Origin of the sequence: Klebsiella sp. 141161 (genome assembly GCF_050600815.1) — a bacterium.
Classification (GTDB): Bacteria; Pseudomonadota; Gammaproteobacteria; order Enterobacterales; family Enterobacteriaceae; genus Klebsiella; species Klebsiella aerogenes.
Genome location: NZ_JAQIRN010000004.1, coordinates 342294 through 457395 on the forward strand (window position 1 = coordinate 342294; position 115102 = coordinate 457395).

At 56.8% G+C, this 115102-nt stretch carries 108 protein-coding genes and 2 pseudogenes (2 of these 110 only partly in view); 63 read left to right on the top strand and 47 right to left on the bottom strand.

Annotated features, from left to right (window positions below; all coding sequences use genetic code 11):
- From PGR79_RS13445 to PGR79_RS13530, 18 genes are all read right to left on the bottom strand, one after another.
- Positions 1–986, bottom strand: partial view of a beta-ketoacyl-ACP synthase gene (locus PGR79_RS13445; protein WP_113373980.1) — the 5' portion only. Its footprint begins 244 nt before the window's first position; 986 of the gene's 1230 nt are visible here — the first part of the coding sequence; its start codon is at positions 984–986; its stop codon lies beyond the left edge, outside the window.
- Positions 983–1714 carry a 3-ketoacyl-ACP reductase FabG2 gene (locus PGR79_RS13450; protein WP_113373979.1) on the bottom strand — a complete coding sequence of 244 codons (732 nt, stop codon included), beginning with the start codon at positions 1712–1714 and terminating at the stop codon, positions 983–985. Before PGR79_RS13450 ends, PGR79_RS13445 begins: the two co-directional genes overlap by 4 nt.
- A complete protein-coding gene (locus PGR79_RS13455) occupies positions 1711–2187 on the bottom strand; it encodes a 3-hydroxy-fatty acyl-ACP dehydratase (protein WP_113373978.1) in 477 nt (158 codons plus the stop codon). Before PGR79_RS13455 ends, PGR79_RS13450 begins: the two co-directional genes overlap by 4 nt.
- A complete protein-coding gene (locus tag PGR79_RS13460) occupies positions 2184–3353 on the bottom strand; it encodes a beta-ketoacyl-[acyl-carrier-protein] synthase family protein (RefSeq protein ID WP_430921839.1) in 1170 nt (389 codons plus the stop codon). The genes PGR79_RS13455 and PGR79_RS13460 overlap by 4 nt, the downstream gene beginning before the upstream one ends.
- 1 nt (position 3354) lies before the next feature.
- A complete protein-coding gene (locus PGR79_RS13465; protein ID WP_087859025.1) occupies positions 3355–3939 on the bottom strand; it encodes a DUF3261 domain-containing protein in 585 nt (194 codons plus the stop codon).
- A complete protein-coding gene (locus PGR79_RS13470) occupies positions 3936–6254 on the bottom strand; it encodes an MMPL family transporter (RefSeq protein WP_430921841.1) in 2319 nt (772 codons plus the stop codon). The genes PGR79_RS13465 and PGR79_RS13470 overlap by 4 nt, the downstream gene beginning before the upstream one ends.
- Positions 6223–6828, bottom strand: coding sequence for an outer membrane lipoprotein carrier protein LolA (locus PGR79_RS13475; protein ID WP_087859027.1), 606 nt, complete (start codon positions 6826–6828; stop codon positions 6223–6225). The genes PGR79_RS13470 and PGR79_RS13475 overlap by 32 nt, the downstream gene beginning before the upstream one ends.
- Positions 6825–7247, bottom strand: a complete 423-nt coding sequence (locus tag PGR79_RS13480) for an acyl-CoA thioesterase (RefSeq protein WP_113373974.1) — start codon at positions 7245–7247, stop codon at positions 6825–6827. Before PGR79_RS13480 ends, PGR79_RS13475 begins: the two co-directional genes overlap by 4 nt.
- A 3-nt stretch (positions 7248–7250) precedes the next feature.
- A complete protein-coding gene (locus tag PGR79_RS13485; RefSeq protein WP_430921844.1) occupies positions 7251–8942 on the bottom strand; it encodes a glycosyltransferase family 2 protein in 1692 nt (563 codons plus the stop codon).
- Positions 8933–9286, bottom strand: coding sequence for a hydroxymyristoyl-ACP dehydratase (locus tag PGR79_RS13490; RefSeq protein ID WP_430921846.1), 354 nt, complete (start codon positions 9284–9286; stop codon positions 8933–8935). Before PGR79_RS13490 ends, PGR79_RS13485 begins: the two co-directional genes overlap by 10 nt.
- Complete coding sequence (locus PGR79_RS13495) at positions 9273–10622, bottom strand: AMP-binding protein (RefSeq protein WP_430921848.1); 1350 nt, start codon at positions 10620–10622, stop codon at positions 9273–9275. The genes PGR79_RS13490 and PGR79_RS13495 overlap by 14 nt, the downstream gene beginning before the upstream one ends.
- Complete coding sequence (locus PGR79_RS13500; protein ID WP_430921850.1) at positions 10619–11200, bottom strand: hypothetical protein; 582 nt, start codon at positions 11198–11200, stop codon at positions 10619–10621. Before PGR79_RS13500 ends, PGR79_RS13495 begins: the two co-directional genes overlap by 4 nt.
- Positions 11201–11206: 6 nt before the next feature.
- Complete coding sequence (locus tag PGR79_RS13505; protein ID WP_047047899.1) at positions 11207–11458, bottom strand: acyl carrier protein; 252 nt, start codon at positions 11456–11458, stop codon at positions 11207–11209.
- An 11-nt stretch (positions 11459–11469) separates the two neighbouring features.
- Positions 11470–11727 carry a phosphopantetheine-binding protein gene (locus PGR79_RS13510; protein WP_045397051.1) on the bottom strand — a complete coding sequence of 86 codons (258 nt, stop codon included), beginning with the start codon at positions 11725–11727 and terminating at the stop codon, positions 11470–11472.
- The gene (locus PGR79_RS13515) at positions 11708–12523 is read right to left on the bottom strand and encodes a lysophospholipid acyltransferase family protein (RefSeq protein WP_087859033.1); all 816 of its coding nucleotides are present in this window, start codon (positions 12521–12523) and stop codon (positions 11708–11710) included. Before PGR79_RS13515 ends, PGR79_RS13510 begins: the two co-directional genes overlap by 20 nt.
- Positions 12520–13242, bottom strand: a complete 723-nt coding sequence (locus PGR79_RS13520; RefSeq protein ID WP_430921852.1) for a beta-ketoacyl synthase chain length factor — start codon at positions 13240–13242, stop codon at positions 12520–12522. The genes PGR79_RS13515 and PGR79_RS13520 overlap by 4 nt, the downstream gene beginning before the upstream one ends.
- 20 nt (positions 13243–13262) lie before the next feature.
- Complete coding sequence (locus PGR79_RS13525) at positions 13263–14324, bottom strand: methyltransferase (protein WP_123273284.1); 1062 nt, start codon at positions 14322–14324, stop codon at positions 13263–13265.
- Positions 14325–14386: 62 nt separating this feature from the next.
- On the bottom strand, positions 14387–14782 hold the full coding sequence (locus tag PGR79_RS13530; protein WP_113373969.1) for a hypothetical protein: 396 nt from the start codon (positions 14780–14782) through the stop codon (positions 14387–14389).
- 381 nt (positions 14783–15163) lie between these two features.
- Here PGR79_RS13530 and PGR79_RS13535 point away from each other — a divergent pair, with 381 nt between their 5' ends.
- Positions 15164–16384 carry an MFS transporter gene (locus PGR79_RS13535; protein ID WP_087859037.1) on the top strand — a complete coding sequence of 407 codons (1221 nt, stop codon included), beginning with the start codon at positions 15164–15166 and terminating at the stop codon, positions 16382–16384.
- Positions 16385–16386: 2 nt separating this feature from the next.
- Here the strand turns inward: PGR79_RS13535 and PGR79_RS13540 are convergent, their stop codons facing one another.
- On the bottom strand, positions 16387–16944 hold the full coding sequence (locus PGR79_RS13540) for a DcrB family lipoprotein (protein WP_045397026.1): 558 nt from the start codon (positions 16942–16944) through the stop codon (positions 16387–16389).
- Between the two features lie 73 nt (positions 16945–17017).
- Positions 17018–17683, bottom strand: a complete 666-nt coding sequence (locus PGR79_RS13545) for a 7-cyano-7-deazaguanine/7-aminomethyl-7-deazaguanine transporter (RefSeq protein ID WP_213317318.1) — start codon at positions 17681–17683, stop codon at positions 17018–17020.
- 207 nt (positions 17684–17890) lie between these two features.
- On the opposite strand from PGR79_RS13545, the gene tusA reads away from it, so the two are divergent.
- Positions 17891–18136, top strand: a complete 246-nt coding sequence (gene tusA / locus PGR79_RS13550; protein WP_015703711.1) for a sulfurtransferase TusA — start codon at positions 17891–17893, stop codon at positions 18134–18136.
- Positions 18137–18226: 90 nt separating this feature from the next.
- Here tusA and zntA read toward each other — a convergent pair whose 3' ends face one another.
- Together zntA and PGR79_RS13560 are read right to left on the bottom strand one after the other, a co-directional pair.
- On the bottom strand, positions 18227–20434 hold the full coding sequence (zntA, locus tag PGR79_RS13555; RefSeq protein WP_113373967.1) for a Zn(II)/Cd(II)/Pb(II) translocating P-type ATPase ZntA: 2208 nt from the start codon (positions 20432–20434) through the stop codon (positions 18227–18229).
- A 78-nt stretch (positions 20435–20512) separates the two neighbouring features.
- Positions 20513–21139, bottom strand: a complete 627-nt coding sequence (locus PGR79_RS13560; protein ID WP_015369312.1) for a lysoplasmalogenase — start codon at positions 21137–21139, stop codon at positions 20513–20515.
- A 141-nt stretch (positions 21140–21280) separates the two neighbouring features.
- Between PGR79_RS13560 and PGR79_RS13565 the strand changes: the two genes are divergently transcribed.
- Entirely contained in the window at positions 21281–21640 is a 360-nt protein-coding gene (locus PGR79_RS13565) for a DUF2500 domain-containing protein (RefSeq protein ID WP_162750185.1), read from the top strand.
- 15 nt (positions 21641–21655) lie between these two features.
- On the opposite strand, the gene PGR79_RS13570 is transcribed toward PGR79_RS13565, so the two are convergent.
- Both PGR79_RS13570 and rsmD read right to left on the bottom strand, forming a co-directional pair.
- Positions 21656–21934 carry a DUF1145 family protein gene (locus tag PGR79_RS13570; RefSeq protein WP_015369314.1) on the bottom strand — a complete coding sequence of 93 codons (279 nt, stop codon included), beginning with the start codon at positions 21932–21934 and terminating at the stop codon, positions 21656–21658.
- Entirely contained in the window at positions 21924–22520 is a 597-nt protein-coding gene (rsmD, locus tag PGR79_RS13575) for a 16S rRNA (guanine(966)-N(2))-methyltransferase (protein WP_430921855.1), read from the bottom strand. Before rsmD ends, PGR79_RS13570 begins: the two co-directional genes overlap by 11 nt.
- A 193-nt stretch (positions 22521–22713) precedes the next feature.
- Here rsmD and ftsY point away from each other — a divergent pair, with 193 nt between their 5' ends.
- The 5 genes from ftsY to livJ all read left to right on the top strand — a co-directional run bounded on the left by ftsY (position 22714) and on the right by livJ (position 28518).
- Entirely contained in the window at positions 22714–24261 is a 1548-nt protein-coding gene (ftsY, locus tag PGR79_RS13580) for a signal recognition particle-docking protein FtsY (RefSeq protein WP_430921857.1), read from the top strand.
- Positions 24262–24263: 2 nt separating this feature from the next.
- Entirely contained in the window at positions 24264–24932 is a 669-nt protein-coding gene (gene ftsE, locus PGR79_RS13585; protein ID WP_015369317.1) for a cell division ATP-binding protein FtsE, read from the top strand.
- Positions 24925–25980 (top strand): permease-like cell division protein FtsX, encoded by a 1056-nt coding sequence (gene ftsX / locus PGR79_RS13590; RefSeq protein ID WP_015369318.1) that lies wholly within the window; start codon positions 24925–24927, stop codon positions 25978–25980. Before ftsE ends, ftsX begins: the two co-directional genes overlap by 8 nt.
- Positions 25981–26235: 255 nt before the next feature.
- Positions 26236–27090, top strand: coding sequence for an RNA polymerase sigma factor RpoH (gene rpoH, locus PGR79_RS13595; protein ID WP_002920815.1), 855 nt, complete (start codon positions 26236–26238; stop codon positions 27088–27090).
- A 324-nt stretch (positions 27091–27414) separates the two neighbouring features.
- Positions 27415–28518: a branched chain amino acid ABC transporter substrate-binding protein LivJ gene (gene livJ / locus PGR79_RS13600; RefSeq protein WP_015369319.1), complete on the top strand. Its 1104-nt coding sequence runs from the start codon at positions 27415–27417 to the stop codon at positions 28516–28518.
- A 279-nt stretch (positions 28519–28797) separates the two neighbouring features.
- Here the strand turns inward: livJ and panM are convergent, their stop codons facing one another.
- Positions 28798–29181, bottom strand: coding sequence for an aspartate 1-decarboxylase autocleavage activator PanM (panM, locus tag PGR79_RS13605; RefSeq protein WP_113373964.1), 384 nt, complete (start codon positions 29179–29181; stop codon positions 28798–28800).
- Positions 29182–29603: 422 nt separating this feature from the next.
- On the opposite strand from panM, the gene livK reads away from it, so the two are divergent.
- From livK to ugpQ, 12 genes are all read left to right on the top strand, one after another.
- Complete coding sequence (livK, locus tag PGR79_RS13610) at positions 29604–30713, top strand: high-affinity branched-chain amino acid ABC transporter substrate-binding protein LivK (RefSeq protein ID WP_047065884.1); 1110 nt, start codon at positions 29604–29606, stop codon at positions 30711–30713.
- Between the two features lie 53 nt (positions 30714–30766).
- Positions 30767–31693, top strand: a complete 927-nt coding sequence (gene livH, locus PGR79_RS13615) for a high-affinity branched-chain amino acid ABC transporter permease LivH (protein ID WP_015369323.1) — start codon at positions 30767–30769, stop codon at positions 31691–31693.
- Positions 31690–32967 carry a branched chain amino acid ABC transporter permease LivM gene (livM, locus tag PGR79_RS13620; RefSeq protein ID WP_430921860.1) on the top strand — a complete coding sequence of 426 codons (1278 nt, stop codon included), beginning with the start codon at positions 31690–31692 and terminating at the stop codon, positions 32965–32967. The genes livH and livM overlap by 4 nt, the downstream gene beginning before the upstream one ends.
- Positions 32964–33731 (top strand): high-affinity branched-chain amino acid ABC transporter ATP-binding protein LivG, encoded by a 768-nt coding sequence (gene livG, locus PGR79_RS13625; protein ID WP_015369325.1) that lies wholly within the window; start codon positions 32964–32966, stop codon positions 33729–33731. Before livM ends, livG begins: the two co-directional genes overlap by 4 nt.
- Positions 33732–33748: 17 nt before the next feature.
- Positions 33749–34462: a high-affinity branched-chain amino acid ABC transporter ATP-binding protein LivF gene (gene livF / locus PGR79_RS13630; protein ID WP_086538103.1), complete on the top strand. Its 714-nt coding sequence runs from the start codon at positions 33749–33751 to the stop codon at positions 34460–34462.
- A 163-nt stretch (positions 34463–34625) separates the two neighbouring features.
- Positions 34626–34847, top strand: coding sequence for a type II toxin-antitoxin system Phd/YefM family antitoxin (locus tag PGR79_RS13635; protein WP_004174006.1), 222 nt, complete (start codon positions 34626–34628; stop codon positions 34845–34847).
- Positions 34844–35212 (top strand): type II toxin-antitoxin system death-on-curing family toxin, encoded by a 369-nt coding sequence (locus tag PGR79_RS13640; protein ID WP_430921862.1) that lies wholly within the window; start codon positions 34844–34846, stop codon positions 35210–35212. Before PGR79_RS13635 ends, PGR79_RS13640 begins: the two co-directional genes overlap by 4 nt.
- Before the next feature lie 291 nt (positions 35213–35503).
- The gene (gene ugpB / locus PGR79_RS13645; RefSeq protein WP_271032831.1) at positions 35504–36820 is read left to right on the top strand and encodes a sn-glycerol-3-phosphate ABC transporter substrate-binding protein UgpB; all 1317 of its coding nucleotides are present in this window, start codon (positions 35504–35506) and stop codon (positions 36818–36820) included.
- A 106-nt stretch (positions 36821–36926) separates the two neighbouring features.
- The gene (gene ugpA / locus PGR79_RS13650; protein ID WP_015369328.1) at positions 36927–37814 is read left to right on the top strand and encodes a sn-glycerol-3-phosphate ABC transporter permease UgpA; all 888 of its coding nucleotides are present in this window, start codon (positions 36927–36929) and stop codon (positions 37812–37814) included.
- Positions 37811–38656 (top strand): sn-glycerol-3-phosphate ABC transporter permease UgpE, encoded by an 846-nt coding sequence (ugpE, locus tag PGR79_RS13655; protein ID WP_015369329.1) that lies wholly within the window; start codon positions 37811–37813, stop codon positions 38654–38656. The genes ugpA and ugpE overlap by 4 nt, the downstream gene beginning before the upstream one ends.
- 1 nt (position 38657) lies before the next feature.
- Positions 38658–39728: a sn-glycerol-3-phosphate import ATP-binding protein UgpC gene (locus tag PGR79_RS13660; protein ID WP_015703701.1), complete on the top strand. Its 1071-nt coding sequence runs from the start codon at positions 38658–38660 to the stop codon at positions 39726–39728.
- The gene (ugpQ, locus tag PGR79_RS13665) at positions 39725–40465 is read left to right on the top strand and encodes a glycerophosphodiester phosphodiesterase (protein ID WP_271032832.1); all 741 of its coding nucleotides are present in this window, start codon (positions 39725–39727) and stop codon (positions 40463–40465) included. Before PGR79_RS13660 ends, ugpQ begins: the two co-directional genes overlap by 4 nt.
- A gap of 23 nt (positions 40466–40488) precedes the next feature.
- Here the strand turns inward: ugpQ and PGR79_RS13670 are convergent, their stop codons facing one another.
- Positions 40489–40809, bottom strand: a complete 321-nt coding sequence (locus tag PGR79_RS13670) for a DUF2756 family protein (protein WP_271032833.1) — start codon at positions 40807–40809, stop codon at positions 40489–40491.
- Between the two features lie 124 nt (positions 40810–40933).
- Here PGR79_RS13670 and ggt point away from each other — a divergent pair, with 124 nt between their 5' ends.
- Complete coding sequence (gene ggt / locus PGR79_RS13675; protein WP_271032834.1) at positions 40934–42679, top strand: gamma-glutamyltransferase; 1746 nt, start codon at positions 40934–40936, stop codon at positions 42677–42679.
- A gap of 86 nt (positions 42680–42765) precedes the next feature.
- On the opposite strand, the gene yhhY is transcribed toward ggt, so the two are convergent.
- Together yhhY and PGR79_RS13685 are read right to left on the bottom strand one after the other, a co-directional pair.
- The gene (yhhY, locus tag PGR79_RS13680) at positions 42766–43254 is read right to left on the bottom strand and encodes an N-acetyltransferase (protein ID WP_430921865.1); all 489 of its coding nucleotides are present in this window, start codon (positions 43252–43254) and stop codon (positions 42766–42768) included.
- 226 nt (positions 43255–43480) lie between these two features.
- Entirely contained in the window at positions 43481–44128 is a 648-nt protein-coding gene (locus tag PGR79_RS13685; protein WP_430921867.1) for a bactofilin family protein, read from the bottom strand.
- 265 nt (positions 44129–44393) lie between these two features.
- Between PGR79_RS13685 and PGR79_RS13690 the strand changes: the two genes are divergently transcribed.
- The 13 genes and pseudogenes from PGR79_RS13690 (at position 44394) to PGR79_RS13750 (ending at position 61432) form a co-directional block, all read left to right on the top strand.
- Positions 44394–45431: an oxidoreductase gene (locus tag PGR79_RS13690; protein WP_430921869.1), complete on the top strand. Its 1038-nt coding sequence runs from the start codon at positions 44394–44396 to the stop codon at positions 45429–45431.
- A 121-nt stretch (positions 45432–45552) separates the two neighbouring features.
- Positions 45553–46248 (top strand): pirin family protein, encoded by a 696-nt coding sequence (locus PGR79_RS13695; RefSeq protein WP_015369337.1) that lies wholly within the window; start codon positions 45553–45555, stop codon positions 46246–46248.
- Between the two features lie 225 nt (positions 46249–46473).
- The gene (gene gntR, locus PGR79_RS13700; RefSeq protein ID WP_015369338.1) at positions 46474–47469 is read left to right on the top strand and encodes a gluconate operon transcriptional repressor GntR; all 996 of its coding nucleotides are present in this window, start codon (positions 46474–46476) and stop codon (positions 47467–47469) included.
- A gap of 193 nt (positions 47470–47662) precedes the next feature.
- A complete protein-coding gene (gene gntK, locus PGR79_RS13705; protein ID WP_015369339.1) occupies positions 47663–48193 on the top strand; it encodes a gluconokinase in 531 nt (176 codons plus the stop codon).
- Complete coding sequence (gntU, locus tag PGR79_RS13710; protein WP_015369340.1) at positions 48193–49533, top strand: gluconate transporter; 1341 nt, start codon at positions 48193–48195, stop codon at positions 49531–49533. The genes gntK and gntU overlap by 1 nt, the downstream gene beginning before the upstream one ends.
- Before the next feature lie 474 nt (positions 49534–50007).
- Positions 50008–51114: an aspartate-semialdehyde dehydrogenase gene (asd, locus tag PGR79_RS13715; RefSeq protein ID WP_113373957.1), complete on the top strand. Its 1107-nt coding sequence runs from the start codon at positions 50008–50010 to the stop codon at positions 51112–51114.
- A 237-nt stretch (positions 51115–51351) separates the two neighbouring features.
- Positions 51352–53535 carry a 1,4-alpha-glucan branching enzyme gene (gene glgB, locus PGR79_RS13720; protein ID WP_213794140.1) on the top strand — a complete coding sequence of 728 codons (2184 nt, stop codon included), beginning with the start codon at positions 51352–51354 and terminating at the stop codon, positions 53533–53535.
- Complete coding sequence (gene glgX / locus PGR79_RS13725; protein WP_430921871.1) at positions 53535–55511, top strand: glycogen debranching protein GlgX; 1977 nt, start codon at positions 53535–53537, stop codon at positions 55509–55511. Before glgB ends, glgX begins: the two co-directional genes overlap by 1 nt.
- Positions 55512–55579: 68 nt before the next feature.
- Positions 55580–56875: a glucose-1-phosphate adenylyltransferase gene (gene glgC / locus PGR79_RS13730; RefSeq protein ID WP_015703688.1), complete on the top strand. Its 1296-nt coding sequence runs from the start codon at positions 55580–55582 to the stop codon at positions 56873–56875.
- Positions 56875–58308, top strand: a complete 1434-nt coding sequence (glgA, locus tag PGR79_RS13735) for a glycogen synthase GlgA (protein WP_045375801.1) — start codon at positions 56875–56877, stop codon at positions 58306–58308. Before glgC ends, glgA begins: the two co-directional genes overlap by 1 nt.
- Positions 58309–58325: 17 nt before the next feature.
- Positions 58326–60773 carry a glycogen phosphorylase gene (glgP, locus tag PGR79_RS13740; RefSeq protein WP_047047942.1) on the top strand — a complete coding sequence of 816 codons (2448 nt, stop codon included), beginning with the start codon at positions 58326–58328 and terminating at the stop codon, positions 60771–60773.
- 198 nt (positions 60774–60971) lie between these two features.
- A pseudogene (locus PGR79_RS13745) lies at positions 60972–61133 on the top strand (type II toxin-antitoxin system RelE/ParE family toxin); the annotation flags it as partial.
- Complete coding sequence (locus tag PGR79_RS13750) at positions 61133–61432, top strand: helix-turn-helix domain-containing protein (RefSeq protein WP_045394831.1); 300 nt, start codon at positions 61133–61135, stop codon at positions 61430–61432. The pseudogene PGR79_RS13745 and the gene PGR79_RS13750, both read left to right, overlap by 1 nt.
- A gap of 121 nt (positions 61433–61553) precedes the next feature.
- Here PGR79_RS13750 and glpD read toward each other — a convergent pair whose 3' ends face one another.
- A complete protein-coding gene (glpD, locus tag PGR79_RS13755; protein WP_430921913.1) occupies positions 61554–63062 on the bottom strand; it encodes a glycerol-3-phosphate dehydrogenase in 1509 nt (502 codons plus the stop codon).
- A gap of 206 nt (positions 63063–63268) precedes the next feature.
- Here glpD and glpE point away from each other — a divergent pair, with 206 nt between their 5' ends.
- The 3 genes from glpE to PGR79_RS13770 are packed head-to-tail and all read left to right on the top strand — an operon-like array spanning position 63269 to position 65259.
- Positions 63269–63598, top strand: a complete 330-nt coding sequence (gene glpE, locus PGR79_RS13760) for a thiosulfate sulfurtransferase GlpE (protein ID WP_015369349.1) — start codon at positions 63269–63271, stop codon at positions 63596–63598.
- 52 nt (positions 63599–63650) lie between these two features.
- On the top strand, positions 63651–64481 hold the full coding sequence (gene glpG / locus PGR79_RS13765; protein WP_430921873.1) for a rhomboid family intramembrane serine protease GlpG: 831 nt from the start codon (positions 63651–63653) through the stop codon (positions 64479–64481).
- A 19-nt stretch (positions 64482–64500) separates the two neighbouring features.
- Positions 64501–65259, top strand: coding sequence for a DeoR/GlpR family transcriptional regulator (locus PGR79_RS13770; RefSeq protein ID WP_015369351.1), 759 nt, complete (start codon positions 64501–64503; stop codon positions 65257–65259).
- A gap of 6 nt (positions 65260–65265) precedes the next feature.
- Here PGR79_RS13770 and malT read toward each other — a convergent pair whose 3' ends face one another.
- Positions 65266–67971, bottom strand: a complete 2706-nt coding sequence (malT, locus tag PGR79_RS13775; protein ID WP_045394833.1) for an HTH-type transcriptional regulator MalT — start codon at positions 67969–67971, stop codon at positions 65266–65268.
- 621 nt (positions 67972–68592) lie between these two features.
- On the opposite strand from malT, the gene malP reads away from it, so the two are divergent.
- The gene (malP, locus tag PGR79_RS13780) at positions 68593–70983 is read left to right on the top strand and encodes a maltodextrin phosphorylase (RefSeq protein ID WP_430921875.1); all 2391 of its coding nucleotides are present in this window, start codon (positions 68593–68595) and stop codon (positions 70981–70983) included.
- 10 nt (positions 70984–70993) lie between these two features.
- Complete coding sequence (gene malQ / locus PGR79_RS13785) at positions 70994–73069, top strand: 4-alpha-glucanotransferase (RefSeq protein ID WP_430921877.1); 2076 nt, start codon at positions 70994–70996, stop codon at positions 73067–73069.
- A 202-nt stretch (positions 73070–73271) separates the two neighbouring features.
- On the opposite strand, the gene gntT is transcribed toward malQ, so the two are convergent.
- The 3 genes from gntT to gntX form a co-directional block, all read right to left on the bottom strand.
- Positions 73272–74588, bottom strand: coding sequence for a gluconate transporter (gntT, locus tag PGR79_RS13790; RefSeq protein WP_015369355.1), 1317 nt, complete (start codon positions 74586–74588; stop codon positions 73272–73274).
- A gap of 343 nt (positions 74589–74931) precedes the next feature.
- Positions 74932–75507 carry a Fe-S biogenesis protein NfuA gene (gene nfuA, locus PGR79_RS13795; RefSeq protein ID WP_015369356.1) on the bottom strand — a complete coding sequence of 192 codons (576 nt, stop codon included), beginning with the start codon at positions 75505–75507 and terminating at the stop codon, positions 74932–74934.
- Positions 75508–75565: 58 nt separating this feature from the next.
- Positions 75566–76240, bottom strand: a complete 675-nt coding sequence (gene gntX, locus PGR79_RS13800) for a DNA utilization protein GntX (RefSeq protein WP_213794136.1) — start codon at positions 76238–76240, stop codon at positions 75566–75568.
- A 37-nt stretch (positions 76241–76277) separates the two neighbouring features.
- Here gntX and bioH point away from each other — a divergent pair, with 37 nt between their 5' ends.
- Together bioH and PGR79_RS13810 are read left to right on the top strand one after the other, a co-directional pair.
- Entirely contained in the window at positions 76278–77060 is a 783-nt protein-coding gene (gene bioH, locus PGR79_RS13805) for a pimeloyl-ACP methyl ester esterase BioH (RefSeq protein WP_087859058.1), read from the top strand.
- Positions 77061–77172: 112 nt separating this feature from the next.
- Positions 77173–77442, top strand: coding sequence for a YdgH/BhsA/McbA-like domain containing protein (locus PGR79_RS13810; RefSeq protein ID WP_015369359.1), 270 nt, complete (start codon positions 77173–77175; stop codon positions 77440–77442).
- Positions 77443–77541: 99 nt separating this feature from the next.
- Here PGR79_RS13810 and feoC read toward each other — a convergent pair whose 3' ends face one another.
- The 6 genes from feoC to PGR79_RS13840 all read right to left on the bottom strand — a co-directional run bounded on the left by feoC (position 77542) and on the right by PGR79_RS13840 (position 84503).
- Positions 77542–77778: a [Fe-S]-dependent transcriptional repressor FeoC gene (feoC, locus tag PGR79_RS13815; RefSeq protein WP_087859059.1), complete on the bottom strand. Its 237-nt coding sequence runs from the start codon at positions 77776–77778 to the stop codon at positions 77542–77544.
- A gap of 11 nt (positions 77779–77789) precedes the next feature.
- Complete coding sequence (feoB, locus tag PGR79_RS13820; protein WP_087859060.1) at positions 77790–80108, bottom strand: Fe(2+) transporter permease subunit FeoB; 2319 nt, start codon at positions 80106–80108, stop codon at positions 77790–77792.
- A gap of 30 nt (positions 80109–80138) precedes the next feature.
- The gene (feoA, locus tag PGR79_RS13825) at positions 80139–80366 is read right to left on the bottom strand and encodes a ferrous iron transporter A (RefSeq protein WP_087859061.1); all 228 of its coding nucleotides are present in this window, start codon (positions 80364–80366) and stop codon (positions 80139–80141) included.
- Positions 80367–80754: 388 nt separating this feature from the next.
- Positions 80755–83085: a Tex family protein gene (locus tag PGR79_RS13830; protein ID WP_047065870.1), complete on the bottom strand. Its 2331-nt coding sequence runs from the start codon at positions 83083–83085 to the stop codon at positions 80755–80757.
- Between the two features lie 100 nt (positions 83086–83185).
- A complete protein-coding gene (gene greB, locus PGR79_RS13835) occupies positions 83186–83659 on the bottom strand; it encodes a transcription elongation factor GreB (RefSeq protein ID WP_015703675.1) in 474 nt (157 codons plus the stop codon).
- A gap of 85 nt (positions 83660–83744) precedes the next feature.
- On the bottom strand, positions 83745–84503 hold the full coding sequence (locus PGR79_RS13840; RefSeq protein ID WP_015369365.1) for a FadR/GntR family transcriptional regulator: 759 nt from the start codon (positions 84501–84503) through the stop codon (positions 83745–83747).
- Between the two features lie 234 nt (positions 84504–84737).
- Between PGR79_RS13840 and PGR79_RS13845 the strand changes: the two genes are divergently transcribed.
- The 9 genes from PGR79_RS13845 (at position 84738) to envZ (ending at position 93273) form a co-directional block, all read left to right on the top strand.
- On the top strand, positions 84738–85478 hold the full coding sequence (locus PGR79_RS13845) for an SDR family oxidoreductase (protein WP_430921880.1): 741 nt from the start codon (positions 84738–84740) through the stop codon (positions 85476–85478).
- 35 nt (positions 85479–85513) lie between these two features.
- Entirely contained in the window at positions 85514–86365 is an 852-nt protein-coding gene (locus PGR79_RS13850) for a fumarylacetoacetate hydrolase family protein (protein WP_059304499.1), read from the top strand.
- Positions 86362–87657, top strand: a complete 1296-nt coding sequence (locus tag PGR79_RS13855) for an L-fuconate dehydratase (protein WP_407609368.1) — start codon at positions 86362–86364, stop codon at positions 87655–87657. Before PGR79_RS13850 ends, PGR79_RS13855 begins: the two co-directional genes overlap by 4 nt.
- Positions 87644–88495 carry an amidohydrolase family protein gene (locus tag PGR79_RS13860; protein ID WP_430921882.1) on the top strand — a complete coding sequence of 284 codons (852 nt, stop codon included), beginning with the start codon at positions 87644–87646 and terminating at the stop codon, positions 88493–88495. Before PGR79_RS13855 ends, PGR79_RS13860 begins: the two co-directional genes overlap by 14 nt.
- Complete coding sequence (locus PGR79_RS13865; protein WP_087859066.1) at positions 88479–89255, top strand: SDR family oxidoreductase; 777 nt, start codon at positions 88479–88481, stop codon at positions 89253–89255. Before PGR79_RS13860 ends, PGR79_RS13865 begins: the two co-directional genes overlap by 17 nt.
- Positions 89252–89599: an L-rhamnose mutarotase gene (locus PGR79_RS13870; protein ID WP_113373945.1), complete on the top strand. Its 348-nt coding sequence runs from the start codon at positions 89252–89254 to the stop codon at positions 89597–89599. The genes PGR79_RS13865 and PGR79_RS13870 overlap by 4 nt, the downstream gene beginning before the upstream one ends.
- A 31-nt stretch (positions 89600–89630) precedes the next feature.
- Entirely contained in the window at positions 89631–90854 is a 1224-nt protein-coding gene (fucP, locus tag PGR79_RS13875) for an L-fucose:H+ symporter permease (RefSeq protein ID WP_063415087.1), read from the top strand.
- A gap of 341 nt (positions 90855–91195) precedes the next feature.
- The gene (gene ompR, locus PGR79_RS13880) at positions 91196–91915 is read left to right on the top strand and encodes an osmolarity response regulator transcription factor OmpR (protein ID WP_001157751.1); all 720 of its coding nucleotides are present in this window, start codon (positions 91196–91198) and stop codon (positions 91913–91915) included.
- The gene (gene envZ / locus PGR79_RS13885; RefSeq protein ID WP_015369373.1) at positions 91912–93273 is read left to right on the top strand and encodes a two-component system sensor histidine kinase EnvZ; all 1362 of its coding nucleotides are present in this window, start codon (positions 91912–91914) and stop codon (positions 93271–93273) included. The genes ompR and envZ overlap by 4 nt, the downstream gene beginning before the upstream one ends.
- Positions 93274–93494: 221 nt before the next feature.
- On the opposite strand, the gene pckA is transcribed toward envZ, so the two are convergent.
- The 5 genes from pckA to PGR79_RS13910 all read right to left on the bottom strand — a co-directional run bounded on the left by pckA (position 93495) and on the right by PGR79_RS13910 (position 99646).
- Positions 93495–95114 (bottom strand): phosphoenolpyruvate carboxykinase (ATP), encoded by a 1620-nt coding sequence (pckA, locus tag PGR79_RS13890; protein WP_045375850.1) that lies wholly within the window; start codon positions 95112–95114, stop codon positions 93495–93497.
- A 356-nt stretch (positions 95115–95470) separates the two neighbouring features.
- On the bottom strand, positions 95471–96349 hold the full coding sequence (hslO, locus tag PGR79_RS13895; protein WP_015703666.1) for an Hsp33 family molecular chaperone HslO: 879 nt from the start codon (positions 96347–96349) through the stop codon (positions 95471–95473).
- 26 nt (positions 96350–96375) lie between these two features.
- Positions 96376–96777: a ribosome-associated heat shock protein Hsp15 gene (hslR, locus tag PGR79_RS13900; RefSeq protein ID WP_430921884.1), complete on the bottom strand. Its 402-nt coding sequence runs from the start codon at positions 96775–96777 to the stop codon at positions 96376–96378.
- Complete coding sequence (gene yrfG, locus PGR79_RS13905; protein ID WP_015703664.1) at positions 96774–97457, bottom strand: GMP/IMP nucleotidase; 684 nt, start codon at positions 97455–97457, stop codon at positions 96774–96776. The genes hslR and yrfG overlap by 4 nt, the downstream gene beginning before the upstream one ends.
- A 59-nt stretch (positions 97458–97516) precedes the next feature.
- Positions 97517–99646: an intracellular growth attenuator family protein gene (locus PGR79_RS13910; protein WP_430921886.1), complete on the bottom strand. Its 2130-nt coding sequence runs from the start codon at positions 99644–99646 to the stop codon at positions 97517–97519.
- A gap of 285 nt (positions 99647–99931) precedes the next feature.
- Here PGR79_RS13910 and nudE point away from each other — a divergent pair, with 285 nt between their 5' ends.
- Positions 99932–100492 (top strand): ADP compounds hydrolase NudE, encoded by a 561-nt coding sequence (gene nudE, locus PGR79_RS13915; RefSeq protein ID WP_015703662.1) that lies wholly within the window; start codon positions 99932–99934, stop codon positions 100490–100492.
- 514 nt (positions 100493–101006) lie between these two features.
- Here the strand turns inward: nudE and PGR79_RS13920 are convergent.
- A pseudogene (locus PGR79_RS13920) lies at positions 101007–102010 on the bottom strand (hypothetical protein).
- A gap of 237 nt (positions 102011–102247) precedes the next feature.
- The gene (gene mrcA / locus PGR79_RS13925; protein ID WP_213317302.1) at positions 102248–104806 is read right to left on the bottom strand and encodes a peptidoglycan glycosyltransferase/peptidoglycan DD-transpeptidase MrcA; all 2559 of its coding nucleotides are present in this window, start codon (positions 104804–104806) and stop codon (positions 102248–102250) included.
- Positions 104807–105020: 214 nt separating this feature from the next.
- On the opposite strand from mrcA, the gene pilM reads away from it, so the two are divergent.
- The 12 genes from pilM to trpS all read left to right on the top strand — a co-directional run bounded on the left by pilM (position 105021) and on the right by trpS (position 114979).
- Entirely contained in the window at positions 105021–105806 is a 786-nt protein-coding gene (pilM, locus tag PGR79_RS13930) for a pilus assembly protein PilM (RefSeq protein ID WP_430921888.1), read from the top strand.
- A gap of 2 nt (positions 105807–105808) precedes the next feature.
- On the top strand, positions 105809–106348 hold the full coding sequence (locus tag PGR79_RS13935) for a PilN domain-containing protein (protein WP_430921890.1): 540 nt from the start codon (positions 105809–105811) through the stop codon (positions 106346–106348).
- On the top strand, positions 106332–106769 hold the full coding sequence (locus PGR79_RS13940; RefSeq protein ID WP_430921892.1) for a hypothetical protein: 438 nt from the start codon (positions 106332–106334) through the stop codon (positions 106767–106769). Before PGR79_RS13935 ends, PGR79_RS13940 begins: the two co-directional genes overlap by 17 nt.
- The gene (locus tag PGR79_RS13945) at positions 106759–107163 is read left to right on the top strand and encodes a HofP DNA utilization family protein (RefSeq protein WP_430921894.1); all 405 of its coding nucleotides are present in this window, start codon (positions 106759–106761) and stop codon (positions 107161–107163) included. The genes PGR79_RS13940 and PGR79_RS13945 overlap by 11 nt, the downstream gene beginning before the upstream one ends.
- On the top strand, positions 107072–108316 hold the full coding sequence (hofQ, locus tag PGR79_RS13950; protein WP_430921896.1) for a DNA uptake porin HofQ: 1245 nt from the start codon (positions 107072–107074) through the stop codon (positions 108314–108316). The genes PGR79_RS13945 and hofQ overlap by 92 nt, the downstream gene beginning before the upstream one ends.
- Before the next feature lie 269 nt (positions 108317–108585).
- Positions 108586–109107 (top strand): shikimate kinase AroK, encoded by a 522-nt coding sequence (gene aroK, locus PGR79_RS13955; RefSeq protein ID WP_002920267.1) that lies wholly within the window; start codon positions 108586–108588, stop codon positions 109105–109107.
- Between the two features lie 53 nt (positions 109108–109160).
- On the top strand, positions 109161–110255 hold the full coding sequence (aroB, locus tag PGR79_RS13960; RefSeq protein ID WP_015369386.1) for a 3-dehydroquinate synthase: 1095 nt from the start codon (positions 109161–109163) through the stop codon (positions 110253–110255).
- Between the two features lie 84 nt (positions 110256–110339).
- On the top strand, positions 110340–111626 hold the full coding sequence (gene damX / locus PGR79_RS13965) for a cell division protein DamX (RefSeq protein ID WP_045413186.1): 1287 nt from the start codon (positions 110340–110342) through the stop codon (positions 111624–111626).
- Between the two features lie 79 nt (positions 111627–111705).
- Positions 111706–112533: an adenine-specific DNA-methyltransferase gene (gene dam, locus PGR79_RS13970; protein ID WP_015369388.1), complete on the top strand. Its 828-nt coding sequence runs from the start codon at positions 111706–111708 to the stop codon at positions 112531–112533.
- Positions 112534–112550: 17 nt separating this feature from the next.
- Positions 112551–113228 (top strand): ribulose-phosphate 3-epimerase, encoded by a 678-nt coding sequence (gene rpe, locus PGR79_RS13975; protein ID WP_015369389.1) that lies wholly within the window; start codon positions 112551–112553, stop codon positions 113226–113228.
- Complete coding sequence (gph, locus tag PGR79_RS13980) at positions 113221–113982, top strand: phosphoglycolate phosphatase (RefSeq protein ID WP_213794126.1); 762 nt, start codon at positions 113221–113223, stop codon at positions 113980–113982. The genes rpe and gph overlap by 8 nt, the downstream gene beginning before the upstream one ends.
- Entirely contained in the window at positions 113975–114979 is a 1005-nt protein-coding gene (gene trpS, locus PGR79_RS13985) for a tryptophan--tRNA ligase (protein WP_015369391.1), read from the top strand. The genes gph and trpS overlap by 8 nt, the downstream gene beginning before the upstream one ends.
- Before the next feature lie 68 nt (positions 114980–115047).
- On the opposite strand, the gene cysG is transcribed toward trpS, so the two are convergent.
- On the bottom strand, positions 115048–115102 hold the final stretch of the coding sequence (gene cysG, locus PGR79_RS13990) for a siroheme synthase CysG (RefSeq protein ID WP_430921899.1). Its footprint extends 1319 nt past the window's final position; 55 of the gene's 1374 nt are visible here — the last part of the coding sequence; the start codon falls outside the window, past its right edge — the gene reads right to left on this strand; its stop codon occupies positions 115048–115050.

Sequence of the window (115102 nt, forward strand, 5' to 3'; positions counted from 1 at the left end):
GAGGAGATCGGCACATTGTCGCCATAAATCGCCGCCGTCGCCTGGCTTTCGGCGATATCGCCGCGGTCGGTTGCGGTGCCGTGGGCCGAAATGTAGCCAATATTCCGGGCGCTTAAGCCCGCCATTTTTAACGATTGTTCCATGCAGATCTGCATGGTTTCGCGCTGCGGTTGGGTGATATGCGCGGCATCGCAGTTGGTGGCGAAGCCGATGATTTCGCCGTAAATAGTCGCGCCGCGCGCTTTGGCGTGCTCCAGCTCTTCCAGTATGAGAGTACCGGCGCCTTCGCCTATCACCAGCCCATCGCGCTGTTCATCGAACGGGGCGGGGGTGAGGTCGGGCTGTTCATTACGCTGGCTGGTGGCGAACAGGGTGTCGAATACCGCGGCTTCCGACGGGCATAGCTCTTCTGCGCCGCCGGCGACCATCACCGTTTGATAACCGTGGCGAATGGCTTCCCAGGCGTAACCGATCGCCTGGCTACCGGAAGTACAGGCGCTTGACGTCGGAATAACGCGGCCGCGCAGACCGAAAAACAGCCCGGTATTAACCGCGGTAGTATGGGGCATCATCTGCACGTAGGTGGTGCCGGTAATATTGTTGGTGTGCTTTTCCGTCAACATGGTAGCGAACTCGCTCACCGGGCCGGTACTGCCGGTTGACGAGCCGTAAGCGATGCCGGTCTCGCCGTTGCTCAGCACGGCATCGTCGATAAGCCCGGCCTGCTCGAGCGCCAGTTCAGTGGCGCGGGTAGAAAGTAGCGACACGCGGCCCATCGCGCGAATACGCTTACGGGTATAGTGGGCCGGAAGGGTGAAATCATCGATCGGCGCGCCCAGTAGCGTATGCAATCCGTCGTAAATGCGCCACTCCGGCATGGCGCGCACGGCGTTTTTATATCTCTGCAGCCCCGCCGAAACATCCTGCCAGTTGTCGCCAAAGGCGGTGACGCCGCCCATCCCGGTAATGACCACACGACGTGTCATAACATCCCTCCATTGATTGAAATGACCTGCCGGGTAACATATCCCGCTACATCCGACATTAAATAACTAGCAAGCCCCGCGACCTCGTCCGCCTGTCCCATGCGTTTCATCGGGATCATCGACATCGCCTCTTTTAGCGCAGCCTCTTCCATTTCGATCATCCCGGTGTCGATAAGCCCCGGGGCGATGCAGTTCACGGTGATTTTGCGCTTCGCCAGTTCAATGGCCAGCGCTTTGGTGGCGCCGATGATCCCCGCCTTCGCGGCGCTATAGTTGACCTGACCGCGGTTGCCCATGACGCCGGATACGGACGAGAGCGTGATGATACGCCCGCCCTGACGCGCGCTAATCATCGGCATGATGCACGGATGAATAACGTTGTAGAAACTGTCGAGGTTGGTGTGGATCACCGCGTCCCAGTCATCCTCGCCGAGCGCCGGGAAGGCGCCGTCGCGGGCGATGCCGGCGTTGCTGATAATGCCGTACCATGCGCCGTGTTCGGCCATATCCTGCTCAAGCACTTCGCGACACTGCGCGCGGTTGGCGACATCAAAACTCAGTAGACGACCCGAGCCGCCAGCCGAGGTAATCGCCTCCAGCGTTTGCTGTGCGCCCGACGCATCGCGATGATAGTGGATGCCTACGACAAAGCCATCCGCCGCCAGCTGACAGGCGATAGCGCGACCGATGCCTTTACTGGCGCCGGTGACCAAAACTGAACGACTCATTCTGACGCTCCTTGTTGAAATAGGGTGTTAAGTTCTGTTGGCGTCGGCTGGAAGGTATTGACCCGTCCGCTTGCCAGTTCTTCATTGCCTGCCGTAATGGCGCATTCGAAGCTGCCGAAACGTTCGTCCTGCATTAACAGCTTCACGGTAACGGACAGCGCCTTGCCGCCCGGTAGGCATCCTGTCGCGCAGACTAACTCGCGTGCGCCAAGCACCATACCTAGTGCGATGGACGTTTGCCCCCGCTGTTGGCGGTGCCATCCGGACCAGACGCCAACGGTTTGCGCCATGAGTTCCAGGGCGAACCAGCCGGGGAGATTGCCCTCTGCATCGAGAAACGGCGCCAGGACGCCATGGGGAGAGACAGTGACCCCGCAGGTAGCGGTTTCGTCGGTGACATTGATGACCTCTTCCAGCAGCAGCATTGGCGACTCGTGCGGTAAATAAGCGCCGGGCGATAAATAGTGGCTCATTGAATGCTCCCGAGCAGAATGCTGGCGTTATTGCCGCCAAAGGCAAACGAGTTCGACAGGATAATCGGCCGCGACAGCGGCAGGGGGCGTTCGATAATCCCGCACGGCGGAAGGGTGGCGTCGCGCGGCGACTGGCTGAAATCCTGCGCCGGCAGCGGCAGATTGCGTTGCAGGATCAGCATGCCGATGGCGGCTTCGGTGATCCCCGCCGCGCCCAGCGTATGCCCGGTCAGATGTTTGGTGGAGCTGCATGGAACCTGCTCGCCAAATAGCGCGTTGACGACGTGAGACTCTATCCGATCGTTAAGCGGCGTGGCGGTGCCGTGCAGATTGATATAGCCCACCTGTTCAGGGGCGATCCCCGCATCCTCCAGCGCCTGCTGAATGGCGCGGATCGCCCCTTCTCCTTCAGGATGCGGGGCGGAAATATGCCAGGCGTCGCTGGACTCGCCGATACCCAGCAGCGCGACAGGCTGCGGTTCGCGGGTCAGCAGCATCAGCGCCGCCCCTTCACCGATGGTGATGCCGCAGCGATCGCGGCCAAACGGCTGGCACAGGGTCGTGGAGAGCGACTCCAGACTGTGAAAACCGTTGATCGGCATACGGCTGAGGGTATCCGCGCCGCCGACAATCGCCGCATCCGCCAGCCCGGCTTCAATCAGTCGGCGCCCGCTGATAATCGCTCTGGCGCTGGAGGAGCAGGCGGTTGACAGCGTAAATGCCGGGCCATCCAGCGCCAGCCAGTGGCTGAGAAAACGCGATGGGTCTCCCAGCTCCTGCTGCGGATATTGCCAGGCCGCGCTTTCCGCGCCGCTAAGGGTCGAAGTGACGTGCGCGTCGCCCTCATCCAGCCCCGAGGTGCTGGTGCCAAGTACCAAGGCAACGCGCTCCCGCCCGTACTGGGCGATGGCGTCATCCACCTGCGGCTGAATTTGCGCCAGCGCCGCCAGCAGCAACTGATTATTGCGCGAACGATGGGCGCTAAAGGTATCGGGAATGGCGGGTAATTCGCCGTCCACGCCTGCGAAAACCGCCTGCGGATGTCCCTGTAGCCACCCCTCGCGCGGGCGCATGCCTGGCGCGATACCGCGAACCAGATTGGCGGCGATTTCATGATTATCGCGCCCTAACGCGTTAATCATGCCGACGGCAGAAATGTAGATCATCTCAGTCACCCAGGTATTGAATGGTGATGTGGTATTTAAAGACGTGCTGTTCGATGCTTATCGGCACGCGCTTGCCTTTGCGGTTGATATAGGTGATTTCCGTGACCAGCTTCCCGCGCGCGTTACGCAGTTCGCGTTTGTCGCCGCGGTCGGTCAACGTCCACCCTTTTGGCAACTGCGGCAGCCATGCGCTAACCGGCCAGTGGCTGAGCATCACGTCGGCCAGTACCTGGCTGGCTGGCGGCAGTTGCGGAACCACCATCGACTGTTCCGCGCGCAGCCCTCTTTCATCATAGGTCACCAGGAACAGACGGATACCGACGGACGACAGGCCCGCCAGCGTGAGCTTTTTATCATCGGCATTAAGCATGACCAGCAGCGACTGGGTTTGGCCGTTGAAGCTGCCGGTGAGTAACTGCTGCGAGTCTATGGCCGGCGAGATGCCAGGCGGCGGCAACGTGACGCGCGTACCCGGTTCCAGCCACGCCTGCGGACGGCCTTTCGGCTCCGGCTGCGAATGGCTGCAGCCGGCCAGTAATAAGGCGGCGAGTAGCGCGAAGGCGCGCCAGAATGATGGTCTTATCATCGTCTTTTTTTCTCTTTTTTGGTCGGCATCGCCAGCGGCGAAAGCAGGAAGGCGGTGAAAATGCCGCTTACCAGAACAATACCAAAACTACTAATGGCCTGAGTGGCGCTAAAGACCAGCATGCCAAGCGTCAATAAGGTGGTCATCATTGCCAGCGTGACCGCCAGCAGCGATGTCAGCGGCGTGCCGCGCGGGTTGCTGAAAAACAGCGTGTAGTTAATGCCGATGCCCAGTACCAGCACCAGCGCCAGCAAGGAGAACAGGTTAACCGGGTGGCCGCTAAGCGCCAGCGCCGCCAGCCCGCAGCCCAGCGACAATACGGACGGCACCAGGCTTATTAGCCCTTTGCGCCAGCCAAGGCGGATAACGGCGCCACAGGCAATCACCGCCAGCGCAACGCCCAGCAGCCCGGTTAAAATATGGCGGTAGAGCGCGAACAGCTGGTCGAAATCGCTTTTGCGATCGACCCACACAACGCCAGCCTGTTTTGTACTAAGCGTTTTTAGCGCCGCGCTGTCTTTCACGCCGCTCACCGGGACCAGCACGCCGCTTTCGCCATCCGGTAGCGTCAGCCATAGCAGCCGCCAGCCTTCGCTGGCCGGGCTGGCAAGCCAGTCATCGACGGTCACTGGCATAGCGTTGAGATCGGGATTGACCGTCGTCAGCCCGGCGTGATTTAGTGCTTTGCTGACGGTGGGCGCGGCGCGTTGCAGCAGGGTAAGATCCTGCTGCTGGCGGGCGAGTGAATTCAGCGGAATAGCGCGATATCCGCCGAGCAGGCCGTCGGTTTGCGCCTGCGTCAGCGCGGGTATAAATGCTTCCAGGCGCTCCAGCGTTTGCTGGGCGGATTCGCCGTAAACCACAAACCACTTCTGGTCGACGCTTTGTCCGGTGAGCGCAGTAATCGCTTTTTCCTGAGCCAGGATATCCTGCGGCAGCGCCTGGAGCTGCGAAATATCATCATCCACCCGCAGCGTCGCGAGCCCCGCCAGCGACAACAGCGCCAGTGCAACGGGAAGGCCGATGGACAGCTTTTTATTGCGCCGCCAGGCGGCGAGCCAGCGCAACAGCAACACCATCGCCGGCACCGGGCGCACGGGGAGCCCCCGGCATAGCCATGGATGCCAGAAAATTACCGTCAGGCATGAGGCGCTCAGGCCGACCGCCGCGAATAGCGCCATCTGGCGAATCGCTGGAAAGGGAGCCAGCATCATAATCAGATAAGCCGCCACGGTGGTGAGCAGCGCCAGCAGCAGCGAATGACGCACTTTGGCGAGGCTTTGCCACGGGGTTAATTCCGCGCCATGCACCATCCGTTCGGTCAGATAATAGAGCGTATAGTCGGCGGAGATGCCGATGATGCTCATGCTCATCACCAGAGTCATCAGATGCAGTTCGCCAAATAGCAGCAGCGTGACGACGGTGCCCGCCAGCGCGCCGATCGCAATGGAGAGCAGGCACAGTAGCAGCGGGCGCAGGGAGCGGAATACCGCCACAATCAGTAGGATCACGCCAAGCAGGGTGGCTACCCCAAGGGTGGAGATATCCTGTTTGGCCTGCTGGCTGGCGTAATCGCTGTAGAACACGGTGCCGCGTGACAATAGCTGCGCCTGCGGATGCTGCGTTTTCCACTGCTTCTCCAGCTCGCCGAGCGTAGTGACCAGCCGGTGCGTCTGCTGCATATCGAATGAGGAACCCGCCAGTTCGCCATGCAACAGATACCAGAGGTTGCCCTGGGCGTCTTTGGTCACCAGCCAGCCATCCTGCAGCTGCATCCGCTGGCCGCTTTTCGCCATCGCCAGCTGCGAGCCGCGCATCAGCATCAGCGGATCGTTTTGCAGTTCTTTGCCGCTGACGCCGGAAAATGCAGAATAGAGCTGCGAGAGGATCCATTGCGCCTGCGCTTCGCCGCCGTTTTGCAGGCGCGCGCGGGTAGCGGGGTCAATTAAACCGTTACGATGTTGCCAGAAAAACGCGCCCCAGGCCTGCTGGCTCTCAGCATCCATTGGGCCTTTTACCTCGGCCAGCGCTTTCGATGTTTGCAGCAGCCGCAGCCAGTCGCGGGCCACCTGCGGATCGGCCTGTTTACCGGGGCTGACCAGCCACACCAGTTGGCGGTCAAGACGCTGCATAAAACCGTCGTTCAGGCCAGGCGGGATTGCGCCAAGCGTCTGCTTCGGCAGCATAGCCAGTACGCTGCTGTTAAGCCGGGCCTGCGGCAGCAGCGCCAGCAGCGCGCCCGCCAGGATCAGGCAGACGATAGCCCATAACAGCGCAGGGCGTTTACTGGGCGGCAAAGCGTTGGCGTTCGTCATCGGTCAGTTGCGCTGGCGTCAGTTGATGTTGGGAAAGCGTAATATCGGTGCGATCGCCTTGTTTGTCGTTGAGCTGAATATGCTCCAGATAGGTTTTTCCGGCCAAATCGATGCGGGCAAAAATCTTATCCAGCGGCGTAGTGATGGGCGTCAGGCGCAGCGTCCACTGGCCTTCGCCTTTATCGGCAAATTCTACGCGGAAGTTCTCTTCCAGGACTTTACGATCCGCCTGGAACAGCGCGCGTAGCAAATGGTTGAACTGGAACATCTGCGGGTTGTTTTCAGCGGTGATGGTCTGCGGCGGCTGACCGTTAATTGCCTGCACCATCCGTTTATCATCCAGCAACAGTTGCATTGGGAACGGCGAGGTTTGATCCCACAGTAAACCCTTATCGCGGGCGATCAACATCTGTCCCTGGGATCGCAGCGGCTGCGGCAGATCCTTAATCGTGCGAACTTGATCGAAGTGGGCGCGCACCACCGGCTGTTCGGTAAAACGTTGTTGCAGGGTATCAAGCGTCAGGGCGCTGACCAACGGGCTGATAAACAGCCCTAACAGCAGCAGTAATCTCATGGTGTGACCCCCATGCGTTCAAACAGGATATTCGGGCTGACGAAACACATCTCGCGGCTATTTTCGTCCACCGCGACCTGGATGGTGTAGCCGGTGGTGGTACGTTTGCCGCTATCGGCATCAAAAATTTCGTAGCCAATGCGTAGACGGTTCTCAAACTCTTCTATCCGCGCGCGGACGCGAATGCGCTGCTCGAAGGTGATAACGTCGCGGTATTTCACGCGGGTATCGACCACCGGCCACAAATAACCAGAATCTTTCATCTGCCGGTAGCCGTAGTTGAACTGGTTAAGCAGCGCCTCACGGGCAATTTCGAAGTAGCGGAAATAGTTGCCATGCCACACGACACCCATCATATCGATGTCATGAAACGGAATTGTCAGCTCTACTTCAGCAGTAAAACGGGGATCGTTAAGCACCCTTTACTCCTTGTCTTTGGGATCCGGCAGATGCCAGAAATCGAAAAAGTTGAACCAGTCGAGCGGCGACTGCAGCGCGTAGTGTTCCAGCCGTTCGGCGTAGCGGTCGATGATGTGTTGCAATGCCTGCTGGCGTTCGGCGCGCGGCAGCAGCAGCGGATCGGCGAACGGTTCGCAGTAAATGCGTAGTTTGTCCTGTTGGCGTAGGGCGAAAATCAAATTAACCGGGCAGCGCAAAATGGCTGCCAGGATAAACGGCCCTTGTGGAAAGGGGGCGGCTTGCCCCATAAAACGGCTCCAGCAGACGCGCCATTCACCGCCGCGCTGCGGGTTAACCGCAATACGGTCGCCGACAATAGCGATCCATTCGCCGCGATCCAGCTTTTCTTGCAGCAGCATGGCGGTTTCCGGGCCGATATCGGTCACCGGCATTAGGTTCAGCCCGGCCTGAGGCGCCATCTCCGCCATAATTTGTTTAAAACGTTGCGCGTTTTCGCTGAACACCAGGGCGTTGATGGTTTTGCTGCCCTGCAGTTGCGCCAGCGCGCGGCAGGCTTCGACATCGCCGAGATGCGAGGCCAGCAGTAGTTTTCCTCGCGGGTCGCTAATATTTAGCGTCTCCTCGGCGCCTGCGGCAAAGACCACGTCGCGACCAAACTGTAACTCGCCGCGCCAGCTGGCGATTTTATCCAGCATCGCCTCGCCAAAGCGCAGGAAATGCCGGTAGCTGGTCAGAGTTGGCGGTAACGGCATCTGGCGCGCGGAGAGCTGTTCGCGCGCGCGGGTTATCCATTGTTGCGACGCGCGGCGCGCCGTCGCGGCCGTCAGCCAGTACACACCGACTACCGGATAAAGCAGCAACGAGAATGCCTTGCGCCCCAGCAGTCGCCACACCAGCAGCATCAGGCGCATTCCCCATAATCCTTTTACCTCCTGCTGGCGCGCCCAGTGCGGCGAGGCGCGGCGAAACAGCAGGGAGGGGATCCGCGGCAGCATGCCGAGGAACAGACGCGTGTGCATCAGCGAGATGCGGCAGTTATCTTTGAAGGCATCAAAATGCGACAAACCGTCCGGTGGATAGGTCACGCGGGTCGGAATAAAGTAGCTGGTGTTCCCCTGCCAGTAGAGGCGCACCATCACTTCGGTATCGAAATCCATGCGCTGGCCGAGCGTCACGCGCTGCGCCAGCCGCAGCGTTGGCATCACCGGATAGACGCGAAAGCCGCACATGCTATCTTTCAACTGCAGTGATAGCGTTTCAATCCATACCCAGATGTGGGTTATCCAGCGCCCGTACAGGCGCGAACGCGGGATGGAGTCGTCGTAAATCGGCTGCCCGGAAATTAACGCTTCGGGGTGGGCCTGCGCCAGCGCCAACAGTTGCGGAATATCTTCGATGGCGTGCTGACCATCGGCATCGACCTGCACCGCGTGGCTGAACCCAGCTTCCGCAGCGGCCTGTAGTCCATGGATCACCGCAGCGCCTTTGCCTGCGTTCCGAGGTAAGCGGATTAGGGTCAGATTGGCAGTTTCCGCCGCCAGCCGATCCAACTGCTGCCGCGTGCTGGTATCGCTGCCGTCGTCCACCACGATGCAAGGCAGGCCAAAGGGCTGCAGGCGCGCCAGCACTTGCGGCATCATTGCGCCGTGGTTATAGCAGGGAATCAGCACGCAGGGAGAGAAATCTAACGGCATAAGCGAATTTTCCCGCTGCTGGCGGTATGTCGCGCTTCGCCGTCGTGGCGCAGATAGCTAAACGTAAGAGTCTGGCGCGCTTCCTGCCAGTTGAGGGCGAGCGTAACGGTTGTGTCCGGCAATAGCGGCGACTGAAACTTCACGTTCTGAACGCTGTGAAAACGCCAGCCGGGGGCCAGCAGCGTGGTGGCGTAATGCATCGCCCACTCCATCTGCGCGACGCCGGGTAGTAGCGGCTGCACGGCAAAATGGCCGCGAAACCAGAATAGCGCCGGATCGAGATATAGCACGATTTCAACCCGATCGGCTTGCGGCTGACGGCGCTCAATTTCATGGGGCTTCACGAAATAACTCCTGTAATTGCGCGTAGACACGCTTGTTCATGCTGTTAACGGGGAGCTCGTCAATCACCCGCCAGTAACGAGGGATAGCCACAGGCTCCAGCAAGGCGCGCAGCGCTTTCCGCCACTGTAATTCCTGGCTTTTCCCCCAGCGGCGGCGGGTATCGTCGTCCAGCACTAACAACGCGCCAACGCTCTGGCGGCTGCCGCGGGTAATCGGCACGACGGCGGCCTCAAGAATGCCATCCAGCTCCAGTAATCGGTGTTCCACTTCGCTTAGTGAAATGCGCTTCTCTTCAATTTTAACCACCCGGTCGCGACGACCTGCCAGCTGGAATTGACCACTTTCATTGAATTGCAGAATGTCATCGACAACCAGGCCGTTATCGTCGGCGATTAGCGGCGAAAAAAGACGGAATGTGTCGCCATGCGGCTGAAAACGGATGCCGGTGAACGGCTGCCATGGCGTGTCATCCTGCAGGCGCTGACGGCAGGCGATAACCCCGCTTTCCGTGCTGCCGTAGATTTCATCCGGCCAGACAGCAAGCCAGCTGGCGGTTTGCATCGCATCCTGCCAGAGCAGCTTGCCGCCGGCGGACAAAATCATCGTGACCGGTGGTGGGGGCAACTGGCGATCGAGACGTTTGAGGAAAGCCGGACTGCTGATAAACAAATAATGATGATCATGGCTTAATGCCGCCAACTGCTCGGCGTACTCAATCATCGCCGCGTGCAGCGGCAAACCCAGCGCCATTGGCAGGAACAGGCGGAACGTCAGGCCATATAAATGCTGTGGCGCGACCGATGCCACTACTCTGATATCTGCCAGGCGTCCGGCATAGTGCGCAGCTAACAGCGCCGCCTCGCGGTCGAGACTCTTGACGGGCTTACTAATTCGCTTCGGTTCACCGGTAGAACCGGAGGTAAAAAGCTCAATATCGGCGTCATCGTCGATTGCCGGGAATGCGTATTCGTGGGGGGCGGCCGTCATTGCGGAATGCACAACCTGTACCGGCCCGCGCCACGCCAGCGCCTTATCGCTCAATATGCCGTCGAAAAGCGCCCGCTGTTCGTTTAATAGCGACGCTCGGCTATGGCCAGGGAGCACAGGCGTTTTTCCCGCATGCAGCGTGGCCAACAGCGCAACCATAAACAGGTAGCTGTTGTCAAAACAGAGCGCCCAGCGCTCGCCTGGCTGCTGTTGCAAGCAGGAAAGCAAATGAGCGACATCGTAGCGCAGATGCGCCAGCGTCCAGCGGCGCTCTTCCTGCCACGCAATCAGGGTTTGCGGCGGGCGCGGGGCGCTGAGCCACTGGGCCAGCGTGAGGGGCTGCATCATGGTTTATCTCGTTTAATCACCCGCTGACGCACCAGCCACTCGCCGGCCATCAACATCCCTATTAGCAGATAGGAAATCATGCCGTTCCAGGCCGTCCACAGCGACATGTCGCCATGCAGCGCGGTAAATAGCGCAATACCGCCGTTGCCAACGAAAAAGGCGCACCAGATTTGGGTAACCCGGCGGGTGTAACGCAACGCACGTTCAGGAAGAGCCGGTTCCCGCAGCCGCGCCAGGCGCTCGACTATCGGCATGCTTGACCACAACGAGCCGCCAAACACTGCCAGCATCACAGTGTTCACTACCACCGGATAAAACAGCAGCAACTGATGGGTTTTTAGCAGATAGCTGGCAATGCACAGCGTCATGCCGGTTGCCGCTACGACCTGAGTGACCACGTTCAGCGGCCCCGCCTGTCGCCGGGTCTGGCGAAAGCGTAAAAACAGCAGTAGCGTCATTAACGGTAGTAGCCATTGCAGACTGTTATGCGCCAGGCCAAACCAGACTAAAAACGGCCAGGCCAGCAGCAATACCCCTGTCATTAACGGAACGACCGGCAGCGAGCGGATGCCCGACACGGTGAATTACGCTTCTTTCAGTAAGTGTTCTACCGCATCGACGACATCCTGCACGGTGCGTACGGTTTTAAACTCTTCTGGCTTGATTTTCTTACCGATTTTCTTTTGCAGATGGACGATCATGTCGATGGCGTCGATGCTGTCCAGTTCGAGATCTTCGTACAGGCGGGCCTCAGGTTTAATATCCTGCGGATCGATTTCAAATACCTTCACCAGCAGCGAGGAGACTTCTTCGTAAATGGCTTGTTGTTCGGTCATGACGGTTCTCCTCAGGCACGCTGCGCTTGAATAAATGATGCCAGCGTGGCGACGGAGAAGAAGTGCTGGCGCATCTCTTCGCTTTCAGCCGACAGCACCACGCCATACTGATTTTTCACCGCCAGCCCCAGCTCCAGCGCATCGATGGAGTCCAGACCCAGGCCATCGCCAAACAGCGCGGCGTCGGTGTCGATATCATCTGCGGACAACTCGTCCAGGTTCAATGTACTGATTATCAGATTCTTAATTTCAAGATAAAGCGCTTGCATCATTAATTCCTGTTTCAGGTGTAGTGCCTGATTCTAATTTAAGCAAAATATGCCGGTTTAACTGCCGTGCGGCCAGCGCCGGTTCTTGTTTATTTGCCTCGTAAAACTGGTCTATCCGCAGCCGTTCTCCGACTTCGACGGTAAATAACGGCTTCGTTCGCGGCGCGTCGTACCATTTGCTCTGTTTACCCAGCATATGCTCGGTACAACGGATGATGACGACGCGCAAATCGCTGCCGCAGCGCACGGCGATATTGGCCGCGCCGCGCTGCAGCTGCATTTTTTCCCCCGGCACCGTTCGGGTTCCTTCCGGGAAAATCAAAATAGTATCGCCCTGCTGTAAGCGCTGCCGGCTGGCCGGGAGCAGGGCATCGGCCCGATCGTTAATTAAATAATCTGCCGCGCGGATCACGCCGCTGACAAATGGGTTTTTCAGCAACGCGCTTTTCACCAGACAGTCGGTCTCCGGCATCACCGAGGCCAGCATCACGTAGTCGATAAGGCTGGGATGATTAGCGACCACCAGGCAACCGCGCTCCTGATGTAAAATATCGCGTCCTTTGATCTGGTAATCGAGTACGCCGACGCCTTTTACCACGCCGAGAAAACAGCGGAAACTGAGCGAAATACTGCGCCGTGCTATACGGCGGCGTCGGGTCTTATCGCGCACCAGGACCAGCAATAGATTGAACCAGACGACAGAGAGCAGCAGCCCGCCAAGGCCAAACAGCGCGAAACAAACACCGGTCATTGCCGCGCGCCAGAGCCGATTGAGCCGACACAGAAGCGCGTTCATGAACGGCTCCATTGCCACTGCACGCGTTCTCCTGGCAGCGTGAATGCGCGCGCATTTTGCAAATAATACTGTAAAAACAACAGGCTTTGCGGCAGCGCAATCTCTTCGACTGCATCATGGCGTTGTGCTTTACACTGCCATTCGCTTCCCGCTTCAATGACCCACGCCACCGCGTAGGGCCAGGTTGGCATCGTTGGTGGTAGCTGCGAGTGATAAAACTCCGGCAGAAAACCATCGAAATCAACCATCAAGATGCGCTGATAGCCCGCCTGTAGTAGAGCCATCGCTTCATATAAACCCTGCTGGAAAGTATCGCGACCGGCAGAAAGGGATGACGACGCAATGGGTTTTTTCGCCGCAATCGTCAAATTACCGACGGCGGAATTATGTACCGACAAGGCGAAATCGGTAGGCGAGACCGCCTGCTCCATCGCCAGGGCGTGGAGGATCCGATAGTTACGCTCTAGTTCACCGTGACGGCTGGTATAGAGCACAGCATCGATCGCATGGCGGCGCAGCATCGCCAGCCCACACTCCACGGCTAGCCTGCTGCCGGAGCTAAGTCGGCGGGCGGTCATCATCGGTAATTCGCTAAGTTTGGCCGGCGCTGCGGCTGGATCGATGGCGTGCAAATGCTGTGACCACCGTTGCCACTGCTCGGTGCCACTGACTCCAGGCGCGAAGGCCTGCCAATCAACTATGTTAAATGAAAATGTCATCTACACGCGTCCGCGAAAAATCAATTATTTTTCTGACATATCAACAAGGTATGTCCAACGCCCAAATTATCGTGACGTTGTTCTACCCGGAAACCCGCCATTTCCAGATAGCGATAAAACTTCTCTACGCTGTAGAAACGACTGTTGCCGTTGGCCATACAGGTAAAGTAGAGCGAAGACGCATTCAGACTAAATGATGCTGCTTCAAACTTTTGCGCATCCCAGAACAGCTCCAGAATACACAGGCGCGCGCCGGGTTTCATGACCTGCGCGACGTTACTGAGTAGCGTGATAATTTGTTCCGGGGAAAAGCAGTCAAGGAACTGGCTCATCCACCAGATATCCGCCTCTCCTGGTAAGGGGGCGTCACTCAGCATATCCACAGCATGACAGTCAATGCGGTGGGTAAGGCCCGCATTTTCTATATTTTCGCGGGCCAGCGCAATTTGTTGTGGCAAATCTAATAACGTAATCGCGATATTTTCATCATACTGGCAGCAGCGTAGCGCCCACTTACCGGTATTTCCGCCGACATCGTACAGGGTTGCGGGCCGGCTGGCGAATACATGTGGCAGCGCGGCGCTAAAGGCACCGTCGGAATAGTAATGATCGAAAGCAAACCAGCTTTTACGCGCCGCTTGCGGAAGTTGCGATAATGCCGGGTAAATCGTTGGCCACTCACCAAAAACTTTTAAACCAGATGGTTTACCTTCCTGTAACGCATTTTCCAGAAAGAATAATCCCTGATAACAAACGTCCTGAGTAAAATCCATATTTACACGGGTCATCGTATCATGGAGTAAGAAATGTCCCACTTTAGCGAGGTAATAGCGTTCTTCTTTATAGGTAACAATACGCCCGCTTAATCCCATATCCAGCAAAACGCCTACAGCATATTCATTTCCCTCACAATTTTCGCTAATTGCTTCAAGGGTCGCGCCGCGTTTACCTTGCCGATCGAGATAATCCAGGATGCCTGAGTTACGCAGACATAACGCGGTTTGAAAGAGCATAGGAGCGAAAGCGATGCGTTGCGCTTCCGTGATAGCATCCAGTGCGCTAAGAGAGTCCTGTTGGTACACGTTCGGCACAACCTTTTTCAATCAATGAGAGGGGAACGGGCCAATACTGGCCCGTTGAGGAGTTACTTCTGCAACGCCGTATTAGCGGCGAGGGTAACCTGAATATCTTTATCGAGATTGTGCACCCAGCGATTATAGTTTCTATGAATCTTTCCGCCGGAAGCCATTAGATTAAGGCTGCTCACGTAATTAATAGAATAGCTTGTTGCTGAGTAGTTAATTTTAATATCCGCGGAGTGGGCTCGGTTTTGCAAATGCCCTTTGATAACGCCAGGACCTGCATCGGACATAATCCATTCACGTTGAATACCCGCCTGGAGAATAGCATTCTTGACCTGAGCTTCGGTATGACCCGCGCTAACCGTAGTCTGGACCTGTTCAATCGGCGCAGTGCGCGCGCAACCCGCCAGCGCGCCGACAACCGTGGCGGCAACAATCCAATGAATAACCTTTTTCATGAATACTCCCTATCGATATATTTGTTGAGAAAATACTTAGGTCAATGTCAAAAATAATAATATCGTCGTGATGTCGTGTTTTTATTCAGGTTGTTTATTTAATTTGTTTTACTTTAAAAATGTGACAAATAAATATCCTAATGTTATAGGAATGCTGATTTTCGGATAAAGCGACGGCGCAGGTATGCTGCGGGGTGAAGTATAAGTAAATTAACTCCGCTTAATCAATGAATATAATCGGTAAGTTATGTCTTAATTTTACGCATTTTAAATCGCCAATCGCCGTTGATTTATTGCCAGAGTAATATTGCGGCTAAGGGCTGCTTTTCTGTACACGTCGTGGTAATAGTGAAGCGTGTCGTATCAATTTGGTGGAACCTAATGCCTGAACCCGTCGCCGAACCGGCGCTCAGTGGACTGCGCCTCAATCTGCGGATTGTCTCCGTCGTAATTTTTAACTTTGCCAGCTATCTCACTATCGGCCTGCCGTTGGCGGTTCTGCCAGGCTACGTTCACGATGTGATGGGGTTTAGCGCCTTCTGGGCCGGGCTGGTGATTAGTCTGCAGTATTTCGCCACGCTGTTGAGCCGACCGCACGCCGGGCGCTACGCCGATCTGCTTGGACCGAAAAAGATTGTCGTTTTCGGCCTTTGCGGCTGTTTCCTGAGTGGTTTGAGCTATCTGCTGGCGGCCTGGAGTAGCGGCTGGCCGTTGCTGAGTCTGCTGCTGTTATGTTTGGGACGAGCGATCCTCGGCATTGGCCAGAGCTTCGCCGGCACGGGCTCGACGCTATGGGGTGTAGGCGTTGTCGGCTCGCTGCATATCGGGCGGGTGATTTCGTGGAACGGGATTGTGACCTACGGCGCGATGGCGATGGGCGCGCCGCTGGGCGTGCTGTGCTATTCATATATTGGCCTCGGCGGCCTGGCGATGGTCATTATGGCGGTCGCTTTGGTGGCTATCCTCTGCGCGCTACCGCGAACGGCGGTGAAAGCGACGAAAGGTAAAGCGATGTCATTTCGCGCGGTGCTCGGCCGGGTTTGGCCTTACGGCATGGCGCTGGCGTTGGCTTCTGCCGGCTTCGGGGTGATCGCGACCTTTATAACTCTGTTTTATGACGCAAAAGGCTGGGACGGCGCGGCCTTTGCGTTAACGCTGTTCAGCTGCGCGTTTGTCGGCACGCGGCTGCTTTTTCCCAACGGTATTAACCGCCTCGGCGGCCTGAACGTGGCAATGCTCTGTTTTAGCGTGGAGGTTATTGGCCTGCTGCTGGTGGGCTTTGCACTGACGCCGCTGATGGCGAAAGTCGGGACTTTCCTCACCGGCGCGGGGTTCTCGCTGGTTTTCCCTGCGCTCGGCGTAGTCGCAGTAAAAGCAGTACCGCAGCACAATCAGGGCTCGGCGCTGGCGACCTATACCGTATTTATGGATTTGTCGTTGGGAGTGACCGGGCCGTTGGCCGGTCTTTTGATGGCGTGGACCGGGATACCAACGATTTATTTGGCGGCGGCAGGGCTGGTGATGGCGGCGCTACTGCTGGGCTGGCGGTTAAAAAAACGGCCCCCGGTGGTGGAACCGGAGGCCGCTGCATCAGGGCAATAAAATTAGTTAATGACCAGCGTGTTGACGATGCTTTCTGCTTCGGTCTGCGCCTGTTGCTGGTTGTCCGCTGGCAGAGTGACCTGCAGGGTCAGCAGTTTGTCATCGACTTTACCGAGCAGCACGGAGGACCATGCGGTCTGCCCTTTGGCGGAAATAATGCTGTCCAGTTGCTGTAAGGTGTGGCCTTTGATCTCAATTGATTTGTTAGACACGACTTGCAGCTGCGGGTCGCGGCTGCGCTGCTGATCTTCCAGACGTTTGGACAGCACCGCCAGATCTTCATTAGTGCTGTCGCCGACGATCACAATCACCGCTTTCTGGCCGGTGGCGTCGGAATAGACGTGCATATTGTTGGCCTGGGTGCCGAGCTTACCGCTCTGGTCGGCCATACCTGCCGGCAGAGTGAAGCTCAGTTTACCATCCAGCAGGCTAATCGCCTGGCCGCTGGTGTTGCTCTCTGCTGCTGCCCCGACGGTCGGCGCTTTTGAATCGCTGTTATCACAGGCCGCAAGCCCCATAACCAGCAGGCCAATACCGACATATTTAACCAAATTGCGCATTGACATCTTCCTTTCGATAAACGGCCATTAACGGCTCATCCGGTTATCTTATCACAACCGTTAGCGAGTACCTTTAACCTGGCTGCAATGCCGACAAATCAGATTTATCCGCCAGTCTTTTCAACAGCATATTCAACAGCACGCCGTACATCGGCAAGAAGAAGACGATGCTGATAAGTACTTTGAAGCAGTAGTCGACGATGGCGATTTCCCCCCAGTGGGCGGCCATAAACGGATCCGGGCTGCGCCAGAAGGCGATGAAGAAGAAGGCCAGGGTATCGCTGACGTTACCGAACAGGGTCGACGCCGTCGGCGCCAGCCACCAGCGACGATTCTGACGCAGGCGGTTGAAGACGTGGACGTCGAGAATCTGCCCCAGCGCATAGGCCATAAAACTGGCGGCGGCGATACGGGCGACGAACAGATTAAAGGTGCCCAGCGCGGCAAAGCCCTGCCACTCGCCCATATAAAACAGCGCCGAAATGCCATAGGAAATAATCAGCGCCGGGATCATCACCGCGAAGATGATGCGTCGCGCCAGCGGGGCGCCAAAAATGCGCACCGTCAGATCGGTGGCGAGAAAAATAAAGGGAAAACTGAACGCGCCCCAGGTGGTATGGAAACCAAAAATGGAGATCGGCAGCTGGACCAGATAGTTGCTGGAGGTGATCACCAGCAGATGAAATAGCGAAAGCCAGACGAGCGCTTTCTTACGCTGTACGGTAGTAAAGGGATTCATATTGTGACCTTTTTATGCCCGTCATGCTTCATATCAATGAAGGAATCGGGAGCGGAACGTTGGGGTGAGGGAACCCAATTAAAAACGGCTGCATGATACTGCGTTGAGAGCGTAATGCAATGGTTGTTTTTCGCGCAAACGTTAACCTGGCTTGCGTACTGGCGAAGTGGGGGTAAACTAGGGCCGTTTTGTTGAAGTGAGATAAAAATGAGCGAACTTTTCTCCAGTCCTGACCATACGCTGGACGCCCTTGGGCTCCGCTGCCCGGAGCCGGTGATGATGGTGCGTAAAACCGTGCGTACCATGCCGGTGGGCGAGACCCTGCTGATCATTGCCGACGATCCGGCGACGACCCGCGATATCCCCGGTTTTTGCCTCTTTATGGAGCATGAACTGGTGGCGCAGGAAACCGAAGCCCTGCCGTACCGCTATTTAATCCGCAAAAGCCACTGAACCCATCCCGGATAGCGGCGCGTTGCGCCTTATCCGGGCTACCCAACGATCTGGAACCGTGCTGCGCAAGCCGGGAATATCGCTTCAACATTACTTTTTACGCAATAACCGCAGAGCATTAGCCGTTACCAGCACCGTCGCGCCGGTATCCGCCAGCACCGCCAGCCACAACCCGGTCAGGCCGAGAAGGGTCGTGACGAGGAAAATCCCCTTTAACCCTAAAGCGATGGCGATATTCTGGCGAATATTGGCATGGGTGGCGCGCGCGAGCGAAATCATCTGCGCCAGGCCGGTGAGGCGATTATGAGTCAGCGCCGCGTCGGCGGTCTCCAGCGCTACATCGGTGCCGCTGCCCATTGCAATACCGATGGTCGCCGCTTTCATCGCCGGGGCATCGTTGATGCCGTCGCCGACCATTGCCAGCGGCGCGTTGGCGTTAAGCGCCATCACCGCTTGCACTTTGTCTGCCGGCAGCAATCCGGCGCGGAACTCCAGACCCAGTTCATTGGCGATAGCCGCCGCAGCGCGCGGGTTATCCCCGGTGAGAATCACCCCCTGTACGCCCAATTGATGCAGCTCATCCACCGCCTGACGCGCATCGTCGCGCAGGGTATCGCGCAGCGCCAGAATGCCGAGCAGGGTATCATCGCGCAGCACCAGCACCACCGTCTGTCCGGCGCTCTCCAGTTGCTGGATCTGCGCCTCATGTTCAGCAGGTGCAGCCTTACTGGCCGCGCAGATTAAGATGCGGCTGCCGTTGACCTCGGCCTCTATCCCGGAACCGGCCAGCGCCCGCTGGTTGTGCGCAACGGGAATAGTCAGCTTACGCTGCTGCGCTTCGCGTACGATAGCCTGCGCCAGCGGGTGGCTGGAGCCTTGTTCAACCGCTGCCGCCAGCGCCAGCAGGCCGTTTTCATCAACGTCGGCGGCGGCGATAACGCGGGTGACCTGTGGTTGGCCGATGGTCAGAGTACCGGTTTTATCGAACGCCACCTGGCGCACCTGGCCCAATTGTTCCAGCGCCGCACCGCCTTTAATCAGCGCCCCGCGCCGTGCGGCGACCGCCAGACCGGAGGTAATCGCCGCCGGGGTAGAGATGACCAGCGCGCAAGGGCAGCCGATTAACAGCAGCGTTAAGCCTTTATAGATCCACGGCAGCCAGGCGCTGGCGAAGAACAGCGGCGGTACGATGGCAACCAGCAGGGCGACCACCATAATGGCCGGGGTGTAGATCCGGCTGAAGCGATCGATGAAGCGTTCAATCGGCGCCCGGCGCTCCTCGGCTTCCTCAATCAGTTTGAGGATCCGGTCAATGGCGCTATCTCCCGGTTCGGAGATAACGGTCAACTGCACCAGCCGATCGACGCTGGTGGCGCCCGCCGCTACGCGCTCGCCGGCTTTACGTTCCACCGGTACCGATTCGCCGGTCAATGCGCTTTCATCGAAGCTGGCAAACGGCGATAGCAGCTCGCCATCGGCCGGCAGACGCCCGCCGGCGGCGACCTCAATCACATCGCCGGGGCGAAGGTCACGTTGGGCGACGGTCTCACGCTCGCCGTTGCGCAGGCGAACGGCGGTATCAGGTTTGAGCGCCATCAGGGCGCTCACGCCCTGGCGCGCGCGGCTGGCGGCCCAGCCTTCAAGCCGTTCGCCGATCAGAAACAGCAGCAGAACCATTGCCGCTTCGGCGGTGGCACCGATAAACAGCGCGCCGATAGCGGCAACGCTCATCAGCGTTTCAATGGCAAACCAGCTGCCGCTTTTAATCAACCGCAACGCCTGGCGGGCAACCGGCCACAGGCCGACGAGGGTAGTGGCGACAAACGCCAGCTTGCCGAACGGGTGGTTAAACTGTTCGAGCCCCCAGCTGAGCGCCATCATCACTACCAGACTCAATAACGCCAGGTTTTCCTGCAGCCATGAACGTTGCGGTTTCTCTTCCTGCGGCGCGTCAGCATCGCGCAGGGTATAACCCGCGGCGCGTACCGCGTTTTCGACCTGCGAACGGATATCGCTTTCGGCGTTGACCAGCAGCTTCTCGGTGGCGAACAGCACCTGCACCTGGCTGACGCCGTCGATTTGGCGCACGGCGGTTTCCACCTTGCGGGCGCAGGCCGCGCAGTCCATGCCGTCTACCTGCCAGCTATAGCGGGCGCCATTGAGCGGCTGCTCAGCGGCGGCGGTTTCCCCGGCGCAGGCGCGATCGGCACAGCAGCTTTCAGCGGGCTCTGTCGCCGGGGTAAATTTGAATGACGAGAACTGGGGGACTTTTTTGTCCTGAGATTCTGGTGTCGACATGGCACCCTCCGGGTAATGATAATTTTCTCATTACCCGCAGGATACACTCTGGAGTCGACTCCAGAGTCAAGCAGTAAATTACAGATACAGCGCGCGAACGATCAGGAAGTGCCCGGCAAAGTAGAAGGCCGCGGAAATGGCGTTATCGGCGCGGAAACGACGGCGATAGTGGCTAATCAACCAGACGGCGTTACCCAACAGCAGCGAAGCGGCGCCAAGGAAGCCGGAAAGCGCAGTATCGGTCGGCCGCACGAACCACAGTTCACCCGCCAGCCACACCATCACCAGGGTCATACCGATAAAGGTCAGCACCGGCATGCGCATCTCTTCCAGGCGCGTCCAGATAATTGCCAGCAGCAGCGCGCCGAGCACCAACAAGACCAGCGGCAGCGGCCAGAAGAACGATAGCGTCATCTGGCTGGCGAACCAGATCGTATACAGCAGATGAGAGAGGAAGAATGCGCCGACCGCGTACATCACCCGCTGGCGCGGCAGCAGGGTTAAGGCATCGCCGAGCAGCGAAGCGCACAGGCCCGCCAGCACCAGGTAGCTAATGGCGTTGAACATCGGCGCCTGCCAGGCTAACAGCAGCAACAGAAGCAGGGTGACCGGTTTAAAGACCCAGCGCTGCCAGGCCGGCCCACGATAGGACGCATCGACGTATAGCCATGCGGAGAAACAGACAGCAATAAACGACCAAAGCATAGTAAGTCCCTGTATCTGTTATCATTAAATAAGCGATTGCGCTTACGGTACTGGATCTCAGTGTAGTGGTTTGGGCCAGAAGATGACAACGTTATTCAATGCGCGTTATCCTTATTCCTGATAATTCTTATGGGTACGCAAATGAGTAAAGTTCCGCTATTTTTTGTGCTGGTGGTCGCGGTGATTGTGGTGGCGGCCTCGTTTCGCTATGTGCAGCAGCGCCGGGAAAAAATGGATAACGACGCCGCGCCGCTGTTGCAGAAGCGGGTGGTGGTCAGCAATAAGCGGGAAAAGGTGATTAACGATCGCCGTTCGCGCCAGCAGACGGTGACGCCAGCCGGCAGCGAGATGCGTTATGAAGCGAGCTTCCGCCCGGAAAATGGCGGACTGGAAGTGGTGTTCCGCCTTGATGCGCCGCAATATCACGCGCTGAGCGTCGGCGACCGGGGAATGCTGAGCTATAAGGGTTCAAGATTCGTCGACTTTGTTGCCGATAACTGAGCCCTGGATTAACCGTTACTTTTTCTTCAGCGTGGCCTTTAGCTTTTTCTGCCAGGCCACCAGTTCAAATACGCCGAAGATGAAAATACGAATTTGCTCAAAACGGCTCAACGGCGGCGCGTCTTTCGTCTGCGTCGCTTTCAACAGCGTCAGCTGCAGGCCATGCATCAGAATCATAAAAATCAGCGCCACGTTAACGAAGATATTCAGCGGTTTTGGGAAAGGTTGAAACAGATTCAACAGCAAAAACGCCCAAACGCATAGCATCAGCAGGCGGCCTAAATTAATCAGCATGGTTTTCTCCTTGTGCCTCGCGTTGATACAGGCGGTAGGCGACCTGTCCGGCGACTTTTTCGCGATACAGCTGCCAGTTTGCCGGAACCGGCGGTAGTCCGTTTTCTACTTCGCTCTCGACATAAATCAGCGCTTCATCAGCGAGCCAGTGGTTTTTTTCCAGCAGGCTGAGCGTTTCTTCCAGCAGCCCTTTGCGGAAGGGGGGATCGACGAAGACAATATGGTGCGGCGTACCCGGCTGGCTGAGAAACGCCAGCGTGTTGGTGTTGACCACCTTGCCGTTACTGGCTTTCAGCGTCGCGAGATTTTTTTGTAGCTGCTGCGCGACGCCGCGCTCCATTTCCAGTAGCGTGGTGCTGGCGGCATAGCGTGACAACGATTCCAGCCCCAGCGCGCCGCTGCCGGCGAAGCAGTCAAGGCAGTGGGCGTCGACCATCGACGGCGCCAGCCAGTTAAATAGCGTTTCCCGAACCCGGTCGGTGGTTGGGCGCAGACCCGGGCTCTCCGGCACCGGTAATTTACGGCCCCGCCATTGTCCGCCGATAATGCGGATCTGGCCGCTGCCTGCGTGATTTGGTTTCTTCATCTCTTTGCTCAAGTCTCAACTTCCAGCCTGCTATTCTAACGATCGAAGACCATTGACGAAACCTTAATCCGGGGGCGGTGATGCGAGTTAAGTTAAGTGATAGACTATCCAACTAATTTCATCATTTTTTCAGCTTCTGAAGCGGTTGTGTCGAAGCTGCGCCATGAATAAACAGCGAGGAGTGTGGTCGCAAATGGCAAAAGAGAAAAAACGTGGCTTCTTTTCCTGGCTGGGCTTTGGGCAAAAAGAACAGGCTCAGGAAAGCGAAACAGAACAAAAAGTAGAAGAACAACAAGAGGTTGCGGAACAGGTTCCGGCGGCGGAAACGCCTGCGGAAGCCGTACCCGCGACGGAAACGGTAAAAGAAGACCCGGAGGCCTTTGCCGCTGAGGTCGTAGAAGTCACCGAACAGGTTGTTGAAAGCGAACTGTCGCATCCGGTGGCGACCGAAGCCGTTTTGCAAGAAAAAGTGGCTGAATCGCCGGTGGCGGAAGAAATTTCTGCCCCAGAGGCCGCTTTTGAAGAAGCGCCGGTTGTTCCTGCGGTAGAAGAAAAAGTCGCTGAACCGCTGGTTGAAGAGGTGATTGCCGAGCCGGTTATCGCCGAAGCGGTTGCGGAACAGACGCCGGAAGAGGTTATCGTCGCAGAGCCTGAGGTCATCGAAGAAGAGGTCCTCCCGGAAGAGCCCGAAGCCGAACTAAGCGATGAAGAGCTCGAAGCGCAGGCGCTGGCGGCGGAAGGCGTAGAAGAGGCGCCGGAAGAACTGGCGGAAGAAGCGGAAACTCAGGAAGCGGCGCAGCAGGAGCAGGAAAAACCGACCAAAGAAGGTTTCTTCGCTCGCTTAAAACGCAGCCTGGTGAAAACCAAACAGAATTTGGGTTCCGGATTTATCAGCCTGTTCCGCGGTAAAAAAATCGACGACGATCTGTTTGAAGAGCTGGAAGAACAGCTGCTGATTGCCGACGTTGGGGTGGAAACCACGCGTAAGATTATTACCAATCTTACCGAGGGGGCCAGCCGTAAGCAGCTGCGCGATGCCGAGGCGTTATACGGTCTGCTGAAAGAAGAGATGAGCGAGATCCTGACGAAAGTTGAGGAACCGCTGAATGTTGAAGGGAAAACGCCATTTGTTATTCTGATGGTCGGCGTTAACGGCGTGGGTAAAACCACTACGATCGGTAAGCTGGCGCGTCAGTTCGAGCAGCAGGGTAAATCGGTGATGCTGGCGGCGGGGGATACTTTCCGCGCGGCGGCGGTGGAGCAGCTGCAGGTCTGGGGCCAGCGTAACGAGATCCCGGTGATTGCCCAGCACACCGGCGCTGACTCAGCCTCGGTTATTTTTGACGCCATCCAGGCGGCGAAAGCGCGCAATATTGATGTGCTGATTGCCGATACCGCGGGTCGTCTGCAGAATAAATCGCACCTGATGGAAGAACTGAAGAAGATTGTCCGCGTAATGAAGAAACTGGACGTCGACGCGCCGCATGAAGTTATGCTAACCATCGACGCCAGCACCGGGCAGAACGCGATTAGCCAGGCCAAACTGTTCCACGAAGCGGTGGGGCTGACCGGCATTACGTTGACTAAGCTTGACGGAACCGCGAAGGGCGGGGTTATCTTCTCAGTGGCTGACCAGTTCAGTATTCCGATTCGCTATATTGGCGTCGGCGAACGTATTGAAGATCTGCGTCCGTTTAATGCGGGCGACTTTATTGAGGCACTTTTTGCCCGAGAGGATTAAGAATGATTCGCTTTGAACAAGTCAGCAAAGCCTATCTCGGTGGGAGACAAGCGCTGCAGGGGGTGACGTTCCACCTGCAGCAGGGCGAGATGGCGTTCCTGACCGGCCATTCCGGCGCGGGGAAAAGTACCCTGCTGAAGCTTATCTGTGGTATCGAACGGCCGAGCGCCGGGAAAATTCTGTTCAGCGGCCATGATATCAGCCGCCTGAAGAGCCGCGAGGTGCCGTTCCTGCGCCGCCAAATCGGCATGATTTTCCAGGACCACCACCTGCTGATGGATCGCACCGTGTTCGATAATGTGGCGATCCCGCTGATTATCGCCGGCGCCAGCGGCGATGATATTCGCCGCCGCGTATCCGCAGCGTTGGATAAAGTCGGGCTGCTGGACAAAGCGAAAAATTTCCCCATCCAACTCTCCGGCGGTGAGCAACAGCGCGTGGGCATTGCCCGCGCGGTGGTCAACAAGCCGGCGGTGCTGCTGGCGGATGAACCGACCGGTAACCTCGATGAGGCGCTCTCGGAAGGGATTTTACGTCTGTTTGAAGAGTTTAACCGCGTAGGTGTAACGGTACTGATGGCGACGCACGACCTGGGGCTTATTTCCAGCCGTCCGTACCGCGTCCTGACGCTGAGCGACGGTCATATGCATGGAGGCCATCGGGGTGAATAAGCGCGACGCAGTGAACCAGATTCGCCAGTTCGGCAGCAAGTTCGATCGTCTCCGTAACGCCACGGGCGGCGGCAACGGCGGGCGCAATGCGCCAAAACGGCCAAAAGCGGCGCCGAACCCGGCATCGCGGAAGAGTAACGTCTTTAACGAGCAGGTGCGCTACGCCTGGCACGGCGCGTTACAGGATTTAAAAAGCACGCCGCTGGCGACCTTCCTCACCATCATGGTGATCGCTATTTCGCTGACGCTGCCGAGCGTCTGCTATATGGTCTACAAAAACGTCAACAGCGCGGCGTCGCAGTATTATCCGTCGCCGCAGATCACCGTCTATCTGGAAAAAACGCTGGATGACGATGCGGCGGCGCGGGTGGTTGGCCAACTGCAGGCGGAGCAGGGCGTTGAGAAGGTAAATTATCTGTCGCGCGATGAGGCGCTGGGCGAGTTCCGCAACTGGTCCGGGTTTGGCGGCGCGCTGGATATGCTGGAAGAGAACCCGTTGCCGGCGGTAGCGATTGTGGTGCCGAAGCTCGATTTCCAGAATACCGATTCGCTTAACACCCTGCGCGATCGCGTCTCCCGTATTCAGGGTGTCGACGAAGTGCGCATGGACGATAGCTGGTTTGCGCGCCTGGCGTCGCTGACCGGGCTGGTCGGCCGGGTGTCGGCGATGATCGGCGTGCTGATGATCGCGGCGGTATTCCTGGTGATTGGCAACAGCGTACGTCTGAGCATCTTCGCTCGTCGCGACACGATTAACGTCCAGAAGCTGATCGGCGCTACCGATGGTTTCATCCTGCGTCCGTTCCTTTACGGTGGCGCGCTGCTGGGCTTCGCCGGGGCGTTTTTGTCGCTGATCCTGTCGGAGATTCTGGTGATGCGCCTCTCTTCGGCGGTAACCGAAGTGGCGAAAGTGTTTGGTACTAAATTTGAACTCAGCGGCTTAGGCTTCGATGAGTGCCTGCTGATGCTAATCGTCTGCTCGATGATTGGCTGGGTCGCCGCCTGGCTGGCGACGGTGCAACATTTACGTCACTTTACCCCCGACTAAAAATTTTCTGGTATAATCTTTCCCTGCACTGAATATCTCTCTGCAGGGAAAGAGTCCCTGTTCGCCTCTTCCCTAATCTTTCATCTCCATGTCACATTTTGTGCGTAATTTACTCACAACGTTGCATGGAACTTGTGGATAAAATCACTGTCTGATACTACTGTGGGTGATATTCTCGTTGCTCATAAATGCTGGCATGTTTGTTGCCTGATGGGGACAAGATCATGTCAGACACTATAGATTGAGAGGATTTGAATGACCAAAGAAATGCAAACTTTAGCTTTAGCCCCCGTTGGTAACCTGGAATCGTACATCCGGGCAGCCAACACTTGGCCGATGTTATCGGCTGATGAAGAGCGGGAGCTTGCTGAAAAGCTGCATTACCAGGGCGATCTGGAAGCAGCGAAAAAGCTGATTCTGTCTCACCTGCGCTTTGTTGTTCATATTGCTCGTAACTACTCGGGCTATGGCCTGCCGCAGGCGGACCTGATTCAGGAAGGCAACATCGGTCTGATGAAAGCCGTACGTCGTTTCAACCCGGAAGTGGGTGTGCGACTGGTTTCCTTCGCCGTGCACTGGATTAAAGCGGAAATCCACGAATACGTGCTGCGTAACTGGCGTATCGTTAAAGTCGCAACCACCAAAGCGCAGCGTAAGCTGTTCTTCAACCTGCGTAAAACCAAGCAGCGTCTGGGCTGGTTTAACCAGGACGAAGTGGAAATGGTTGCCCGCGAGCTGGGTGTGTCGAGCAAAGACGTGCGTGAGATGGAATCACGTATGGCAGCGCAGGACATGACCTTTGATATGTCGTCCGATGACGAATCCGATAGCCAGCCGATGGCGCCGGTGCTCTATCTGCAGGACAAAACGTCTAACTTTGCCGACGGCATCGAAGACGATAACTGGGAAGAGCAGGCTGCTAATAAACTGACTGACGCGATGCAAGGCCTGGACGAGCGTAGCCAGGACATCATCCGCGCTCGCTGGCTGGACGAGGACAACAAGTCCACGCTGCAGGAGCTGGCGGATCGTTATGGCGTCTCGGCTGAACGTGTTCGTCAGCTGGAAAAGAACGCGATGAAAAAACTACGCGCCGCTATCGAAGCCTAATCTTCGTCTTTTAACGCCGTAGTAAATTGAGCCTCTGCTGTTTCAGCGGGGGCTTTTTGTTTTATATCCCCGTCACACCCGTTTTCTCTCCCGGCGCGAATTGCCGCGACGTTTAGCTTCAGTCACATAACTTTTACATCTCCTGCAAATTGTTGTTTCAAATTCTAAAAAATGGGGTATGTTTTGGCATAGTGTGCTGCAAAAGCGCAGGCGGCAGACCCAAATACAGTCATACTATTCTTGGTATGGACTAAAAATCAGAATAATGCGCTAACAAACAACATCACAACAAATGCAAAAACCATAATAATGGGGAGCCTCAGGATGAATATGAAGGGTAAAGCGTTACTGGCAGGATGTATTGCTTTAATTATGAGCGGTTCCGCGCTGGCGGAAGACATTAAAATTGCCGTCGTGGGAGCGATGTCCGGCCCGGTTGCCCAGTATGGCGACCAGGAATTTACCGGCGCGGAGCAGGCGGTAGCCGATATCAACGCTAAGGGCGGCATCAAAGGCAATAAATTGCAGATCGTAAAATATGACGATGCCTGCGACCCGAAACAAGCGGTGGCGGTCGCGAACAAAGTGGTGAATGACGGCATTAAATACGTTATCGGTCACCTGTGTTCATCATCCACCCAGCCGGCATCTGACATCTATGAAGACGAAGGCATCCTGATGATTACCCCTGCGGCAACCGCACCGGAGCTGACGGCGCGCGGCTATAAGCTGATTCTGCGCACCACCGGTCTCGACTCCGATCAGGGCCCGACGGCGGCGAAATATATTCTCGGCACGGTGAAGCCGCAGCGCATCGCTGTTGTTCATGACAAACAGCAATATGGCGAAGGGCTGGCGCGCTCAGTCCAGGAAAACCTGAAGAAAGGCGGCGCCAACGTGGTGTTCTTTGACGGTATCACCGCCGGTGAGAAAGATTTCTCTACCCTGGTGGCGCGTCTGAAGAAAGAAAATATCGACTTCGTCTACTACGGCGGTTATCACCCGGAAATGGGACAGATCCTGCGCCAGGCGCGCGCAGCCGGCCTGAAAACCCAGTTTATGGGCCCGGAAGGCGTGGCTAACGTTTCCCTGTCAAACATCGCCGGCGAGTCGGCAGAAGGCCTGCTGGTCACCAAACCGAAGAACTACGATCAGGTTCCGGCGAACAAACCGATTGTGGATGCCATCAAAGCGAAGAAGCAGGATCCGAGCGGCGCCTTCGTGTGGACCACCTATGCGGCGCTGCAGTCGCTGCAGGCGGGGTTAAATCAGTCTGAAGATCCGGCGGAAATCGCGAAATACCTGAAAGGGGCGAAGGTGGATACCGTCATGGGGCCGCTGTCGTGGGATGAGAAAGGCGACCTGAAAGGATTCGAGTTCGGCGTGTTTACCTGGCATGCTAACGGTACGGCAACCGACGCCAAATAATTTAACCTGCGCCTTTCACGCCGCAGATGCGTTGTCTGCGGCCCTCAACCCCGGTCACTTACTGATGTAAGCTCCCGGGGATTTCGGGTCTTGACGCCTTGCTGCAACGCGAAATGCTGGGTTAAATGTGGGGGAGCCTTTCACGCCGCAGATGCGTTGTCTGCGGCCCTCAACCCCGGTTGCGCTGCGCTTACCGGGGCTACAATTTCCAGGTAGCCCGGCTAAGCGAAGCGCCGCCGGGTTCTTCCCTGGTCACGCTGCGTTTATTGGGGCTACGGCTTAATGCTTCTCCCAACCATTCTGCTGGGCGCTGAAACCGAGCGCCTGCATAAATGCCGCCATTACGCCGCGGTCTTCCACCCCGCTATCGGCAACGCGCCAGCTATTGATATTCGGGTTATCGCTTAACGCCTCTTCCACTAAATATTGCCCAACGCCGCGGCGGCGGGTGACTTCACGCACGCACAGCTCGCTGAGCTCGCCTTCGACGCCGCGCAGGGTAACGCGTACGGCGCCGAGCAGACGTTCGTTAAAGCGGGCGACGTAAATACGATGGTTATCGTCCAGCATCAGCGCCGCAGGATCCTGCGACGGCCAGATTTTGCCTAAATCAATGCGATCCTGATCGCTGAAGTGCTGTAAACGGATAATAGTGAGCTTCATACGCGGCAGTTCCAGTCAAAACAGATGCGACAGTGTACTCAAATTTCTTGTTTGGCGGGGCGCTGTTTTGCACTCATTCATCAGGGGATTCGTTTTCCTGGTTGCACGGGGGTAGCGCAATACATCATGGATCGAAAAATAAGCAGAATTTTAACCTGATATGTAGCGTTTTATTCCGCCTTATATGCCGTTATTTTATGCTGTGAACTGGACTTTTTTTTGTTTATCTTCGCCTAAAACCAGAATATTATCTTTTCTTAATCACCTGAAAAATAGAGATTTTAATCATAATTCAGGTAAAAAACCGCGCTAAACCATTAAACTTCATGGTAAAAATGGCGTTGTTTAATAAAAGCACAGAATGCTTTTTAACCATAAAAATACAAAACATTTACATCACATCATGAACGGGGTTCTGAAGCATGAAAAGGAACGCGAAAACGATCGTCGCGGGAGTCGTTGCATTAGCGATTTCCCACGCGGCGATGGCAAAGGATATTAAAGTCGCCGTCGTCGGCGCGATGTCTGGCCCGGTTGCCCAGTGGGGCGATATGGAATTCAACGGCGCGCGCCAGGCGATTAAAGACATTAACGCCAGCGGCGGCATTAAAGGCGACAAACTGGTTGGCGTTGAGTATGACGACGCCTGCGACCCGAAACAGGCGGTCGCGGTCGCTAACAAAATCGTCAATGACGGCATTCAGTACGTTATTGGCCACCTCTGTTCCTCCTCCACCCAGCCGGCTTCGGATATCTATGAAGATGAAGGCATCCTGATGATCTCCCCTGGGGCGACCAATCCGGAACTGACCCAGCGTGGCTACCAGTACATCATGCGTACCGCAGGTCTTGACTCTTCCCAGGGGCCGACCGCCGCGAAATATATCCTCGAACACGTGAAGCCGCAGCGTATTGCGATTATTCATGACAAGCAGCAGTACGGCGAAGGGCTGGCGCGTTCCGTGCAGGACAACCTGAAGAAAGCTGGCGCCAATATCGTCTTCTTTGATGGCATCACCGCCGGCGAGAAAGACTTCTCCGCACTGCTGGCGCGCCTGAAGAAAGAGAATATCGACTTTGTCTACTACGGCGGCTACTACCCGGAAATGGGGCAGATGCTGCGCCAGGCGCGCTCCGTCGGCCTGAAAACGCAGTTTATGGGGCCGGAAGGCGTCGGTAACGCCTCGCTGTCCAACATCGCCGGCGCGGCGGCGGAAGGTATGCTGGTGACGATGCCAAAACGTTATGACCAGGATCCGGCCAACAGCGCTATTGTTGATGCGCTGAAAGCGGATAAAAAAGATCCGAGCGGCCCGTACGTCTGGATCACCTATGCCGCCGTTCAGTCGCTGGCGCAAGCGATGGACAGAACCGGTAGCCAGCAGCCGCTGGATTTAATTAAAGATTTGAAAGCTCACGGCGCGAAGACCGTGATTGGGCCGCTGAATTGGGATGAAAAAGGCGATCTGAAGGGATTTGAATTTGGTGTCTTCCAGTGGCACGCGGATGGTTCATCCACCGTCGCTAAGTAAGACGCGTTATCCCACCGCCCGCACCGCGCGGGCGGCATGAAAAAGGTTACCTTATGTCCGAGCAGTTTCTCTATTTTCTGCAGCAGATGTTTAACGGCGTCACGCTGGGCAGTACCTATGCGCTGATCGCCATCGGCTATACGATGGTTTACGGCATTATCGGCATGATTAACTTCGCCCACGGCGAGGTCTACATGATCGGCAGCTACGTCTCGTTCATGATTATCGCCGCCCTAATGATGCTGGGGATCGATACCGGCTGGCTGCTGGTCGCCGCAGGCTTTATCGGCGCTATCATTATTGCCAGCGCCTACGGTTGGAGTATCGAGCGTGTAGCCTATCGGCCTGTACGCAGCTCCAAGCGCCTGATTGCGCTTATTTCCGCCATCGGGATGTCGATATTCCTGCAGAATTTCGTCAGCTTGACCGAAGGCTCGCGCGATGTCGCGCTGCCGAGTCTCTTTAACGGCCAGTGGATTGTCGGCCACAGCGATAATTTCTCCGCCACTATCACCACCATGCAGCTGGTCATCTGGGTCGTTACCTTTATCGCCATGTTGGCGCTGACGTTGTTTATTCGCTATTCGCGAATGGGCCGCGCCTGTCGCGCCTGTGCGGAAGATCTGAAAATGGCGAGCCTACTGGGCATCAATACCGACCGCGTTATTGCGCTGACCTTCGTCATTGGCGCGGCGATGGCGGCGGTCGCAGGCGTTCTGCTGGGGCAGTTCTACGGCGTTATTAACCCCTACATCGGCTTTATGGCCGGGATGAAGGCCTTTACCGCGGCTGTGCTCGGCGGTATCGGCAGTATCCCTGGCGCGATGATCGGCGGCCTGATTCTGGGTATCGCCGAGGCGCTCTCTTCTGCCTATCTCAGCACCGAATATAAGGACGTCGTCTCCTTCGCGCTGCTGATTCTGGTGCTGTTAGTGATGCCGACCGGCATTCTGGGCCGCCCGGAGGTAGAAAAAGTATGAAACCGATACAAATTGCGATGGCGCTGCTTTCCGCCGCGATGTTCTTTGTTCTGGCGGGCGTCTTTATGGGCGTGCAGCTGGAGCTGAATGGCACCAAACTGGTGGTCGATACCGCCGCCGATATTCGTTGGCAGTGGATCTTCATCGGCACCGCGGTGGTCTTTTTCTTCCAGCTGCTGCGCCCGCTGTTCCAGAAAGCGGTTAAGAACGTCTCCGGGCCGAAATTTATTATGCCGGCGATTGACGGGTCGACGGTCAAGCAGAAGCTGTTCCTGATAGCCCTGCTGGTCATTGCCGTGGCCTGGCCGTTTATGGTGTCGCGCGGCACGGTGGATATCGCCACCCTGACGATGATTTATATCATCCTTGGTCTCGGACTGAACGTGGTGGTTGGGCTTTCCGGTCTGCTGGTATTGGGCTACGGCGGGTTTTACGCCATCGGCGCCTATACCTTTGCGCTGCTTAACCACTATTACGGTCTCGGCTTCTGGACCTGCCTGCCGCTGGCCGGCCTGGTCTCCGCGGCGGCTGGCTTCCTGCTTGGCTTCCCGGTGCTGCGTCTGCGCGGCGACTACCTGGCGATTGTGACCTTAGGCTTTGGCGAGATCGTGCGCATTCTGCTGCTCAACAATACCGAGATCACCGGCGGGCCGAACGGTATCAGCCAGATCCCGAAACCGACCTTCTTTGGTCTTGAATTTAGCCGTACCGCCCGCGAAGGCGGCTGGGATACCTTCAGCAACTTCTTCGGCCTGAAGTACGATCCCAGCGATCGGGTGATTTTCCTCTATCTGGTGGCGTTGCTGCTGGTGGTGCTCAGCCTGTTCGTTATTAACCGTCTGCTGCGGATGCCGCTCGGGCGGGCGTGGGAAGCGCTGCGTGAAGATGAAATCGCCTGCCGTTCGCTGGGCCTGAGCCCGACGCGCATCAAGCTGACCGCCTTTACTATCAGCGCCGCGTTTGCCGGCTTCGCCGGCACGCTGTTCGCCGCGCGCCAGGGCTTCGTGAGCCCCGAATCCTTTACCTTCGCCGAGTCGGCCTTTGTGCTGGCGATCGTCGTGCTGGGTGGGATGGGCTCACAGTTTGCAGTGATCCTGGCGGCTATTCTGCTGGTGGTATCGCGCGAGCTGATGCGTGATTTCAACGAATACAGCATGTTAATGCTCGGTGGGTTGATGGTGCTGATGATGATCTGGCGTCCGCAGGGGCTGCTGCCGATGACGCGCCCGCAGCTGAAGCTGAAAAACGGTCAGGCGAAAGGAGAGCAGGCATGAGTCAGCCAATATTATCCGTGAACGGCCTGATGATGCGTTTTGGCGGCCTGCTGGCGGTCAATAACGTCTCCCTTGAGCTACGTCCGCAGGAAATCGTTTCCTTAATCGGCCCGAACGGCGCGGGTAAGACCACCGTTTTTAACTGCCTGACCGGTTTCTATAAGCCTACCGGCGGCACTATTATGCTGCGCGACCAGCATCTGGAAGGGCTGCCGGGGCAGCAGATTGCGCGGATGGGGGTGGTGCGAACCTTCCAGCACGTGCGTCTGTTCCGCGAAATGACGGTGATTGAAAATCTGCTGGTGGCGCAGCATCAACAGCTGAAAACCGGCGTCTTTTCCGGCCTGCTGAAAACGCCGGCCTTCCGTCGCGCGCAGAGCGAAGCGCTGGATCGGGCCGCCACCTGGCTTGAGCGTATCGGCCTGCTGGAGCACGCTAACCGTCAGGCCAGCAATCTGGCTTACGGCGACCAGCGCCGGCTGGAGATTGCCCGCTGTATGGTGACGCAGCCGGAGATCCTGATGCTCGACGAACCGGCGGCGGGGCTTAACCCGAAAGAGACCAAAGAGCTGGATGAGCTTATCGCCGAGTTGCGTAGCCATCACAACACCACCATCCTGCTTATCGAACATGATATGAAGCTGGTGATGGGCATTTCCGATCGCATCTACGTCGTGAACCAGGGGACGCCGCTGGCCAACGGGACGCCGGAAGAGATTCGTAATAACCCGGACGTGATCCGCGCCTATTTAGGTGAAGCATAATGGTGGTGACGCATAAGATGGAAAAAGCGATGTTAACTTTTGACAATGTTAGCGCCCACTACGGCAAGATCCAGGCGCTGCACAACGTCAGCCTGCATATCAAACAGGGTGAGATCGTCACGCTTATCGGCGCCAACGGCGCGGGGAAAACTACCCTGCTCGGTACGCTGTGCGGCGATCCGCGGGCTTCCAGCGGGCGCATTGTCTTTGACGGTAAGGATATTACCGACTGGCAGACGGCGAAAATCATGCGTGAAGCGGTGGCGATCGTGCCGGAAGGGCGGCGCGTCTTTTCACGCATGACGGTGGAAGAGAACCTGGCGATGGGCGGTTTTTTTGCCGACCGCGACCAGTTTCATACCCGCATCAAATGGGTGTATGAGCTGTTCCCGCGTCTGCATGAACGCCGTATTCAGCGCGCCGGCACCATGTCCGGCGGCGAGCAGCAGATGCTGGCGATAGGTCGCGCTCTGATGAGCCAGCCGCGCCTGCTGCTGCTTGATGAGCCCTCATTAGGGCTGGCGCCGATTATCATTCAGCAGATTTTCGACACCATCGAGCAGCTGCGTGAGCAGGGGATGACTATCTTCCTGGTGGAGCAAAACGCCAACCAGGCGCTGAAGCTCGCCGATCGCGGCTACGTACTGGAAAACGGTCACGTGGTGCTGGAGGATACCGGCGACGCGCTGTTGGCCAACGAGGCGGTGCGCAGCGCCTATCTCGGCGGTTAATACATTGTAACCCGGCGTCGTTCACTTCGCCGGTTTGTAGCCCGGGCGAGGCGCTTGCGCCGACCCCGGGAGCAGATCGCACAAATACATTTAAAAGAGCCCGTTGGCTCTTTTTTTGTACATATATGTTGTACAATAAAAGAGTACAGCTTTGGAGGTTTTTATGAGAACGGTTAACTATAGCGAAGCCCGGCAAAATCTGGCCGATGTGCTGGAAAGCGCAGTGACAGGTGTACCTGTGACCATTACCCGTCGTGGGCATAAATCAGCAGTCATCATTAGCGCAGAAGAGTTTGAACGCTACCAGGCGGCCAGAATGGATGATGAGTTCGCGGCTATCATGGCGGTTCATGGTGATGAGATCAGGGAGCTTGCGGATAAATGACGCTGCAGATTATCTCAGCGGAAGAGATAATACAGTTTCACGACAGGCTACTCCGCGTCACGCCTGGCGTTGCCGGTATGCCCGATCCGGGGCGTGCCGAAGCGATAATGTATAGGGTGCTAAATAAAATTGAATATGAAGGTGTGACAGACGAGTGGCGACTTGCTGCGATGCATCTGCTGGCGATTTCTCGCGGTCATATATTTAATGATGGTAATAAGCGTACGGCACTGTTTATCACCCTGCTTTTTTTAAAGCGAAATGGAATTATATTGTCGGCGAATCCGGACTTCGTCGGCATGACCGTCGAGGCGGCAGCAGGGCAACTTACCCTGGAACAGATTGTCGCGCGCTTGCGCGGATGACAGTTAACTCGTTGCAACCCGGCGGCGCTTCGCTTGGCCGGGCTACCCAAGCCGTTGTAGCCCGGGCGAGGCGCTTGCGCCGACCCCGGGAGCCGATCGTACAAATATTATCCGTGTCTCAGCTCCCACTTTACTTCCCCCATCCTTTCATCGGCTTGTCATCTCTCTGACCCGTTACTATCTTTTTTTTGTAATAAAAAAGTTATTTTTCTGTAATTCGAACATGTCATGTTACCCCGCGAACATAAAACGCGTGAAATCGCGCATCCGGAACAACAAGAGAGATAACCGATGATATCGTTACGACATACAGCTTTAGGACTGGCGCTTAGCCTGGCAGTTGCCGGTCAGGCACTGGCAGTAACCACCATCCCTTTCTGGCACTCGATGGAAGGGGAGTTGGGTAAAGAAGTTGATTCTCTGGCGCAACGTTTCAACGCGGCCAATCCTGATTACAAAATTGTTCCGGTGTATAAAGGCAACTACGAGCAAAGCCTGAGCGCCGGTATCGCCGCCTTCCGTACCGGCAACGCGCCGGCGATTCTGCAGGTGTATGAAGTCGGCACCGCTACCATGATGGCGTCAAAAGCCATTAAGCCGGTGTACCAGGTCTTTAGCGATGCGGGTATTAAGTTCGATGAATCGCAGTTCGTGCCGACGGTGTCCGGTTATTACACCGACTCAAAAACCGGCCATCTGCTCTCCCAGCCGTTTAACAGTTCCACACCGGTGCTGTACTACAACAAAGACGCCTTCAAGAAAGCGGGCTTAGACCCTGAGCAGCCGCCGAAAACCTGGCAGGATCTGGCGGCCTATACCGCGAAGCTGAAAGCGGCCGGAATGAAGTGCGGCTACGCCAGCGGTTGGCAGGGCTGGATCCAGATTGAAAACTTCAGCGTCTGGCACGGCCTGCCGGTCGCCACGAAAAATAACGGTTTTGACGGCACCGACGCGGTGCTGGAGTTCAACAAGCCGGAGCAGGTGAAACATATCGCCCTGCTCGAAGAGATGAACAAGAAGGGCGATTTCAGCTATTTCGGGCGTAAGGATGAATCCACCGAGAAGTTCTATAACGGCGACTGCGCGATCACTACCGCCTCATCCGGCTCGCTGGCGGATATTCGTCAGTATGCGAAATTCAACTATGGCGTCGGCATGATGCCTTACGACGCCGATGTGAAAGGCGCGCCGCAGAACGCCATTATCGGCGGGGCCAGCCTGTGGGTGATGCAGGGCAAGGACAAAGAGACCTACACCGGCGTGGCGAAGTTCCTCGACTTCCTCACCAAACCGGAAAACGCCGCCGAGTGGCACCAGAAAACCGGCTACCTGCCGATTACCACCGCGGCCTACGATCTGACGCGCCAGCAGGGCTTCTATGATAAGAATCCAGGTGCTGATATCGCCACCCGCCAGATGCTGAACAAGCCGCCGTTGCCGTTCACCAAAGGCCTGCGACTGGGCAACATGCCGCAAATTCGCACCATCGTTGATGAAGAGCTGGAGAGCGTGTGGACCGGCAAGAAAACCCCGCAACAGGCGCTGGATTCCGCCGTTCAGCGCGGGAATCAACTGCTGCGCCGTTTCGAGCAAGCAACCAAATCGTAATCTGTAACTTGCCCGGTGGCGCTGTGCTTACCGGGCCTACGATGTGCCCTATGTAGGCCGGGTAAGGCGTAGCCGCCACCCGGCATTGTTCAGGAACCAAATCTCAATGTCATCATCCCGTCCGGTATTCCGCTCGCGCTGGCTGCCCTATGTGCTGGTCGCGCCGCAGCTGATTATCACGCTGATTTTCTTTATCTGGCCCGCGGGCGAAGCGCTGTGGTACTCGCTGCAGAGCGTCGATCCGTTTGGCCTTTCCAGCCAGTTTGTCGGCCTGGATAACTTCGTCACGCTATTCCACGACCCGTACTATCTGGACTCGTTCTGGACCACCATAAAATTCAGCACCCTGGTAACCGTCAGCGGCCTGCTTATTTCGCTGTTTTTTGCCGCGCTGGTCGACTATGTGGTGCGCGGCAGCCGCTTTTATCAAACGCTGATGCTGTTGCCGTATGCCGTGGCTCCCGCCGTCGCGGCGGTGCTGTGGATCTTCCTCTTCAATCCCGGACGCGGGCTGATCACTCATTTCCTTGGCGAATTGGGTTACGACTGGAACCACGCGCAGAACAGCGGCCAGGCGATGTTTCTGGTGGTCTTCGCCTCGGTCTGGAAGCAGATAAGCTACAACTTCCTGTTCTTCTTCGCCGCGCTGCAGTCGATCCCGCGTTCGCTGGTTGAGGCCGCCGCCATCGACGGCGCCGGGCCGATTCGTCGCTTCTTCAAGCTGGCGCTGCCGCTGATTGCGCCGGTGAGTTTCTTCCTGTTGGTGGTCAACCTGGTTTACGCCTTCTTCGACACCTTCCCGGTAATTGATGCCGCCACCGCCGGCGGCCCGGTGCAGGCGACCACCACCCTAATCTACAAAATTTATCGCGAAGGTTTCGCCGGGCTCGATCTTTCCGCTTCCGCCGCGCAGTCGGTGGTGCTGATGTTCCTCGTCATTATCCTGACGGTGGTGCAGTTCCGTTACGTTGAAAGTAAGGTGCGTTACCAATGATTGAGAACCGTCGCGGGCTGACGATTTTCAGCCACACCATGCTGATTCTGGGCATTGCCGTCATTTTATTCCCGCTGTACGTCGCCTTCGTGGCGGCGACGCTGGATAACAAATCGGTGTTCGAAACGCCGATGACGCTGATTCCCGGAGGGCATCTGCTGGAGAACATGAAGACCATCTGGGTGAACGGGGTCGGCGTCAACAGCGCGCCGTTCTGGCTGATGATGCTCAACAGCTTCATCATGGCGTTCGCCATTACGGTCGGCAAAATCGTGGTGTCGATGCTTTCGGCGTTCGCCATCGTCTGGTTCCGCTTTCCGCTGCGTAATCTGTTCTTCTGGATGATCTTTATCACCCTGATGCTGCCGGTCGAGGTGCGTATTTTTCCGACGGTGGAAGTGATCGCCAACCTCAAAATGCTCGACAGCTATGCCGGGTTAACGCTGCCGTTGATGGCTTCGGCTACCGCCACCTTCTTGTTCCGCCAGTTCTTTATGACTCTGCCGGACGAGCTGATTGAAGCGGCGCGTATTGATGGCGCTTCGCCGATGCGCTTCTTTCGCGACATCGTGCTGCCGCTGTCGAAAACCAACCTCGCCGCGCTGTTCGTTATCACCTTTATCTACGGCTGGAACCAGTATCTATGGCCGTTGCTGATTATTCAGGATGTGAATCTTGGCACCGCCGTCGCCGGTATTAAAGGCATGATCGCCACCGGTGAAGGTACTACCCAGTGGAATCAGGTAATGGCGGCGATGCTGCTGACCCTGATCCCGCCGGTCGTCATCGTTTTAGCCATGCAGCGCGCGTTTGTGCGCGGCCTGGTCGATAGTGAGAAATAAAATGGCTGGTTTAAAACTACAGGCAGTAAGCAAAAGCTGGGATGGCAAAACCCAGGTAATTCAACCGCTGACGCTGGACGTGGCGGACGGGGAGTTTATCGTCATGGTCGGCCCGTCGGGCTGCGGGAAATCAACGCTGTTGCGGATGGTTGCCGGACTTGAACGAGTGACCAGCGGCGATATCTGGATTGACCGTAAACGGGTGACCGAAATGGAACCGAAGGATCGCGGCATCGCGATGGTGTTCCAGAACTATGCGCTTTATCCGCATATGAGCGTGGAAGAGAACATGGCGTGGGGATTGAAGATTCGCGGCATGGGTAAGGGATTGATTGCCGAGCGCGTGCAGGAGGCGGCGCGTATTCTTGAGCTGGATGGCCTGCTCAAGCGCCGCCCGCGGGAACTGTCCGGCGGTCAGCGCCAGCGCGTGGCGATGGGCCGCGCCATCGTGCGTGACCCGGCGGTATTCCTGTTCGACGAACCGTTGTCAAACCTCGACGCCAAGCTACGCGTGCAGATGCGTCTGGAGCTGCAACAGCTGCATCGGCGCCTGAAAACCACCTCGCTGTATGTCACCCACGATCAGGTCGAAGCGATGACCCTTGCCCAGCGGGTGATGGTGATGAATAAGGGTATTGCCGAGCAGATCGGCACGCCGGTCGAAGTGTACGAAAAGCCCGCCAGCCGCTTTGTGGCAAGCTTTATAGGCAGCCCGGCAATGAATCTGCTGGAGGGGCGGGTGAGCGATGACGGCGGCCGCTTTGAGCTGGAAGGCGGCATACAACTACCGATGAATCACGAGCATCGACGCTACGCCGGGCGTAAAATGACTCTCGGTATTCGCCCGGAGCACTTTATTTTAAGCTCGCAGGCGCAAGGCGGCATCCCGCTGCTGATGGATACGCTGGAAATTTTAGGTGCCGATAACCTCGCCCACGGGCGCTGGGGCGAGCAGAAGCTGGTGGTCAGATTGCCGCATCAGCAGCGCCCGGCGGGCGGCAGTACGCTATGGCTGCATCTGCCATTGGAACATCTGCACCTCTTTGATGGTGAAACAGGACAACGCGCATGAGTAACTGGCCTTATCCCCGCATCGTCGCCCATCGCGGCGGCGGTAAACTGGCGCCGGAGAACACCCTGGCGGCTATCGACGTCGGCGCCCGCTTCGGGCACACGATGATTGAATTTGACGCCAAGCTGTCGAAGGACGGGCAGATCTTTCTGCTGCATGACGATAATCTCGAACGCACCAGCAACGGCTGGGGCGTGGCGGGCGAGCTGGCGTGGGACGATCTGCTGAAGGTTGATGCCGGCAGCTGGTTCAGCCGCGAGTTTAAGGGCGAACCGCTGCCGCTGCTCTCCCAGGTAGCGGAGCGTTGCCGTCGTCACGGTATGATGGCGAATATCGAAATTAAGCCGACTACCGGGCAAGGGCCGCAGACCGGCAAAGTGGTGGCGCTGGCCGCGCGCGATTTGTGGAAAGGCATGACCGCGCCGCTGCTCTCATCCTTTGAAATTGATGCGCTGGAAGCGGCGCAGGAAGCCGTGCCCGAGCTGCCGCGCGGGTTGCTGCTGGATGAGTGGCGCGATGACTGGCGCGAATTGACCGCCCGGCTGGGCTGCGTGTCAATTCATCTCAACCACAAGCTGCTGGATGCGGCGCGGGTGGCGAGCCTGAAACAGGCCGGCCTGCATATTCTGGTGTATACGGTCAATAAACCCCAGCGCGCCGCCGAGCTGCTGCGCTGGGGCGTAGACTGCATATGCACCGATGCTATTGACGTCATCGGGCCGAATTTCCAGCCTTAAGACTGATTTACGGCGGACGATCTTTACGGGGTAGTCTGCCGCAGCATCCCGCCGTTGTTGTTCGGCAGTACCTGCGGTTGCGTATTGAGATTGCCGCCCTGCGCCGCGCGCTGCTGATTGGTCTGCAGCTGATTTTGCAAATGCTGTTGCTGCATATGCGTCTGATTATTCAGATTCTGCTTCAGCATGCTTTGCTGCTGCTGTTGCTGCACCTTCATCTCATTTTGCATACGTTGCTGGCTGGGCACCACATAACCCGGCTGGTTAGGGTTGTTATCGATGTTAATCGGCTGTGCTAAAACGCCGAGCGGCATCAGCGCCGCCAGGAATAAAATCGCTTTCATTGTTTTCTCCTCCCGTGCGTGGGATCACTTAAGTGTACCTCGAATTCGCCATAACAATGATTTTTTAGGAGTTATCAACCAGGCTTAAGCCGGGAGATAAAACCTACTTTTCAGGAGTAAGACAATGATAAAAACAACAATATGGCGTCAGGTGGTCATCGCAGCGTTACTGGCGGGGTGCAGCTTTACCGTCGCCGCCAATCCGCCGCCCCCGCCGCCGGTCTCGTATGGCGTTGAGGAAGATGTGTTTCACCCGGTGCGCGCCCAGCAGGGGATGGTGGCCTCGGTGGACGCGCTGGCGACCCGCGTCGGCGTAGATATTCTGCGTCAGGGCGGCAACGCCGTCGATGCGGCGGTTGCCGTTGGCTATGCGCTGGCGGTGACGCATCCGCAGGCCGGTAATATCGGCGGCGGCGGCTTTATGATGCTGCGAACTAAAGACGGTAAAACCACGGCGATCGATTTCCGCGAGATGGCCCCGGAACAGGCCACCCGCGATATGTTCCTTGATGAACATGGCAATCCTGACAGTAAAAAATCGCTGACTTCACATCTCGCGTCCGGCACGCCTGGCAGTGTCGCGGGCTTCTCCCTCGCGCTGGAAAAATACGGCACTATGCCGCTGAATAAGGTGGTCCGCCCGGCGATTAAGCTGGCGGAGGAGGGGTTTATCGTTAACGATGCGCTGGCTGACGATTTAAAAACCTACGGCAGCGAAGTGATCCCGCAGCATGAAAACAGCAAAGCGATTTTCTGGAAGAACGGCGAGCCGCTGAAAAAAGGCGACCGGCTGGTGCAAAAGAATCTGGGTAAAAGCCTGGAGCTGATTGCCGAGCACGGCCCGGACGCCTTCTATAAAGGGGCTATCGCCGACCAGATTGCCGGCGAGATGAAAAAACACGGCGGGCTTATCACCAAAGCCGACCTCGCCAACTACAAGGCCGTGGAGCGTACGCCGATTAGCGGTGAATATCGCGGCTATGAGGTCTACTCCATGCCGCCGCCGTCCTCTGGCGGGATCCACATCGTGCAGATCCTCAATATCCTCGAAAACTTCGATATGCAGAAATATGGTTTTGGCAGCGCCGACGCCATGCAGGTAATGGCGGAGGCGGAGAAACACGCCTATGCCGACCGTTCTGAATATCTCGGCGATCCTGACTTCGTCAAAGTGCCGTGGCAGGCGTTGACCAGCAAGGCTTACGCCAAAGCGATTGCCGCCGAGATTGACGTGAACAAGGCGAAGCCTTCCAGCCAGATCCGTCCGGGCAAGCTGGCGCCGTATGAAAGCAACCAGACCACCCACTTCTCGGTAGTCGATAAAGACGGCAATGCGGTGGCGGTCACCTATACGTTGAATACCACCTTTGGCACCGGCATCGTGGCCGGCGACTCTGGAATCATACTCAACAACCAGATGGATGATTTCTCGGCGAAGCCCGGCGTGCCTAACGTTTATGGTTTAGTCGGCGGCGACGCCAATGCGGTAGGGCCGAAAAAACGCCCGCTGTCGTCGATGTCGCCGACGATTGTGGTGAAAGACGGGAAAACCTGGCTGGTGACCGGTAGCCCGGGCGGTAGCCGTATTATTACCACCGTGCTGCAAATGGTGGTCAACACCATTGATTTCGGAATGAACGTCGCGGAAGCCACCAACGCGCCGCGCTTCCACCACCAGTGGCTGCCGGACGAGCTGCGGGTGGAGAAAGGTTTTAGCCCGGATACCGTGAAATTGCTGGAAGCGAAAGGGCAGAAAGTCGCGCTGAAAGAGGCGATGGGTAGTACCCAGAGCATTATGGTGGGGCCGGACGGTACGCTGTATGGCGCCTCCGATCCGCGTTCGCCCGGTGATTTGACCGCGGGGTATTGATGTGTTGCCCGGTGGCGCTGCGCTTACCGGGCCTACAAGTGTGCGAACGTAGGCCGGGTAAGGCGAAGCCGCCACCCGGCAACACGCTACTTCATTCTCGCCATATAATACGCATCCACATACTCACCGTTGCGCAGCGCATAGCGCCTGCCGGTGCCTTCGATCTCAAAGCCGTACTTCTTATACACCGCGACCGCCGGGGCGTTATCGGCAAAGACGGTGAGCTCGATGCGATCGACCCGCAGCCAGTTGTCGCACATATCAATCATGGTGCGCATCAGGGCGCTGGCGACGCCGCGGTTATGCCAGCGCGAATCTACGCTGATACCAAAATCGGCGACGTGGCTACGGCGGGGGCGTTGGACGACGGCAATGCATAAATGCCCCACGACTTGCCCATCGATACAGGCCACCAGCTGCTTCACGCCCGGCGTATCGGTTAGCCGCTCCCGCCACATATGCTCCGATGGATGAGGAACCTGTAGCGTGTTGTGATACACCTCCGGCTGGGCGTGAATTTGACGAATCGCGTCAACATCTTTCGGTTCAGCATGGCGTATCACGATGTCACTCATTCCTTGTTCCTCATTTGGTTAAAAAGACCCTTTAAACATCACTGACTCCGGCGTTTGAGTCAACACGCATTATTTGCAAAAAAATGTAGACAAGTGCGAATGAGAATGATTATTATTGTCCTGCATTCAGGGAGACCCTTGCGGAAAGCCTGAAAGCACGACATTGCTCACATTGCTTCCAGTATTACTTTAGCCAGCCGGGTGCTGGCTTTTTTTTGCGCTCATTTCAGGCGTGTTGCGATTTGGCGGAATTCACCGCTTCTTCTGCGACCAGGCCGACGATATTGTTTTTATTTTTGCTCTCCGCGGTGGCCAACACTTCGGCGCTGCCGGTAAAGAGGCCGCCCTTTTTAATCGCCAGCGTGCGATAGGCGAGGGTGCCGTCGAGGTTGCCATGTTCCTCAATAGCGATGCTATCGCCACGGCACTGGCCATGTACCTTGCCGTCGACGATCAGTTCCCGGCAGCTGATATTGCCCTCCACGTGACCCTCGCGCATCACCTTAATCAGATGTTCTTTGGCCTCAATGTTGCCGGTGACCTGGCCATGGATATAAACATGGCCGCAGGCGACGATGTTGCCGACAAAATGCACCCCGCTGGCGATCACCGTGGTTTCCTGTTTTTTGACGCTTGCTGTTTCTGGCTCTGCTGCCGCCACGGTTGGCGCAGCGACTTCAGCAGCCTGCGCTTCGGTTTTATTTTTCTTCATAAACATAGCGTTAATTTTTTCCCGTTGGGTATGAATAAGGAAAGCGAAGAGGGTACAGGCGGCCGCCAGGCGCGCCAGCGCGGTCTCATCGCTAAACCAGGCGATCAGTGCGAGAAGCCAGAAAAAAATGGCGCAGTTTATGGCGAAATACGTTTTTTCCATCAGCAGCGGCTGGCTACTCCGTTAGTCTTTAGCAACGTCCTGGTTTTGCCCTTCACTTATCCGCAGTTTCGTCATTGGGATCAAGACTTTCTGTTGAAAAATGGCGTTTTAATGGCTTATTAATCAATCTCTTATTAAAAATTACGTATGAGTGATAACCGAAATATTTTGCCGGTGAATTTTCCTGCTTAGAGGAAAAGGGGGATGAAGTGAGCCGCCTGCTTGCGCTATGGTTAAAGGCAGCACATCAACTAAGGACAGCGTTATGATTCTGCACTGCGCATTTATTGGCTTTGGTAAAAGCACGACCCGCTACCACCTTCCTTACGTCCTGCATCGCAAAGACCGCTGGCACGTCGCGCATATTTATCGCCGCAGCGCCAGGCCGGAAGAACAGGCGCCGGCGTATTCCCATATCCACTTCACCAGCGACCTCGATGAAGTACTGAATGACCCGCAGGTCAAGCTGGTAGTGGTCTGCACCCATACTGATAGCCACTTCGAATACGCGAAGCGGGCGCTGGAAGCAGGGAAAAACGTACTGGTTGAAAAACCCTTCACCCCGACGCTTGCAGAGGCGAAGACCCTGTTCGCGCTGGCGAAAAGCAAAGGGTTGACGGTGACGCCTTACCAGAACCGCCGCTTCGATTCCTGTTTCCTGACCACCAAAAAGGTGATTGAAAGCGGGAAGCTCGGCGAACTGGTGGAAATTGAAAGTCATTTTGATAACTACCGACCGGTGGCGGAAACCATCCAGGGGGGACCGCAAAGCGGCGATTTCTACGGCCTCGGCGTACATACCATGGACCAGATCATTTCGCTGTTTGGTCGCCCGGATCATGTTGCCTACGATCTGCGCTCACTACGTAATAAAGCCAATCCCGATGACACGTTTGAGGCCCAACTATTTTATGGCGATCTGAAAGCGATCGTCAAAACCAGCCACCTGGTGCAGATTGACTACCCGAAATTTATCGTTCATGGGCATAAAGGCTCGTTTGTGAAATACGGTATTGACCAGCAGGAGACCAGCCTGAAGGCCAACATTATGCCGGGCGACGCGGGGTTCGGCGCTGATGATAGCGTGGGGCAACTGGTCTACATCAACGAGGCGGGCGTGGCGGTACGTGAAGAGGTGCCGCTGGAAACCGGCGACTACGGACGAGTGTATGACGCGCTGTATGACACCCTCGTTAACGGCCGGCCGAATTACGTCAAGGAATCTGAAGTTCTCACCAATATGGAGATTCTGCAGCGCGGCTTTGAACAGCCTTCTCCGGCTACTATTACCCTCGCGAAATAAGAAAATCTGGCTCCTCGTCGCTTGTTCATATTTTTTGAACAGAGGAGTCAATTTTCACCCTCTATGATCGCCGGCGGAATGGGTCCACACTTACTCCATCGAAAACATACGGGGGTGCAACATGATCTACTTACGCAAAGCTAACGAACGTGGCCACGCTAACCATGGCTGGCTGGATTCCTGGCATACTTTCTCTTTCGCCAACTACTACGACCCGAACTTTATGGGGTTCTCCGCGCTGCGCGTGATTAACGATGACGTAATCGACGCCGGCCAGGGGTTTGGCACCCATCCGCACAAAGACATGGAAATCCTGACTTATGTGCTGGAAGGCGCGGTTGAGCACCAGGACAGCATGGGTAACAAAGAGCAGGTTCCGGCTGGCGAGTTCCAGATTATGAGCGCGGGTACCGGCGTACGTCACTCTGAGTACAACCCGAGCAGCACCGACCGCCTGCGTTTGTATCAGATCTGGATTATTCCAGAAGAAACCGGCATTACGCCGCGCTACGAGCAGCGCCGCTTTGATGCCGCGCAGGGCAAACAGCTGGTACTGTCGCCAGATGCGCGCGAAGGGTCGCTGAAAGTGCATCAGGATATGGAACTGTATCGCTGGGCGCTGCTGAAAGATGAGCAGTCGGTTCACCAGATTGCCGCGGAACGTCGCGTGTGGATCCAGGTAGTGAAAGGCGAAGTGACGATTAACGGCACTAAAGCCACCACCAGCGATGGTCTGGCGATTTGGGACGAGCAGGCGATTTCGGTTCACGCCGACAGCGATAGCGAAATATTGCTGTTCGATCTGCCGCCGGTTTGATACGCGTCATCCTTCAAGCCGCATTTTTGTTGGCTCTCCTCACTCACCCCGGTCGCGTACCCTTTGTACGCTTCCGGGGATTCGTTGCGTTGCCGCCTCAATGCAACTTGAATGATTTTGCGTATTAACTCTAAATAAATCTTTTGGCCCTTTTTTCTCCGGGAAGGTTGCGCTTTGTCCGTGATAAACTGAGAAAATGTTTCCCAGTCGATCACAGTCAGGACGATGAAAAAGAAAAGACCCGTACTTCAGGATGTAGCCGATCTTGTCGGCGTGACCAAAATGACGGTCAGTCGCTATTTACGTAACCCGGAACAGGTTTCTGAGGCCCTGCGTGGCAAGATTGCCGTTGCACTCGATGAGCTGGGTTATATTCCCAATCGCGCTCCTGATATTCTCTCCAACGCCACTAGCCGCGCCATCGGCGTGCTGCTGCCATCGTTAACCAACCAGGTTTTCTCGGAAGTGCTGCGCGGCATCGAAAGCGTCACCGACGCCTTCGGTTATCAAACCATGCTGGCGCACTACGGCTATAAGCCGGAGATGGAAGAGAAGCGTCTCGAATCAATGCTCTCCTGGAATATTGACGGCCTGATCCTCACCGAACGTACCCACACGCCGCGCACGCTGAAAATGATTGAAGTCGCCGGCATCCCGGTGGTTGAGCTGATGGACAGCCAGTCGCCGTGCCTCGACATTGCCGTCGGTTTCGATAACTTCGAAGCGGCGCGGCAGATGACAGCGGCGATTATCGCCCGCGGTCACCGCCACGTTGCTTATCTCGGCGCGCGTCTGGATGAACGTACTATCATCAAACAGAAGGGGTACGAGCAGGCGATGCTCGATGCCGGCATGACGCCCTACAGCGTGATGGTGGAGCAATCCTCTTCCTACTCGTCAGGGATTGAGCTGATGCGTCAAGCGCGTCGCGAATATCCGCAGCTCGACGGCATCTTCTGCACCAACGATGACCTCGCGGTCGGCGCGGCGTTCGAGTGTCAGCGTCTGGGGCTGAAGATCCCGGACGACATGGCGATAGCCGGTTTCCACGGTCACGATATCGGTCAGGTGATGGAGCCGCGTCTCGCCAGCGTACTGACCCCGCGTGAGCGCATGGGGCGCATCGGCGCCGAGCGTCTGCTGGCGCGCATCCGCGGTGAGACGATTACCCCTAAGATGTTAGATTTAGGTTTCACATTGTCACCGGGTGGATCTATTTAAACCGACAAGTTTGAAGTAGATCACACATATTCACATCTGGCACGAATGGTTATTGCTTCTCCCTGGGTCCGGCATGACAATGTTACCGATAACAGTTACCCGTAACACTTGCCCGTAATCATTAATCAGTACGCCGCCTTCGCGCTGTATCAGTCAGCTCCGACGCGGCGTACCAGTCCAGTGGGAGGACGCTTTGAGCACGACTAACCATGATCACCACGTCTATGTCCTGATGGGCGTTTCCGGCAGTGGTAAATCCGCCGTCGCCAGCGAAGTGGCGCATCAACTGAAAGCCGCGTTTCTCGATGGCGATTTTCTGCATCCGCGCAGCAACATCACCAAGATGGCTTCCGGCGAGCCGCTGAACGACGATGATCGCACCCCGTGGCTGCAGGCGTTGAATGACGCGGCATTTGCCATGCAGCGCACCAACAAAGTTTCGCTGATCGTCTGTTCGGCGCTGAAAAAAAGCTACCGCGACATTCTGCGCAAGGGCAACCCGAACCTCTCCTTTATCTACCTGAAAGGCGACTTCGACGTGATTGAAAGCCGTCTGAAGGCGCGTAAAGGGCACTTCTTCAAAACCCAAATGTTGGTGACGCAGTTTGAAACACTGCAGGAACCAGGCGCTGACGAAAGCGATGTGCTTATCGTCGATATCGACCAGTCACTGGAAGGCGTGGTCGCCAGCACCATTGAGGTGATTAACAAAGGCAGTAACTAGTGAGTACTTTAACGCTTGTTTTAACAGCAGTCGGCTCGGTATTGCTGCTGCTGTTTTTAGTCATGAAGGCGCGTATGCACGCCTTCGTGGCTTTGATGGTGGTTTCTATTGGCGCAGGTCTCTTTTCCGGTATGCCGCTGGATAAAATCGCGGCGACGATGGAAAAAGGGATGGGCGGCACGCTGGGCTTCCTGGCGATAGTCGTCGCGCTGGGCGCGATGTTCGGTAAAATTTTGCATGAAACCGGCGCGGTCGACCAAATTGCGGTGAAAATGCTGAAGTCCTTCGGCCACAACCGCGCGCATTATGCTATTGGCCTGGCCGGCCTTATCTGCGCGCTGCCGCTGTTCTTCGAAGTGGCGATCGTGCTGCTGATTAGCGTCGCGTTCTCCATGGCGCGCCATACCGGCACTAACCTCGTGAAGCTGGTGATCCCGCTGTTCGCCGGCGTAGCCGCCGCCGCGGCATTCCTGCTGCCGGGGCCCGCGCCGATGCTGCTGGCTTCGCAGATGCACGCCGATTTCGGCTGGATGATCCTGATTGGTCTCTGCGCCGCTATTCCGGGGATGATTATCGCCGGCCCGCTGTGGGGCAACTTCATCAGCCGCTACGTTGAGCTGCATATTCCTGACGATATCAGCGAACCGCATCTCGGCGAAGGCAAAATGCCGTCCTTCGGCTTTAGTCTCTCGCTGATCCTGCTGCCGCTGGTGCTGGTCGGCCTGAAAACCATCGCCGCGCGCTTTGTGCCGGTGGGATCCACCGCCTATGAATGGTTCGAGTTTATCGGCCACCCATTCACCGCGATTCTGGTTGCCTGCCTGGTAGCGATTTACGGCCTGGCGGTACGTCAGGGGATGGCGAAAGATCGCGTGATGGAGATCTGCGGCGCGGCGCTGCAGCCGGCGGGGATTATTCTGCTGGTGATTGGCGCAGGCGGCGTCTTCAAGCAGGTACTCGTTGACTCCGGCGTCGGCCCGGCGCTCGGCGAAGCGCTGACTGGCCTGGGTCTGCCGATTGCGATTACCTGCTTCGTGCTGGCGGCTGCCGTGCGTATTATTCAGGGCTCCGCGACCGTGGCGTGTCTGACGGCGGTCGGCCTGGTGATGCCGGTCATTGAGCAACTGAACTACAGCGGCGCGCAAATGGCGGCTCTCTCCATCTGTATCGCGGGTGGTTCGATTGTGGTGAGCCACGTAAACGATGCCGGCTTCTGGCTGTTCGGTAAGTTCACCGGCGCCAGCGAAGCGCAGACGCTGAAAACCTGGACGATGATGGAAACCATCCTTGGCACCACCGGCGCCATTGTCGGGATGATTGCTTTCCAGCTGCTGAGCTAAGTAAAAATAATTTCCCCGGACGCCACCACGGTATCCGGGGGAAAAACCAGGGTAATACCGCTTACCCTGGATTCTCTTCGGTAACACGCTTTTTTCCCCTCTTTTCCACTTCCTTTTGCCGTGAATATCAGCTCTACGACAATGATCGTATTGCTCGTCAGGCCTTGCGGCACAAGGCTTTGTCCGTTTTTTTTCGCAAGCGTGAAAGCGATATTTTTCGCGCTGAATCCATAATCAGGATCAATAAAATAGCGACGGAAAATATTCCATTACGCGGGTTATTTGCCCGATAATCTTTACGCTTTTTATGACTACCAGCGACGGTAGGCGGAGTGCGGGATAAGTTGCTTTTCTGATTGGCGCGCAATCATTGATTAATTTCACTTGCGACTTTAGCTGCATTTTGTAATGTGAAGGACATCCCAGTTGGAAACTGGCCTGGCACTAACAGCACACACCTCGCAGGAATACGTTATGAAAAATGTTGGTTTTATCGGTTGGCGTGGAATGGTCGGCTCTGTTCTCATGCAACGCATGGTGGAAGAGCGTGATTTCGACGCCATTCGCCCTGTTTTCTTCTCCACCTCTCAGCTGGGTCAGCCCGCGCCGTCATTCGGCGGCAGTACCGGGGGGACGCTTCAGGATGCATTCGATCTGGAAGCGCTGAAGGCGCTGGACATTATTGTTACCTGCCAGGGCGGCGATTACACCAACGAGATTTACCCGAAGCTGCGCGAAAGCGGCTGGCAGGGGTACTGGATTGACGCGGCGTCTTCGCTGCGCATGAAAGACGATGCGATCATTATTCTCGACCCGGTTAACCAGGATGTGATTACCGCTGGCCTGAATAACGGCATTAAAACCTTCGTCGGCGGCAACTGTACGGTGAGCCTGATGCTGATGTCCCTCGGCGGCCTGTTTGCCCATGACCTGGTGGAGTGGGTCAGCGTGGCGACCTACCAGGCGGCTTCCGGCGGCGGCGCGCGCCATATGCGCGAACTGCTGAGCCAGATGGGCCAGCTGCATGGCCACGTGGCGAGCGAGCTGGCGAACCCGGCTTCCGCGATTCTCGATATCGAGCGCAAAGTGACGTCGCTGACCCGCAGCGGCGATCTGCCGGTCGATAACTTTGGCGTGCCGCTGGCGGGCAGCCTGATCCCATGGATCGACAAACAGCTTGATAACGGCCAGAGCCGCGAAGAGTGGAAAGGCCAGGCGGAGACCAACAAAATTCTCGCCACCGCGTCGCCGATCCCGGTCGATGGTCTGTGCGTGCGCGTCGGCGCGCTGCGCTGCCACAGCCAGGCGTTTACCATCAAGCTGAAGAAAGATGTTTCTATCCCGACCGTTGAGGAGCTGTTGGCCGCGCATAACCCGTGGGCCAAAGTGGTGCCAAACGATCGTGAAATCACCATGCGCGAGCTGACCCCAGCCGCGGTGACCGGCACCCTGACCACCCCGGTAGGGCGCCTGCGTAAACTGAACATGGGTCCTGAGTACCTGTCGGCCTTTACCGTCGGCGACCAGCTGCTGTGGGGCGCCGCCGAACCGTTGCGCCGCATGCTACGACAGCTGGCGTAAACGCAGGACAAACGATAAGGGGTGTGGATACACCCCTTTTTTTTGCGTAATACAAGGAGTAAACGCGGATGTTGGATTTTTCCCCACGGAGGTAACGCAGCCTTGGCTATGCTTTAAGTAAGGAGTTCCTTACCTGAAGGTGGGACGGAGCAGGAGGATGCACGTTGGTGCTGCGCCGTTCAGGTCAAAAAAGTCGCCGGTTACAGGAAAGGGCGACACTTACAACAGGATGAAAGCATGTCGAATCGAATCGATAGAGACGTGATTAATGCGCTTATTGCAGGTCATTTCGCGGATCCCTTTTCCGTGCTTGGCATGCACCGCACCGAGGCGGGGCTGGAAGTTCGCGCATTATTACCAGACGCCACCGAAGTGTGGGTTATTGAACCAAAAACCGGGCGTAAAGTCGGCAAACTCGAATGCCTCGATTCGCGCGGATTCTTTAGCGGCCTGCTGCCGCGGCGTAAAAACGCTTTTCGCTACCAGCTGGCCGTCACCTGGCACGGACAGCAAAACCTGATTGACGACCCTTACCGTTTCGGCCCGCTGCTGCAGGATGTTGACGCCTGGCTGTTGTCCGAGGGAACGCACCTGCGCCCTTACGAAACCCTGGGCGCGCACGCCGACACCATGGATGGCGTCACCGGTACGCGCTTTTCGGTTTGGGCGCCTAATGCCCGGCGGGTTTCCGTAGTGGGGCAATTTAACTACTGGGATGGTCGACGCCATCCGATGCGCCTGCGCAAAGAGTCTGGTATCTGGGAACTCTTCATCCCCGGCGCGCTTAATGGCCAGCTGTATAAATTCGAGCTGATCGATGCCCACGGCAATCTGCGCGTCAAAGCCGACCCTTACGCCTTTGAGTCGCAAATGCGCCCGGAAAGCGCGTCGCTTATCTGCGATTTGCCGCCCAAAGTCGAACAGCCGGCGGAACGCAAAGCCGCGAACCAGTTCGATGCGCCGATCTCTATCTATGAAGTGCACCTCGGTTCCTGGCGCCGCCATACCGACAATAACTTCTGGCTAAGCTACCGCGAACTGGCGGACCAACTGGTGCCCTACGCAAAATGGATGGGCTTCACCCACCTTGAACTGCTCCCGGTGAACGAACACCCGTTCGACGGCAGTTGGGGCTACCAGCCGACCGGCCTCTACGCCCCGACACGCCGCTTCGGCACCCGTGAAGATTTCCGCTATTTCATCGATGCCGCCCACGCAGCAGGCCTTAACGTGATCCTCGATTGGGTTCCGGGCCATTTCCCGGCGGATGACTTTGCGCTGGCCTCATTTGACGGCACCTCGCTGTATGAACATAGCGATCCGCGCGAAGGTTATCACCAGGACTGGAATACCCTTATCTATAACTACGGCCGCCGCGAAGTCAGCAATTACCTGGTGGGTAACGCGCTGTACTGGATCGAGCGCTTCGGCATTGACGCGCTGCGCGTCGACGCGGTGGCGTCGATGATCTACCGCGACTACAGCCGTAAAGCGGGCGAGTGGATCCCTAACGAATACGGCGGGCGGGAAAATCTCGAAGCGATCGAGTTTCTGCGTAACACCAACCGTATTCTCGGCGAGCAGACGCCAGGCGCGGTAACGATGGCGGAAGAGTCCACCGATTTTGCCGGCGTGACGCGCCCGCCCGCCGACGGCGGCCTCGGCTTCTGGTTCAAATGGAATCTCGGCTGGATGCACGACACGCTGGACTATATGAAGCTCGATCCGGTTCATCGTCGCTACCATCACGACAAAATGACCTTCGGCATGCTCTACAACTACACCGAGAACTTCGTGCTGCCGCTCTCCCACGATGAAGTGGTGCACGGCAAAAAATCGATTCTCGACCGCATGCCGGGGGACGCATGGCAGCGCTTTGCCAACCTGCGCGCCTATTACGGCTGGCTGTTCGCCTTCCCGGGCAAAAAGCTGCTGTTTATGGGCAATGAATTTGCCCAGGGCCGCGAGTGGAATCACGACGCCAGTCTCGACTGGCATCTGCTGGAGGGCGGCGACAACTGGCACCATGGCGTCCAGCGGCTGGTGCGCGACCTGAACCACACCTACCGCCACCATAAAGCGCTGCATGAACTTGATTTCGATCCCTACGGCTTCGAATGGCTGGTGGTCGACGATCATGAGCGTTCGGTATTTATCTTTGTGCGCCGCGATAAAGCCGGCAATGAGATTATCGTCGCCAGCAACTTCACCCCGGTGCCGCGCCACAACTACCGTTTCGGCATTAACCAGCCGGGACGCTGGCGCGAAGAATTGAACACTGACTCGATGCATTATCACGGCAGTAACGCCGGAAATGGCGGCGTGGTTGAGAGCGAGCCCGTCGCCAGCCATGGTCGTCAGCATTCGTTGTCGATTACCCTGCCGCCGCTGGCGACCATCTGGCTGGTACGGGAGGCCTGATGACGACGCTTGCCGCGGGAAAACCGGCGCCTTTGGGCGCCAGCTATGACGGCAAAGGGGTGAACTTCACCTTGTTTTCCGCCCACGCCGAGCGGGTGGAGCTCTGCGTGTTCGACCAGCAGGGCAACGAGCGGCGCTACGACCTACCGGCGCGCAGCGGCGACATCTGGCACGGCTGGCTGGCCGATGCGCGTCCGGGGCTACGCTACGGTTATCGGGTGCACGGGCCGTGGGATCCGGCGCAGGGGCATCGCTTCAATCCGGCCAAGCTGCTGCTCGACCCCTGCGCGCATCAGGTGGCGGGCGAACTGCTGGACGACGAGCGTTTACATGGCGGGATGCATGAAGCGGATGCCCGCGATAGCGCAGCCATCGCGCCAAAGTCGCAGGTAGTCGATCTGCATTACGACTGGCTCGGCGATAAACCGCCGCGCACGCCGTGGGGCGAAACGGTCATTTATGAAGCCCACGTCAAAGGGTTGACCTGGCTGCATCCGGAGCTGCCGGAGGCGATCCGCGGCACCTATCAGGCGCTGGGCCACCCGTTGATGATCGACTATTTCCGCCGCCTGGGTATTACCGCGCTGGAGCTGATGCCGGTAGCGCAGTTCGCCAGCGAACCCCGCCTGCAGCGGATGGGGCTGAGCAACTACTGGGGCTACAACCCGCTGGCGCTGTTTGCGCTGGAGCCGCGCTACGCCAGCCAGCCGCAGCGGGCGCTCGATGAGTTCCGCGATGCGGTGAAAGCGCTGCACGCGGCGGGTATTGAGGTGATCCTCGATATCGTGCTGAACCATAGCGCGGAAATCGATCTTGAAGGGCCGACAGTCTCCCTGCGCGGTATCGATAACCGCAGCTATTATTGGATCAGGGACGACGGCGATTATCACAACTGGACCGGCTGCGGTAACACGCTCAACCTCAGTCATCCTGGCGTGGTGGAGTATGCCCTGCAGTGCCTGCGATTTTGGGTTGATGAGTGCCACGTTGACGGTTTTCGCTTCGACCTGGCGTCGGTGATGGGGCGCACGCCGGAATTTCGTCAGGACGCGCCGCTGTTTGAGGCCATTCGCCGCGACCCGGTATTGTCGGCGCTAAAGCTGATTGCCGAACCCTGGGATATTGGCCAGGGAGGTTATCAGGTGGGGAACTTCCCGCCGCTGTTTGCCGAATGGAACGACCATTTTCGCGATACCGCGCGCCGTTTCTGGCTGCAACAAAACGTGTCGTTGGGTGACTTCGCCCAGCGCTTCGCCGCCTCCAGCGACCTCTTTGCCCGCGATGGCAAGCGGCCTGCGGCGACGATCAATTTGATCACGGCGCATGATGGCTTCACCCTACGTGATTGTGTCTGTTTCAATCAGAAACACAATCAGGCGAACGGCGAAGAGAATCGCGATGGGACTAACAATAACTACAGCAACAATCATGGTATAGAGGGATTAGAAGCCAATCTTGCCGTGATTGAGCGGCGGCGCGATAGCGTACATGCGCTCCTGACCACGCTGCTGCTGTCGCAAGGAACGCCGATGCTGCTGGCGGGCGATGAGCATGGCCATAGTCAGCACGGAAACAATAATGCGTACTGTCAGGACAATGCTTTGACCTGGCTGGACTGGCGGCGGGCAAATCACGGATTAACCGCGTTTGTCGCCGCGCTTATCCACCTGCGTCGGCGCATTCCGGCGTTAACCCGTAATCAGTGGTGGCAGGAGCAGGACGGCAACGTGAGCTGGCTCAATCAGCGCGGAGAACCGTTAAACGCCGACGAGTGGCAGCATGGCGCCGCGCGGCTGCAAATCCTGTTATCCGATCGCTGGTTGATCGCGCTGAATGCCACCGCTGAGGTGGCGGATATGGTTTTACCCGCGGGGGAGTGGCGCGCCGTTCCTCCATTCGCCGGAGAGGATAATCCGGTCATCATGGCTGTCTGGCATGGGCCCGCGCACGGAGTTTGCGTATTTCAAAGGTCATAGTCCCTGGGGGTTTTCGGCGCGTTCATGATGAATGTGCCGTGAAGCAGGGGAATCAAAAGGAGTTAATCATGGTTGGGCTTGAAAAGAACGATCCGTTGATGCTGGCGCGTCAACTTCCTCTCAAATCGGTGGCGCTGATCCTTGCTGGCGGGCGTGGTACCCGGCTTAAGGATTTAACCATTAAGCGCGCGAAGCCTGCCGTCCACTTTGGCGGTAAGTTCCGTATTATCGACTTCGCGTTATCTAACTGTCTTAACTCAGGTATTCGCCGCATCGGCGTGATTACCCAATACCAGTCGCATACCCTGGTGCAGCATATCCAGCGAGGCTGGTCTTTCTTCAGCGAAGAGATGAATGAGTTTGTCGATCTGCTACCGGCGCAGCAGCGGGTACACGGTGAAAACTGGTATCGCGGTACCGCCGATGCGGTGACGCAGAACCTCGACATTATTCGTCGCTATAAAGCTGAATATGTGGTGATTCTCGCCGGCGACCACATCTACAAACAGGATTACTCGCGCATGCTGATCGACCATGTCGAAAAAGGCGCGCGCTGCACCGTCGCCTGCATGCCGGTGCCCATCGAAGAAGCATCCGCTTTTGGCGTGATGGCGGTTGACGAAAGCGAGAAGATCATCGAGTTCGTCGAGAAACCGGCCAACCCGCCGGCGATGCCGAACGACGCCACCCGCTCGCTTGCCAGTATGGGCATCTATGTCTTTGATGCAGATTACCTTTATGAACTGCTGGCCGCTGACGACCTCGACGAAAACTCCAGCCACGACTTCGGCAAAGATATCATCCCGAAAATTACCGAAGCTGGCATGGCTTATGCACATCCTTTCCCGCTCTCCTGCGTGCAATCCGACCCGCAAGCCGAGCCGTACTGGCGCGATGTGGGTACGCTGGAAGCCTACTGGAAGGCCAACCTCGACCTGGCCTCGGTGACGCCGGAGCTGGATATGTACGACCAGCACTGGCCTATCCGTACCCACATGGAATCGCTGCCGCCGGCGAAGTTCGTCCAGGACCGCTCCGGCAGCCACGGCATGACGCTGAACTCGCTGGTTTCCGGCGGTTGCATTATCTCGGGCTCGGTGGTGGTGCAGTCGGTGCTGTTCCCGCGGGTGCGGGTGAATTCGTTTTGTAACATTGATTCGGCAGTCTTATTGCCGGATGTCTGGGTCGGGCGCTCGTGCCGCCTGCGCCGCTGCGTGATAGATCGCGCCTGCGTCATCCCGGAAGGGATGGTTATTGGGGAGAATGCGGAAGAAGATGCCAGCCGCTTCTATCGTTCAGAAGAAGGGATCGTGCTGGTTACGCGCGACATGCTGCGGAAACTGGGGCACAAACAGGAGCGATAATGCAGGTTTTACACGTATGTTCAGAGATGTTCCCGTTGTTAAAAACCGGCGGTCTGGCTGACGTTATTGGCGCGCTGCCTGCGGCGCAGATAGCAGACGGCGTGGATACCCGCGTGCTGCTGCCGGGGTATCCGGATATCCGTCGCGGGATTACCGACGCGCAGGTCGTCACCCGCCGGGATACCTTTGCCGGGCGCATCACCCTGCTGTTCGGCCATTTTAACGGCGTCGGTATCTATCTGATCGACGCGCCGCATCTCTACGATCGTCCGGGGAGCCCGTATCACGACGCCAACATGAACGCCTATACCGACAACGTGCTGCGCTTTGCGCTGCTCGGCTGGGTGGGGAGCGAAATGGCCTGCGGGCTGGATCCATTCTGGCGCCCGGAGGTGGTGCACGCTCATGACTGGCACGCGGGCCTGACGCCGGCTTACCTGGCGGCGCGCGGACGGCCGGCGAAATCGGTGTTTACGGTGCACAATCTCGCCTACCAGGGGATGTTTTACTCCTGGCATATGAATGAGATAGAGCTGCCGTGGTCGTTCTATAACATGCACGGCCTCGAATTTAACGGTCAGATCTCGTTCCTCAAAGCCGGGCTGTACTATGCCGACCATATCACGGCGGTGAGCCCAACCTACGCGCGGGAAATCACCGAACCGCAATATGCCTACGGCATGGAAGGGCTGCTGCGCCAGCGCCAGCACGAGGGCCGCTTGTCCGGCATCCTTAACGGCGTCGATGATAGTATCTGGAATCCGCAAAGCGATCTGCTGCTGGCGGCGCGCTATGACCGCGATAGTCTGGAAGAGAAAGCCGAGAATAAACGGCAGCTGCAAATCGCCATGGGGCTGAAGGTGGATGACAAAGCGCCGCTGTTCGCCGTGGTGAGCCGCCTGACCAGCCAAAAAGGGCTTGATCTGGTGCTGGAGGCGCTGCCGGGCCTGCTGGAGCAGGGCGGGCAACTGGCGCTGCTGGGCGCCGGCGATCCGGTACTGCAGGAGGGCTTCCTCGCCGCCGCCGCCGAACATCCGGGCCAGGTCGGCGTGCAGATTGGCTATCACGAGGCGTTTTCGCACCGCATCATGGGCGGCGCCGATGTGATTCTGGTTCCCAGCCGCTTTGAACCATGCGGCCTGACTCAGCTGTATGGCCTGAAATATGGCACCCTGCCGCTGGTGCGCCGCACCGGCGGTCTCGCCGATACCGTGGCCGACTGTTCGCTGGAAAACCTCGCCGACGGCGTCGCCAGCGGCTTTGTCTTTGAGGACAGTAACGCGGTGTCGTTGCTGCGAGCCATCCGGCGCACCTTTGTGTTGTGGTCGCGGCCATCGCTGTGGCGCTACGTTCAGCGTCAGGCGATGAATATGGACTTTAGCTGGCAGGTGGCGGCGAAATCCTATCGTGAACTCTATCAACGCTTGATGTAATCACAGGAGCTATGGCTATGAATGCACCCTTTAGTTATGCATCACCGACGCTGAGCGTTGAGGCGTTAAAGCATTCTATCGCGTATAAGCTGATGTTTATCATCGGCAAAGATCCGGCGATCGCCAACAAACACGAATGGCTGAACGCCACCCTGTTCGCCGTTCGCGACCGCATGGTCGAGCGCTGGCTGCGTTCAAACCGCGCCCAGCTGTCGCAGGAAGTGCGGCAGGTTTACTATCTGTCGATGGAGTTTTTGATCGGTCGCACCCTCTCTAACGCGCTGTTGTCGTTAGGGATTTATGAAGATGTGAATAATGCGCTGGCCGATATGGGGCTCGATCTGGAAGAGCTTATTGATGAAGAAAACGACCCCGGTTTAGGCAACGGCGGTTTAGGGCGCCTGGCCGCCTGCTTCCTCGATTCTCTGGCGACGCTGGGCCTGCCGGGCCGCGGCTACGGTATCCGCTACGACTATGGGATGTTCAAGCAGAACATCGTCGACGGGCGGCAGAAAGAGTCGCCGGATTACTGGCTGGAGTACGGCAACCCGTGGGAGTTCGAACGCCACAATACGCGCTATAAAGTGCGTTTCGGCGGCCGCGTGCAGCAGGAAGGGAAAAATACCCGCTGGATAGAGACCGAAGAGATTATCGCCGAAGCCTACGATCAGATTATCCCCGGTTTCGATACCGATGCCACCAACACCCTGCGGCTGTGGAGCGCGCAGGCCAGTAGCGAAATCAACCTCGGTAAATTCAACCAGGGCGACTACTTCGCGGCGGTGGAAGATAAGAACCACTCCGAGAACGTTTCGCGGGTGCTGTACCCGGATGATTCCACCTATTCCGGGCGCGAGCTGCGCCTGCGTCAGGAGTATTTCCTGGTCTCGGCGACGGTGCAGGATATCCTCAGTCGTCACTACCAGCTGCACCGCACCTACGACAATCTGGCGGCTAAAATCGCCATTCACCTCAATGACACTCATCCGGTGCTGTCGATCCCTGAGCTGATGCGTCTGCTGATCGATGAGCACAAATTTAGCTGGGATGAAGCCTTCGAGGTGACCTGCCAGGTCTTCTCCTATACCAACCATACGTTGATGAGCGAAGCGCTGGAGACCTGGCCGGTCGATATGCTGGGGAAAATCCTGCCGCGCCATCTGCAGATTATCTTCGAGATTAACGATTACTTCCTCAAGACGCTGCAGGAGCAGTATCCCAACGATACCGCGCTGCTGAGCCGTACCTCGATCATTGATGAATCCAATGGGCGCCGGGTGCGTATGGCATGGCTGGCGGTTGTCGTCAGCCATAAAGTCAACGGCGTATCCGAGCTGCATTCGCGCTTAATGGTCGAGTCGCTGTTTGCCGAGTTTGCGAAGATTTTCCCGATGCGTTTCACCAACGTCACCAACGGCGTTACGCCGCGGCGCTGGCTGGCGTTGGCAAACCCGCCGCTGTCGCAGGTGCTGGATGAGAATATTGGCCACACCTGGCGCACCGACTTAAGCCAACTAAGCGATCTGCTTCAGCATATTGATTACCCGACGGTGAACCAGGCGGTGCGCCGCGCCAAGCTTGAGAATAAGCAGCGGCTGGCGAACTATATCGCCCAGCAGTTGAACGTGGTGGTCAATCCCAAGGCGCTGTTTGATGTGCAGATCAAACGTATCCACGAATATAAACGCCAGCTGATGAATATCCTGCACGTCATCACCCGCTACAACCGGATCAAAGCCGATCCGCAGGCGGAGTGGGTGCCGCGGGTGAATATCTTCGCCGGTAAGGCCGCGTCGGCCTACTATATGGCGAAGCATATTATTCATCTGATCAACGATGTGGCGGCGGTGGTGAACAACGATCCGCAGATTGGCGATAAGCTAAAAGTGGTGTTTATCCCTAACTACAGCGTGAGCCTGGCGCAGCTGATTATCCCGGCGGCAGATCTCTCCGAGCAGATTTCGCTGGCGGGAACGGAAGCCTCCGGTACCAGTAATATGAAGTTTGCGCTCAACGGTGCATTGACCATTGGTACGCTGGATGGCGCTAACGTCGAGATGCTGGAGCACGTTGGCGAAGACAATATCTTTATCTTCGGTAATACCGCGGAACAGGTGGAAGCCCTGCGCAGCAACGGCTATAAACCGCGCGATTACTATGAGCAGGATGAGGAGCTGCATCAGGCGTTGACGCAGATTGGCACCGGCCTGTTCAGCCCGTCGGAGCCTGGCCGTTACCGCGACCTGCTGGATTCGCTGATCAACTTCGGCGACCACTACCAGGTACTGGCGGACTATCGCAGCTACGTTGATTGCCAGGATAAGGTGGACGAACTGTACCGTCATCCGGAGGAGTGGGCCAATAAAGCGATGATGAACATCGCCAATATGGGCTATTTCTCATCCGACCGCACGATCCAGGAGTACGCCAAACATATCTGGCATATCGACCCGGTTCGTTTGTAATCGGTTAAGCATCAGCAAAACGGGGCCAGTGGCCCCGTTTCTGTTTGTGTAGTAAACGTTTTATTCGGAAAAGTGCCGGGAGGGATTCAGGCTATTGCGGGAATATACTATTGACGTGAATTTGCCAGCAGTACGATAAATGCTCAAATAGTTTACGTTCATAGCCTAATAGCTATAATGTTGATGATAGCCTTTAGGCATGGGTTCCCGGTCCGCGCTTTTTTTGCTTTTGATCCTCTTCGGAAAGCTATCGTTTTATGTGCGGGCAATAAGGATGGCATGAATGAGAAACGTTTTTACAAAGAGATGATTACCCTGGCTGATAGAGAATTCAGCCAGCACCTGACTAAGGAGCGATAATGGGCACGCTAAAAGAACTCATGGCGAAACAGAGTCCTGAAAGCCAGCAGCGTATTGCAGCGAAAGCGGCAGAGATACGTCAGTCTGTCGCTTTAAACTTGCTTCGCGAAGAGTTACAAATTTCACAAACGGAGATGGCTGCGGCTATGGGGGTTAAGCAGCCAACGATCGCTAAAATGGAACAGGCTGATAACGACCCGAGGCTTTCGACCCTAAAGCGCTACATTGCGGCCTTGGGTGGGGAACTAAGTATAAATGTCACGTTGCCGACTGGAAAAAAAGTCTCGTTTAATTTGTGAATCGGTAACCCGGGTCAGGCGCAAGCCGTAGATACGGTTATTGCCCGGCGGCGCTACGCTTGCGCGGGCCTACAGACTGTAATGTAGCCCGGGCCAGGCGTCAGCCGCCGCCTGGGGTATGTCAGGACGCTAACGACAGTTCAGACTTTCCCGTATGTTGCGCCAGCCACTCGCTGATGCGCGCCTGCTGCTCGGCATTCAGCCACATACCCTGCTTGGTACGGCGCCAGATAGCGTCATCCAGGCTGCGAACCCACTCGTGTTCGACCAGGTACTTCAGCTCGGCTTCATAAAACTCGTGGCCAAAATCTTCTCCCAGATCGGCAAGCGAAGTCGCTTCGCCAAGGATCCACTCGCTGTTGCTGCCGTAGGTGCGGGCATAGTGGCGGGCCATTGATTCGCTGATAAATGCGAAGCGACGGCGCAGTTTCGCCGCGTAGTCGTCGCGGTCGCCGCCGATATCGCCGCCGGGCAGAACGGCGGTTTTGGTCCACGCCGGGCCAATCCCCTGATAATACGGCGTCAGTTTTTCCAGCGCATGTTCCGCCAGTTTGCGGTAGGTAGTAAGCTTGCCGCCGAATACCGACAGCAGCGGCGCCTGACCGTTCTCATCGTGAATATCGAGCGTATAGTCGCGGGTAATCGCCTGCGGTGAGTCGGACTCATCGTCGCACAGCGGCCGCACGCCGGAGTAAGTCCAGACGATATCGTCGCGCGACAGCGTCTTTTTAAAGTGCGCGTTGTAGACGTTCAGCAGGTAGTTGATCTCTTTATCATCGATCGCTACCTCTTTCGGATCGCCGTTGTACTCGACGTCGGTGGTGCCGATAATCGAGAACTCATCCATCCACGGGATGACAAACACGATACGTTTATCTTCATTTTGCAGGATATAGGCCTGCTTCTGGGTGTGCACGCGCGGCACCACGATATGGCTGCCTTTGATCAGACGGATGCCATAGGGCGAGCGCAGATGCATGCCTTCGTCGAAGAAATGTTTCACCCACGGGCCGGTGGCGTTAACCAGACCGCGCGCGTGCCAGGTGAATTTTTCGCCGCTATCGATATCTTCCGCTTCCACCACCCACAGACCGTTTTCGCGTTTTGCCGAGATAGCGCGGGTGCGGGTGCGAACCTCGCCGCCTTTACGTACCACCATCTGGACGTTGGCAAGAACCAGACGCGCATCGTCGACCCAGCAGTCGGAATATTCGAAACCGCGCACGATTTCCGGCTTAAGTACCGATTCCGCGCCAAAGCGCAAACCGGTCGAGCCCGGTAGGCTGGTGCGTTTGCCGAGGTGATCGTATAAAAACAGACCGATACGAATCATCCACGCCGGGCGCAGATGCGGGCGATGCGGTAAGCGGAAGCGCATCGGGAAGGCCAAATGCGGCGCCATTTTTAATAACACCTCGCGCTCCGCCAGCGCTTCGCTGACCAGGCGGAATTCGTAGTGTTCCAGGTAGCGCAGGCCGCCGTGAATCAGTTTCGAGCTGGCGCTTGAGGTGGCGCAGGCAAGGTCTCTCGCTTCCAGCATCAGCACGGATAAACCGCGCCCGGCGGCGTCTGCCGCGATACCGGCACCGTTGATGCCTCCGCCTATCACAATCAGATCTTTGATTTCCACGCTCACACCTCGTTCGCTTTCGTTTAAGCTCATAAATGTTCGATATCGCTCACTATAGCAAACAAACGCGCTTTTGGTAACATCAAAAAAACATTTCAGAGTGATGCATGTAACATATTGGCGTTTATTTACCGCCTGACGGTACACTAGCGGGTAAAATCAGGGTCGGTCATCGCCCGTCATGAAGTGCAATAGAGAAGAGAATCATGGAACAATTTGAATGTATCAATGTAGAAGAAGCGCATCAGAAACTGCATCAGCAGAAGGCGGTGCTGGTCGATATCCGCGACCCGCAAAGCTATGCCATGGGGCACACGCCGGGCGCGTTTCATCTGACCAACGATACCCTGGGCGCTTTTATGCGTGATAACGATTTTGAGACGCCGGTGATGGTGATGTGCTACCACGGCAACAGCAGCAAAGGCGCCGCGCAGTATTTACTGCAGCAGGGCTTCGAGAACGTCTACAGCGTCGACGGCGGTTTTGACGCCTGGCATCGTCATTTCCCGGCGGAAGTCGCGCACGGCTCGCTATAAGCGCGGTACGGTATATACTAGCCCCCTTTGTGTGGAATAAGCGATCCGCTGTATGTTAATGATTACCTCTTTTGCCAACCCGCGCGTGGCCCAGGCGTTTGTCGACTATATGGCGACGCAGGGGGTCATCCTGACTATCCAACAGCACACGCAGAGCGATGTCTGGCTGGCAGATGAAAGCCAGGCCGCGCGGGTGCAGGCCGAGCTGGCCCGTTTTCTCGAAAACCCGACCGACCCGCGCTATCTCGCCGCCAGCTGGCAATCGGGGCATACCAATAGCGGATTGCATTACCAACGCTTTCCTTTTTTAGCTACCCTGCGTAACAACGCCGGGCCGTTTACGTGGGCGATTTTGCTGGCCTGTATCCTGGTCTTCATTCTGCAAAACGTTCTGGGCGATCAGACGATGATGATCTGGCTTGCCTGGCCCTACGATCCTTCGCTGAAATTCGAAGCCTGGCGCTACCTTACCCATGCTTTCATGCACTTCTCGCTGATGCATATTCTGTTTAACCTGCTATGGTGGTGGTACCTCGGCGGTGCGGTGGAGAAGCGCATCGGTAGCGGCAAACTGGTGGTGATTACCATTATCAGCGCTCTGCTGAGCGGATTCGTCCAGCATCAGGTTAGCGGCCCGTGGTTCGGCGGTTTGTCGGGAGTGGTCTATGCATTAATGGGCTATGTCTGGCTGCGCGGCGAGCGCGACCCGCAGAGCGGTATTTATCTGCAGCGTGGTCTGATCCTCTTCTCTTTAGTGTGGTTAGTGGCTGGATGGTTTGATGTTTTCGGCATGTCGATCGCCAATGGCGCGCACGTGGCGGGCCTGGCAGTCGGGCTGGCGATGGCGTTTGTCGATACGCTAAATGTGCGAAAACGAACGTAGAGATTCCCAGGGATATTTCATGAAACAAACACAACGTCATGACGCGATTATCGAGCTGGTAAAAAAACAGGGATACGTCAGTACCGAAGAGCTGGTGGAGCAGTTTGCCGTCAGCCCGCAGACTATTCGTCGCGATCTGAATGATTTAGCGGAACAAAAAATGATCCTGCGCCACCACGGCGGCGCGGCGATGCCTTCCAGCTCGGTCAACACCTCGTGGCACGACAGGAAAGCAACCCAGACGGCGGAAAAAGAGCGTATCGCGCGGAAAGTGGCGAGCGAAATACCCGACGGCGCAACCCTGTTTATCGATATCGGCACAACGCCGGAAGCGGTGGCCCACGCGTTGCTCGATCATAATGACCTGCGGATTGTGACCAACAATCTCAACGTCGCGAATACGCTGATGGTGAAAGACGATTTTCGCATTATCCTCGCCGGCGGCGAGCTGCGCAGCCGCGATGGCGGGATCATCGGCGAAGCGACGCTCGATTTTATCTCCCAGTTCCGTCTCGACTTCGGCATTCTTGGTATAAGCGGTATTGATAGCGACGGTTCGCTGCTGGAGTTTGATTACCATGAAGTGCGCACCAAGCGGGCGATTATCGAAAACTCGCGCCACGTGATGCTGGTGGTGGATCACTCGAAGTTTGGGCGTAATGCGATGGTGAACATGGGCAGCATTAGTATGGTCGATGCGGTTTATACCGATATCATGCCGCCCGCAGGCGTGCTGAAGGTGATTAAAGACAACAACCTGCAGCTGGAGCTGTGCTAAACAGCGTTATACCCCGTATCCCATCATTTTGAGCAACCGCTGGGCATGCTGAACGGCATCCTGGCGGTGCGCGACGCCCAGTTTCTGATACAGATTGCGAATATGCGTTTTAATCGTGGTGGCCGCAACATCCAGTTCGCCGGCGATCTGCTCGTTGCTGTAACCGGAATAGATAAGCCCTAACACCTGCCATTCGCGCTGGGTCAGCGGACTGGTGCGGATAAGCTCCGGCACTTCCGGGTGGTTCAGCAGCCGTTCGACGAAGCTCTCGTCGAAGTGGGCGAATTTATGTCGATGATGCTGGTTAATATCGCGCAGGATGCGCTGCGCGCGGTGCTGCTCCAGCTCCGGCAGCGTATTCAGTTGAATCAGCTGGCGCAGCTGCTGGGCCATGGCTTCGCCTTCAATCACGAAGTGGTTAATAAAGCCGGTGCGGTTAGCGAGGGTTAAGGCTTCCATTAACACTTTTTGCGCTTCGCCCTTGCGGTCCGCCTGCCAGTACAGCTGGTTCAACAGCAGCAGGTTACGGTTGATATCGCTCATCAGCCGCAGCGAGCGGGCATTTTCATTTAACTCTTCCAGCACCATTTCGGCGGAATCAAAATCACCGAGCAGGATCTGCGCGCGGGCAATGTTGCGCCACTGGCTTTGCAGGAAGTGGTTATTAGCGAATTCAGGTTTCGGCGTCTGGCGCAGCCAGTTGGCCGCTGCGGTTTTATCACCGGTCATCTGCCAGTAGATCACCCGCACTTTATCGGCGTTGGAGACCCAATCGCTGTGATAATGGCCGTTGCCCAGTAGATTTTCGAGACGGTTTAATAAGCTGCGGGCGTTGTCGAGATCGCCGCGCGCCAGCGAGCACTGCACCATTAACGCCAGGCATTGCAGCTGCTGCTGCGGCTGGTAGTTTGCCAGCACCGCGATGCCGCTGCGGGCGCTTTCTTCAGCTTCATCAAGACGCGCCCACGCCCATAGCAGCTGCGCGCGGATGCGCAACAGGAACTCATGCATCGGCAGCTGTTCAAGATGCTGATCGCGGATAAGCTGGAAAGCTTTATCCTGAATCTCCCATGCCGCCTGCAGGAAGCCCTGGGCAAACAGAATTTCGCTCTGCTGAATCATGCTCCACAGGGCGTAGTGCCAGACGTCATGACGGCGAGCCATCTGTTCTGTTTGCTGCATCACCGCCAGCGATTTACTCAGGTGGCCTTTGCAGTGCAGCACTTCGCCGTGGACGGAAGTGGCGACGATGCGGCTGTAATAGCTCGCCAGCGGCAGCTCATCCAGGGCCACCATTGCCAGGCGCTCGGCTTCGTCCTGATCGCCGGCGTTGATAGCGACCTGCGCGCGCAGGGCGTTGAAATCGCCGTGCATCGCGGTGTCCATTTCGACATCCATCTCCTGCTCGGCGCGGGCCAGCAGGGTATTCACTTCGCTATAGCGATGCTGGCTCTGCATCAGCCAGGCCTGCAGCAGGATCAGCCGCGGATTTTCCAGCAGGTTCGACCACGGCAGCGCCGCCAGCGATTGTTCCAGCAATCCTAGCTCGCTATGGTTGAACATGCCCCAGGCGTGGTTGAGCAAAATATCGCGCAGCATGGCGGCATCGCCAGCGGCAAGCGCATGATGGATGGCTTCGGTGGGGAACCCCTGCGCCATCCACGCTTCGGCGGCGGCGCGGTGGATTTCCGGAAGCTCGGTGGCCATTTCCCACTGACAGCGCTGGCGCAGGAAGTTGCCGAATAGCGGGTGATAGCGGAACCACTCGCCGGAGTCGTCCATCCGGTGCAGGAACAGCCCCTGACGTTCGATCTCTTCCAGTTGCATTTGGCCGTTCTCTTCGCCTGTCACGCGGACGATAAGCGCGTCGTTCATCGAGCGCAGCAGCGAGCTTTTTAACAAGAAGCTGCGGGTACGGGCATCGACATTATCCAGCACTTCATCGACCAGATAGTCGGAAAGGTGGCTGGCGTTAATGCCGGCGAGACGACGGGCGGAGTGCTGGGCGGAGGTATTTTTCTGCCGGGCGGAGAGGGCGATGAGCTGCAGGGCGGTGGCCCAGCCGGCGACGTCATCGCACAGGCGGCTGCTGTCATCGGCTTCAATGGGGGAGGCGAGGCGGCAGTCAAAGAACTGTTTCGCCTCCTGATGAGTAAAGGCCAACTGTTGGCTGCCGATTTCCAGTAACTGCTCGCGCACCCGCAGGTTGGCGATCCCCAACTGCGGCAGGTTGCGCGACAGCACTACCAGCGTCATGGTCTCTGGCTGATGGCGCAAGAAGAAGCGCATGGCATCGTGGATCACCGGATTGGTGATCAGGTGATAGTCATCAATGACCAGGTACAGCGGGCGCTGCCAGTCGGCAAGCTCAATAAACAGCTGCGCAAACAGCGACGGCAGGCTGGCGTACTGGCGCTTTTGCACCATGGCTTCGCTGGCGGCGCAGTGGCCGCCTGTCGCCTGTTGAATCGCCGCAATCAGATAGCTGGCGAAGCGCTCTTGTTGATTATCGCCTTCATCGAGCGAAAACCAGCCAAGGTCATGCTTACCCGATGCCCACTGCGAAACGAGCGTGGTTTTGCCGTAACCTGCCGGGCTGGTCACCAACGCGAGACGATAATTGTTCGCGCCGGAAAGTTTCGCCAGCAACCGTTCGCGAACCACAGTGTGTTCAAGACGGGATGGACGACTTAATTTTGACGGAATCAACATAGTTCACTTTTTCGCTGTGCAAGAAAGGGATGGGGATTTTTTTTGCGCTTCGTAATTAATGACTCCTAAGGTCGGTGATAATGAAAGTTATTGCAAGTTATGTCCAAAATTGATGCTCTTGAATTTGCTCTCGGTCACAATTTCTCGCTTCGGTTTTTAATTAGCTTTAAACCGGTACCAGAACGCGTCGTTCCTCGGTTTACGACGGTTTCGTCCGGGACGGAATTACTTTACCCAGCATTTTTTGTAGTTGATTGTTTTTATTAAATTATCGTCAGTGGATTCTTAGGGTTAATCTATTTCACGTATTTTTGTCATGGCATCTTTTTATTCTGTCAGTAGTTTATTTTTTATTTCACGATAATGGCACGAGCGAATTTGGCTTTGCGCTATGAATTGCGCTGTAACAAATTTGCCGTTCGTTGCGCTGGCGAAATTATTGTTCTACACGCGCAATAGGGCGGCGAATTCCCGACGACGAGCTAACGTTAAAGTGGCCGCGATCACAATTTTCGCTCATCCCCGCTACTCCTCCCTGTCTAATCCCCCTCGGGAGGAGGCAGCGGCCTCGGGAGGTCGGCACACTAAGGCTAACGTTTTAGTAAAGGACCAGGATTTCTTATGTCACAGACTTCTTTTAACCAGGCTCAGTTTCAGGCTGCACTGACGCGTCAGTGGCAGCGTTTCGGTTTATCGTCAGCCGCAGAGATGACCCAACGCCAGTGGTGGCGTGCGGTCAGCGGCGCGCTGGCGGAGCTTTTGGCGGCGCAACCGGCGGCGGAAGCCGTTAAAGGACAGCGCCACGTTAACTACATTTCGATGGAGTTCCTGATCGGTCGCTTGACCGGTAATAACCTGCTCAACCTGGGCTGGTATGAAGGGGTGAGCGAGACGCTGAAGGCGTACGACATCCAGCTGACCGACCTGCTGGAAGAAGAGACCGATCCGGCGCTGGGCAACGGCGGCCTGGGCCGTCTGGCGGCCTGCTTCCTGGATTCTATGGCCACCGTTGGTCAATCGGCGACCGGCTATGGCCTGAACTATCAGTACGGCCTGTTCCGTCAGTCCTTTGCCGACGGTCAGCAGATGGAAGCGCCGGACGACTGGGGACGCGGCAGCTATCCGTGGTTCCGCCACAACGAAGCGCTGGATGTGCAGGTAGGCATCGGCGGTAAAGTCAGCAAAAGCGGCGAATGGCAACCGGCTTTCGTGATTACCGGCGAAGCCTGGGATCTGCCGGTGCTTGGCTATCGCAATAACGTCGCGCAGCCGCTGCGTCTGTGGCAGGCGAAGCATGCCCATCCGTTTAACCTGACCAAATTCAACGACGGCGATTTCCTGCGCGCGGAGCAACAGGGCATCGACGCGGAAAAATTGACCAAGGTGTTGTATCCGAATGACAACCATCTGGCGGGGAAAAAACTGCGCCTGATGCAGCAGTACTTCCAGTGCGCCTGCTCGGTGGCCGATATTCTGCGTCGTCACCATCTGGCTGGCCGCAAGCTGCATGAGCTGGCGGATTATGAAGTGATCCAGTTGAACGACACCCATCCGACCATCGCCATCCCGGAGCTGCTGCGCGTGCTGATTGATGAGCACCAGATGAGCTGGGACGATGCGTGGGCCATCACCAGCAAAACCTTCGCTTATACCAACCATACGCTGATGCCAGAAGCGCTGGAGTGCTGGGATGAGAAGCTTGTCAAGGCGCTGCTGCCGCGCCATATGCAGATAATCAAAGAGATTAACGACAGATTTAAACTGCTGGTGGAGAAAACCTGGCCGGGCGATAAGCAGGTGTGGGCGAAGCTGGCGGTGGTGCATGACAAACAGGTTCGCATGGCCAACATGTGCGTGGTGAGCGGCTTTGCGGTGAACGGCGTCGCGGCGCTGCACTCCGATCTGGTGGTTAAGGATCTGTTCCCGGAATATCACCAGCTGTGGCCGAACAAATTCCATAACGTGACCAACGGCATTACGCCGCGTCGCTGGATTAAACAGTGTAATCCGGCGCTGGCTGCCCTGCTTGATAAGACGCTGAAGAAAGAGTGGGCCAACGATCTCGACCAGCTGATCAAGCTGGAGAAGTACGCTGACGATGCCAAATTCCGTCAGGTTTATCGCGACATTAAGCAGGCGAATAAAGTGCGTCTCGCTGAGTTCGTGAAGCGGCGTACCGGGATCGACATCAACCCACAGGCGATTTTCGATATCCAGATTAAGCGCCTGCACGAATACAAACGCCAGCATCTCAACCTGCTGAACATTCTGGCGCAGTATAAAGAGATCCGCGAAAACCCGCAGGCCGACCGCGTACCGCGCGTCTTCCTGTTTGGCGCCAAAGCCGCGCCGGGCTACTACCTGGCGAAGAATATTATTCTGGCGATCAACAAGGTGGCCGAGGCGATCAACAACGATCCGCTGGCGGGCGATAAGCTGAAAGTGGTCTTCCTGCCGGATTACTGCGTATCGGCGGCGGAAATGCTGATCCCGGCGGCGGACGTCTCCGAGCAGATTTCCACGGCGGGTAAAGAGGCCTCCGGTACCGGCAACATGAAGCTGGCGCTGAATGGCGCATTGACCGTCGGCACCCTTGATGGCGCCAACGTTGAGATCGCCGAGCAGGTTGGCGAGGACAATATCTTTATCTTCGGCCATACCGTGGAAGAAGTTAAGGCTCTGAAGGCGAAAGGCTACGTTCCGCTGAAATGGCGTAAGAAAGACAAGCTGCTGGACGCGGTGCTGAAAGAGCTGGAAAGCGGTAAATATAGCGGCGGCGACAAACACGCCTTTGATCAGATGCTGCATAGCCTGCTGCAAGGCGGCGATCCGTACCTGGTGCTGGCTGACTTTAGCGCTTACGTCGCGGCGCAGAAGCAGGTAGATGAACTGTATCGCGACCAGGAAGCCTGGACCCGTGCGGCGATCCTCAACACCGCGCGCTGCGGCATGTTCAGCTCCGACCGTTCTATTCGTGATTATCAGCAACGTATCTGGCAGGCAAAACGCTAAGGACAGGCCTATGGAGAATAAACGCCTTGATAACGCCGCGCTGGCGGCGGGGATCAGCCCCAGCTATATCAATGCGCACGGGCAGCCGCAGTCGATCGCGGCGGCCACTAAACAACGCTTGCTGGATGCTATGCATCGTACCGCTACTGCTGCGAAAGCGGCGGTAGAGCCGCTGCCCAGCGTCAAGGTTTTTACCCACGGTAAAAAAATGCAGTTGCCGGTCGCGGGGAGCGGCGCGTTTCACTGGCTACTGACGACCGAAGAAGGTAAGCAGTATCAGGGTGAGACGCGCGGCGGCGAAACGCTCACCCTGCCGGGGAGATTGCCGACGGGCTATCACACCCTAACCCTCACGCGGGACGGCGAACGCTGGCATTGCCGGGCGATCGTCGCCCCGGCGCGCTGCTACGAACCGCAGGCGCTCAAAGAGGGCAAAAAGCTATGGGGCGCCTGCGTCCAGCTCTACACCCTGCGTTCTGAGAACAACTGGGGCATCGGCGACTTCGGCGATCTACGCGCCATGCTGCCGGAAATCGCCCGTCGCGGCGGCGCGTTTATCGGCCTCAACCCGATTCACGCGCTCTATCCGGCGAACCCGGAGAGCGCCAGTCCGTACAGTCCGTCATCGCGCCGCTGGCTCAACGTCATCTATATCGACGTCAACGCGGTGGAAGATTTCCAGCGTAGCCCTGCCGCGCAGGCATGGTGGCAGCTTCCGGAAACCCAGCAGGCCTTGCAGGCCGCGCGGCAGACCGCTGATGTCGACTATACCGCTGTCACCGCGCTGAAGCTGACCGCGCTGCGTCTGGCGTGGGCCGAGTTTTCTACGCGTGAAGATGAGCAAATGGCGGAGTTCCGCCAGTTCGTGCTACGCGAGGGCGAAAGCCTCTACTGGCAGGCGGCGTTTGATGCGCTGCATGCGTGGCAAAGTCAGCAGGATCCGATGCGCTGGGGCTGGCCGGCATGGCCGGAGGCGTATCAGAGTACGAGCAGCCCGCAGGTGAAAACTTTCTGTGCGGAACATGCCGATGAGGTGAGCTTCTATCTGTGGCTACAGTGGCTGGCTTATACGCAGTTCGCCGCCTGTTGGCACACCAGCCAGCAGGACGGGATGCCGATTGGCCTGTATCGCGATCTGGCGGTCGGCGTCGCTGAAGGCGGATCGGAGACGTGGTGCGATCGCGAGCTGTATTGCCTCAGGGCTTCCGTCGGCGCGCCGCCGGACATCCTCGGCCCGCTGGGACAAAACTGGGGCCTGCCGCCGATGGATCCGCATGTGATGGCTGCCCGCGCCTACGAGCCGTTTATCGAACTGCTACGGGCGAATATGCAAAACTGCGGCGCATTGCGTATTGACCACGTGATGTCGGTGCTGCGCTTGTGGTGGATACCGTATGGCGAAACCGCCGACCATGGCGCCTATGTGCAGTATCCCGTGGATGACCTGCTGGCGATCCTGGCGCTGGAGAGCCAGCGGCACCGCTGCATGGTCATTGGCGAAGACCTCGGTACCGTACCGGTTGAAATCGTCGGCAAGCTGCGCAAAAGCGGCGTTTACTCGTATAAAGTGCTCTATTTCGAAAATGGCCCTGATAAAACGTTCCGCGCGCCGAAGGCTTATCCGCAGCAGTCGATGGCGGTCGCGACGACCCACGATCTCCCGACGCTGCGCGGCTATTGGGAGAGCGGCGATTTGACGCTCGGGAAGACGCTGGGTCTGTATCCGGATGAAGTGGTGCTGCGCGGCTTATATGCCGATCGCGAACAAGCAAAGCAGGGGTTGCTGGATGCGCTGCATCGGCACGGCTGTTTGCCGAAGCGCGCCGGGCATAAAGCCTCGCTGATGGCGATGACCTCAACGCTTAATCGCGGGATGCAGCGCTACATCGCCGACAGCAACAGCGCCCTGCTTGGACTGCAGCCGGAAGACTGGCTGGAGATGGCTTCACCGGTCAACATCCCGGGCACCAGTACCGAGTATCCCAACTGGCGGCGTAAGCTTACCGTGACGCTCGAGCAGATGTTTGCCGATGCGCAGGTGAATAAGCTGATTAAAGATCTGGATAAGCGCCGCAAAGCCCGCTAATCCAGAGAGAATTCCCCGGTGGTGCTGCGCTTACCGGGGCTACGGTTGAGAGCCGAAGAACAAAAAGGGAACGAGGATTACACCACCATCCCCAGGACCGTAGCCCGGATAAGGCGCTTTGCGCCGCTATCCGGGAAACGAATAATAAAAAGGCCGGGGCGCATGATGCGCACCCGGCCTTTTTTATCTCAGGGAACGAGGGTTACACCACCATCCCCAGCAGCAGACAACCAACCAGGCCGCACACGGAAATGATGGTTTCAAGTACCGACCAGGACTTGATGGTCTCGCCAATGGTCAGGTTGAAATACTCTTTGAACAGCCAGAAACCTGGATCGTTCACGTGCGAGAAGATAACGCTACCGGAACCCACGGCGATAACCATCAGCTCCGGGCTAACGCCGGTGGTGGCAATCAGCGGCGCGGCGATACCACCCGCGGTGATAGCGGCAACGGTCGCTGAACCCAGCGCAATACGAAGCACCGCGGCGATAGACCACGCCATAAACAGCGGTGACATATTGGATTCGTGCATGATAGAAGCGATGTACTTATCCATGCCGCTATCCACCAGCACCTGCTTAAAGGCGCCGCCGCCGCCGATGATTAACAGCATCATGGCAATAATTTTAATAGAGGAGGTCAGCGTATCGTTGATCTGCTCCATGGAACGGCCGCGGTTCAGGCCGAAAGTGAACAGCGCGATCAGCACCGCAATCAGGGTCGCCATCACCGGGTCGCCGAAGAACTCGGCAACGGGCAGGAAGGCGTGGCCCTTCGGCAGAACCATCTCGGCGACGGCGCGCATCGCCATCAGGATCACCGGTACCAGAGAGGTCCAGACGCTGACGCCAAAGCCCGGCATCTCTTCTTCGGTGAAGGTTTTCGGGTTGTGCAGGCCTTCCGGGATCGGCTTATCAATACCTTTCAGGAAACGGGCGAAAACCGGGCCGGCGAGAATAACCGTCGGGATAGCCAGAATCGTACCGTAGAGCAGCGTTTTGCCCATATCGGCGTGGAAAATTGTCGCGATAGCGGTCGGGCCCGGGTGCGGCGGCAGGAAACCGTGGGTGACGGAGAGCGCCGCGGCCATCGGTACGCCAACGTACAGCAGCGGGATACGCGCGGAAGCGGCGATGGTAAAGACCAGCGGCAGCATCAGCACGAAACCGACTTCATAGAACAGGGCGAAACCGACGGTGAAACCGGTCAGTACAACGGCCCATTGAATATGTTTTTTACCGAATTTATCAATCAGGGTGGTGGCGATACGCTGCGCGCCGCCGCAGTCCGCCAGCATTTTACCGAGCATAGCGCCGAAGCCCATGATCAGTGCGAGGCTGCCGAGCGTGCCCCCGACGCCGTTTTTGATGGATACGATGACTTTATCCAGAGGCATACCCTGCATTAATCCGACGGCGAGCGCCACCAGAACCAGAGCGATGAAGCCGTTCATTTTGAAACGGATCATCAGCAACAATAACAGGGCAACCCCGATAGCTACGATGACTAATGGCATGATTTACCTGGCCTTAACTTGTTATGGGTAACGTTAAAGTCTGAACATCTACAGTATCCGTTCCGCAGAGGAACAAGGATGTCTTGCACCGTAAAGCTGGCATATTCCTGACCCAGAGAAAGGATAGCTGGCTATTTTTTTGTCGGTGGTGCTTGTCGTGGATGATACGGGTAACATGTGAGCTTTGAGAATGCCCTGAACCGGGTAAATTTTAAATATGAGACTTAAGTCATACTCTCTGCCGGGTTTTTGCCGTGCCGGCTAGTCAGAAATGTTGTGCGGTAACATGCGGGAAGGAGAAGTCACCCGGCAAGCGGTTGTTGCCGGGCGAGAAGGCGTAAGCTTAGTAGTAGGAGTGCTCGCCGCGCTGGTGTTCGGTCAGGTCGCGCACGCCTTTCAGCTCCGGGAATTCGTTCAGCAGCTGTTTTTCGATCCCTTCTTTCAGGGTCACGTCGACCATCGAGCAGCCGTTGCAACCACCGCCGAACTGCAGGATAGCCAGACCGTCTTCGGTGATTTCCATCAGCGAGACACGACCGCCGTGACCGGCCAGCTGTGGGTTGATCTGCGACTGCAGCAGGTACTCCACGCGCTCCATTAGCGGGGCATCGTCGGAAACCTTACGCATTTTGGCGTTCGGCGCTTTCAGCGTCAGCTGGGAACCGAGTTGGTCAGTGACGAAGTCGATTTCAGCATCTTCCAGATAAGGCGCGCTGAGTTCATCAACATACGCGGTCAGCTGTTCAAATTTCAGCGCCGTGTCGGTGTCTTCCACCGCATCCGGTGGGCAGTAGGATACGCCGCACTCAGCGTTTGGGGTGCCGGGATTAATCACAAATACGCGAATTTGCGTCCCTTCTTCCTGATTTGCCAGCAGTTTGGCAAAGTGCGCTTGTGCAGCATCGGAAATACGGATCATAGCGTTGGCCTAATAGTTGACTATTTTACTGGGTTATAATACGCCCATCAGCGGGGGTCTACAAGGTACGGCATACACACCATACCTGAACCGTCGCGGCGCCGTTTCGCAAAAGCAGGCGGGAAATCTCGGCGACGGTGCTTCCGGTTGTGACGACATCATCCACAATGGCGATATGGTGGCCCCGAACGGATAATTCAACCTGGAAAGCATTTTTCAGGTTCTGCTTACGTAATCTGGCGCTTAACTGATGCTGTGTTGCGGTACGCCGGATTCGCTTCAGCGCATCGCCGCGCCAGGCGCAACCCATCCAGCGCGCCAGCGGGCGACATAGCGCCTCGCTTTGGTTAAATCCCCGACGCCAGTGGCGGCGTTGCCAAAGAGGCACGCTGATAATCCGGTCCACTGGCGGCAGCCCGCGGTTAAGGCGCAGGCGCAAAATAAGCAGTCGCGCCAGCGCTGGGGCGAGTTCCGGACGAGGCCCGAACTTTAACTGATGCACCAGTCCGCTTAGCGCAGGGGTATAGCTATTCACCGTCACCAGCCGCTGCCAGGGCGGCGGTTTTTGCAGGCAGCGTCCACAGGGTAAGGTGGGCGCCAATGCGGGTAAACCGCACTGCGGGCAGAGTGATTGTGAGATGAGCAGCGAGGCGGTGCAGCGCGAGCAAATCCCCCAGTGAGCGATGGCCAGCGGCATTTGGCATAGCCAGCATAAGCTGTGTGCTGTTAGCATAATTCCCCTCATAGTGATGGAAAGAGAACAGTAACTGATGAATGACATCTGGTGGCAAACCACGGGCGAAGGAAATTGTCATCTTGTGCTGCTGCACGGATGGGGGCTGAATGCCAACGTGTGGGATTGCATTACGCCGGAACTGGCTACGCATTTTACCCTGCACCTGGTGGATCTACCGGGCTATGGCCGCAGCGGTGGTTTTGGCGCCTTAACGCTTGAAGAGATGGCGCAGCAGGTCGTTGCAAAAGCACCGGAGCAGGCCATCTGGCTTGGCTGGAGCCTGGGCGGGTTGGTAGCGAGCCTGGTGGCGCTGCAGCATCCGCAACGCGTGCAGGCGCTGGTGACCGTCGCTTCTTCGCCGTGTTTTGGCGCGCGCGACCCGTGGCCGGGGATTAAACCGGAAGTGCTGAGCGGCTTCCAGCAGCAGCTTAGTGAAGATTTCCAGCGTACCGTCGAGCGTTTTCTCGCCCTGCAGACCATGGGTACCGAAAGCGCGCGCCAGGACGCCCGTGCGCTGAAAAGCACCGTTCTGTCGCTGCCGATGCCGCCTGCCGAGGTTCTCAACGGCGGGTTGGAGATTCTCAAAACCGCCGATTTGCGTCAACCGCTCGCCGCGCTGACCATGCCGTTTTTGCGCCTCTATGGTCGTCTGGATGGGCTGGTGCCGCGTAAAATCGTTCCGCTATTGGATGAGCTGTGGCCGCAAAGTGAGTCTATCATTTTCGAAAAGGCGGCCCATGCGCCGTTTATTTCACATCCCCAGCCATTTTGTGAGCCTCTGATCGCGTTGAAAAAGCGGCTGAATAATTATTTTTAGCGCCGCGTGGTAAATCATCAGGATCGGGCAATACTTAGGTTGTTGCGGCGGTTGATTATTTCGTTTTTGCCGCCGCAAACTAAAAATAACAACCTTATGGAGAGTAAAGGCTATGAAACTTGTTACAGGTATTGTTGCATCTCTGGTGATTGGCTCCCTCTCTTTTGGCGCGTTCGCGGCGAAAGAGATTCAAAAAGATGAAGTCGCGAAGATGAATCTGACCAAGGTCGGCAGCATCACGACTTCCCGTACCACGTCGCCGATGGACGCGAAGCGCGATCTGTCTAAGAAGGCGGATGAGTTGGGTGGTAAGTACTTCGTGGTGATTGCCGGCGAGAAGAACGAGAAGACGGTTCACGCGAACGCCGACGTGTATAAGTAAGCCCGATTTCCCCTGCCAGGCGCAGCCTGGCAGGGCTCCAGCTCAACGTCGTTGGGTAGCCCGGATACGGCGCAACGCGCCGCCATCCGGGATGTCTATTCAGCGCAAAGACCACCACTCCCGCAGGCAGGCTTTCCCTTCAGGGCAGCTTTTACAGCTGCCTGAAAGGCAGCCATCAGCATCTTCGGTCTTTCTGACGACTTTCCCCATCGCTTCCAGGCGGCTCAACATGGCGTCGATCAGCGGTCGCGGCGTATGCAGGCGGGCGCTCAGCTGTGCGGCTTCCATTCGCCCCTGCAGGGCCAGCATATCGCGTACTTCGATTAACGATGCCATGCGCATACTCCTTAGTGGCAGTCGCCGGCCGGGCTCTGGCAGCAAGACGTCGGGGTTTTACGCGTCGCCAGCAGCGAAACGTCTACCCGGCTCCGCGCCCGACGCAGAAGGCCAAAGACCACGACGTTAAACAGAATCACCGCCAGAATACACACCAGGCTGTAGCGCGGGTGCTGGCTAAAGCTCACGGTCTGGTAGTACAGCGTTGATAGCGAGTAGGCGATATTCAACCCCCACAGCACCGAGAACATCATCCAACCGCGGCTGGACTCACGGGCAATCGCCCCCATCACGGAAATGCATGGAATATAGAGCAGGACGAAGATCAGGTAGCTGTACGCGGCGGCGGCGCTGCCGAATTTACTGCCCATCACGCCCATTGCGCCGGTTTCCATTTCGCCATCGCCTTTGCTTGCTTCAATCGGGTTCGCCAGCACGCTCAGGCTAAAGGTGTCTTTCAGCCCCTGCCAGGTTTCATCGACGGCGGCTAACAGCTCGTCGCCAAGGCTAAACTCCTGTGGGTTAAACTCTTCATTCTGGATATCTTCCGCGGTGTAGAGGGTATTCAGCGTACCGACCACCACTTCTTTCGCCATCGCGCCGGTAAACAGGCCGACGGTTGCCTGCCAGTTATCTTCGTGCACGCCAATGGGCTTAAACACCGGGGTAATCACCCGGCTGACCGAAGCCAGCGCCGAGTCGTTGATGTTATCGACCACTTTGCCGCTGAGCGAGAAGCTGTTCAGCGCGCTGAGGAAAATACTGACGATGACAATCACCTTACCGGCGCGCAGGACGAAGCCTTTCAGGCGCTGCCAGGTCTGGATAACCAGGCTCTTGATGTGCGGTACGTGATACACCGGCAGCTCCATCACAAACGGCGAGGCTTCGCCGCGCATAATGGTGTATTTGAGCATCAGGCCGGTGAGGATCGCCATCACGATGCCCAGCACGTACAGTGAGAAGACCGCCAGCGCGCCGTTCTGCCCGAAGAAGGCAGCGGCGAAGACCGCGAAAATCGCCAGTCGCGCGCCGCAGGACATAAATGGCGCCATCATGATGGTCATTAGCCGTTCACGCGGCGCATCCAGCGTACGGGCGCCCATTACCGAAGGCACGTTACAGCCGAAACCGACGATCAGCGGCACGAAGGATTTCCCCGGCAGGCCTAACGCCTGCATCAGGCGGTCCATCACGAAGGCCGCGCGCGCCATATACCCGGAGTCCTCAAGGAAAGAGAGGAACAGGTACATCATGCCGATTTGCGGCACCAGCGGCAGCACGGTATTGATACCGCCGCCCAGCCCTTGCGCGAGGAATACGGTCAGCCAGTCCGGGAAGTGCAGGGTGTAGCCCAGCCACTGGATGCCGTGAATGAAGATAGCCACCGAACCGGCGTCGAAAATCGGCTGCAGGGCGCCGCCGATGTTGATAGCCAGCAGGAACATCAGGTACATCACGAACAGGAAGATCGGTAAGCCGAGGAAGCGGTTAAGGATAATTTTATCCATCGCCGTGGTGAAGCGGCTCGGCTCTGCGGTCAGGGTGTTACTGACGGCATCGCATACCGCGGCGATACTTTGATAGCGGGCATCGGCGATATACAGTGCCGGATCGTCCATCTCGCCACTCAGGTTAGCCAGCGCCAGATCGAGTTTGTCGGCGGCGTTGCCGGCGAAAGCGCGGCTATAAATATCGCCTTCCAGCATCTGCAGCCCCAGCCAGCGGCGCTGACGCAGCGGCATATCAGCAGGCATCGCCTGCGCCAGCATATCGGCTTCGCGCTGCAGAGATTGTGGATAGTGCACCAGTTCCAGCGGCTGATTTTTCTCATGGCGGTCAAGCGCCATTTTTAGCGCTTCGATACCGCGGCCGCGGGTGGAGACCAGCGGTATCACCGGGCAACCGAGACGGGCCGCTAACGCGTCGACGTCGATGCGGATTTGCTGCTTTTCGGCAATATCGAGCATGTTTAGCGCGACGACGCAGGGAATACCCAACTCCAGCAATTGCAGAGTCAGATAGAGGTTACGTTCCAGGTTCGAGGCGTCGATGACGTTAATCAGAAGGTCGGCATCGCCGCTGAGAATATAGTGACAGGCAATCTGTTCGTCGAGCGACGTCTGCGAGGAGATGGTGGTCAGCGAATAGGTGCCCGGCAGGTCGACCAGGGTGACCTGGTGGTCGGTGGTGGTGAAGGCGCCTTCTTTACGCTCAACGGTGACCCCCGCCCAGTTACCCACCCGCTGGCGCGCGCCGGTTAGTTGATTAAATAACGTTGTTTTGCCGGAATTAGGATTACCAATTAAACCAACGGTTAATTTTTTCATTTTTTCAGACTCTTAGTGCTGGGTCAGGTGTTATTGCGCAACCGCTTCCAGTTCAATTAACGCGAGGTCTTTTTTACGTAATACCAGGCTCACGCGCCGGGTCTCAATATGAATAGGATCGCCCAGCGGCGCCACGCGTACGACATGAAACGAAGAGCCGGGCAACATTCCCAGGGAGAGCAGTTTCTGCCGATAAGCCGGGCTAATATCGCGGGAAAAACCGGTGATTTTCCACACACTATCAGGAGTGAATTGCATAGGGCCTACTTGTTATCGCTAACCGAAAAGAGAATTTCCATACGCGGCGGTTAAAGCGGCGCTGGGGGCTATAGCCAACGAAGAAGAATAAAATTTAACTGATAACGATGATAATGAGAATGGTTTGTATCATCAATACATGACAAGGATAATAAATGCGGTTTTCCTGGGAATTTGCTTATTTTTTGATATGACGCAAGAACGCTGCTGTAGTCAAAAATAAGGGAAAAATTAATTTCTTCATTTAATGTTTAATAAAGGTTTCATTAGTTAACAGAATGAAACTTTATAAATTTCGAACTTATTGAAAGGTTACTGGAATATATTAATCGAGGCTCAGGCATTAAAAAGCGGAAAATTGCCCCTCGTATAGAGGGGCAGGGAAGGATTAACGTTTTTTTCCCATCGCGGCGGCCAGCGCATCCATCATCGCGCTGTTGCCGGCTGGCTGAGCATCGCGACCGCGCGGCTTCGCCGCTTTTGCCGCCGGGCGGTTACCCTGCGGGCGATCGTTGCCGCCGCCGCGGCGCGCGTTGCTGTCGCCCGGTTGTTCATCCAGACGCATCGTTAACGCGATGCGTTTACGCGGCAGGTCCACTTCCATCACCTTCACTTTGACGATATCGCCCGCTTTGACCACGGTATGCGGGTCTTCAACGAACTTATTCGACAGCGAAGAGATATGGACCAGGCCATCCTGGTGCACGCCGATATCGACGAAGGCGCCAAAGTTGGTAACGTTGGTGACCGCGCCTTCCAGAATCATCCCTGGCAGCAGGTCGTTCATCGTCTCAACGCCGTCGGCGAACTGGGCGGTTTTAAACTCAGGGCGCGGATCGCGGCCCGGTTTTTCCAGCTCTTTGATGATATCGGATACCGTCGGCACGCCGAACTTATCATCGGTAAAATCAGAGGCTTTCAGGTTGCGCAGCTCGCTGCTGTTGCCCATCAGATCTTTCAGCGCCTGCTGGGTTGCGGCCAGAATACGCTCGACCACCGGGTAGGCTTCCGGGTGAACGGTTGAGGCGTCCAGCGGGTTATCGCCGTGGTTAATACGCAGGAAGCCTGCGCACTGCTCAAAGGCTTTCGGCCCCAGACGGCTTACCTTCAGCAACTGCTGGCGGTTATGGAACTGGCCGTTCTCGTCGCGCCAGGCGACGATATTCTGCGCCATCATGCGGGTCAGGCCGGCAACGCGGGTTAACAGCGCCACCGAGGCGGTGTTAAGGTCAACGCCGACGGCGTTAACGCAGTCTTCCACCACCGCATCCAGCTTACGCGCCAGCTGCGTCTGACTAACGTCATGCTGATACTGACCGACGCCGATTGATTTCGGATCGATTTTCACCAGCTCGGCCAGCGGATCCTGCAGACGGCGGGCGATAGAGACCGCGCCGCGTAGGGAAACGTCGAGGTCCGGGAACTCCTGCGCCGCCAGTTCGGAAGCCGAGTAGACCGATGCGCCGGCTTCGCTGACGATCACTTTCTGGGCGGTTACTTTCGGGAACTGTTTTTGCACGTCGAGGAAGAAACGCTCGGTCTCGCGCGAAGCGGTACCGTTGCCGATAGCCACCAGCTCAACGTTATGTTTCTCGCACAGCGCCGCCACGACGACGGCGGCTTTAGCCGCCTGGCCGGTGTGCGGGTAGATGGTATCGGTGGCCACCAGTTTGCCGGTGCCGTCGACTACCGCCACTTTTACGCCGGTACGCAGGCCCGGATCGAGCCCCATGGTGGCGCGCAGGCCGGCAGGCGCGGCCATCAGCAGGTCATGGAGGTTACGGGCGAATACGTTAATCGCTTCGTCTTCCGCGCGTTCGCGCACGGTGCCCATTAATTCGGTTTCGAGGTGCATCAGCACCTTGATGCGCCAGGTCCAACTGACGACGCCTTTGCGCCAGCTGTCCGCCGGGGCATTATTCAGGCGCAGGCCGAGATGATCGATAATGATCTGCTCGCAGTGGCTCTCTTTCGGCGGCTCGTCAAACTGCGGGTCGGCGTTGAGCGACAGCTGCAGCACGCCCTCATTGCGCCCGCGGAACATCGCTAGCGCGCGGTGCGACGGCACGGAAGCGATCGGTTCATGGTGGTCGAAGTAATCGCGGAATTTAGCGCCTTCTTCTTCCTTGCCGCTGACGACGCTGGCCACCAGGTGGGCGTTTTTCCACAGATAATCACGCACCTTCGCCAGCAGGGCGGCGTCTTCCGCGAAACGCTCCATCAGAATATAGCGCGCGCCGTCGAGAGCGGCTTTACTATCCGCCACGCCTTTATCGGCATCGATATAGTTTGCCGCTTCGGTTTCCGGATCGTGGGAAGGCTCATTCCACAGCAGATCGGCCAGCGGTTCGAGACCGGCTTCAATAGCGATTTGCCCACGGGTGCGGCGTTTGGGTTTGTACGGCAGGTAGAGGTCTTCGAGCTCGGTTTTGCTGAGGGTGGCGTTGATGGCTTTTTCCAGCGCTTCGTTGAGCTTGCCCTGTTCGCCGATCGATTTGAGGATCGCCTGGCGGCGGTCTTCCAGTTCGCGCAGATACCCGAGGCGAGTTTCCAGATTACGCAGCTGCGTGTCATCCAGACCGCCGGTGACTTCCTTACGATAACGTGCAATAAACGGCACGGTGTTCCCTTCATCAAGCAGGCGAACGGCAGCTTCTACCTGTTCGGCTCTGGCCTGAAGTTCACCCGCAATAATGCGGCAGAGCGAATCATTCATCATCGGTTTTATTCATCATTAGGGTCAAAAATCAGGGGATAGTTATACGGGGTGACAGGCTAAAATGCCAGCCGCGACCGGGTTCTCTCGGAATGTTCCGGCGCTATTTCACGTATTCAATTTCATTGACGTACCAGCTGGCTTCGCCCGCCGGAGTGTTAACGATAGCCAGGTCGCCCACCTCTTTCTTTAGTAAGGCGCGCGCCATTGGCGAATCGATAGAGATATAGTCTTTGCGGCCGAAGATTTCATCGTAGCCGACAATGCGAAAGCGCTTGGTATCGCCATCGTCGTTCTCGATTTCCACCCACGCGCCGAAGAACACTTTGCCTTCCTGCTGCGGGGAATAATCGACGATTTTGAGATTTTCCAGACACTTGGTGAGATAACGCACCCGGCGGTCAATTTCGCGCAGGCGCTTTTTATTGTACTGATAATCGGCGTTTTCGCTGCGGTCGCCAAGACTCGCCGCCCAGGTCACTTTCTTGGTGACTTCCGGGCGCTCTGTACGCCACAAGTAATCCATCTCTTGCTTCAGTTTTTCATACCCTTCACGGGTGATCAGCGGCGTTTTCATCTGTGGTTCATCCAAAATAATCTCGTCCCGCCGTACCTTAACCAGCCGTTTCGGCAAGGTAAAGCGGTGGGCGAAGAAATCGCGGCTACTGGCTGCGGGTAAAAATGGTAATCACCTGATCAATATGGTTTTTCATTGCTTTCTTTGCCGCACGTACGTCGTGGGCCTCAATGGCTTCAAGGATCGCGCGATGCTCTTGTTCCGAGCGATGCGGCATATCGTCCGGCGTATAGTGGCGCTGCAGCATGCGGAACATACTGCCGTAGCGGTGGCCGAGTAGGTGGCCGATGATAAACGCGTACGCCGGGTTACCGCTGGCCTGAGCGATACGGATATGGAACAGGCGATCGCCGGGATGGGTGGTTGAACCGGCACGGTTATCGCGACAGTTCTGTTCAAAGGCCTCGCGGATAGCGGCCAGCTCCTCGGGGCTGGCATGGCGCGCCGCCAGCGCGGCGGTTTCCGGTTCTATTAACAGACGCGCCTGCAGCAGAGAAAATGGCGGTAGTTCGGCGTTAAAATCGAGGTCTATGTTGAGTTCGTCGTCGATCTCCGTCCACTGGTCGCGACCGGCCTGCGCCATCACCGGCTCTTTGGTGGCGACGAGCGGCGTCTGCGATTTGACGATTACCCCGTTGCCGACGCGCACGTCCACCAGGCCAATCACCTCCAGCGCAATCAGCGCTTCACGTACCGATGCGCGGCTGACGTTCAACTGCTGGGCTAAATCTCGCTCAGACGGCAGACGGCTGCCGGGCGGAAATTCGTTGTTCTCAATTAATCGCTTGAGTTGGTCTGCTATCTGTCTGTAAATCCTTGGGTTTTCCAGTCTGGTAATCGGCATGTTTCACCTTTGCTCATGCGATAGACAGTGATAAAGCGCACAAATATTGGTCAGCACACTTGAGTGTTTGTTAGTCGAGTGTAATTAATTGGTTAACCAATGTGCCGTTTGTGGCCGTTTTTGCAACATATGAGCTTCACGATAGCGGGTTATGCCTGACTTGTCATGCGAAAGGTCAGGCCTTTGACTACCATCAATGGCCTGACCATTAGTCCTTTAGACCAGGGGAGAGAAATGGAACTAACCGGAAAACGCGTTCTGATTACCGCCGCAGGGCAGGGGATTGGCAACAGCTGCGCGCGGCTATTTGCCGCCGCTGGCGCGGAAGTGATTGCCAGCGATATCAACATTGCCGGATTGAGCGATATCTCCGGCGTACAGCCGCTGCAGCTGGATGTCACCCGCGCCGACGCCATTGCCGCCGCTGCGGAAACGCTGGGCCCGCTGGATGTCTTGTTCAACTGCGCCGGGGTGGTGCATAGCGGCAGCATTCTTGAATGTAGCGAGCGGGAGTGGCAGTTCGCTCTCGATCTGAATGTCACCGCCATGTTCCACACGATTCGCGCCTTTTTGCCGGCGATGATCGCCCGCGGCGGTGGCTCGATTATCAACATGTCATCGGTAGCTTCCAGCGTGAAAGGAGTACCAAACCGCTTCGCCTACAGCGCCAGTAAAGCGGCGGTCATTGGCCTGACCCGCTCGGTAGCGGCGGATTTCGTCACCCAGGGCATTCGTTGTAATGCGATTTGTCCGGGTACCGTCGATTCACCTTCCCTACGCGGACGTATTGCCGAGCAGGCGCGCGAGCAGGGGCTGAGCGAAGAGGCGGTTTATGAGGCGTTTGTCGCCCGCCAGCCCATTGGCCGCATCGGCAAGCCGGAAGAGATCGCCCAGCTGGCGCTGTACCTGGCTTCCGACGCCAGCGCCTACACCACCGGCACGGTGCAGATTATTGACGGCGGTTGGAGCAACTAACCGCGCGGCGCTTTATTTCACTATCAGGAAAACGCATGAAATTACTTCGTTTTGGCAATCCCGGCAGCGAGCGTCCGGGCGTACTCGATAACGACGGCCGCCTGCGCGACCTGTCGCAATATATTAACGATCTGCGCGGCGACGCGCTGCTGCCGGAGAGTCTGGCGCGTCTGCGCCAGCTGGATCTCTACAGCCTGCCGCTGGTTGATGGCAATCCGCGTATTGGCGCCTGCGTCGGCGGTATCGGTAAATTTATCTGCATCGGTCTGAACTATGCCGATCACGCCGCAGAGACCGGCGCCGATATTCCGCAGGAACCGGTGGTATTCAGCAAGTGGACCAGCGCTGTGGTCGGGCCGAACGACAACGTGATTATCCCGCGTGGTTCGCAAAAGACCGACTGGGAAGTTGAATTAGGAGTGGTGATTGGCAAAGGCGGGCGCTATATCGACGAGCGCGACGCCATGCAGCACGTTGCTGGCTACTGCGTGATTAATGACGTCTCCGAACGTGAGTATCAAATCGAGCGCGGCGGCACCTGGGATAAAGGCAAAGGCTGCGACACGTTCGGGCCGACCGGCCCCTGGCTGGTCACCGCCGATGAAATCCCCGATCCCAACGCGCTTAACCTGTGGCTGGAGGTCGACGGCAAGCGCTATCAGGACGGCAACACCCGCACCATGATTTTCAAAGTGCCCTATATCATCAGCTACCTGAGCCGCTTTATGAGCCTGCAGCCGGGCGATGTCATCTCCACCGGTACGCCGCCGGGGGTGGGTATGGGCCAGAAACCGCAGCCGGTTTATTTACGCGCCGGCCAGACTATTCGTTTGGGCATTGAAGGGTTGGGCGAACAGCAGCAGCTGACCGTGGAGGACAAACAATGACGCAAATTACCGCCCTGCGGGTAGAGGATATTCGCTTCCCCACTTCGCAGCAGTTGGACGGCTCCGATGCGATGAATCCCGACCCGGATTACTCCGCCGCCTACGTGATCCTCGAAACCGACAATCCTAAGCTCACCGGTCACGGGCTGACCTTCACCATTGGCCGCGGCAACGAAATTTGCTGCGCGGCGATTCAGGCGCTGGAGCATTTAATCGTCGGCGAGCAACTCGAGACGATCGCCGCCGATATGGGCGCCTTCTGGCGGCGCTTTACCAGCGATAGCCAGCTGCGCTGGATTGGCCCGGACAAAGGGGCGATTCACCTGGCGACCGGCGCGGTGGTCAATGCGGTGTGGGATCTGTGGGCGAAGGCCGAAGGCAAACCGGTCTGGCGACTGGTTGCCGATATGAGCCCGGCCGAGCTGGTGCGCTGCATTGATTTTCGCTACATCACCGACTGCATTACCCCGGAGGAGGCGCTGCGCCTGCTGGAAAGCCGTGAGGAGGGTAAAGCCCAGCGGCTTGAACAGCTACAGGCGCAGGGTTATCCGTGTTACACCACGTCAGCGGGCTGGCTGGGTTACGGTGATGACAAACTGCGTCGTCTTTGTCAGCAGGCGGTGGACGCCGGTTTCTCGCATATCAAGCTGAAGGTTGGGCGCGATATTGAAGATGACATCCGCCGCGTGCGCATTGCCCGTGAAGTGATTGGCCCCGAGCGGAAACTGATGATTGACGCCAACCAGGTATGGGAAGTGGACGCCGCGATTCCATGGGTCAAAGCGCTGGCCTTCGCCAATCCATGGTTTATCGAAGAGCCGACCAGCCCGGATGATATCGAAGGTCACCGCAAGATCCGCGAGAACATCGGCGCGGTGAAGGTCGCCACCGGCGAGATGTGCCAGAACCGGATTATGTTCAAACAGTTCATTATGCGCGGCGCGATTGACGTGGTGCAGATCGATGCCTGCCGGTTAGGCGGCGTCAACGAAGTGCTGGCGGTGATGCTGATGGCGGCGAAGTACAACCTGCCGGTTTGCCCGCACGCCGGCGGCGTCGGACTGTGCGAATACGTCCAGCATCTGTCGATGATTGACTACCTGTGCATCGCCGGTACCCATGAAGGGCGGGTGATCGAGTTTGTCGACCATCTGCACGAGCACTTCCTGCACCCTTGCGAAATCCGCGGCGCAGCTTATATGCCGCCGCAGGCGCCGGGCTACTCGATTGAAATGCATCAGGCTTCTATCGAGCAGTACCGCTACCGTGGAGAAGCGCATGTTGCGCATTGATGCCCACCACCACTACTGGCGCTATCAGCCACAGGATTACCCGTGGATTGATGACGACATGCCGCAACTGCGCCGGGATTTTTACCCCCCGCAGCTCCAGCCGCTGCTGGCACAGCACCGGCTCGATGGCGCGGTGGTGGTGCAGGCGCGTCATGACGAAAACGAAACCGCCTGGCTGGTGGCGCAGGTTTCTCAGGCGGTTGGCGTATGCGGCGTGGTGGGCTGGCTGGATATTACCGCCGCGGATCTCGAGGACAAGCTGACGCAGTGGCGCGACCAGCTGTGCGGGTTGCGCCATCAGGTGCAGGATGAAGCCGACCCGGCAGCGTGGCTTGAGCGCGAGGCGGTCTCCCGCGGCATGCGGCGACTACAGCAACGCGGCTATAGCTGGGATCTACTGGTTACCCATCATCATCTCGCGGCGGCGGCACGCTTTGCCGCCCGCCACGATGATCACTGGCTGGTACTCGACCATTTCGGCAAGCCGGATATCGCGCGCGGCGCGGCCCACTGGGCCGAACAGGCGAGGCCGCTGGCCGCATTACCGCATGTGGTGGGCAAACTTTCCGGCCTGGTGACCGAAGCCGGGCGCGGATGCTGGACCGAGCAGCAACTGCTGCCTTTCTTCGACGCCGCGCTGGAGTTGTTTGGCCCGCAGCGGCTGATGTTTGGTTCCGACTGGCCGGTATGCCTGCTGGCGGCGGAGTACCACCAGGTTTACCAGCTGTGCGAAACGGCGCTGGTCCCGCTGACGGAAACGCAGCGGTCAGCTATCTGGGGCGGCACTGCCTGTCGGGTTTATGGTTTAACGGAGGCGAAGCGTGGATCTATTTCTTAAAGACAAAGTGGTTATCGTCACCGGCGGCGGCTCGGGGATCGGCGCGGCCGTGACGCAACTGCTGGCGGAAGAGGGCGCGGTGCCGGTCATCGTCACTAATGCCCAGCCAGAGCAGGGGTTTATGGATGGGCTGAAGCAAATCGCGCCGCAAAGTGAGCTGATTATCGCCGACCTGTGCCAGGAGGCTGAATGTGCCGCGGCGGTAGGCCAGGTGCTGGCGCGCTTTGGCCGCATTGATGCGCTGGTGAATAACGCTGGAGTGAACGATGGCGTAGGGCTTGAGGCCGGGCGTGAGGCGTTTCTCGGATCGCTTGAGAAAAACCTGATCCACTACTACCAGATGGCCCACCTGTGCCGCGAGGCGCTGGAGGCGGCGCGGGGCGCTATCGTCAATATTGCCTCGAAAACCGCGCTCAGCGGCCAGGGCGGCACCAGCGGCTATACCGCGGCGAAAGGGGCAGTGCTGGCATTAACCCGTGAATGGGCGGTATCGCTGCGCGAGAGCGGCGTGCGGGTTAACGCGGTGGTACCGGCGGAAGTGCTGACGCCGCAGTACCAGCGCTGGATAAATACCTTCCCCGATCCACAGCGGCAGATGGCGGCGATTAACCAACGCATTCCGCTGGGCAAACGCATGACCACGCCGGAAGAGATCGCCAATACCGTGGTGTTTCTTATCTCCTCGCGCGCGTCGCACACTACCGGGCAGTGGCTGTCGGTGGACGGCGGGTATTTGCATCTCGACAGGGCGCTGTCATGAGCGCCGCGCGGCGGCTGTGTCAGGCGCTGGATTTAGTCGATTCGGCGGAGAAAATTGCCGAATACCAGCGTCTGCATGAACGTATCTGGCCGGAAGTCGCCGGGCATCTACGCGACCATGGCGTGCTGGATATGGAGATTTACCGGCTTGGCACGCGGCTGTTTATGGTGATGGAGGTCGCCGGGGATTTCGATGGCGAACGCTTTGCTCAACACAGCCTGAACCACCCGGTCATTCAGCGTTGGGAAGCGCTGATGTGGCAATACCAGGTTCCCACCCCCTGGACGCCGGCAGGCGAAAAATGGGTGTCGATGGAGCGCATATTCTCTTTGCAGGATCAATAAAACAACTCCGTACTCTACTGAGGATCTCACCATGCTAGTGAATAAAACGGCGGAGCCGCTGGCGGCCCGCGCCGGGGCGACCCCTAATCTGCGCTGGGCATTTATGCTGGTCACCAGCCTGTTCTTTATGTGGGGGCTCTCTTACGGCCTGCTCGATGTTCTCAATAAACATTTTCAGGAGACTCTGCACGTCACCAAAGCGCAGTCCGGTTTACTGCAGGCGGCTTATTTTGGCGCCTACTTCCTGGTGGCGCTGCCCGCCGGCTATTTTATGGATAAACGCGGTTATAAAGCGGGGATCCTGGTCGGTTTGTGCCTGTATGCGCTTGGCGCGCTGCTGTTTGTGCCGGCGGCGAGCGTGAATAGCTTTGCGCTGTTCCTGTTCGCACTGTTTGTGATTGCCTGCGGATTAGGCTGCCTTGAGACCGCGGCTAACCCTTATGCGACGGTACTTGGCGACAGTAAAGGCGCCGAACGGCGGTTAAATCTGGCGCAGTCGTTTAACGGACTGGGGCAGTTTATTGGCCCGCTGATCGGCGGCACGCTGTTCTTTTCAGCCACTCAGAGCAATACCGGCGATCAGAGCTCGGTAAAAATCACCTATGTCGCTATCGCCGTACTGGTGCTGGCCATCGCGCTGCTGTTCCGCCGCACACCGATGCCGGATATTCGCGAGGATGAGGGCAGTCAGCAAGAAGCGGCGCAGGGGCTGTGGCAGCATCGCCACTTTACCGGCGGGGTCATCGCCCAGTTCTTTTACGTTGCCGCGCAGGTCGGCGTGGGGGCGTTCTTTATCAACTATGCGACCGAGCACTGGCATGGCGTGACAAACCAGCACGCTTCCTATCTGCTGTCGATTGCGATGATTAGCTTTATGGTCGGTCGTTTCTTCAGTACCTGGCTGATGGGGCGGGTGCAGGCGGCGACGCTGCTGATGGTTTACTCGCTGGTCAATATCGTGCTCTGCGGTTTGGTGATGATGAGCATTGACGGCGTGTCGGTGGTGGCACTCATTGCGGTCTTCTTTTTTATGTCGATTATGTTCCCGACCATTTTCGCGCTGGGCGTTAAAAACATGGGCAGCCATACCAAACGCGCCAGCTCATTTATGATTATGGCCATCGTCGGCGGGGCGATTATGCCTTACTTCATGGGGGCGCTGGCCGACCGCTACAGTACCGCGTTGGCCTATGGGTTGCCGCTGCTATGCTTCCTGGTGGTGCTGTGGTACGGCATGAGCCAACGACGCGCGTAAACGGTAAAATTAGCTAAAAAGGCGGAGGAGACCCTCCGCCTTTTTCTTTTTTGTCGCGCCGGTGGTAAATTTTGCTCAGAATGACGGGTTTACCCTAAATAATTCGAGTTGCAGGAAGGCGGCAAGTGTGTGAATCCCCAGGAGCATAGATAACTATGTGACTGGGGTGAGCGCACGCAGCCAACGCACGTGCAACTTGAAGAATGACGGGTATAAATTGCTGTTTAATATGCTTTGTAACAATTTCGACTAGAATATATACCAGATTTGGCTGGTCGTATTAGCGTGGGTTTTTAAGAATACGCACTAACGATTGCAGTGAACCTTTGGGAGTACAAACAATGCAAGAGAATTATAAGATTCTGGTTGTGGATGACGATATGCGCCTGCGCGCGCTGCTGGAACGTTATCTGACCGAGCAGGGCTTCCAGGTTCGTAGCGTGGCGAACGCTGAACAGATGGATCGCCTGCTGACCCGTGAATCCTTCCACCTGATGGTGCTGGATCTGATGCTGCCGGGCGAAGATGGTTTATCTATCTGCCGCCGTCTGCGTAGCCAGAGCAACCCGATGCCGATCATTATGGTGACGGCGAAAGGGGAAGAAGTGGACCGTATCGTGGGGCTGGAAATCGGCGCCGATGACTACATTCCTAAACCGTTTAACCCGCGCGAACTGCTGGCCCGTATCCGCGCCGTGCTGCGCCGCCAGGCGAACGAGCTGCCGGGCGCGCCATCGCAAGAAGAAGCGGTGATCGCTTTTGGCAAATTTAAACTGAACCTCGGCACCCGCGAGATGTTCCGTGAAGATGAGCCGATGCCGCTCACCAGCGGTGAGTTCGCGGTATTAAAAGCGCTGGTGAGCCATCCGCGTGAACCGCTGTCCCGCGATAAGCTGATGAACCTTGCCCGCGGCCGCGAGTACTCGGCGATGGAGCGTTCCATCGACGTACAAATCTCCCGCTTGCGCCGCATGGTGGAAGAGGATCCGGCGCACCCGCGCTACATCCAGACCGTTTGGGGCCTGGGCTACGTCTTCGTGCCGGACGGTTCTAAGGCATGAAGCGCGTGCGTTTTTCGCCGCGAAGCTCATTTGCCCGCACCCTGTTACTGATCGTCACCCTGCTGTTCGTCAGCCTGGTGACGACTTATCTGGTGGTGCTGAATTTCGCGATCCTGCCGAGCCTGCAGCAGTTTAATAAGGTGCTGGCATACGAAGTCCGTATGCTGATGACCGATAAACTGCAGCTGGAAGACGGCACCCAACTGGTGGTACCGCCGGCGTTTCGCCGCGAAATTTACCGCGAGCTGGGGATTTCGCTCTATTCTAATGAGGCGGCGGAAGACGCAGGCCTGCGCTGGGCGCAGCATTATGAATTCTTAAGCCAGCAGATGGCGCACCAGCTTGGCGGGCCGACCGAAGTGCGGGTTGAGGTCAACAAAAGCTCGCCGGTGGTGTGGCTGAAGACCTGGCTTTCGCCGAATATCTGGGTGCGGGTGCCGCTGACTGAAATCCATCAGGGCGATTTCTCGCCGCTATTCCGTTATACGCTGGCGATAATGCTGCTGGCCATTGGCGGCGCGTGGCTATTCATCCGTATCCAGAACCGACCATTGGTCGATCTGGAGCACGCTGCGTTGCAGGTCGGGCGTGGGATTATTCCGCCGCCGCTACGCGAATACGGCGCGTCGGAAGTGCGTTCGGTGACCCGCGCCTTCAACCATATGGCCGCCGGGGTCAAACAGCTGGCGGACGACCGTACGCTGCTGATGGCCGGGGTCAGCCACGATTTGCGCACGCCGCTGACGCGGATCCGGCTGGCGACGGAGATGATGGGCGAGCAGGACGGCTATCTCGCCGAGTCGATCAATAAAGATATCGAAGAGTGCAACGCCATCATCGAGCAGTTTATTGATTACCTGCGCACCGGCCAGGAGATGCCGATGGAGCTTGCGGATCTCAACGCCGTGTTAGGCGAAGTCATCGCCGCCGAAAGTGGCTACGAGCGGGAAATCGCCACCGATCTGCAGGCCGGAGAAATTCCGCTGCGTCTGCATCCGCTGTCGATCAAACGCGCGTTAGCCAATATGGTGGTGAACGCAGCACGTTACGGTAAGGGCTGGATTAAAGTCAGCAGCGGCAGCGAAGCCAGCCGTGCCTGGTTCCAGGTGGAAGATGACGGCCCGGGGATTAAACCGGAACAGCGCGAACATCTGTTCCAACCGTTTGTGCGCGGCGATAGCGCCCGTAGCACCAGCGGCACCGGGCTGGGGCTAGCGATAGTGCAACGTATTATCGACAATCATAACGGTCGCCTGGAGATTGGCACCAGCGAACGCGGCGGCCTGCTGATCCGCGCCTGGCTACCAATTCCGGTGCATCGCGCGCTGTCGCCGGCGAAGCCTGCGAAAGAGAGTTGATTAGCGTATAAATATAAAAAAGCCGGGCATCGCCCGGCTTCAGACTGCTGACAAAGAAGGAAAAAGCGTGGTTTTTCCTTCTTTGTGGTTATCAGCCGAAAATCAATAAATTGATTTTCCTTGTTATTTGTCTCTTGCAATCTGTAAGTCCAATGGTTGCATGAGGTTTGTTATCAATCTCAAGCCGGGCATCGCCCGGCTTTGTTGTCTCTGCGACCTGATTAACGCTTCGGACCGGCCGCAACCAGCGCAGCGCCGGCCGGGGTATCGGTATATTTCTCGAAGTTCTCAATAAACAGTTTCGCCAGCTGATCGGCTTTCTCCTGCCACTGCTCCGGAGAACCGTAGGTATTACGCGGGTCGAGGATATGGGTATCGACGCCCGGCAGCTCGGTTGGGATCTGCAGGTTGAACATTGGCAGGGTGAAGGTTTCGGCGTTATCCAGCGAACCGTCGAGGATGGCGTCGATAATCGCGCGGGTATCTTTAATCGAGATACGCTTGCCGGTACCGTTCCAGCCGGTGTTGACCAGGTAAGCCTGGGCGCCGGAAGCCTGCATGCGTTTTACCAGCACTTCAGCGTACTGCGTCGGGTGCAGCGACAGGAACGCGGCGCCGAAGCAGGCGGAGAAGGTTGGGGTCGGCTCGGTGACGCCGCGCTCGGTACCGGCCAGCTTGGCGGTAAAGCCAGACAGGAAGTGGTACTGAGTCTGGTCAGCGGTCAGGCGTGAAACCGGCGGCAATACGCCAAAGGCGTCGGCGGTCAGGAAGATAACCTTGGTGGCGTGACCGGCTTTCGACACCGGCTTAACGATATTTTCGATATGGTCGATCGGGTAGGAGACGCGGGTGTTCTCGGTCTTCGAACCGTCATCAAAATCGATGGTGCCGTCAGCCAGTACCACGACGTTTTCCAGCAGCGCATCGCGGCGGATCGCGTGATAGATATCCGGCTCGTTGGCTTCCGACAGCTTAATGGTCTTCGCGTAGCAGCCGCCTTCGAAGTTAAATACGCCGTCATCATCCCATCCGTGCTCGTCATCGCCAATCAGGCGGCGTTTCGGGTCGGTGGAGAGGGTGGTTTTACCGGTGCCGGAGAGGCCGAAGAACACGGCGACGTCGCCTTTTTCGCCGACGTTAGCGGAGCAGTGCATCGAAGCGATGCCCTGCAGCGGCAGCAGGTAGTTCATGATCGAGAACATCCCTTTCTTCATTTCGCCGCCGTACCAGGTGCCGCCGATGAGCTGGATGCGCTCGGTCAGGTTGAAAGCCACGAAGTTTTCGGAGTTCAGACCCTGCTCTTTCCACTGCGGGTTGGTGCACTTCGCGCCGTTCATGACGATAAAGTCCGGCTCGAAGGCTGCCAGCTCTTCTTCGCTCGGGCGAATGAACATGTTCTTAACAAAGTGTGCCTGCCAGGCGACTTCAGTAATGAAGCGCACGCTGAGGCGGGTGTCGGCGTTGGCGCCGCAGAAGGCGTCGACGATAAACAGGCGTTTGCCCGACAGCTGGTGAGTCACCAGGCCTTTCAGGTGCTGCCAGGTTTCCTGGGAGAGCGGCTTGTTGTCGTTCTTGCCATTGCCTTTATCAGACCACCACACGGTATCGCGAGTGGTATCGTCACGGACGATATATTTATCTTTCGGCGAACGGCCGGTGAAAATGCCGGTATCGACGGCGATGGCGCCAAGATTGGTTAATACGCCACGCTCATAACCTTCCAGTTTTGGGTCGAGCTCTTCCTGATACAGCGTATCGAAGCTCGGGTTGTGGACAATTTCCTGGACGTCATTGATACCGTAAGCCTTGAGATCCTGCGGGGTTAAACTATTAACGCGCATGTCACTGCTCCTTAGCCAATATGTACTGCTTTAAATTGTAGGGTTTCTTTCAGGGAATAGACCGCGACCAGGCTCATAGATTTACGTATCTCGACAAACGCCTTTCTTACGAAAAACACAGTGACTCCTGTCACGAAGTGCGCGTGATTATCTCAGGAAAACGGCCGTAGGTGGCGATAGATGTTTCCGAATGGTTAAAAAGTAATTAAAAAAACTGCTGAAATGTGAATGTAATCGCTTTCTTGAAAGAAAGTTACGTAACTCTTTCAGTGAAAATCGATTCAACACGCGGTCGAAATAGTTGACGCCAGGCGCGTCGGGTCAGAAAAACCCGGCAACGCCCGGCGAGAGGGCGATTAGTGTACCTGCGGATCCGCCGGCGAGGCGTTATTGCGGATCTCAGCGATATCCATCGCGTTAAACAGGTAATGATTACCGCAGTAGTCACAATGCATATCAATTTCGCCTTCGTCGGCGAGGATGCTGTCGACTTCTTCATCCGGCAGCGTCTTCAGCGCATCGGCGCAGCGCTGGCGAGAACAGGTGCATTTGAACTCGACGTCTTGCGGGTCGTATACCGTCACCTCTTCCTCATGGTACAGGCGCCATAATACATCGGTCGCCGGCAGGGTGAACAGCTCTTCCGCCTTGATGGTCTCGGTCAGGGTCGCCAGATGCTCGAAGTCGTTAAGCTGCGCGTCCTGAGCCGGCATCACCTGCAGCAGCATGCCGCCGGCTACCGCTTTACCGTCGTGCTCGCCGGTACGAATGAACAGACGAGTCGGCAGCTGTTCGGAACGCTGGAAGTAATCTTCCAGGCATGCCGCCAGGGTATCGCCTTCCAGGCCAACAACGCCCTGATAGCGCTCGCCTTCCTGTGGAGAGATGGTAATGACCAGGTAGCCGTTGCCGACCAGCGTTTTCAGGTCCGCGCCTTCCGGGATTTCGCCCTGAACGCGAGCGACGCCGCGCAGCTGCTGCTGATTATTGCCGTTGATCACCGCCAGCGAGAGCGGGCCGTCGCCCTGCAGCTGAACGGTAATATCTCCGGCGAACTTCAGCGTGGCGGTCAGCAGGCTGGTGGCGACCAGCAGCTCCGACAGCACGGTTTTCACCGGTTGCGGGTAGCTATGGTTGGCCAGGATCTGTTCCAACGTGTCCGATACGGTGACCAGTTCACCGCGCACGGCATAGTTTTCAAACAGATAACGATGTAATTGATCGTGTTGAGTCATAATCATCTCTCTTGCTGGCGGCAGCGCTATTCGCTGTCGCCGTGTTTAAATCTCATCAGGTCGCGGCGCTCTTTTTTGTCCGGACGTCTGTCTGGGTGCGGCATCGTTAGCGCATTCAGCTTACGCGCCAGCGCCACTTTTTCGCGTTTCTCAATACTCTCCGCCGTCTCTTCGTACAGCATAACGGCTTCGCTGGCTGGCCTGCGTTGTTCGGTAACGCTTTTGACGATAACGGTACGCTCGTCGTTGCCCTGACGCAGGGTCAGGGTGGCATTCAGCTCGACGATTTTGCTCGGCTTACTACGTTGTTCGTTGTAGTGCACTTTGCCGCCTTCAACCATCTCGCGCGCGATGGCGCGGGTTTTATAAAAGCGGGCTGCCCAAAGCCATTTGTCCAGCCTGACGCTTTCTGCGGGCTTATCTTTCATGGCCTCTCCTCCGGAGTCAGGGAAGGGATCAGCCGCCGGTAATCGTTCACGCCGGGATGGCGGGTATACTGTTTTTCCGCCAGGCCTGAATCCGGATTGGTGACGCCCAGGCAATAACGAATACCGAACTGCGCCGCCGCGTCCAGGATAGCCTCGCTGTCATCGACAAACAGCGTTTTGCGCGCATCAAGGCCGGTTTCTTCCGCCACCGCGCGCCACAGGCGCTGATCCTCTTTCGGATAACCAAATGTGTGGGTGGAAAGTAATAAATCAAGGTGCGCGTCCAGACCGGTGTGCTTGAGCTTCACCGCCAGATTATGCGGGTGCGCGTTGGTCAGCAGGATGCGGCGCTTGCCGCTGGCCCGCAGCGCATCAAGGAATGGCACGGTATCTTCCCGCAGTTTTGCCCGCGGCCCCTGTTCGCTGGTCATCGCACAAATATCCAAACCCAGTCGCTCGCTCCAGTAATCAAGACAGTACCAGTTTAGCGTATGCTGCACGGCGTGATACTCCTGGTGCATTGCCGCTTTGGCTTCCTGCAGGTTGAGTCCGCGCGCGGCGCCCCAGGTTTCCGGGACCAGTTTTTGCCAGAAGTAGTTGTCGAAGGCGAGGTCGAGCAGCGTGCCATCCATATCCAGCAGAACGGTATCAACCTCCTGCCACGCGATATTGATTTGCATGGTGAGTCTCCAGCGAGGGGGAAATGCGCGACAGGGTATCACACCCTGTCGCGCAGGAATTAATCTTGATGATCCGGGGAAGGGATGAGAACCGGATTCAGGCAGCTTTCATAATATTTTTGAATTTCTTCCATGCGCTGGCGCTGGCGCTGATAGCGGCGGATCGCCTGCACGCCGTGCCACGACATACAGCCAAGCATCGCCAGCAGCAGCAGAGTGGTGCCAAGATAGCGCCACAGCCCGCTGCGATCGGGAATGCGGTGCAGGTTGATATGCTGGGTGCCATTGGCGTCGGTATAAAGATTGGTGACAATCCCCTCCGCATGGAATGGCGTGTGCATCAACATGCCCGCCAGACGCTGCAGCTCGCCCCACTGCTCGTGGGCGGGATAATCGTACAGGCTGATAGCCGGCCACGGCTGATTGACCAGTTCGCTGCCTTCATCGCTGGCGATCAGGAATCCGCCAGGGGCCGGGCTATTTAGCGCCTGCGCCGCGCGGGAGGTTTCACGCATCACAAACGGCGCGGTGGAGGTGGTCACCAGATTCTCCAGCGATTCGGCGCTCACCGGGCGCAGCAACACGTTCACTCCATCGAGCTTACCGGCGGTGGCGCGTTTGGTTAGCGCTTCCCAGTTGCGGGTATTGCCAAGGTTGACCAGCGCGTTCTTCAGACGCACGCAGTCATCTTTCGCCGAGCAGAGCTCGTTGGTTTTCAGCACGATATCGCCGAAGTCATCCAGCAGCACCATTCCTGATTTCTGAATTGCCGAACGTAATGCCGGGCTAACGTGCGAATCGTCGTCCGGGTCAGGATGCAACTGGCGCTGTACCGCCTGGACCAGCGCCGTGGCCTTACCGACGATATCGGATTCCGGCAGCGGCAGGGGAGGCGCATCGTTCCAGATGATCTGCGAACAGTCGAACGGCGTAAACGGCGAGGCTTCTTTCGCGCTCCAGGCGCCCGGCGTGCGGATGTTGCACATCCCGGTACCTTTTAATTGCAGCGTGTCGCCAATACGCACTTTCGCCTTCTCAAGCTGGCCGACGGTGGTGGCTTCGATGGTCTGCGCCCCCTTAAGCCAGGAGAGCGTGAATTTAAAGGGCATATTCAGCGGGACGCTAATCCACAGCATGATGACGACCAGCAGCGCGCCGGCGGCGATAATCGCGCTGCGTAGCCAGTACTGCAGCGGGAAGTTTTTCACTTCATCGTGCAGCGACAGGAAGCGCCCCTGGCGAACCACATGGCGGTTAAGATAAATATCAATATCGGTTTGCTGCCCCAGGTCCTGGGCGATCCATGGTTGCCAGTGGCTCGGATAGATAAGGTCGATAATCCCCAGCGAAATATTATTGACGTGTTCCTGGTCGTTCTCGCCAAACAGCCCCCAGCGTTTCGGCATTCCGCGCAGGCAGTGGATCTCGCGTAGCGAACCGGCCAGCGGCGGCGCATAGATGCCCCATAAGCCCGCAGCCAACAACAGTACGCCGCCGCCGAGCAGCCACGGCGCAAAGACGTCAGGGGAGATCAGGCAGCAATAGAACAGCAGGAAGGCTGCGACGATCATAATCCCTTCGCGCAGGCTGTCAGGACGGCTGAGAGCATGCTCTTCCTGAGTTTCCTGGCGGATGTTCAGCAGCTCGACCTGCTCGCTCTCCTCACCGCGAATCGACGCCTGGGTAGCCGATGCGCGTTCAAGCGCGTAGCTGCGGGCTTCCTGCGGATAATCGCGCAAGGTGTGGTCATTGAGAACAATCACCAGCGGCAGGCTGTCGGTTGGGATCAGCGAGACGCTGTTCTCGTCGTTGATATGCTGTTCCCAGAACGGCGGCAGGTGAACCTCCACCGAGTCGAGGAAGTATCGCCATTTGTTGGGCTCATCAGACGAAATGCCGTAGCGGGTGACGGCGCGGGTGACGGTATAAACGGTGTCGCTCTGCTCATTCAGTTTCAGGGCGACAGGCGCGACGCTGGCGCCGGTTGCCGGTACCTGTTGCGACTGGCTGAGGCCATCGAGATACTTTTCGACCGCCTGGCGTTCATCATCAGAAAGCTTGCGGGTCGTCGCGTCGCTAAAGGCTTGCAGTAAGGGGAGGCGACGACGTCTGGCATGAGATCGATACCACCACCCGATAAGCAAGACACAGAGTAGCAGAGCTGTGAAAAAGGTCAGAAAGGTGCCCATGCCCATCCCATCGTCATAGTAATTTTAATTGTTTATCGGCACATGTTGTCTAATGCAGGAAATTTTATTGTGCAATGCAGCAGCATGTAAGCTTATCAAAAACGGGAAAACTCAGGAATCGGTAAATTCTCAAAACAAATTCAACCTATTGACTTTTTTATCTTTATGAATCTTTGCATTGCAAGCAAAACGTTGCAACTATGTAAATTAGTGGCAATTTGGATTGCCGAAACCGTGCTGCGTATCGCACAATGACTTCTGTAATCACAGCATAGACCGATGACAATGAGCAAATCATTACAAAAACCCACCATTCTCAACGTTGAAACGGTAGCGCGTTCGCGTCTTTTTAATGTTGAAAGCGTGGACCTGGAGTTCAGCAACGGCGTGCGTCGCGTTTATGAACGCATGCGGCCCACCGCGCGTGAAGCCGTAATGATTGTGCCGATTGTTGACGACCACATTATTTTAATCCGCGAATATGCGGTCGGCACCGAATCCTACGAACTGGGTTTCTCCAAAGGGCTTATCGACCCCGGCGAGACGGCCATGGAAGCCGCCAACCGCGAGCTGAAAGAAGAGGTGGGTTTCGGCGCCCGTCAATTGACCTTCCTGAAGAAGCTCAGCATGGCGCCATCTTATTTCTCCAGCAAAATGAATATTATGGTTGCGGAAGATCTCTATCCGGAATCGCTGCCGGGCGATGAGCCGGAACCGCTGCCGCAGGTGCGCTGGCCGCTGTCGCAGCTGATGTCGCTACTGGAAGAAGAAGACTTCAATGAAGCGCGTAACGTCAGCGCGCTGTTTCTGGTGCGTGAATGGCTACAGGCGCAGGGGCGTTTGTAAGCGGCTAACATTGTTGTCGCCATCGTCAAAGCCATTTTCGCTGAAAGTGGCTTTGACTTAAACCTGCTGGAAACATTGCTGGCGCTTTACTGATGGTGAAGAAAACGAAAGTTATGCCAAACTTAGTACGTGAATAATTGAAGCGGTAATACAAGGAATAAGAACTAACATTACAGATGTCTTCCAGAAAAAACAGAATTTCTTCATCCATTCTATTGATAATGTTGGTTTTTGTAAGAAGAATGAATATGCGTTGCTTTCTTTTGTGATGAAAAGGATTTTTTTATTTTCTTTTAATCCCAGAAAGAAACGTGATACAGGATAAGCTCCAAAAAAACCAGTCATCGATTGGATGTTGTATAGCATTGGAAATTCAAGCTTGCTTGCTAAATAACTTTCTAAGATGGCACTATATTCTTTTCTGTGAGAAATGAATATGAAATACGAGACGATCATTAACAGGATGCCTATCACACAACAAATCAATAACGCATAGCTCAGGTATTGCATATTACTAGTATCCTGTTAATTCCAATATTTTTTTTGACGAGTACTCGCCGAACTTACCACCTATATATCCTCCGGCAAGACCCCCGATAATCGCGTATGGCAATGCCCCTGTTCCAGCTGTTGCTAGCCCTACGCCCACGCAAAGGGCTACTGCACCGGTGGAGCCATAAGCACCTCCGGCTAAACCTAACGTCGTACTTGCACCAAATTTAAAATATTCTTTAAATGCTGTATTACCACATTCACTTTCTCTTCCAGTAGTACAAGATTTTATAACGTTATTTGTTGCCCCAGCAAACGAAAATGCAATGCCAATATATCCGCCATACTTTAAAAAACGGGCCGCTCTGGCAGCATTACCGGTATAGGTGGAATATCCAGGGATAGCACCTACTCCAACCGTTGACCATTCATGGACAATTGAACGACTGGATAGGTTTAATGCTCTTCGCATATCCTCATATGGTCGGAATTTGATTGAGTGTTTTGCTAAATATTTAATAATAGGCTTATTAACTAATATTTTAAGTTCAGCCAGTAGTTGATTTCTCTCAACAAAGAACTGTTGTCCTATAAGCGTACCTTGTGTCCGAAACTGATTTTGATAGCTGGCCTCTATTTTTTTTAGCGTGGTTTCTATAGCTTTGAAGTATTTTCTCCAGCATCCCCGACAGCACCAAAAATTTTATCTCCTGCAGTCGTTATTCCGGCAATCATTCCATAGTTTCTTTGAAGAAAACTGGCCTCATCGGTACTGACTCCTACCAGATTATTATTTACCTGTTGTTTTGCCTGATGGAGCAAACGGAGTGTCTGTTCTGTCATCGTGCTATTTGGGTCGGCGACAATGAGTATTTGCCCAGGTTTGACCCAAGGCGTACCTGCATTTAGCTGTTCAAAGCAACGCGCGGCACTGCTATTGCGGTTTCGGAATAACAACCCAGCCTGAAGAGATATAGAGCCCGGCTGTTCGACGATACAGTAACCAGGAGCTAGTTTTCTTGACATAAAAAATCCTTGTCTTAGTTGCTTCCATGGAAAGGGACATCGGAAGTTTTTTAGAACAGTAAGCCTTTTTTTGTCTGAGATAGCAATGATAGAAGGTCATCATCAACCTGAGCCTGCTGGAATTCTTTGCTCATAAAAAACTGCACCTTACTTCGTTGGGTATCCAACTTTTTGGGTGCAGTTCATTTCGGTGGTTTTTTTGCTGCTCTCAGGCCACCTTTTAGAAGGTGGTTTGCATTAGAACAACTCGTGGGTTTCGCCACCGCTATCGGTAATGGTGGTGCCAACTTCGCGCACCGCCTGATGGGTTGGCTGCGTGCCCTCGATGAAGTACTCGGCGCGGCTGTTGCCGCCGTTAGCCAGTTGACCTGTGCTACGGTCGATATTCACCGTCACAATACCCGGCGGCGGCGTTAACGGCTCTTCCGGCACGCCTTCCAGCACCCGTTTCATAAAGTCATCCCAGGCCGGTTGGGCGCTTTTAGCGCCGCCTTCATAACCCGAAATCTGATCTTTAATCGCGCCGGAAGCGGTGGTACGGCCCAAATCGCGGCGGTGGTCATCGAAACCAATCCACACCGACGTCACGACGCCCGGGCCGTAGCCGGAGAACCACGCGTCTTTCGAACTGTTAGTGGTACCGGTTTTGCCGCCGATATCATGACGCTGCAGGTCGCGGCCCGCACGCCAGCCGGTGCCCATCCAGCCCGGTTCGCCGAAAATATTGGTATTCAGCGCGCTCTTAATCAGGAAGGCCAGCGGCGTGTTAATAACATGCGGGGCATACTCCGGCGCGCCGCTTTGCGCGACCAGCGACTGATTAGCCTGCTCAAGCTGCGGCTGCGGCGGAACGTCGCCGTTTTGCGGCTCCTGAGAGGTGGCGACCTCTTCGACATCCTGGTTTTCCAGCACGTTGGATTTCGGCGTATCGCCGTAGATCACCGGCGAATTACACTGCGGACAGGCGACCTTAGGCCGCTCTTCAAACAGCACGCCGCCCTGGTCGTTCTCGATCTTGCTAATGAAGTACGGGTTAATCAGGAAGCCGCCGTTAGCCATTACCGAGTAGCCGCGGGCGACCTGTAGCGGAGTAAAGGAAGCGGAACCCAGCGCCAGTGATTCGGTATGGACGATGTTCTGCGCCGGGAAGCCGAAGCGCTGCAGATACTCTGCCGCATAATCGACGCCCATTGCGCGCATCGCGCGCACCATCACCACGTTCTTCGACTGGCCTAATCCCTGACGCAGACGAATAGGGCCGGCGTACTGCGGCGGCGAGTTTTTTGGCCGCCAGTCGGAGCCCGCGCCGGCATCCCAGCGGGAGATCGGCACATCGTTAAGCATACTGGCGAGGGTTAAGCCTTTGTCCATCGCCGCAGTATAAAGGAATGGCTTGATATTGGAGCCAACCTGACGCAGCGCCTGGGTAGCGCGGTTGAACTTACTCTGATTGAAGTCAAAGCCGCCGACCAGAGCGATAATCGCGCCATTTTGCGGGTTGATAGATACCAGCGCGGAGTTCACTTCCGGCACCTGCGACAGCCACCATTTGTCGCCCTCTTTGCGCACCCAAATCTGCTGCCCGGTCTGAATGACGTCGGTCACTTTGCGCGGCGTCGAGCCTTGTTGCGTATCGGAAACGTAGCGACGCGCCCAGCGGACGCCATCCATCGTTAACGCCACCGACGTGCCGTTGCCCAGCAACGCGACTGCTTCCTGCGGATTCGCGGAGGTGACTACCGCCGGCGCCAGCGGGCCGACGCCCGGCAGTTTTTTCAGCGTATCGAGGATTTTTTTGTTATCCCACGGGGTCTCGCCAACTTTCCACAGCACGTTGGCCGGGCCGCGGTAGCCGTGGCGCATGTCGTAATCGAGCACGTTTTTACGCACCGACTGCTGGGCGGCCTGTTGGTTTTTACGCGTGATGGTGGTGTAGACGCGATAGCCGTCTTCGTAGGCCTGCTCGCCGTAGCGGTTGACCATCTCCTGACGCACCATCTCGCTCAGATACGGGGCGGAGAAGGCGATTTCCGGCGTATGGTAGCTGGCGTCAATCGCTTCGCTGCGCGCCTGATCGAACTGTGCCTGGGTGATATAGCCTTCGCTTAACATTCGCGACAGCACCACGTTGCGACGCGCGGTCGCGCGGTCCAGCGAATAGAGCGGGTTAAAGGTGGAAGGCGCTTTCGGCAGACCGGCGATAACCGCCATTTCGCTCAGCGTCAGCTGATCGACCGTTTTACCGAAGTAAACCTGCGCGGCGGCGCCGACGCCATAGGCGCGGTAGCCGAGGTAAATTTTATTGAGGTAAAGATCGAGAATTTCGTCTTTATTCAGCAGCTGTTCGATGCGGATTGCGAGGAAAACTTCTTTGATCTTACGCGTTATTGTTTTCTCCGGGCTGAGGAAAAAGTTACGCGCGAGTTGCTGAGTAATAGTACTGGCGCCCTGCGAGGCATGGCCTGAGAACATCGCTACGCTCGCGGCGCGGAAAATCCCCACCGGATCGACGCCATGATGCTCATAGAAGCGGCTATCTTCAGTCGCGATAAACGCTTTTATCAGCTCCGGCGGCATCTGCTGCAGAGTGACGGGGATGCGGCGCTTTTCGCCATACTGCGCAATGAGCTCGCCGTCCGCGCTATAGACCTGCATCGGGATCTGCAGACGCACATCCTTTAAGGTCGCGACATCGGGGAGTTGCGGCTCTATAAATTTGTAGAGGCCATAAATCGAGCCTGCTCCCAGCAGAACGCAACAAACTGCAAGGATAAAAAGATACTTTACGAACTTCACCGGAGAATTCCCATTTAGTTTTATTTGGGCAGTTTATAAACAAACGCGCGGTAGTATAAAGGCAAGCCAGGAGCATTGATATACCCCCACGGGGCGGCTTGCTGGCGCTATGCCTTCCGGACGGCGTGTCGATCGACGCTAAAAGCCTCCATTTCGCCACATGGTATATCCAGGCTGCTCCTTGAATCGCAATCGCGGATAAGGAGATCTAAGCATGACTTTCAGAAATTGGCGTATAGGAATTCACATTCAACAGGATAGCGTCGCCATTGTGGCGCTGTTGTACGAACGCGGGCGCTGGGCGTTGCGTCGCTGGTGGCGAATTCCGCTGCCGCCCGGCCTGGTGGTGCAGGGCAGCATCATTGACCTTAATGAGGCGGTGAAGCGGTTACGTGATTGGTGCCGCGAGCTGCCGCTACAACATCAGGTGTGCATTGCGCTTCCTGCCAGCCGTACGCTGCAAAAGCAGCTGCCTGCGCCACAGGTGTCGCTACGTGAAAGCGAAAGAGCGACATGGATAACGGGCACGATGGCGCGTCAGCTGGAAATGCCTGCCTCTTCGCTGTGTATCGATTACGCCGCCCGCGCGGCTAACGACGGCTGGCAGGCGACGGCGGCTCAGCGTTTGGATATCGACAGCCTGCGTCAACTGGCGCGGCGGCTGAAGCTGCGCCTGACGGCGATCGTGCCGGATGCGGCTGCTCTCACTTCTTTTTTCCCCTGGCTTACTGGCGCTGCTCAGGGCCTGGTCTGGCAGGGGGACGCGCAGTGGTTATGGGCGACCCAGGAGCGCTGGGGCTATTGTCCATGCGCTGAAGCCCCCTCTTTCTCGCACTTAACCTCGCGCCTCAATGATGAACAGTTCCAGCTCTGTAGCAGCCTGCCGTTGGCGGAAAATAGCTTTGATTGCTGGAGCGTGCTCCACCGCCTGCAGCCGCCGCTACCCGCATGCGGCGATCGCTTTGCTATCGCGCTTGGTTTGGCGCTGGGGGGTAAATAACTATGGCGCAGCAGATTAATCTTCTGCCGTGGCGCGAGACGCGACGGCGGCAAAGCTTGCGTATGGGCGGGCTGCTGGTGGCGGCGATGGCGCTAAGCATTATCGCCCTGACGATAGCGACGCGCACGTTACGTCAGATAGACGTGGCGCAGCAGGTAATGCGCACCCAGGCCGACCATCTGCTTTATTCCGCGTTGTTACAACGCGAGCGGGAGATGCGCGAGGAAATACAGCGCGGTGAGCGGCAGGCACGGCGAGCGCAGCGGCGGGCGGCGACGCGTGCCTGGCAGCCGCGACTGTTATCGCTGGCCGCACTATTACCGGAGCGGCTGTGGCTGACCGGGCTGGACTACCAGCCGCAGGGCATCACTCTTTACGGTCTGGCGTTGAACCTCAAGGCGGTGGCGGCGCTGGAACAGGCGCTTGGCAAGCTGGAGGGCTTTCAACCGGTTACACCAGGGGCGACGCGGCGTGATGCACAGGGGCGCTGGGCATTCAGCTTTTTCCTTGCTGGAGAAACTACCGATGCGGTTAGCGATTGAACGCCTGCTGGCGCTGAGCGGATGGCCGTTAGCGTTACTCTGCGGCGCAGTGTTGGCTGCGGCAATGTATCTGGCGTTTTCGCTTGCTGCTGTCAGCGCTTCGCAGCCTGCGCCGCCGCCCCTACAGACGCAATGGCGGCGAGTATTGCCGCTGCGCGCCACGCTGCAGCAACGCGTGGTTCATGATTGGACGGCCCGACGTTTTTCACCGCTGGAACCACCCGTGGCCGGTATCTTGTTACAGGCCTGGCAACCGCGAGGGCACGGCGGCGAGATGCTTGCTGTGGTTGACTGGCAGGCGTTGCCGCCGCTGTTTGCCTGGCTTGCCGACTGCGGGGTACACCCTGGCGCTTTTTCATTGAATATCGAAAAAGGGGCGTTGCAGTTGTCGCTACAGCTGGAGAAGGACGATGAACCATAAAGGATACTTGCTGCTGTTGTTTTGCCCGCTGCTGGCAGGGGCGCGGGATCCTTTTTTACCGGTCGAGGATCGCTGCCAGACCACGCAGCTGACACAGTGGCGATACGGCGGCGGAACTGGCCGTCTGGCGCTGTGGCTGGGCCTTATTCAGGAGCGCACCGGTCAGTGGCGGCGTGTACGAAGCAACGATGTTTTGCCTGGCGGTTGGCGAATTCGACAGCTAACGGCAGAAACATTAACTCTGGAGGCCAGCGCTGGGTGCGAACCCGCACGCTGGGTCTGGTCACGAAAGGGAAGCCAACATGATGCGAAGGATAAGTCTGCTGCTACTTCTGCTGCTGCCGCTGCTGGCCGCGGCGGCGAAAAAAGAACCGCCGGTGTCGTTGGTGGTTGATGATGTACCGGTGGTTCAGGTACTGCAAAGCCTGGCGGAAATGCAAAATCTTAATGTAATCGTGGCGCCGGAGGTCAGCGGTACGCTGTCGCTTCACTTAAACAGCGTTCCCTGGCGACAGGCGCTCCAGTCGGTTCTCGATAGCGCCGGGCTGACAATGGCCCGGCAGGGCACGGTGTTGTACATCCATACACAGGCGTGGCAGCAGGCAAAACGAGCGCAGCTGGAAGCCGAGCAGGCTAAACGCTGGCAGAATCTGCCATTACGCAACCACAGTATCCCGCTGCGCTATGCCGACGCAGACGAACTGGCGAAATCCGGGGGCAAGCTGTTGAGCGCCCGTGGCACGATGACCGTCGATCGGCGAACTAATCGTCTGTTAATCCGCGACGACGATCGTCATCTGCCGGCGCTGAAGGCGTGGGCTGAAGAGATGGATCTGCCGGTCGGGCAGGTGGAGCTGGCGGCGCACATTGTGTCAATGAGCGCGACCAGCCTGCGCGAGCTTGGCGTGAAGTGGAGCCTGGCGGAGGCCAGCAGCACGCCGGGGATGGGGAAAATGACCAACCTGAGCAGCAATCTGGCGGTGTCAGACGCAACCACCCGCGGCGGCTTTAATATCGGCCGGATTAACGGGCGGTTATTGGAGCTGGAGCTTTCCGCGCTGGAGCAAAAGCAGCAGGTGGACATCATCGCCAGTCCGCGCCTGCTGGCGTCGCATATGCAACCCGCTAGTATCAAACAGGGCAGCGAAATCCCCTATCAGGTCTCCAGCGGAGAAAGCGGCGCCACCTCGGTTGAGTTTAAAGAGGCGGTCCTGGGGATGGAAGTGACGCCGACGGTGCTACAGCAGGATCGCGTGCGCCTGAAGCTGCGCATTAGCGAAAATACGCCAGGCCAGGTTCTGCAGCAGGAAAACGGCGAAGCGCTGGCAATTGATAAGCAAGAGATTGAAACCTTAGTCGAGGTGAAAAGCGGCGAGACCCTGGCGCTGGGCGGTATTTTTTCACAGAAGAATAAGTCGGCGCGCGACAGTGTGCCGTTGCTTGGCGAAATCCCCATACTCGGGCAGCTGTTTCGCCATGATGGTAAAGATAATGAACGACGTGAACTGGTTGTCTTCATCACGCCGCGGATTCTGGCAGTACATTAAGCGGGTTTTTCATGCTAAACACGTTTCAGGTGTTTGACGCGGGGACGGATTTAGCATACAAGGGGTACCGATTTGAGAGTCGGGTACGACATCAATCCTCCCTTTATGTCCGGTGATTTTATTCTGTTGCCAAACCAGCCGGAGTATTGAGATAATTTTTAGTCTGACTCTCGCTCTATTGCATATGAGGTTTCAGTTCATGTCCTGCTGCGCTGGGTGTCTGCGAAGCGGGTTTATCATTAACGAATAGTCTTAGTAGTACCGAAAAAATGGCAGAGAAACGCAATATCTTTCTGGTTGGGCCTATGGGTGCCGGCAAAAGCACTATTGGGCGCCAGTTAGCCCAACAGCTCAACATGGAATTTTACGATTCTGATCAAGAGATTGAGAAACGCACTGGCGCAGACGTCGGCTGGGTCTTCGATGTCGAAGGCGAAGAAGGCTTCCGCGATCGTGAAGAAAAAATCATCAATGAGTTGACGGAAAAACAGGGAATCGTACTCGCCACTGGCGGCGGCTCAGTAAAATCCCGTGAAACGCGTAACCGTCTCTCCGCCCGCGGCGTGGTGGTCTACCTGGAAACAACGATCGAAAAACAACTTGCTCGTACGCAGCGCGATAAAAAGCGTCCTTTATTACAAGTAGATGCGCCGCCACGTGAAGTTCTTGAAGCGTTGGCAGATGAACGTAATCCACTGTATGAAGAGATCGCCGATGTGACTATCCGCACCGACGATCAAAGTGCGAAAGTCGTTGCAAACCAGATTATTCATATGCTGGAAAGCAACTGATTCTGGCTTAATAAAGTGCGTCAGAGTAAAGCAACTGAGGTGGACGTCGCGTTATGGAGAAGCTGACTGTAACTCTCGGGGAACGTAGTTACCCGATTACCATCGCGGCTGGTTTGTTTAACGATCCAGCTTCTTTTCTGCCACTGAAATCAGGCGACCAGGTCATGCTGGTCACCAATGAAACGCTGGCGCCGCTTTATCTTGATACCGTTCGCTCCGTACTGGAGCAAGCGGGTGTCAACGTCGACAGCGTGATCCTGCCGGATGGCGAGCAATATAAAAGCCTGGCGGTGATGGATACGGTATTTACCGCGCTGTTGCAAAAACCACATGGCCGCGACACCACACTCGTGGCGCTCGGCGGCGGCGTGGTTGGCGATTTAACCGGTTTTGCCGCTGCGAGCTATCAGCGCGGCGTACGTTTTATTCAAGTTCCCACCACTCTGCTTTCGCAGGTGGACTCTTCGGTTGGCGGCAAAACGGCCGTAAACCATCCCCTCGGTAAAAATATGATTGGCGCCTTCTGGCAGCCGGTTTCCGTGGTCGTCGACCTTAATTGTCTCAAAACCTTGCCGAAGCGCGAGCTCTCCTCCGGCCTGGCTGAGGTCATTAAGTACGGCATTATTCTTGACGGCGAGTTCTTCTGCTGGCTTGAAGACAACATCGATGCGCTGATGGCGCTGGATGAATCGGCGATGGCGTACTGTATTCGCCGTTGTTGTGAGCTAAAAGCCGAAGTTGTCGCTGCCGACGAGCGCGAAACCGGGTTACGTGCTTTACTGAATCTGGGACATACATTTGGCCATGCTATCGAAGCTGAAATGGGCTACGGTAACTGGCTACATGGCGAAGCTGTGGCGGCCGGAATGGTCATGGCGGCGCATACGTCCGAGCGTTTAGGGCAGTTTAGCGCGCAGGATACGCAGCGTATGATTGCGCTGTTGCAACGTGCAGGGTTGCCGGTACGCGGGCCGCAGGAAATGTCTGCAGAAGCGTATTTGCCTCACATGATGCGTGATAAAAAGGTATTGGCAGGCGAAATGCGCCTGGTATTGCCGCTCGCTATAGGAAAGAGCGAGGTCCGCGGCGGAGTGTCGCACGATGTAGTTCTTGGCGCGATTGCTGATACTCAGCAGGCGCAACAATAAGAAGGTCTAGCCGCGTCCGCGCGGCGTTATCATTTCGGGCAACATGCAATAATCGTGAGCATAAGCCTTTTAGTGGGGTGTTAAATGGATGATTTCAAACCAGAAGACGATATGAAAGCCGATCGCAACGATCGTCGTGCTGGTCGTTCCCGTCAGTCTTCCGAGCGTGACGCCGATCCGCAGATCAATTTCGACGATCTCGATCTTGAGGCCGATGAAGGCCGTCCGACGCGCGCGAACAAAGCCCGTCGTGAACGCGATGAAGAAGAGTACGAAGAGGACCTCGAGTCCGAAGAAGAAGTAGAAGAAGAGCAGCAGGTTGAACGCCGCCCGCGTAAACGCAAAAAGGCCCCTGCTAAGCCGGCTTCCCGCCAGTATGTCATGATGGGCGTCGGGGTGCTGGTACTCCTGCTGCTGATTGTCGGCGTGGGTTCGGCGCTGAAATCGCCATCTTCTTCCAATGAATCCGCTTCTGGTGAGAAGAGCGTTAATCTGTCAGGCGATCAAAGCATGACCGCTGACCAGAACAACAATGCTGCGCAGCCGGTCGATCAAACTGCGGGCAACACCAACCAGCAACAGCCGCAGGACGTTTCTCTGCCGCCGATCGCCTCTAATCCGACTCAGGGTCAACCCGCCTCCGAGCCGCAGGGCCAGCAGCGTGTGGAAGTTCAGGGCGACCTGAACAATGCGCTGACTCAACAGCAGGGTCAACTGGATAGCGCCGTTGCTAACTCCACCTTACCGACCGAACCTGCGACCGTTGCGCCGATGCGTAATGGCGCCGCGCCGCGTCAAACGACCGAACGCCAGACGGCCGCCACGCCGCGTCCTGCCGAGCGTAAACAGGTGGTGATTGAACCGAAACCGCAAAGCAAGCCGCAGGCTACCGCCAAAGCGCCGGTTGAAACTAAGCCTAAGCACGTAGAAAGCGCGCCGGCGGCTACCGCCAGCAAGCCTGTCGCCACTGCGCAGACTAAACCTGCTGCGACAACCGCGCCAACGGCGACTGCGCCGGCCGCCACTACCTCCGCCCCGGCAGCCACCGCGCCTGCGGCGACCGCAGCGGCTGGCAGCAAAACGGCTGGCGATGTTGGTTCGATGAAGTCTGCGCCGTCTGGCAACTATACGTTGCAGCTCAGCAGCTCCTCTAACTACAACAACCTGAATAACTGGGCGAAGAAAGAGAAGCTGGAAAAATATGTTGTCTATGAGACGACTCGCAACGGCCAACCGTGGTATGTGCTGGTTAGCGGCATCTACGCTTCGAAAGATGAAGCGAAACGTGCTGTCGCCACGCTCCCTGCGGATGTTCAGGCGAAAAATCCATGGGCAAAACCGCTGCACCAGGTACAAGCTGACCTGAAGTAATGCCGCGAGTAGTCTTAAGCGCAGGATGCTGTCGGAGCGATTTCTCCACAGCCGGAGAAAGTGTAATTAGTTAGGCAGCATGAAAAAGAATCGCGCTTTTCTGAAGTGGGCAGGGGGGAAATACCCCCTGCTTGACGATATTAAAAAGCATTTGCCGGAAGGTGAATGCTTAATTGAGCCCTTCGTGGGCGCCGGGTCGGTATTCCTGAATACCGACTTTTCTCGTTATATTCTCGCGGATATCAATAGCGACCTGATCGGTCTGTATAACATCGTCAAATTGCGCACCGACGAATACGTCAGCGCGGCACGTGAGATGTTTACGCCGGAAAACAACGCCGCGGAGCGCTACTACCAGTACCGTGATGAATTCAACCAGAGTCAGGATCCCCTGCGTCGCGCGGTGCTGTTCCTGTATCTGAATCGTCATGGCTACAACGGCCTGTGCCGCTACAACCTGCGCGGCGAGTTCAACGTGCCGTTTGGCCGCTACAAAAAGCCCTATTTCCCCGAGGCTGAGCTCTATCACTTCGCCGCCAAGGCGCAGAACGCCGAGTTTTACTGCGAATCTTATGAAGAGTGTATGAAGCGCGCCGATAGCCGGGCGGTAGTCTATTGCGATCCGCCGTACGCGCCGCTGACGGCGACGGCGAATTTTACCGCCTACCACACCAACAGTTTCAACCTTGATCAGCAGGTACTGCTGGCGAAAAAGGCGGAATCGTTGATGAAAAAGCGAATCCCGGTGCTTATCTCAAACCACCGCACGCCGCTGACGCAGGAGTGGTATAAAAACGCGGCGGAAACGCATATTGTGAAGGTTCGGCGCAGCATCAGCAGCAATGGTGGTACGCGTAAAAAGGTGGACGAGCTCTTAGCGCTGTACCGTCCACCGAAGACCAAATAAATTTCAAGGAGATGCGGATGAAGCAGTATTTGATTGCCCCTTCGATTCTGTCGGCTGATTTTGCCCGTTTGGGCGAGGATACCGCTAAGGCACTGGCGGCGGGTGCGGATGTCGTACACTTCGACGTCATGGACAACCACTATGTGCCGAATCTGACGATTGGCCCGATGGTACTGAAGTCGCTGCGCAACTACGGCATTACCGCGCCGATCGATGTGCACCTGATGGTAAAGCCGGTCGACCGCATCATTCCTGATTTTGCCGAAGCCGGCGCCAGCATTATCACTTTCCACCCGGAAGCCTCTGAACACGTCGACCGCAGCCTGCAGCTTATCAAAGAGCATGGCTGTAAAGCGGGGCTGGTATTCAACCCGGCGACACCGCTAAGTTACCTCGATTATGTTATGGATAAGCTGGATGTGATCCTGCTGATGTCGGTTAACCCAGGCTTTGGCGGCCAGTCCTTTATTCCGCACACCCTTGAAAAACTGCGTCAGGTGCGTCAGCTTATCGATCAATCCGGCTACGACATTCGCCTTGAAGTCGATGGCGGCGTGAAAGCCAGCAACATTGGTGAAATTGCCGCCGCCGGTGCGGATATGTTTGTCGCCGGTTCGGCGATCTTCGGCCAGCCGGACTACAAAAAAGTTATTGATCAAATGCGTAGTGAATTAGCGAAGGTTAGTCATGGATAAATTACAGGCCATCCGCGGCGTGGCATTTGACCTGGACGGCACGCTGGTCGATAGCGCGCCGGGTCTAACCGCCGCCGTTGATAGCGCGCTTTACGCGCTGGAACTGCCGGTGGCAGGTGAAGAACGCGTCGTGACCTGGATTGGCAACGGCGCAGACGTCCTGATGGAGCGGGCGCTGAACTGGGCTCGCCAGGAGCGCGCCACGTTACGTGCTGCGATGGGCAAACCTTCCGTCGACGATCATGATATACCGCAAGACGAACAGCTACGCGTTTTGCGTAAACTGTTCGACCGTTATTACGCCGAAGCGGCGGAAGAAGGTAGTTTCTTGTTCCCGTCGGTGGCCGATACGCTCGGCGCGCTGTATGCCAAAGGCCTGCCGCTGGCGCTGGTCACTAACAAACCAACGCCGTTCGTGGCGCCCTTGCTCGAGGCGCTGGATATCGCGAAATACTTTAGCGTGGTGATCGGCGGCGACGATGTGAAGAATAAAAAGCCGCATCCGGATCCGCTGCTGCTGGTGGCGGAAAAGCTCTCTCTGACGCCTGCCGAACTCTTGTTCGTCGGGGATTCGCGCAATGATATTCAGGCGGCGAAAGCGGCGGGTTGCTGCTCTATCGGTCTGACTTACGGCTACAACTACGGCGAGCCGATAGCGCTGAGCGAGCCGGATTTTATCTTTGACCAATTTAATGAACTCTTGCCCGCTCTTGGGCTACCGTACAGTGAAACTCAGGAATTAAAAAATGACTAAGCCCATCGTTTTTAGTGGCGCACAGCCCTCAGGTGAATTGACCATTGGCAACTATATGGGTGCGCTGCGTCAATGGGTAAACATGCAGGATGACTATCACTGTATTTACTGCATCGTTGACCAGCACGCGATCACCGTGCGTCAGGATCCGCAGAACCTGCGTAAAGCAACGCTGGATACGCTGGCGCTGTATCTGGCCTGCGGTATCGATCCGCAAAAGAGCACCATTTTCGTCCAGTCTCACGTGCCGGAACACGCACAGCTGGGCTGGGCGCTCAACTGCTACACCTATTTCGGCGAACTGAGCCGCATGACCCAGTTTAAGGACAAGTCCGCGCGCTACGCCGAGAACATCAACGCCGGTCTTTTTGACTACCCGGTACTGATGGCCGCTGACATCCTGCTGTACCAGACCAACCAGGTACCGGTAGGCGAAGATCAGAAACAGCATCTTGAGCTGAGCCGCGACGTTGCGCAGCGCTTTAACGCTATCTATGGCGATATCTTTAAAGTGCCTGAGCCGTTTATTCCTAAGTCCGGCGCGCGCGTCATGTCGTTGCTGGAACCGACCAAAAAGATGTCCAAGTCCGATGACAACCGCAACAACGTCATTGGTCTGCTGGAAGACCCGAAATCGGTGGTTAAGAAGATCAAACGCGCGGTGACCGACTCCGACGAGCCGCCGGTTGTCCGTTACGATGTGCAAAACAAAGCGGGCGTTTCCAACCTGCTGGATATCCTCTCTGCCGTCACCGGCCAGAGCATTCCGGAACTGGAACAGCACTTTGAAGGTAAAATGTACGGCCACCTGAAAGGCGAAGTCGCCGAAGCCGTTTCCGGTATGCTGACCGAGCTGCAGGAGCGCTATCACCGTTTCCGCAACGACGAAGCGTTTCTTAATCAGGTGATGAAAGAGGGCGCCGAGAAGGCCAGCGCGCACGCTTCTAAGACCCTGAAAGCGGTATATGAAGCGATTGGCTTTGTCGCTAAGCCGTAATAAGGCTCGCTGAAGGTAAAAAAACCGGGATTATCCCGGTTTTTTTGTGTCTGTCAGAGCGCATTAGCTTAATGGTTAGAAAACCAGTTCAGCTTGTCGCGTAGCGCCACCACGCGGCCCACG

Coding starts and splice junctions, on each gene's coding strand:
- PGR79_RS13535 (WP_087859037.1), top strand. CDS start 15,164: ATGCCTGAACCCGTCGCCGAACCGGCGCTCAGTGGACTGCGCCTCAAT.
- zntA (WP_113373967.1), bottom strand. CDS start 20,434: ATGTCGACACCAGAATCTCAGGACAAAAAAGTCCCCCAGTTCTCGTCA.
- dam (WP_015369388.1), top strand. CDS start 111,706: ATGAAAAAGAATCGCGCTTTTCTGAAGTGGGCAGGGGGGAAATACCCC.
- gntX (WP_213794136.1), bottom strand. CDS start 76,240: ATGCTAACAGCACACAGCTTATGCTGGCTATGCCAAATGCCGCTGGCC.
- aroB (WP_015369386.1), top strand. CDS start 109,161: ATGGAGAAGCTGACTGTAACTCTCGGGGAACGTAGTTACCCGATTACC.
- PGR79_RS13540 (WP_045397026.1), bottom strand. CDS start 16,944: ATGCGCAATTTGGTTAAATATGTCGGTATTGGCCTGCTGGTTATGGGG.
- malQ (WP_430921877.1), top strand. CDS start 70,994: ATGGAGAATAAACGCCTTGATAACGCCGCGCTGGCGGCGGGGATCAGC.
- PGR79_RS13485 (WP_430921844.1), bottom strand. CDS start 8,942: ATGCCGTTAGATTTCTCTCCCTGCGTGCTGATTCCCTGCTATAACCAC.
- damX (WP_045413186.1), top strand. CDS start 110,340: ATGGATGATTTCAAACCAGAAGACGATATGAAAGCCGATCGCAACGAT.
- asd (WP_113373957.1), top strand. CDS start 50,008: ATGAAAAATGTTGGTTTTATCGGTTGGCGTGGAATGGTCGGCTCTGTT.
- PGR79_RS13860 (WP_430921882.1), top strand. CDS start 87,644: ATGTTGCGCATTGATGCCCACCACCACTACTGGCGCTATCAGCCACAG.
- PGR79_RS13845 (WP_430921880.1), top strand. CDS start 84,738: ATGGAACTAACCGGAAAACGCGTTCTGATTACCGCCGCAGGGCAGGGG.
- PGR79_RS13690 (WP_430921869.1), top strand. CDS start 44,394: ATGATTCTGCACTGCGCATTTATTGGCTTTGGTAAAAGCACGACCCGC.
- ompR (WP_001157751.1), top strand. CDS start 91,196: ATGCAAGAGAATTATAAGATTCTGGTTGTGGATGACGATATGCGCCTG.
- yrfG (WP_015703664.1), bottom strand. CDS start 97,457: ATGCAAATCAATATCGCGTGGCAGGAGGTTGATACCGTTCTGCTGGAT.
- livJ (WP_015369319.1), top strand. CDS start 27,415: ATGAATATGAAGGGTAAAGCGTTACTGGCAGGATGTATTGCTTTAATT.
- PGR79_RS13510 (WP_045397051.1), bottom strand. CDS start 11,727: ATGCAAGCGCTTTATCTTGAAATTAAGAATCTGATAATCAGTACATTG.
- ftsY (WP_430921857.1), top strand. CDS start 22,714: ATGGCAAAAGAGAAAAAACGTGGCTTCTTTTCCTGGCTGGGCTTTGGG.
- pilM (WP_430921888.1), top strand. CDS start 105,021: ATGACTTTCAGAAATTGGCGTATAGGAATTCACATTCAACAGGATAGC.
- PGR79_RS13495 (WP_430921848.1), bottom strand. CDS start 10,622: ATGATGCAGCCCCTCACGCTGGCCCAGTGGCTCAGCGCCCCGCGCCCG.
- PGR79_RS13695 (WP_015369337.1), top strand. CDS start 45,553: ATGATCTACTTACGCAAAGCTAACGAACGTGGCCACGCTAACCATGGC.
- PGR79_RS13840 (WP_015369365.1), bottom strand. CDS start 84,503: ATGCCGATTACCAGACTGGAAAACCCAAGGATTTACAGACAGATAGCA.
- PGR79_RS13635 (WP_004174006.1), top strand. CDS start 34,626: ATGAGAACGGTTAACTATAGCGAAGCCCGGCAAAATCTGGCCGATGTG.
- malT (WP_045394833.1), bottom strand. CDS start 67,971: ATGTTGATTCCGTCAAAATTAAGTCGTCCATCCCGTCTTGAACACACT.
- glgB (WP_213794140.1), top strand. CDS start 51,352: ATGTCGAATCGAATCGATAGAGACGTGATTAATGCGCTTATTGCAGGT.
- PGR79_RS13465 (WP_087859025.1), bottom strand. CDS start 3,939: ATGATAAGACCATCATTCTGGCGCGCCTTCGCGCTACTCGCCGCCTTA.
- glpE (WP_015369349.1), top strand. CDS start 63,269: ATGGAACAATTTGAATGTATCAATGTAGAAGAAGCGCATCAGAAACTG.
- nudE (WP_015703662.1), top strand. CDS start 99,932: ATGAGCAAATCATTACAAAAACCCACCATTCTCAACGTTGAAACGGTA.
- aroK (WP_002920267.1), top strand. CDS start 108,586: ATGGCAGAGAAACGCAATATCTTTCTGGTTGGGCCTATGGGTGCCGGC.
- ugpE (WP_015369329.1), top strand. CDS start 37,811: ATGATTGAGAACCGTCGCGGGCTGACGATTTTCAGCCACACCATGCTG.
- bioH (WP_087859058.1), top strand. CDS start 76,278: ATGAATGACATCTGGTGGCAAACCACGGGCGAAGGAAATTGTCATCTT.
- PGR79_RS13475 (WP_087859027.1), bottom strand. CDS start 6,828: ATGAGATTACTGCTGCTGTTAGGGCTGTTTATCAGCCCGTTGGTCAGC.
- hslR (WP_430921884.1), bottom strand. CDS start 96,777: ATGAAAGATAAGCCCGCAGAAAGCGTCAGGCTGGACAAATGGCTTTGG.
- glgA (WP_045375801.1), top strand. CDS start 56,875: ATGCAGGTTTTACACGTATGTTCAGAGATGTTCCCGTTGTTAAAAACC.
- feoA (WP_087859061.1), bottom strand. CDS start 80,366: ATGCAATTCACTCCTGATAGTGTGTGGAAAATCACCGGTTTTTCCCGC.
- feoC (WP_087859059.1), bottom strand. CDS start 77,778: ATGGCATCGTTAATCGAAGTACGCGATATGCTGGCCCTGCAGGGGCGA.
- PGR79_RS13660 (WP_015703701.1), top strand. CDS start 38,658: ATGGCTGGTTTAAAACTACAGGCAGTAAGCAAAAGCTGGGATGGCAAA.
- glgP (WP_047047942.1), top strand. CDS start 58,326: ATGAATGCACCCTTTAGTTATGCATCACCGACGCTGAGCGTTGAGGCG.
- PGR79_RS13565 (WP_162750185.1), top strand. CDS start 21,281: ATGAGTAAAGTTCCGCTATTTTTTGTGCTGGTGGTCGCGGTGATTGTG.
- livH (WP_015369323.1), top strand. CDS start 30,767: ATGTCCGAGCAGTTTCTCTATTTTCTGCAGCAGATGTTTAACGGCGTC.
- glgX (WP_430921871.1), top strand. CDS start 53,535: ATGACGACGCTTGCCGCGGGAAAACCGGCGCCTTTGGGCGCCAGCTAT.
- PGR79_RS13545 (WP_213317318.1), bottom strand. CDS start 17,683: ATGAATCCCTTTACTACCGTACAGCGTAAGAAAGCGCTCGTCTGGCTT.
- livM (WP_430921860.1), top strand. CDS start 31,690: ATGAAACCGATACAAATTGCGATGGCGCTGCTTTCCGCCGCGATGTTC.
- PGR79_RS13505 (WP_047047899.1), bottom strand. CDS start 11,458: ATGACCGAACAACAAGCCATTTACGAAGAAGTCTCCTCGCTGCTGGTG.
- malP (WP_430921875.1), top strand. CDS start 68,593: ATGTCACAGACTTCTTTTAACCAGGCTCAGTTTCAGGCTGCACTGACG.
- glpG (WP_430921873.1), top strand. CDS start 63,651: ATGTTAATGATTACCTCTTTTGCCAACCCGCGCGTGGCCCAGGCGTTT.
- PGR79_RS13685 (WP_430921867.1), bottom strand. CDS start 44,128: ATGGAAAAAACGTATTTCGCCATAAACTGCGCCATTTTTTTCTGGCTT.
- hofQ (WP_430921896.1), top strand. CDS start 107,072: ATGATGCGAAGGATAAGTCTGCTGCTACTTCTGCTGCTGCCGCTGCTG.
- PGR79_RS13640 (WP_430921862.1), top strand. CDS start 34,844: ATGACGCTGCAGATTATCTCAGCGGAAGAGATAATACAGTTTCACGAC.
- envZ (WP_015369373.1), top strand. CDS start 91,912: ATGAAGCGCGTGCGTTTTTCGCCGCGAAGCTCATTTGCCCGCACCCTG.
- PGR79_RS13670 (WP_271032833.1), bottom strand. CDS start 40,809: ATGAAAGCGATTTTATTCCTGGCGGCGCTGATGCCGCTCGGCGTTTTA.
- PGR79_RS13770 (WP_015369351.1), top strand. CDS start 64,501: ATGAAACAAACACAACGTCATGACGCGATTATCGAGCTGGTAAAAAAA.
- panM (WP_113373964.1), bottom strand. CDS start 29,181: ATGAAGCTCACTATTATCCGTTTACAGCACTTCAGCGATCAGGATCGC.
- PGR79_RS13945 (WP_430921894.1), top strand. CDS start 106,759: ATGAACCATAAAGGATACTTGCTGCTGTTGTTTTGCCCGCTGCTGGCA.
- glgC (WP_015703688.1), top strand. CDS start 55,580: ATGGTTGGGCTTGAAAAGAACGATCCGTTGATGCTGGCGCGTCAACTT.
- nfuA (WP_015369356.1), bottom strand. CDS start 75,507: ATGATCCGTATTTCCGATGCTGCACAAGCGCACTTTGCCAAACTGCTG.
- gntR (WP_015369338.1), top strand. CDS start 46,474: ATGAAAAAGAAAAGACCCGTACTTCAGGATGTAGCCGATCTTGTCGGC.
- ugpB (WP_271032831.1), top strand. CDS start 35,504: ATGATATCGTTACGACATACAGCTTTAGGACTGGCGCTTAGCCTGGCA.
- trpS (WP_015369391.1), top strand. CDS start 113,975: ATGACTAAGCCCATCGTTTTTAGTGGCGCACAGCCCTCAGGTGAATTG.
- gntT (WP_015369355.1), bottom strand. CDS start 74,588: ATGCCATTAGTCATCGTAGCTATCGGGGTTGCCCTGTTATTGTTGCTG.
- livK (WP_047065884.1), top strand. CDS start 29,604: ATGAAAAGGAACGCGAAAACGATCGTCGCGGGAGTCGTTGCATTAGCG.
- hslO (WP_015703666.1), bottom strand. CDS start 96,349: ATGACTCAACACGATCAATTACATCGTTATCTGTTTGAAAACTATGCC.
- PGR79_RS13450 (WP_113373979.1), bottom strand. CDS start 1,714: ATGAGTCGTTCAGTTTTGGTCACCGGCGCCAGTAAAGGCATCGGTCGC.
- ugpQ (WP_271032832.1), top strand. CDS start 39,725: ATGAGTAACTGGCCTTATCCCCGCATCGTCGCCCATCGCGGCGGCGGT.
- greB (WP_015703675.1), bottom strand. CDS start 83,659: ATGAAAACGCCGCTGATCACCCGTGAAGGGTATGAAAAACTGAAGCAA.
- rsmD (WP_430921855.1), bottom strand. CDS start 22,520: ATGAAGAAACCAAATCACGCAGGCAGCGGCCAGATCCGCATTATCGGC.
- PGR79_RS13855 (WP_407609368.1), top strand. CDS start 86,362: ATGACGCAAATTACCGCCCTGCGGGTAGAGGATATTCGCTTCCCCACT.
- PGR79_RS13850 (WP_059304499.1), top strand. CDS start 85,514: ATGAAATTACTTCGTTTTGGCAATCCCGGCAGCGAGCGTCCGGGCGTA.
- PGR79_RS13940 (WP_430921892.1), top strand. CDS start 106,332: ATGCGGTTAGCGATTGAACGCCTGCTGGCGCTGAGCGGATGGCCGTTA.
- feoB (WP_087859060.1), bottom strand. CDS start 80,108: ATGAAAAAATTAACCGTTGGTTTAATTGGTAATCCTAATTCCGGCAAA.
- ggt (WP_271032834.1), top strand. CDS start 40,934: ATGATAAAAACAACAATATGGCGTCAGGTGGTCATCGCAGCGTTACTG.
- PGR79_RS13470 (WP_430921841.1), bottom strand. CDS start 6,254: ATGACGAACGCCAACGCTTTGCCGCCCAGTAAACGCCCTGCGCTGTTA.
- PGR79_RS13530 (WP_113373969.1), bottom strand. CDS start 14,782: ATGAAAAAGGTTATTCATTGGATTGTTGCCGCCACGGTTGTCGGCGCG.
- PGR79_RS13460 (WP_430921839.1), bottom strand. CDS start 3,353: ATGATCTACATTTCTGCCGTCGGCATGATTAACGCGTTAGGGCGCGAT.
- ftsE (WP_015369317.1), top strand. CDS start 24,264: ATGATTCGCTTTGAACAAGTCAGCAAAGCCTATCTCGGTGGGAGACAA.
- livF (WP_086538103.1), top strand. CDS start 33,749: ATGGAAAAAGCGATGTTAACTTTTGACAATGTTAGCGCCCACTACGGC.
- PGR79_RS13935 (WP_430921890.1), top strand. CDS start 105,809: ATGGCGCAGCAGATTAATCTTCTGCCGTGGCGCGAGACGCGACGGCGG.
- PGR79_RS13560 (WP_015369312.1), bottom strand. CDS start 21,139: ATGCTTTGGTCGTTTATTGCTGTCTGTTTCTCCGCATGGCTATACGTC.
- livG (WP_015369325.1), top strand. CDS start 32,964: ATGAGTCAGCCAATATTATCCGTGAACGGCCTGATGATGCGTTTTGGC.
- rpoH (WP_002920815.1), top strand. CDS start 26,236: ATGACCAAAGAAATGCAAACTTTAGCTTTAGCCCCCGTTGGTAACCTG.
- PGR79_RS13870 (WP_113373945.1), top strand. CDS start 89,252: ATGAGCGCCGCGCGGCGGCTGTGTCAGGCGCTGGATTTAGTCGATTCG.
- PGR79_RS13520 (WP_430921852.1), bottom strand. CDS start 13,242: ATGACATTTTCATTTAACATAGTTGATTGGCAGGCCTTCGCGCCTGGA.
- PGR79_RS13515 (WP_087859033.1), bottom strand. CDS start 12,523: ATGAACGCGCTTCTGTGTCGGCTCAATCGGCTCTGGCGCGCGGCAATG.
- gph (WP_213794126.1), top strand. CDS start 113,221: ATGGATAAATTACAGGCCATCCGCGGCGTGGCATTTGACCTGGACGGC.
- rpe (WP_015369389.1), top strand. CDS start 112,551: ATGAAGCAGTATTTGATTGCCCCTTCGATTCTGTCGGCTGATTTTGCC.
- PGR79_RS13750 (WP_045394831.1), top strand. CDS start 61,133: ATGGGCACGCTAAAAGAACTCATGGCGAAACAGAGTCCTGAAAGCCAG.
- PGR79_RS13910 (WP_430921886.1), bottom strand. CDS start 99,646: ATGGGCACCTTTCTGACCTTTTTCACAGCTCTGCTACTCTGTGTCTTG.
- PGR79_RS13810 (WP_015369359.1), top strand. CDS start 77,173: ATGAAACTTGTTACAGGTATTGTTGCATCTCTGGTGATTGGCTCCCTC.
- PGR79_RS13570 (WP_015369314.1), bottom strand. CDS start 21,934: ATGCTGATTAATTTAGGCCGCCTGCTGATGCTATGCGTTTGGGCGTTT.
- pckA (WP_045375850.1), bottom strand. CDS start 95,114: ATGCGCGTTAATAGTTTAACCCCGCAGGATCTCAAGGCTTACGGTATC.
- ugpA (WP_015369328.1), top strand. CDS start 36,927: ATGTCATCATCCCGTCCGGTATTCCGCTCGCGCTGGCTGCCCTATGTG.
- PGR79_RS13455 (WP_113373978.1), bottom strand. CDS start 2,187: ATGAGCCACTATTTATCGCCCGGCGCTTATTTACCGCACGAGTCGCCA.
- PGR79_RS13830 (WP_047065870.1), bottom strand. CDS start 83,085: ATGATGAATGATTCGCTCTGCCGCATTATTGCGGGTGAACTTCAGGCC.
- tusA (WP_015703711.1), top strand. CDS start 17,891: ATGAGCGAACTTTTCTCCAGTCCTGACCATACGCTGGACGCCCTTGGG.
- fucP (WP_063415087.1), top strand. CDS start 89,631: ATGCTAGTGAATAAAACGGCGGAGCCGCTGGCGGCCCGCGCCGGGGCG.
- yhhY (WP_430921865.1), bottom strand. CDS start 43,254: ATGAGTGACATCGTGATACGCCATGCTGAACCGAAAGATGTTGACGCG.